Source organism: Streptomyces sp. NPDC037301 (assembly GCF_055602785.1).
Window position 1 is genome coordinate 37,439 of record NZ_JBVJWD010000020.1, and the last position, 105,237, is coordinate 142,675.

Below are 105,237 nucleotides of genomic sequence, written 5' to 3' on the forward strand. Positions count from 1 at the left end.
CGCAGCAGGGGGAGAAAAAAAACAAAAAAGAACAAGACGTTCGCTGGCTCGGGCGAGTGAAAGCAGGCGGTGGGGTGGCCGGTCGGTTTCCCTGCCCCCCCCCCGCTCCATTGCCGGGCGCGGGCCGGGGGATCCGGCCCGTCCGCGCCGTCACCCTCCCGGCCTGCCCCCCTGGGCCAGCAAGGCCACATGCGGGAGCGCCAACCGGCCGTCGTCCGCCGCGAATTCGGAGCACAGCGCGTCGTACTCCCGTTTGGCCGCGGCCACCCCCGCCGGCCCCCGGCTGTTGACCAGCTGCCCGATCGCGGCCACACCGGCGGCCGGCCCGGCCCACCAGTCCTCCGCCCCGACGTGGTGGTCCCAGGCCATTACCTCGCTCCGCACGTCCCCGAGGCCGACCGCCTCCAGCAGCGTGCCCAGCCCTTCCCGGGTGCGTGGGAAGTTGTGTTCGGGGTCGACGGCGGCCAGCCACTGCGGCCGGGTCAGCCCCGCCGCCTCGGCGGCCCGCCCGATCAGCGCCTGCCCGGGAGTGCCCGGCACCTGCCAGATCGTGACGGCTACCCGGCCGCCGGGACGGGTGATCCGGCGCATCTCGGCCAGGGCGTCCAGCGGCCGGCCGACGTGGTTGAGCACGAAGTTCGCCACGACGGCATCGAACTCGCCGTCTTCATAAGGGAGTTGCGGAAGCGACCCGCAACGGACATCGGCCTCGGGCACGGCGCGCCGGGTCATCCCGACCATTCCGGGTTCGGCGTCCACGGCCCGTACGAGCGCACCGCGCCCGACGGCCGCCGCCGTCACGCTGCCGCTGCCGCACCCAACGTCGAGCATCCGCGTGCCCGGCCCGACCGCGGCGGCGTCCAGCAGCGCGGGCACCGTATGGGCGCACAGCCGCGCGAAGGTCCGGGCGTAGCTCTCGGCCCGCCCTTCCCAGATCCGCCGCTCGCTCACGTCGAACGCGGTCATCGCACGCCTCCCGCGGGCCCCTGCGGCTCGACCTCGTCCAGGTCCTCGTACAGCGCGTCCAGAATCCGTCCCGTGGGCTCGCCCTGCGGTGTCAGCTCGGCCAGGCACCAGCCAGGGAGCTGCTGCTCGACCTCGGGCGGCAGGTCTTCGTCGGCCGGGTCGGCCAGTCCGTAGAGAAGGCCGAACGCGGTCTCCTTCGCCACCTCACGGGCTATCTCCCCCAGGTCGCCGGGGGTCAGACCGAGGGCCAGCGCCCGCTCGACGGCGCCGCCCGCGAGCCCGTCCTTCCGGTAGGCCTCGACCCAGTCGGGGGCCGCCGTACTCCAGTCGTCGATGTCCTGCCAGACCATGCGCAGGAACCGGTAGCGGGCGAGCTGCGGAATGTTCTCCTCGGCCTCGGAGTCGGCCCAGCCCTCGGCGTCGTCGGCACCGAGCGCGGTGAACAGGCCGGTGAGTGCGGTGATGTCGGTCATGGAAGGGGAAGGTACGCCATGGCGTCCCGCCGCATCGGTCAGGTGCGGGCCCCCGTCCCGCCGCTGCGCGCTGTGGGTGACGGTGCCTCATCCGTCCGTCGCGGGGCGGACCTTCGTAGGCTCGCGCCCCCGGTCCGGCATCAACCGGGCTCGGGGGCACAAGTGCGTGTGGGATCAGTGCCCGGCGGCGTACAAGACGAAGCCCGCCCAAGCACCTGACGCGAAGGCGAGCCGTGGCCTCTGCAAGTTCTTGGAGTCGCGCACGAGTACCGCGCCTGGGGTGCACGCGACCTCGATGCAGTCGTTGCCGTCGCCACTGCTGCTGTAACTGCTCTTGAACCACTCCAGCTCGGAAGCGTCCCCGGCAGAGGGCTCGCTGTTCATGTCTCTCCCAGCACTTGCTCAATGAAGCCCAGCGATGTCCCTAGGGTGGGGGTCAGCCCTCGGAGACGTACGCCACGAAGGCTGCCCACGCGGTCGACGCGACGCCGACGTGCGGCCCCGGCGTGTGCTTGGAGTCTCGGACGTGGATCCCGTCAGGAACGGGAGCCACCTCCACGCAGTCGGCCTCGCTGCTGTTGCTGCTGTAGCTGCTCTTGCGCCACTCCAGCTGATGGCCGCCACCGGCGGAGAGCTCCCGAATCATGTTTCTCCCAGTAGTTGCTCGATGAAGGCCAGCGACTCCCGAGGGGTGAGCGCCTGGGCCCGGATCATGCCATACCGCAGCTCAAGGATTCGGAGCTGCTTCGGATCGGAGACCGCCCGACCGTTGAACGCCCCTTCCGAGCGTCCCATGGCCGTGCCGTCCTTGAACTTCAGCACCTGCGTCTCTCCCTGCATTCCGGCATGTTCCTCGCAGGCAGTCGGCATGACCTGAATAGCGACGTTCCGCAACTGGCTTACTGACAGGAGGTGTTCAAGCTGTCGACGCAGAACCATTGTGCCCCCAAGTGGGCGCCTCAGCGTCGCTTCCTCCTGCACAAAGCTGAGCAGGGGAGCCGGGGTTCGCTCGAAAATCGCCTGCCTGGCCACACGAGCTGCAACCGCTTGCTCGACCTCATCCGGCTCGTACGGAGGCAGTCTCATCTCGAACAGCGCCCGTGCGTACTCTGCTGTCTGAAGCAGCCCGTGCAGGTTGTGATCTCCGTACGCCGCAAGCTCGACGGCCTTGGCCTCCAGCTTCGCCAGATCCCGAACCTTTTTCGGGTACCGGGCCTCCGCCACGTCCCGCTTCATCGCCGCGAGCTTCCCGCCCGCGCCCAGCACCTCGTCCGCCCGGTCCAGGAACTCCGGCCGAGGGATACGCCGGCCGCCCTCCACCTTGTAGACCAGGTCCTCCCCGTACCCGATCGCAGCCCCGAACTCGCCGGCCCGCAGCCCCGCCGAATCCCGCCACGCCTTGATCTGACGGCCCACCGCAGTGACCACCGCAACCCCCGACTCGTCGTCGGGATCGATGTCCCAGCCGGGCTCGTCCGCTCCGCCGTCCCCGCGCTCCGTACCAGCCTCTTCCACGCTCATCCGTGCCCCACTTCCGACGTGCATGCCGTTCTTGCTCAACCTCTGGTGTCCCCAGCACGTCACCTCGAACAGCCGGGACAGCACTGGACAATCACCGCACGCAAGGGGCTCGTCGCTATTCACGGTACGCAGACGCGGCCACGCTGAGTGATGTGAACCAACAAATCACCCGAACCGAACGTTCCGCTCCCACTCGGCAGTTCACCGTGCTGCTCTCCCCCCAGCCGCCGGGGCGCCGGGCTCGCCCGGCTGCTCGCCACCGCGCACCTATGCGATTGGGGCTCCCCACAGAGTCAGCCGCGCACATCGTGGCCGAGTTGGCCGCAAACCGTCTGGGCCGAACTCGGCCTCGTACCGTGACCGCTCCACCGGGTCGCGGAGGCCCACGACCCGGTGAACCACGTCGCCGCGTCCCACGACACATAAAGCTTTAAAGAACCTGGGGAAATCACCCTCCCCACCCAAACCCGACCCACTCTCATCCCTGTCACTCGCGCGGGTGACATAGGGCAACTGGGCTGGATTTTCGGTGGGTTGGCTGGCATATGCTCGCCGCGACAACTGCAGACATGCGACGGCCCCCGACGAGACGCCAATCTCGACCGAGGGCCTGACCACCGAGGAAGTTAGGCCCTTCCCGATGGATACCCAGCAGAGTACCGCGCCCCCGTGCGCCCCGCCCCCCACTCCTGGGGGCGCCACACCGTCATCCGGTGTCATCCACATCAACTTCCGGCATGCCGCAGGCTTCACCGTCATCGGCAACCACCTCGCCCAGCACCGCGGACTCTCCCTCGCCGCGATCGGGCTCGCCGCCCACATCCAGTCGCTCCCCGCCGGAGCCAGGATCGGCATCAAACACCTCGCCGAACGCTTCCCCGAGAGCGAAACCCGCATCGCCGCAGCCCTGCGCGAACTCGAAGCCACCGGCTACCTGCACCGCAGCCGCGTACGCCTTGCCGACGGCCGCATCATCACCCGCACCGTCTCGTACAACCAGCCAGGCGCAGCCCCTCAGCCCCGAACGGTTCCCCGCAAGCCGGCCCCGCTGCCCACACCACCGCCACCGCCACGCGTATCCGCTCCCGAGCCGCGCCCCGCACCACCCCCGGCACCCACGCCACCGCCGCAGCCCGTCCCCGTACCGGCCCCCACCGCGCGCACAACGCCGCCTCCGCCGCTCCCCCAGCCACAGGAGCTCACGCCGGAGCTTCAGCGCATGGCCACCGCACTCCTCGCCGACCTGCGCCGCCACACACCCCAACTCACCCTCGCCGAGAACGACATCCACGCCCTCACCCCCGGCGTCGCCACCTGGCTCGAACGCGACGCCCACCCCGACACCATCCGCCACGCCCTCACCACCGACCTCCCGAACCTCCTGAAGCACCCAGCCAAGCTTCTGCGCCACCGGATCACGGCGCTCCTGCCACCGCCGCTGCCGGGAGCCCAGGACCTCGCACCCGCACGCCCTGGCGTCATCGTCATCCCGCTCCAGAACTGCGACCGCTGCGACCGCGCCTTCCGCTCCCGCCGCCCCGGCCACTGCCGCGACTGCCGCACCGAACTGCACACAGCCGCCTGACCGAAACATCACCCACAACCCGAACGGACCTGCATGGTCAGCTCGCCCCACGAGGCAATGCACCGCATCTTCCAGGAGTACCCCGGCCTCTTCTCCCGCGTCTCCGAGGTGCTCGGAGTCGACATCCCACCACCCACCTCAGCCACCGCGCTGCCCACCGACCTCACCGAAGCCCGTCCCGTCGAACGCCGGGTGGACACCCTCCTGCGCATCGAAACAGCGCATGACGGGCCCTTCCTCCTCGCCATCGAAGCCCAGTGCAAGAAGGACCCACGCAAGACCGTCAGCTGGCCGTACTACGTCAGCTATCTCCACAACAGATATGGGCTGCCCATCCTGTTGCTGGTCGTCTGCCAGGACCACGCCACCGCCGAATGGGCTGCACGCCCCATCTCCATCGGCCTCCGCCAGTGGCAGACGTTCGCCCTGTATCCCCTCGTCGCGGGCCCACACAACATGCCTGTCATCACCGATGTGGCCGAAGCCCGCAAGGACCTCGCACTCACCACCCTGGCCGCCATCACACACGCCGACAATCCGGACGTCGGTGCCATACTGAAAACCCTGTCCGCCGCACTGCGGGACACACCGGAAACCATCGCCGACCCCATCATCGAACTCACCGCACAAGGCCTGGGCAACCGCCCGGCCGCACAACAGTGGAGGAACCTGGTGGCCGTGGACCTTTCTTTCTACAAGTCACCCCTCTCGGAAGAAATCCGGGACGAAGGCCGCGCAGAAGGCCGAGCCCAAGGCCGAGCCGAAGGACTCCTGCTCATCCTCGACGTGCGCGGTATCGCCATCACCGACGAGACCCGCCAGAAGATCACCGGCTGCGACGACCCTCAGCTCCTGCACCAGTGGCTCAACCGGGCCGCCACCGCCGCCTCCGCCGAGGAAGTCTTCGCCGAGGAGTAGCCCCGCCCCGGTGGCTCACGGTGACTGCGCCCCTCCTGCCCGCATGCCCGCATACCGTTCGCGGCTCCCCGCACGTCCGAGGGCCGGAGCAGGACGCGGGCCGCGGTGCGTCGGGGCCGTCACCGGACCTAGCTCGTCAAAGTGCCCTGGTGGAAGTACATGCGCCAGCCCGCTTCCGTCAGACGCCACACGGAGCTCCGCCATGCTCGGCGCCCGCTGTGGTCGGCGAAGTACGTCAGATGAACGATGCCGGGAGCGAGTACGACCCCCGACATATCGCTGACCTTGACCGGAGCTTCGGGGGCCACCGAACCGTCACTCGTCACTGTGAGAATCGACGTCGCGTCCCAGCGCCGCCCCGACGCTCCGATCTCGAGGAACTCCGGGTCCAGGAGCTCCAAGACCAGGGCTGCCGAAGCACGCACGTCAGGGTCGAGAAGCCGCATCTCCGCCTCAATGGCCGCTTGAACGGCCCGCTCACTCTCGTCTGCCATGCACGAACCCTACGAACGTTCCTCGTCACGTCACAGCGAATAGTTCACGCATCGCAAGCAGCGACACCGGCGATGACGTCGTCTCCCATCGACATTTATTGTCCCGTCTCAATGGATCTGGTTTACGACATGTGGCCCGACCAGCGGCGACCAGATCGGTTGAGACGGGGCGGGAGCCGGATTCTCGGCTGATCTGGTCAGATGCGCGTTGCTCGTGCTGCTCGTCTCAGTTGATGTGGTTCGGTTCAGGCGTTTCGACCAATCTGGTCGGTGCAGCTCAGTAGCGCCCTTGGGGCCGCCCCCTGCCCCTTGGCCCCCGTCCACGATCAGGCGCCGCTCCCACCAACCCCCCTCTGATGGCCGCAGCGCAGGCGCTGAGGCCGTGCGGGGGTCCTACTTCGACGGGCGCGCCCAGGCACGGACGGCCAGCTTGCCGGTGGTGCCGAGATCGAGGTGGGGCGTCACGGTCACCGGATCGGCGCCCTGCTCGGCCCGCACCCTGACGTACGGGACGTTGACGGCGGCGCCGGACTCGGTGGTGTTGCGCCACATGAGGCCCGAAAGGGCGCTCTCGCCCGACTTCAGGACCAGCGGGCGGGCCGGCTCGTCGAATCCGGTACCGGTGCTGATGCCGCCGCTTCCATGTACGATCCGGACGCCTTGGACGGGTGCCAGATCCTTGTCCAGCAGTTCCAGGAGCGGGTAGCCGTCAAGTGAGTAGTCGCGCTTCCCGCAGTTCTCCAGGTGCAAGCCCACCACGCGCAGCCCCATCGCGGCGTCGCCGTCATCGGTGGTGAGGCGGATGCCTGAGGGTGGACACTCGCCGGACGCGGGCGGCGCCTCGGCGGCGGGCACCTTGGTCACCCGGGAGACCTTGACGCGGGTCACCCGGGACGCTCCGGGGGCCAGCACCCCCAGCCGGACCGTGCCGCGCTCGGTCGCACCGGGGCCGACCGAGCGCACGGTCTCGTGGCTGTTGCCCATGACCTCGCCGGTGTCCGTGGTGAAGTCGAACAGGATCGTGTACGTCAGCGCCTCGGTGCCGTTGTTGGTGACTTCGTAGGCGGCCGAGATCCCGGAGTCACCGGTGGGGAGGGGGTCGGCGTGGACGGAGAACCCGTCGGAGTTGGGGGTGGGCGTGGCGGAGGGAATGGTCACCGAAGTGATCCGGACGCCGTCCACGGGTGGGGTGGTGGCGGCGGTCCCGGACGCGGGGGTGGCTGCGCCGGGGGTGCCCGCCTGTTCGGATCCGCACGCCGTGAGCAGCAGGAGTGCGGCGAGGGCCGGAAAAAGAGAAGTGACTTTGCGCATCAGGTCACCCCATCAGGGGCGTGAGCGCCGAGCTGTGATGTAGGCCACAGCTCCGGTCACAGGCGTGTCACGGGCGGCCTGCCGAGTGGGCTGCTGCGACCTGCGGATACGCGGCTCCAGGCAAGATCAGGGGCACGGTGTTTTTACTACGGTTGCCTGTTCCGGCCGCGTTTGGCCCCCTCTGAAGGCGCATCGCCGTTCCCGGCCCGGGACGGTAGAGGCTCGACTTCGGTGAGATCGGACCATCGCTCCCGGAGCGCGGCGAAATAGGCCGCGATTTGCTTGGTTGGAGGAACGTCAGCCCCGTCCGTGTCGATGTACTTGTCGTACAGATCCGTGAAGCACTGGGCCGCAGCAGCGTCACCTGCACGACGCTCGCCTTCCCAGACAGCAAGGTCATATCTCATGGGCAAAGCCCGCCATCCCGCACCGACAGCGGCATCGACGGACCAGACCGCCTGAGACGAAGAGCGAATTGGACCAGATCAACTGAGATCGGAGCCGGATCGCAGAAGACGGGACATTCAGGGCTGGGTTGATCACCAACTGCCTCCACTGTCCGTTGCCAATGAATCCAGCCCGCTTGTCACTGAACCCAGTCGTCGGCAGATCTCAGCAAGCACGGACGGACTTCGCTGCGCCCATCGTCTCGAAGTCTGACGGTCGGTCCGCCTTGCGGCGCGGTCACGTGGGCCAGGCGTCAGCCCAGCGGACCAACTGGAGCAGGCGCAGAGGCTGATGGAACGCGATGGGTGGGGCGGCAGGATGAGTCGCGTGAGCACTCTGGACGCCACCACGGCCGCAGACTCCGTTGCGCCGCCGCCCCGTTGGGCGGTCTGGGCCGCGCATCTGACCACGTTGGCTGTACCGCCGAGCGGGCTATGGCGGATCGCCCTGGTGCTCGGCTACCCGGCCGGCTACCTGGACGAGAGCTTCGCGCACTTCGAGACGCTCGGCGCGAAGGTCTGGATGCTGACGCTGAGCGTGGTCTGCGAGCTTCTCGCCTTCCTGACGATCGGTCTGGTGCGGCCCTGGGGCGAAGTCGTGCCGTGCTGGATACCGCTGATCGCAGGACGCGCCGTGCGCCCGATGGCCGCCGTCGTCCCAGCCGCCCTCGGCGCAGTGGCACTGACCGTGATGTGGGCCAATGTTCCCTGGTGGTGGACGTACCCGCACGATGACATGACGGACACCGGCGGCCTCGTGGTCGGCATCCTCTACCAACCGCTGGTCCTGTGGGGCCCCTGCTCGCCGCCGTCACCGTCTCCTACTACCGCCGTCACCGCTCCCCGCGCAGCCGGGTCACGGCGTCTTGAAACAGCGCCCTGTTTGCGAACCGGGCCACCGGCCGACGCTCAACTCCGCGCTGTGGACACTGGAGCAGTTCCGCGGCCTGCGACGCTGGCCAACGAACGAACGCCCCTGCCGAGAAAGGCAGGGGCGTTCTTTGGTTCGATCGAGCGGTTCGGAGCGGAGCCAGGAAGGGGTTGGCGGTGTCGAGCGGCTCCGTACGCTTCACCGGCTCAGGCTTCGGGGCCTGACCGGTCCTTCTCCCGCTACTTCGGGTCGCGGTCGAACTTCGAGGTCGACCAGAAGTAGCCGAGCACCGCGAGACCCAGGCACCAGGCGATGGCGAGCCATCCGTTGTTGCCGATCTCGCTGCCGAGCAGCAGGCCCCGCAGGGTCTCGATGGCGGGCGTGAAGGGCTGGTACTCGGCGATCGGCTGGAACCAGCCGGGCATGGAGTCGACCGGGGTGAAGGCGCTGGAGAGGAGCGGCAGCAGGATCAGCGGCATCGCGTTGTTGCTGGCGGCCTCGGCGTTCGGGCTGATCAGACCCATGCCGACCGCGATCCAGGTGAGCGCCGTGGCGAAGAGCACGAGCAGCCCGAACGCCGCCAGCCGCTCCAGGGCGGTTGCGTCCGTGGACCGGAAGCCGATGGCCACGGCGACGGCGCCGACGAGGACCACGCTGATGATCGACTGCAGCACGCTGCCGACGACGTGTCCGATGATCACGGAGCCGCGGTGGATCGCCATCGTGCGGAAGCGGGCGATGATGCCCTCGGTCATGTCGTTGGAGACGGACACCGCGGTTCCGACCACGGTGCTGCCGATGGTCATCAGCAGCAGGCCCGGGACGAGATACGCGATGTATGCGGAGCGGTCCGGACCGCCGCCGCCGATGCCCGCGCTCATCGCGTCGCCGAAGATGTAGACGAAGAGCAGCAGCAGCATGATCGGGGTGAGCAGCAGGTTCAGGGTGAGGGACGGGTAGCGCCGCGCGTGCAGGAGGTTGCGGCGCAGCATCGTGGACGAGTCGCGCACGGCGAGGGAGAGGGAGCTCATCGGACATCCTCCTTGGGCTGGTTGGGCTGGTTGGGCCGGCTCAGCACGGTGGAGCCGGTCAGGGCGAAGAAGACGTCGTCGAGGTCGGGGGTGTGCACGGTGAGCTCGTCGGCCTCGATGCCGGCGGAGTCCAGCCAGTCGAGGATGGAGCGCAGTTCGCGCTGGCTGCCGTCGCTTGGGATCTGCAGAGCGAGGGATTCGTCGTCCCGGGTGACGTCGCGCAGCGCGGTGGCGGCGCTCCGGTACGTGGACGGGTCGGTGAAGCGGAGCCGGACGTGTCCGCCGGGGATGAGCCGCTTCAGCTCGTCGGCGGTGCCCTCGGCGGCGATCTTGCCGTTGTTCAGTACGGCGATGCGGTCGGCGAGTTCGTCGGCCTCGTCCAGGTACTGGGTGGTGAGGAAGACGGTGACGCCGCCCGTGACGAGCTCGCGGATGATGTGCCACATGTTGTGGCGGGAGCGCGGGTCGAGGCCGGTGGTCGGCTCGTCGAGGAAGATGATCCGCGGGTTGCCGACGAGTGTCATGGCGATGTCGAGGCGGCGCTTCATGCCGCCGGAGTAGGTGGAGGCGGGCTTCTTCGCGGCCTCGGTGAGGTCGAAGCGCTCCAGCAGCTCGGCGGCGACGCGCCGCCCCTCGCGCTTGGAGAGGTGGTGCAGGTCCGCCATGAGGAGCATGTTCTCCTCGCCGGTGATCAGCCCGTCGACGGCGGAGAACTGTCCGGTGACCCCGATCGAGGAGCGGGCCGCCTGCGGGTCGGTGGCGAGGTCGTGGCCGCCGACGTGGATGTCGCCGGCGTCGGCACTGATCAGGGTGGAGAGGATCTTCACGGCGGTGGTCTTGCCGGCGCCGTTGGGCCCGAGCAGCGCGAACACGGACCCGGCCGGGATGCGCAGATCGATGCCGTCGAGGACGGTCTTGTCGCCGTACGACTTGCGCAGACCGACGGTGGAGACGGCGGGGGGCGACTGCGGGCCGTCGCCCCGCCTGGATGTGGGCATGACAAAAGAAGGCATGGGGCCCTCCCGTTCGAAGGATGAAGTGGCTGGGGGAGTAGGTGAGTCGAGGCCGGCTCTTCTGGGGGTCAGGCCTTGGCGCGGAGGACGTCGATGTTGCCGTGCCGGGTGCGGGCGCGGACCTTGACGGTGTCCTCGGTCTCCTCCGGGGTCTCGGACGCGGTGAGCGTGTTGCGTACCTGTCCGTGGCCGGAGCTGACGTCGAGCCAGGCGGCGGTGCCCTCGCGGATGCCGACCTCGATGGCACCGTAGGAGGTCTCCAACTGGACGGTGCCGCGGGCCACTTCGCCCACGCGCAGGGTGCCGTGGGCGGTGGTGGCGGTGACCGAGGCCTCGGCGCGCCGGATCTCGATGTCGCCGTTGGCGCCGTTCACCCGCAGCTCGCCGGTCGCGGCGCCGACGGTCGTGGTGCCGTGCGAGTTCTTCAGGACGGCGGGGCCGTCGAGGAGGCCGACGCGCAGGCTGCCGGAGCTGGTGGTGATCTCGGCCATGCCCTCGACCCGGTCCACGGTGATCGAGCCGTGCGACGCGGTCAGCTTCAGCGGGCCGGTCGTGTCGAGGCGGACGTCGCCGGACGAGGTCTTCACGCGGACCTCGCCGAGCCGGCCCTCGCCGAGCAGCTGGGCCCAGGCGCCGGTCATGTCGATGTGCGAGCCCGTGGGCAGTTCGACCGTCACATCGACGGTGCCGGTGCGGCCGACGAGATAGCGCTGCTTGGGCGTCCTGACGGTCAGTACGCCGCTCGCGTACGTGACCTCGGTCTGGTCGGCCGCCCGTACGTCCTGGTCCTTCTTCGGGTCGCGGGGCTGCACCTCGACGACGGTGTCGAGCCGGTCGCCCGCGGTGAACCGGATGGATCCGGCCTCCACGTGCGCGGTGGCCGAGATCGGTTCGGGAGTGTCGAAAGAAGGCATGGCTGTCCCGTCCTCTTGGGTCTTTGGGACGTCCCGGCTGATGGGACGCGGTGGGGGCGAAGTGGTGCGGGCGGGGGCGCGGCTAGCGCACCCAGCCCGTGATGCTCTGTCCGACGGTCTGGGTCTTCTCCGTCGTACGCGGCCGGGTGCCGCCGCCGGCCGCGGCCGACACGGCCCGCACCAGCCACGCGTTGACCGACAGGCCCTCGCGGCTCGCGGCCTCCTCGGCGCGCGCCTTGAGGTGGGACGGCAGACGCAGATTGACGCGGGCCGTTCCGCCCTCGTCGCCATCGGCCGGGGTCTTGAGTGGTTCGACGGGCGCGGCCGGCTCCGCGGGGGCGCCGCCATCGGCGGGCGGTGGCGTCACCACGAAGTCGGGGTCGAGCCCGCGCAGCCGTACGTCGACCGAGCCGGGGGCGAGTTCGCGGGTGATCTCGTCCATCGCGGCGGAGAGCACGTTGAGCATGGTCAGCCGGGCCGCCGACTCCAGAGGAGCGGTGAGCCTCTCGGCCAGCTCGCGGGCTTCGTCGCCGCCGGCTTCGGCGGCCACCGCGAGTTCGCGGCGGAGGGTGTCGACATACGGGGTGAGGTCCATGACGCCATCATGGCACCACTGTGGCACCTTGCACAACCCTGCGAGGCGACATCTCCGGGTCGACACCCGACACAACCGCTCTGACCTGCGAAAACATGCTGACGCCTATCTGGGCGATTGTGGCGCCAATGCGCGCTCACGCGCATTGGGGAGCGTGGAATGGCGCCGGATGGCACCGGATGGCGCCAAGCCGTGCCGCCCGACGTCACGTGATGCCATGCGGTGTCGCAAGAAGGCGGCCCGCCCCCGCCTCACGGTCTGCCGCCCGGCCGAGCCCACCCGAGGCGGCACGATCGGGCCCGCCCCTCCCAGCCAGGGCATGTGTGAGGTCGTGATCAAACGCGCCGGCCCGGATCGCCCTCCGGGCGGATCCGGCAGGAAGACGGTGCTGAGCAGCGCGGGCGCGCGGCCATCGCCACAATGCTGACGCCGGGCGCCGACGACCCCACCGAAGGACAGACGGAGGTGGCCTGACAGAGCCCACGCGAACGGCCCCCGGCGATGCCGGGGGCCGTGGTGTTGTGCAGGTCAGGGGTTGTCCAGGGCCCAGTGTCAGCCCAGGACTTCCCCAGCGCCCATGATCAGCCCGAAGCGGTCCCGAACGGACCGGAAGCCGATCACAGCCCGCGAGCCATCAGAAATGGCCGCTGACCTGCGAAAACCCTGCTACGGCAGGTTGCGCGCCATGACGATGCGCTGCACCTGATTCGTGCCTTCATAAATCTGCGTGATCTTCGCGTCGCGCATCATCCGCTCCACCGGGTAGTCCCGCGTGTAGCCGTAGCCGCCGAGCAGCTGGACCGCGTCCGTGGTGATCTCCATCGCGACGTCGGAGGCGAAGCACTTGGCCGCGGCACCGAAGAAGGTGAGGTCGCCGTCGAGGCGTTCGGACTTGGCGGCGGCCGAGTAGGTGAGCTGGCGGGCCGCCTCCAGCTTCATCGCCATGTCGGCGAGCATGAACTGGACGCCCTGGAAGTCGCCGATCGGCTTGCCGAACTGCTTGCGCTCCTGGACGTAGCCCTTGGCGTAGTCGAGGGCGCCCTGGGCGATACCGAGGGCCTGGGCCGCGATCGTGATGCGGGTGTGGTCCAGGGTCTTCATCGCGGTGGCGAAGCCGGTGCCCTCCTCGCCGATGATGCGGTCGGCGGGGATACGGACGTTGTCGAAGTAGACCTCGCGGGTCGGGGAGCCCTTGATGCCGAGCTTCTTCTCCGGGGCTCCGAAGGAGACGCCCTCGTCCGACTTCTCGACGACGAAGGCGGAGATGCCCTTGGAGCGCTTGGCCGGGTCGGTGACGGCCATGACCGTGTAGTACTCGGAGACACCCGCGTTGGTGATCCAGCGCTTCACACCGTTGAGCACCCAGAAGTCGCCGTCGCGCACGGCCCTGGTCTTCATGCCCGCCGCGTCGGAACCCGCGTCGGGCTCGGAAAGGCAGTACGAGAACATGCCGTCGCCCTTGGCGAGCGGGCCCAGGTACTTCTTCTTCAGGTCCTCGGAGCCGGAGAGGACCACGGGGAGCGAGCCGAGCTTGTTCACGGCCGGGATGAGGGAGGAGGAGGCGCAGACACGGGCCACCTCCTCGATCACGATGACCGTGGCGAGGGCGTCGGCGCCCGCACCGCCGTACTCCTCGGGTACGTGCACCGCGTGCAGGTCCGCGGCAGTCAGGGCGTCCAGCGCCTCCTGCGGGAAGCGCGCCTCCTCGTCGACCGCTGCCGCGTACGGGGCGATCTTCGCCTCGGCGAGCGCACGCACCGTCTCGCGGAGCATCTCGTGCTCCTCGGCCGGACGGTACAGGTCGAAATCGGTCGAACCCGCCAAGACGCTCACTCCCCAAAGATGCTAACTACCGTTAAGTAACCCGATTTTAGAGCTCCGCTCCCGCGATGGCCTATGCAATGCGTGCGTGAGCTTCGCGACAGGGGTGGGAGAAGCTGCGCAGGCAGCCGGAAACCGGGCCTGCAGAGGCACGACTATGCTCGTTCACCGCACGTCTGTCCGCATCTCCCAGGAGCACTACATGGCCCTCAGGATCACTGTGATCGGCACCGGCTACCTCGGCGCCACCCACGCCGCGGCCATGGCGGAACTGGGCTTCGAAGTGCTCGGCCTCGATGTCGTGCCCGAGAAGATCGAGATGCTGAGCACCGGCAAGGTCCCGATGTACGAGCCGGGCCTCGAAGAGCTGCTCCGCAAGCATGTGGAGGGCATCGAGGGAGCCACCGGACGGCTGCGGTTCACCACCTCGTGGGAAGAGGTGGCGGCCTTCGGCGATGTGCACTTCGTCTGCGTGAACACTCCGCAGAAGCACGGCGAGTACGCCTGCGACATGAGCTACGTCGACAGCGCCTTCGAGTCGCTGGCACCGCATCTGACCCGGCCCGCTCTGGTCGTCGGGAAGTCGACCGTGCCGGTGGGTTCGGCAGCCCGGCTCGCGGCACGGCTGGCGGAGCTGGCACCGGTGGGTGCGGAACCGGAGCTGGCCTGGAACCCGGAGTTTCTGCGCGAGGGCTTCGCCGTGAAGGACACCCTGCACCCGGACCGGATCGTCGTCGGCGTGGCGAGCGAGCGGGCCGAGAAGCTGCTGCGCGAGGTGTACGCGGTGCCGGTCGCCGAGGGGTCGCCGTTCGTGGTGACGGACTTCCCGACCGCCGAGCTGGTGAAGACCGCGGCCAATTCCTTCCTGGCCACGAAGATCTCGTTCATCAACGCCATGGCGGAGGTCTGCGAGGCCGCCGACGGCGATGTGAAGAAGCTGGCCGAGGCGATCGGGCACGACGAGCGGATCGGGTCCAAGTTCCTGCGGGCCGGGATCGGTTTCGGCGGCGGCTGTCTGCCGAAGGACATCCGGGCCTTCATGGCGCGCGCCGGTGAGCTGGGCGCGGACCAGGCACTGACCTTCCTCCGCGAGGTCGACTCGATCAATATGCGGCGCCGCGGCCACATGGTGGAGCTGGCCCGGGAGGCCGTGGGCGGCGATTCGTTCCTCGGCAAGCGGGTCGCGGTCCTGGGTGCGACGTTCAAGCCGGACTCGGACGACGTACGGGACTCGCCGGCGCTGAATGTGGCCGGTCAGATCCATCTGCAGGGCGGCCAGGTCACGGTCTTCGACCCGAAGGGCATGGACAACGCCCGGCGGCTCTTCCCGACCCTCGGTTACGCGGACTCGGCGCTGGAGGCGGTGCGCGGCGCGGATGTGGTGCTGCATCTGACGGAGTGGCGCGAGTTCCGCGAGCTGGACCCGGCGGCGCTCGGCGAGGTCGCGTCCCGCCGGATAATCCTGGACGGCCGCAACGCGCTCGACAGCGAGCAGTGGCGCGAGGCCGGCTGGACGTACCGGGCGATGGGGCGCCCGAAGGCCTGACGTATCCGGCCTTCGGACCGGTCTCAGCCGCGCTTCGCGCGGTAGGTGCGCATTTTGGCGCGGGCGCCGCACACCGACATGGAGCACCAGCGGCGGCGCCCCGCCGGGCTGCGGTCGTAATAGGCCCATTGGCAGTCCTCGGCCTCGCACGCCTTGAGCCGGGCCCAGGTGCCGTCGGCCGCCGCGGTGGCGATCGCCGCCGCGACACGGGCGGTCAGACCGGCCGGTTCGGCGGCGGGCCGCAGTGAGGCGGCGCCCGCCGCGTCCACGGTGACGCGCAGGGGCGCTTCGGCGAGGAGCCGGTCGAGCGGGGGCGCTGCGGAGCCGTCCGGCGGGCGGTGGCCGGCATGGGCGAGGCAGGCTGTGCGGAGCGCCTCGCGCAGAACGCGGGCGTCCGGGACGTCCGGCTCGGCGAGAGAGAAGGCGGCGCGCCCGTCCGCCGTATCGAGAGTGTCCGCACCGGTCTCGATGTCCAGTGTGTTGACCAGTGCCTCGATCAGCGCGAGTCCACCGGGCGCGGAGTCCTTCTCATTCATGGTTGCGACGTTACCTCCATTGCGGCAGCATGCAGTAACGGTTACCCGTTGATACGACACAGGGGTAACCACACTCGGCTCGAAGGAGGAAGTGTCATGGCTGTCGCCACACTGGGTGCCGTCGTTCTGGACTGCCCCGACCCCGTTGCGCTCGCCGGGTTCTACGCCGGGCTGCTCGGCGGAAAGATCGAGGACCACGAGGGCTGGGTGGAGCTGACCGGTGGCGCGGTCGTGCCCCTCGCGTTCCAGGCCGCGCCCGGTTTCGTACCGCCGCGGTGGCCGGGTCCGGACGGCTCGCAGCAGTTCCATCTGGATCTGACCGTGCCGGATCTGGACGCGGCGGAGCGGGAGGTGCTCGCGCTGGGTGCGACCGTGCTGGATGCGGAGGACCGGGCGCGGAGTTTCCGGGTGTACGCGGATCCTGCGGGGCACCCGTTCTGTCTGTGTGCGGGTTAGAAAACGTGCGGGGCGCCCCTGGAGGCGCCCCGCACGCGACAGCTCCGGCTCAGCCGGCCCGGGTGTCCAACTGCTCGATTGTGGCGTGGGACGGGGCCCGGTGCGTGCTCAGCTCGCGTGCGACGCCCTCGGCGTCGCGCAGCACCCTTACCGCGTTCTGCCAGGTGAGCTTGGCGAGATCGGCGGTGGACCAGCTCCGTCCGAGCAGCTCCGCGATCAGGTTCGGGTAACCCGCGACGTCACTGAGGCCCTCCGGGAGGAAGGCGGTGCCGTCGTAGTCGCCGCCGATGCCGATGTGGTCGATCCCGGCGACCTCGCGCATGTGGTCGAGATGGTCGGCGATCGTCGCCACGGTGGCCGTCGGGCGCGGGTTGGCCGCTTCGAAGGCTGCGTGGATCTTCATGGCCTGCGCGGTGGTGTCGAGGTGGTGCAGGCCGTGGGCGCGCATGTTCTCGTCCGCGGCGTGGGTCCAGGCGACGGCTGCCGGGAGGACGAACTTCGGTACGAAGGTCGCCATGGCGATGCCGCCGTTGGCCGGGAGCCGGCCGAGGACGTCGTCGGGGATGTTGCGCGGGTGGTCGCAGATCGCGCGCGACGAGGAGTGCGAGAAGATCACCGGCGCGGTGGAGGTGTCGAGCGCGTCGCGCATCGTGGTGGCCGCCACGTGGGAGAGGTCGACCAGCATGCCGGTGCGGTTCATCTCCCGTACGACCTCGTGGCCGAAGGGCGAGAGACCGCCGACGCCCGGCTCGTCGGTCGCCGAGTCCGCCCACGCGATGTTGTCGTTGTGAGTGAGCGTCATGTAGCGGACGCCCAGGGAGTACAGCGCGCGCAGGGTGCCCAGCGAGTTGTTGATGGAGTGGCCGCCCTCGGCGCCCATCAGGGAGGCGATACGGCCTTCGGTGCGGGCCGTCTCCATGTCGTCGGCGGTCAGGGCGCGCCGCAGGTCCGCGGGGTGGCGCTCCAGCAGCTCGCCGACCACGTCGATCTGTTCGAGGGTGGCGCTGACGGCTTCGTCGCCCGCCATGTCGGACCGTACGTAGACGGACCAGAACTGGGCACCGACACCGCCCGCGCGCAGCCGCGGGATGTCGGTGTGCAGATGGGCGGACTGGTCGGCGGCGATGTCGCGGGCGTCCAGGTCGTAGCCGACCTGTTCGCGCAGCGCCCACGGCAGATCGTTGTGGCCGTCGACGACGGGGTATTCGGCGAGGAGTTCCGCGGCCCGCTTCAGCTGGTCCACGGTGGCCTACTTCCCGAAGCCGAAGGAGTCGCTGCCCTCGACCTTGCTGCGCAGCCGCTTGCCCTTCTCCGTCGCCTGGTCGTTCAGCTCCTGCAGGAACTCGGCCATGCGGGCCTGCAGCTCGCTGTCGTGGGCGGCGAGGATGCGTGCGGCGAGCAGGCCGGCGTTGCGTGCGCCGCCGACCGAGACGGTGGCGACGGGGACACCGGCGGGCATCTGCACGATGGAGAGCAGGCTGTCCATGCCGTCCAGGTACTTCAGCGGGACCGGGACGCCGATGACGGGCAGCGGGGTGACGGAGGCGAGCATGCCGGGCAGGTGGGCGGCGCCGCCCGCGCCCGCGATGATCGCCTTGAGGCCGCGGTCCGCCGCGTGCTCGCCGTACGCGATCATTTCGCGCGGCATGCGGTGGGCGGAGACGACGTCGACCTCGTAGGGGATCTCGAACTCGTCGAGGGCCTTGGCCGCTGCTTCCATGACGGGCCAGTCGGAGTCCGAGCCCATGACGATGCCGACGACCGGCGCGGCGGGGGCGGGGGAAGTCATTCGGTGATCGTTCCTCTGAGGTAGTCAGCTGCATGACGGGCTCGGTCTCGCACGTCCGCCAGGTCGTCGCCGTAGGTGTTGACGTGTCCGACCTTGCGGCCGGGCTTCACGTCCTTGCCGTACATGTGGATCTTGAGCTGCGGGTCGCGGGCCATGCAGTGCAGATACGCCTGGTACATGTCCGGGTAGTCGCCGCCGAGCACATTGGACATGACCGTCCAGGTGGCGCGCGGGCGCGGGTCGCCGAGCGGGAGGTCGAGGACGGCCCGGACGTGGTTGGCGAACTGCGAGGTGATCGCGCCGTCCTGGGTCCAGTGCCCGGAGTTGTGCGGGCGCATCGCGAGCTCGTTGACCAGGATGCCGGGCTTCCCGTCGGGTCCACGGGTCTCGAAGAGTTCGACGGCGAGATGACCGACGACGCCGAGCTCGGAGGCTATACGGAGAGCGAGCTGCTGGGCCTCGCCCGCGAGCCGCTCGTCCAGCTCCGGGGCCGGGGCGATGACCGTGTCGCAGACCCCGTCGGCCTGGATCGACTCGACGACCGGGTACGCGACGGCCTGGCCGTGCGGCGAGCGGACGATATTGGCCGCCAGCTCCCGTACGAAGTCGACCTTCTCCTCGGCGAGGACGGCGACACCGGCCCGGAAGGGGTCGGCCGCGTCCGCCTCGGAGCGGGCCACCCAGACGCCCTTGCCGTCGTAGCCGCCGCGGACCGTCTTGAGGACGACGGGGAAGCCCCCGACCTCTTCCGCGAAGGCCGCGACGTCGGCCGGGTCCTTCACGATGCGGTGGCGGGGGCAGGGCGCGCCGATCTCGGTGAGCTTCGCGCGCATCACCCCCTTGTCCTGGGCGTGCACCAGTGCGTCGGGTCCTGGGCGCACGGGAATGCCGTCCGCCTCCAGGGCCCGCAGGTGTTCGGTCGGTACGTGCTCGTGATCGAAGGTGATCACGTCACAGCCGCGCGCGAAGGCACGCAGCGTGTCCAGGTCGCGATAGTCGCCGACGACGACTTCGTTCACCACCTGGGCCGCCGAATCCTGGGGGGTGTCACTGAGGAGCTTGAACTTGATGCCGAGGGGGATGCCTGCCTCGTGGGTCATACGGGCGAGCTGACCGCCGCCGACCATGCCGACTACCGGGAACGTCACTCCTCCAGGGTATCCGCCGCTCCGGGGGTCGCCCGACGACACCCTCCGCCCGCCCCGGCGGCGGCGGGCACGTCACAGCATCGCCACACCTCACAGGACGTCCACAGGCACCCCATGGACGGGCTGGATAGCATGACTGGGCTGACGTAACCGACAGACGGGCTGAGCGATCACCATGAGCGAACGGGGCGCACTGCGAACCCGGCTGGATCTGCTGGCCCGGGAGGTCGCCAAGTTCGGCGCGGTCGGCGCACTCGGCCTGGTCGTCAATATCGCGGTATCCAACCTGCTCTGGCGCACCACGGACCTTCAGGTGGTGCGGGCAGGTCTGCTGGGGACGTTCGTCGCCATCCTCTTCAACTACGTCGGCTTCCGCTACTGGACGTACCGGGACCGCGACAAGAGCGGGCGGACCCGGGAGCTGACGTTGTTCCTGCTGTTCAGCGCGGTGGGTGCGGTCGTCGAGAACGGTGTGCTGTACGTGGCGACGTACGGGTTCGGGTGGAACAGCCCGGTCCAGAGCAATGTCTTCAAGATCCTCGGGATCGGCATCGCGACGCTGTTCCGCTTCTGGTCCTACCGGACGTGGGTGTTCAAGGCGCTGCCTGCGAAGGAGACCGTGCTGAGCGCGGAGGGGTTCCTGAAGCAGGGACGTACGGAGCAGGTGCCGTGGGTCGAGGCGGATTCGGTGCGGCGGTAGCCGCCCACCGCACGCGCTCACCGCACCGGGCGTTCCGGTTCCTGTCTGTTCAGGGCCACCCGGCTGAGGAACAGGGCGAAGACCGGTGGCTGCTGCTGGAGCAGTTCGAGGCGGCCGCCGTCCGCCTCCGCGAGGTCCCTGGCGACCGCGAGGCCGATGCCGGTGGAGTTGCGGCCGCTGATCGTCCGCTCGAAGATCCTGGCGCCGAGATCGGCGGGCACGCCCGGGCCCTCGTCCGTGACCTCGACCACTGCCTGATTGCCGGTGACCCGCGTGCGCAGCGCGACCGTACCGCCGCCGTGCATCAGTGAGTTCTCGATCAGTGCGGCCAGCACCTGGGCGACCGCGCCCGGCGTGCCGACGGCCCGCAGCCCCTGCTTTCCGGAGCGGACGATGGCGCGGCCCTCGCCCCGGTAGGCCGGACGCCACTCCTCGATCTGCTGCTTGACGACCTCGTCGAGGTCGAAGACGACGGCGGAGCCGGTACGCGGATCGCGAGCGTTGGTCAGCAGCCGCTCCACCACATCGGTGAGCCGCTCGACCTGGGTGAGGGCGATGTTCGCCTCCTCCTTCACCGTGTCCGGGTCGTCGGTGACCGAGATCTCCTCGATCCGCATGGAGAGCGCGGTCAGCGGCGTACGGAGCTGGTGCGAGGCGTCGGCGGCCAGCCGGCGTTCCGCGGTCAGCATCCGGGCGATCCGCTCGGCGGAGGAGTCCAGGACGTCGGCGACCCGGTCCAGCTCCGGCACTCCGTACCGCTTGTGGCGCGGTCGTGGATCGCCGGAGCCCAGGCGTTCGGCGGTCTCGGCGAGGTCCGTCAGCGGCGAGGCCAGTTTGTTGGCCTGGCGTACGGCGAGGAGAACGGCCGAGACGATGGCCAGCAGCGCCACCGCGCCGATGATCATCAGGGTGCGGCCGACCTCGCGGGTGACGGCGGTGCTGGACTCCTCGACGGTGACGCGCTCGCCCTGCTCCCCCTCAACCGTGCTGCTGATCACCCTGCCGGTGGGGCGCGTACCGACTTCGAGGGGGGCGCGTCCGGGGATCTTGACCAGTGCGTAGCGCTTGCTGGAGATCTGTTGGGCCAGCAGCGCGGGGTTGATCCGCTCCGCCCCCAGGAGCCGGCTCTCGACGACGCTGATCAGCCGCAGCGCCTCGGAGTCGACACTCTCCTGGGCGCTGTTGCTGATGGTGCGGCTCTCGACGATGACGAGGGAGACGCCGAAGACGGCGATCACCACGAGCACCACGGCGAGCGTGGAGTTGATCAGTCTGCGGCGCATGAGTGCTTCTGTACGTCAGCTCTTCTCGAAGCGGAAGCCGACGCCCCGTACGGTCGCGATGTAGCGGGGGTTGGCCGCGTCGTCACCGAGCTTCTTGCGGAGCCAGGAGATGTGCATGTCGAGGGTCTTGGTCGACGACCACCAGGTGGTGTCCCAGACCTCGCGCATCAGCTGGTCACGGGTGACGACCCGGCCGGCGTCGCGGACCAGGACCCGCAGCAGGTCGAACTCCTTGGCGGTGAGCTGGAGTTCCTCGTCACCCATCCAGGCCCGGTGCGACTCGACGTCGATCCTGACGCCGTGGGTGGCGGGCTGCGGAGCTGGTTCGGTGGCGCCGCGACGCAACAGGGCCCGGACCCGGGCGAGCAGTTCGGCCAGGCGGAAGGGCTTGGTGACGTAGTCGTCGGCGCCCGCATCCAGGCCGACGACGGTGTCCACCTCGTCGGCGCGGGCGGTCAGCACCAGGATCGGCACGGCGTGGCCTTCGGCACGGAGCCTGCGGGCAACTTCGAGGCCGTCCATCCCGGGCAGACCCAGGTCGAGTACGACCAGGTCGATCCCGCCCTGGAGGCCGGCGTCGAGAGCGGTCGGACCGTCTTCGCGGACCTCGACCTCGTAACCCTCCCGGCGCAGGGCGCGGGCCAGCGGCTCCGAGATGGATGCGTCGTCCTCGGCGAGCAGTACACGGGTCATGGAGTGATGGTAGTCCGCGCAGGGCGGATGCTGTGAGGTGATCGAAAAGCCCTGCGGGTCCGTGAGGAAAACGGAGAAGGGCCTTCGAATATGGGAGCGCGGTTCCATCGCGACCTGTGATCCATCTCTCAAGTCCATTCATATCCGGCACTGTCGTGTCGTATGGTTGCTCGACGCCTGTTGCACTACTCAAGGACCCTTGGGCAGCTTTTAGCGCCGAGGGTCTCTTTTGTTCTGCCGGCTGGTGCCCGCCAGTCGTGAAGTTCAGTGAATGACCTGTGGCCGGGCCCGGAACGCGAGGATGCGCTCCGGGCGTGGATCCCGATGCGGTCGGTCCCCGTCTTCTTCGGTCGGCTCCTCGACGAGTCCGGCGGTCGGGACGAATCCCCTGTCAGGCGTTGGGGTGGGGCATGGCCTTGTGTCGGTGCCGGCCTCCCCCCACCGGGCGCGTCACGCTCACGAGGCGTCGCGTCCCGAGCAAGCAAGGATCGACCATGGCGTCCAGCCTGACGAAGGACCCGGCCAGTACTTCTGGATCCGAGAAGACCTTCTTCGGCCACCCCCGCGGCCTGGCCACTCTCTTCATGACCGAGATGTGGGAGCGCTTCAGCTACTACGGCATGAGGGCCCTGCTCCCCCTCTACTTGATCGCCCCCAACGGGCTTCACATGAACCCGGCCACGGCCACGGCGATCTACTCGGTCTACGTGTCGCTGGTCTACCTGCTCGCCATGCCCGGCGGCTGGTTCGGCGACCGTGTCTGGGGTCCCCGCAAGACCGTCGCCATCGCCGGTACGGTCATCATGACCGGCCACCTGGCGCTGGCGCTGCCCTCGCAGGGCACCTTCTTCGCCGGTCTCGGACTGGTCGCCATCGGCTCCGGTCTGCTGAAGTCCAACATCTCGACGATGGTCGGCCACCTCTACGACGGCCCGGACGACCCGCGCCGCGACGGTGGCTTCACGGTCTTCTACATGGGCATCAACGTGGGTGCCTTCGCGGCGCCGCTGATCATCGGCACCGTCGGTGAGAGCGTCAACTGGCACCTGGGCTTCGCGCTCGCCGCGCTCGGCATGGGGCTGGGCCTCGCCCAGTTCCTGATGGGCACCCGCCACCTGAACGAGCGCAGCCTCGTCGTCCCGAAGCCGCTGTCCGCCGCCGAGCGGGCGAGCACGCTGCGCAAGGGCCTGATCTGGCTGGCCGTCGCGGCCGTCTTCTACATCATCACGGTCGCCACCGGCGTCTACACGCTCAACTGGATCCTGGTCCCCATCACCGTCGCGGGCCTGGTCATTCCGGTCGTCGTCCTGACGCGCATCAAGCGCGACAAGGAGCTCAGCGCCACCGAGCAGTCGAAGATGTCCGGCTACATCTGGTTCTTCGTCGCCGCCGCCATCTTCTGGATGATCTACGACCAGGGCGGTTCGACGGTCGCGATCTTCGCCAAATCCTCGGCCGACAACAGTGTCTTCGGCTGGAACTTCCCGGTCTCCTGGTACCAGTCGGTCAACCCGGTCCTGATCATGGCGCTGGCCCCGCTCTTCGCCGCCTTCTGGCTGTCGCTGAACCGCCGCGGCAAGGAGCCGAGCACCATCGTGAAGTTCAGCTCCGGCCTGGTGCTGGTCGGTGCGTCGTTCTTCCTCTTCCTGATGCCGCTGACGATCGCGACCGACGGCCACAAGGCTGCCGCGATGTGGCTGGTCGCGATCTACTTCGTCCAGACGGTCGCCGAGCTGACACTCTCCCCGGTGGGTCTCTCCGTCACCACGAAGATGGCTCCGGCCAAGTACGCCAGCCAGATGATGGGTGTCTGGTTCCTGGCCGTCACCGCCGGTGACTGCATCACGGGTCTGCTCTCCATCGCAGGTGTGGAGCTCAACGGCACCGGCGTGGTCACGCTTGAGGCCATCCTCGCCGTTGCCGCGGGTGCCGCGGTCTTCATGTACCGCGGCAAGGTCAAGCAGCTCATGGGCGACGTGCGCTGACGCACCGAACCCGGCTGCGCGAGGGGCCGCTGCACCGACACATCGGTGCAGCGGCCCTTCACGTACATCCGTACGGAGCTCAGCTCACCTGGTGCCGCGCAGCCTGCGCCACGGGGTGAAGGTGAACACGGCGCCGCCCAGCAGGATCGCCGTCCCCGCGACCAGGCCGAGTGCGCGCAGGGTGCCGTTGTCCTCGGCCCCGGTGGCGGCCAGTCCACCGCCGGAGTCCGTGCCGCCTGCCGCGGAGCCCGTGGAGCCCGTGGAGCCCGTGGTGGTGCCTCCGGAGGCGCCACCCTGCTGGGCCGTGGTGTCGAGTTCCAGCGACGGCGTCACCGAACCCTTGACCTTGCAGGGAATGTTGATCTTCGAGGAGCCCAGGGTGACATCGATCGTCAGGGTGCCGGGGCTGAGCGTGGACTTCCCGGACGCGCCCGGCTTGTAGGTGCCGGTCATGTCGGACAGATCGACCGGCTTGCCCTGCTCCAGCGGTGCGGCGTTGGCGGGTCCGGTGACCTTCACCGAGCCCTTGTCGGCGCCGCCGATGACGACGTCCATGGACGGCTTGAGCGCACCGGCGGGCAGCGCGGCGGGACTGTCCATCACGCCCTTGGCCGTCTTGACCGTGAGCGCGTAGCTCCCGCCGCTCCTCTTCGCGTTGATCGTCACCTTGGAGGCGATGCCGGCCGGTCCCGGGGACGTACAGGCGAAGTTGACCGAGACCTCCTTGCCGGGGAAGTCGGTCTGGCCGCCGCCGGAGCCCGAGGTGGTGCCGCCCGCGGTCGTCGTACCGCCCGCGGTGGTGGAACCGGTGGTCGTACCGCCCGCGGTGGTGGAACCGGTCGTGGAGCCGGTGGTCGTGCCGCCCGCGGTGGTGGAACCGGTGGTCGTACCGCCCGCGGTCGTGGATCCGCCGCCGCCCGTGACCTTGATGGTCGCGCCCGGCTGCACGGTCTCCTTCGGGGTGCACTTGGTGTCCGTGGAGATCGGCTTGGAGACGTTGATGTTGTAGGCGTCCGGTGTCAGCGTGATCTCACCGGCCTTTTCCAGCTTCAGTGTGCCCTTCATGTCGGGCAGCACCATGGCGCTGTTCTTGGGGATCGGCGGGTTCTGCCGCGGCCCTTCCATCTGCAGGGTGCCCGTGGCCGCGCCGCCCACCTTGATGGTGCCGGTCGGCTTGACCGTGTCCTTCTCCAGGTCGAGGACGTCGGGGTTCCTGGAAGCGGCCTCGACCGTCTTCCACACCACCTCGACGGTGTCCCCGACCTTCGCCTCGGCCGGCACGGTCAACTGCACCTTGGTGGTGCCCTGCACGGGCGGCAGCCCGGAGATGGGCGGGGGTACACACTCCGTCTTGTACGAGATGTCGGCGGCCTGGGCCGGGCTCGCGGCCAGCAGCATGCCCGCGCCGCCGAGCATCATCGCGACTCCCGCCGCGACCGTCCTCCGTTGCGTACTCACGAATGTCCCTTCGTCGTCGGTCTGTTCTCTGACGGTGCGGAATCGGGTGTGAACCATGGCAGCGCGGCCGTGGTGACGGGCGCTGCCGCGGGGCTCTCGGCGGACCCCGGTGCGCGGCGCAGCTTCGGGAGCCTGGCGGTCACATCGGCAAGTTGCGGGTGGCGGTGGCGCCCGGCACGGACCGGGGTGCGCGAGGTACGGGGACGTACTTTGTCGACGATCGCCATGCCGATCCGGAACACGGCGGCCGGTACGACGACGCACAGCAGGATCCAGAAGAGCGTGACTCCCCAGGGGCGGCCGACCCCCCATGGCTGCTCGGCCAGCACCTTGCTGCCGTACTTCAGCGAGACCTGGTAGTCACCGTGGGCGCCCGCCGTCAGTTCGACCGGCAGCTTGATCTGCGCCTTGCGGCCGGACTCGATGGTGCCGCGCCACTGCTGCTCCTCCCACTGCGGGGCGAAGACGCCGTGCGCGGTGCCGATCCGGAAGACCGGGTCCTTGACGGGAGCGGAGCCGAGGTTGCCCACGGTGAAGACCAGTTGCCGGGAGGGCGGGGCGCCGAACCAGGTGAGGATTCCGCTGTCACCCTCGAGCCGGGTGGTGGCCAGCACCGCGAGCCTGCTCCCCTCGCTCTCCTTCGGCAGCGCGGCGACCGGGTGGCCGGCGACGACGAACACGGCGTCGGCGGTGGCCTGTTCCCCGGTGACGGTGGCGACATGCACCACGCAGGGGCAGGGCGTGGGCGGCTCGGCGACCGGCATCTTCTTGCTGAAGCCGCCCTCGGTGCCGGTGGTGACGGCACGGCCCTCGGCATTGGCACAGGAGTTGGTGCCGCCGACCACACCGCGGTCCGGCGTGGACTGTCCGCAGATCAGCATCATCAGCAGCGTGTTCGGGCGCCAGCCGCTGCCCTTGACGGTGATGTCACCGCCCTTGCCCGCCTGCTGCTTGGAGAGGGTGACCACGGGCTTCGCGTCGGCGGCCCTCGTACCCGCCGCGTCGGCGCCGGTCGCGGAGAGCATCAGCAGGGCGGGCAGCAGTGCGCCGAGCAGCGCGGCCGCCCACCGGTGGCTGCCGCTCCGGAGTGATGCCGGTCCGGCCTGTCCAGTCACGATTCCGCTCCCGCCTTCACCAAGTGCCTTCTCTCCGAGTGCCGTTGATCGCCCGAGGACTGTCCGGGCCTGTCGTCGTCCGGTGGCCGTCTGCGTGAGCGCCGGAGCCGGTACGCGTACGCGCCCGCGGCAACGGCGGCCAGGAGCAGCAGTGCACCGCCGGTCACCGGCGCCCACGGGACGAAGGCCGCACGGGCCGTCGCCTCGCTGTGCGCGCCGCCCGCCGCCGTGACGCGCAGCCGCACGGTCACCGAGTCGAGGGCCGGCGCGTCTGACCACGGTTCGCTGAGCCTGACGCGCTGTCCGGGCAGCAGCTCCACCGGCAGCGTGCGCGCCTCGCGCCGCAGCAGCGTCCCGAACACTCCGTCGGCGCCGACGGCGATCCGCGGCACCAGCACCGTGTTGCCGCGGTTGACCAGCGTGTAGTGGATGGACTGCCCGGACACGGTGACGTCCTCGACGGTGAGCGCGGCCAGCGTCGGCCCGCCGACCCGCAGTTGGACCCGTACGCCCACCGAGCGGTCGCCGCTCTGCACGACGATCGCACCGGGGTGGTCGCCGGGCGTCGCGCCCGTCGGCACCGTGACGGAGAACGGCACATCGGCGCGGGTGCGGGCCGGCACGGTCACCTCGGCGGCGGCGGTTCGCAGCCAGGCACCGGTCCCGGTGGAGCCCCTGCCACCGCGTACCGCGAAGTCGCCGTCCTCGGCGTTGTACGCGTCGGCGCCGCGCAGCCGCACGGTGACCGGGGCCGTACCGGAGTTGGTGACGGAGAGCCGGTCCTGGAGAACGGTGCCGGGCGGGCCCTCCAGATAGAAGTACGGTCGGCCGCCGTCCGTGCCGGAACCGCTCACCGCGGGCTGCGCCGTCCACGACGCGGCACTCGCGGGCGTCGGCCTCCGGGCCGCGGCACCGGCCACCGGAGTCATGGCGAAGGTGAACAGCAGTACGGCGAGGACGAGTCGGGCGGCGTGACCGGTCGGCGACGGCATGGGCAGCTCCCTGGTGCGTGACGGCGGCGGGATCGTGGGGCCGGGGCCTTTCTTCCGGATCCGGCCCGATCCGAGGAAAGGCCCTATCGGCGCACGACCCCCTGCCCTCGCCTGGTCAGCCAGAGCACCCCGGCCGCACCGGTCAGCAGCACCGTGCCGCCGAGCGTGCCGAGCGCCACGGCCGAGTCGAGCGGACCGGTCTTCGGCAACTGTCCGCCGTTGTCCGGGGTGCTCTGCGCGTTGCCCGCGGCCGTCACATCGAGTTGGAGCGACGGCCCCGGGTTGTTGGAGGGGGTGCAGGTCGTGGTCGTACCCAGCGCCTTGATGGTCAGCACACCGGCGGTGAAGTCGACCTTTCCGCTCTTCTTCGGGGTGTACGTACCCGACAGGTCACTGATCTTGATGGGGGTGTTGGCGGGGATGGCGGCGGAGTTCGGCGCACCGGAGACCTGGACCTGGCCCGAGTCCGCGCCCCCCACCTTGATGACCGCGCTGGGGCTCATCGCACCCTTGCCCAGTTCGACGGGGCTGGACGAGACGCCCTTCTGGAAGGACATCGTGAGCTTGTAGCCGCCGCCGCTCTTGACGCTCTTGATGTCGATGGGAGACACGGCACTCTTGTCTCCGATCGGTGTCTTGCACTGGTAATTGACGTCCACGACCGTGGCGTGGGCAGCGGGCGCGGCCATCAGCACCACCGTGCCCGCCAGCGCGGACGCCAGCGCGAGAGCTGTTCGCTTCTGGTAGGACACCTTGAGTTCCCCTCATGCCGGAAGTCGCCGCGCGCCGTCTCTCACCGACGCAAGTTACTGACGACACATCAGATCGGGCGCTCAAGGTACGCCTGGGGCCTTGTGGAGGGAAGACAAAGAGCGCGCCGATCCGGCGCGCTCTTCAAAGGTGCAAATGCGGGGCCACGCGCCCCCATGTCCAGAATCGGCGACTACGCGGGGGCGGCCAGCTCCGCCCAGACGGTTTTGCCTGCTCGGCCCGCCACCCGCAGGACGCCCCAGTCCAGGCAGAGCCGCTGCACGATGAACATGCCGTGCCCGCCGGGCCGGCCGGCCCGGTGCGGGGTGCGCGGCGCGGGCTGTCCCGCACCCCCGTCGACGACCTCCACCCGCAACACCTTCGCCGTGCAGGCGATACGCAGCTCCTCGGGACCGTCCGCGTGCAGACAGGCGTTGGTGACCAGCTCGGAGACGACCAGCAGGACGTCCTCGGCGGCGGCCCGTCCGTCGGCGCTCGTCGCAGGGAGCCAGCCCCAGTCGTGAAGCGCCTGGCGGGCGAAGTCGCGGGCCGTCGGCACGATGCCGCCGACTCCCCGCAGCGACAACGTGCGCCACTGCCGCTCGACCGTCTCGGGGGAGGCCGCGCCGGCGCCCGCGTCCGCGCGTGCGCCCACGCCGGCGCCCTCCGGCTCGCGGCCGCGGTCGCCCGGCGGATGCTGCCGGGTGGTGCTCATCAGCGCTTCACCTCACCGATTCACCATGTCGCCATTGATCAGTTACAAATACAGGTACAGAGTGCGCGGGCCGCCCACGACTCCGCCGGGTGTCTCCTGCCCGGCCGAATCGTGACAACACGCACTTCGTCTACGCGGATCGCGTGACACGGGCAACACATGCGGCGCCCGGGGCCGCGAAACGCGCCACGATCATGTGCTCAGGGCCGCTTCCAGGGAGTCATGGACGGTGAAGACCGCCTCGGCCCCGGTGATCTCGAAGACCCGCGCCACCACCGGCAGCATTCCGGCCAAATGGACCCCTCCCCCGGCCGCCTCCGCCTTGAGGCGGGCACCGAGCAGCACATTGAGCCCGGTGGAATCACAGAATTCGAGTCGCGAGCAGTCGACCACCAGGCGTACTCGCCCTTGCTCGACCGCGCTCTCCAGGGGTTCCCGCAGCAGATCCGCCGTGTGGTGATCCAGCTCACCCACTGGCGTCACGACCTCGCTGCGCCCCTCGGTACGGGCCTCGACCTGAAGCCGACCCCGGTTCGCACTGCCGACCGTCCCGCGGTCCATGCCCGTCCCTCTTCGCCGTCGTCACTGCCTGCGTCTCAGCGTGCGCAGATTCGTATGTGCCGTCGCTGACGTTCTTGAAACAGTACGCGTTCCGTACGCCACGCGGTACCCGAAGACCCCAACATACCGGACATATGGCATCAATTAGAGCTTGTAACTGCCCGTCCGAACCGGGTAAGGGTAGGGGGACACCCAAAACACGGCCGGCTTTGGAGGCGCCGCTTCACCGCAGGAAACACGTATGGGCATCGGCAGCCATATGCCGAGAACGATGGAGGCGATCATGTCACCCCGGCTCGACGGACCGCGTACCCACGATGCGACGTCAGCATGTCCTCAGGGACTGACCCACTCAGACTCCCCCGCCGCGAACGCCGGAGACGGCACGCGCAACAGCAGCACCAGCAGCACCGCCGTCGACAGCGTCGACAACTACGGCGTCACCGACGGTCTCGAAGGACTTCCCGAGATCCCGCCCTACGACGAAGTGGGGCCGCTGGACGCCAGGGCCCTGTCGAAGACGCTCTTCGCGCGGCTCGAATCTCTCGAAGAGGGCACCCACGAGTACTCGTACGTCCGCAATACGCTCGTCGAACTGAACCTGGCCCTGGTCAAGTTCGCCGCCTCCCGGTTCCGCTCCCGCAGCGAACCGATGGAGGACATCATCCAGGTCGGCACCATCGGCCTGATCAAGGCGATCGACCGCTTCGAGCTCAGCCGGGGCGTGGAGTTCCCGACGTTCGCGATGCCGACCATCGTCGGCGAGATCAAGCGCTTCTTCCGCGACACCAGTTGGTCCGTGCGCGTACCGCGCCGACTGCAGGAGCTGCGGCTCGACCTGGCCAAGGCGGGCGACGAGCTCGCCCAGAAGCTGGATCGTTCACCCACTGTGGGCGAGCTCGCCGACCGCCTCGGCATCAGCAAGGACGAGGTCGTCGAGGGCATGGCCGCGAGCAACGCGTACACCGCGAGTTCGCTGGACGCCAAGCCCGAGGAGGACGAGCACGAAAGCGCGCTGGCGGACCGTATCGGCTACGAGGACCACGGACTCGAAGGCATCGAGTACGTCGAGTCCCTGAAGCCGCTGATCGCCTCGCTGCCGGGCCGCGACCGCACCATCCTCTCGCTCCGGTTCGTCGCCAATATGACGCAGTCGGAGATCGGTGAGGAGCTGGGCATCTCCCAGATGCATGTGTCGCGGCTGCTCTCCCGCACGCTGGTCAAGCTCAGAAAGGGCCTGACGCTGGAGGAGTGACGGGCATGTCGCGCGCCCGCGGAACACTCGCACGGCGCACCGCGAGCCCCTTGCGGAAGGACCTGCCCGTCGAAGGGCGGGTCCTTCCGCATGTTTGACGAAGTGTCATGGACGCCTTGTCACAGACGCCGTGCCGTGTCGGCCGGCGCTCAGACGACGCGCTCGCCGTGCTGCCAGACCGCGTGGACCAGCGGGACGCCCGGCCGGTAGGCGAGGTGGACATGGCTGGGTGCGTCGAGGAGGACCAGGTCGGCGCGGGCGCCGGGGGCGATGCGGCCGATGTCCGTACGGCGCAGGGCCGCCGCGCCGCCCGCGGTGGCGGACCAGAGGGCCTCGTCCGGGGTCATGCCCATGTCGCGTACGGCGAGGGCGATGCAGAAGGGCATGGAGGACGTGAACGACGAGCCCGGGTTGCAGTCGGTGGAGAGCGCGACGGTGGCGCCCGCGTCGAGGATGCGGCGGGCGTCCGGCCAGGTGGCGCGGGTGGAGAACTCGGCACCGGGAAGCAGGGTGGCGACGGTGTTGCCATGGGCCAGGGCGTCGACGTCCGCGTCGGTGAGGTGGGTGCAGTGGTCGGCGGACGCGGCGTCGAGTTCGACGGCGAGCTGGACCCCGGGGCCGTGGCCGAGCTGGTTGGCGTGGACGCGGGGGTGCAGGCCCTTGGCGCGGCCGGCGGTGAGGATGGCGCGGGCCTGGTCGCCGTCGAAGGCGCCCTTCTCGCAGAAGACGTCGACCCAACGGGCGTACGGGGCACAGGCGTCGAGCATCGCTCCGGTGACCAGGTCGACGTAGCCGGCCGGGTCGTCGGCGTAGTCCGGGGAGACGATGTGGGCGCCTAGGTAGGTGACCTCTTCGGTGTGCTGAGCCGCGATGCGCAGGGCACGGGCCTCATCCTCGACGGTGAGGCCGTAGCCGGACTTGGTCTCGAAGGTGGTGGTGCCCTGGCGCAGCGCCTCGGCGAGGTAGCGGGCGATGTTGGCGGAGAGTTCGTCGTCGGTGGCGGCGCGGGTGGCGGCGACCGTGGTCCTGATACCGCCCGCGCTGTAGGGGCGGCCGGACATCCGGGCGTTGAACTCCTCGGTGCGGTCGCCCGCGAACAGGAGGTGGGAGTGGGAGTCGACGAAGCCGGGGATCGCCGCCCGGCCGCCCGCGTCGACGGCGTTGTCAGTGGCGGGTGCTTTGCTTGACTCACCGGTCCAGACGACCCGGTCGCCCTCGATGACGACCGCCGCGTCCCGGATCAGACCCAGGGGGGAATCCACGCAGAGGGAGGGGTCGTTGGTGACCAGACTGGCGATGTTGGTGATGGCGGTCGTCGTCATCGGGAGACTGCTCTCCTTGTGTATCGGCTTGCGGGGCGGCCCGTCGGTGGGCCTGCGGGGCGCCGGTCAGGGCGCCCCGCAGGGCGGTCTCCGGATCGACGGTATCCGGGGCGGTGCGCTCAGCGGTGCAGTGCGCCGATGGCCGAGGCGAGCGCTGCGGGGACGTCCTCGACCAGCGTGTGCCGCCCGTCACGGACGATATGCCGGCCTCCCACGACCGTGTGCCGCACATCAGCGGCGGAGGCGGCGAATACGGCTGCTTCGGCAGCAAGCCGGGGCACCGGCCCCGCAGTTCTGACGGAGTCCAGGGCGACGGTCACCAGATCGGCGGGTGCACCGGGTTCGATGATGCCCGCCCGGGGCCGGCCGAGCGCGGCATGTCCGTCGACGGTCGCGGCGCGCAGCAGGGCGGCCACCGTCCAGTGACCGCGCGCCCGGGTGCGCAGTCGTTCGTTGAGCTCCATCGCCCGTGCCTCTTCGAAGAGGTCGATCACGGCGTGGCTGTCGCTGCCGAGGGAGAGCGGCGATCCGGCGCGCTGGAGGGCGACGGCCGGACCGATTCCGTCGGCGAGGTCGCGTTCCGTGGTGGGGCACATGCAGGTGCCGGTCGCCGAGGAGCCGAGGAGCGTGATGTCCTCGCCGGTGAGGTGGGTGTTGTGGATGCCGGTGGTGCGCGGGCCGAGGACCCCGTGGTCGGCGAGGAGCCGGGTGGGCGTGCAGCCGTGGGCGGCGAGGCAGGCGTCGTTCTCCGCGGTCTGTTCGGAGAGGTGGACATGGAGCGGGGCCTGCCGCTCCTCGGCCCAGGCGGCCACGGTGGCGAGCTGCGCGGCGGGGACGGCGCGGACGGAGTGGATGGCCGCGCCGATCAGGGCGTGGTCACTGCCCTTGAGGAGGGAGGCGCGTTCGGCCCAGGCGTCCGCGGTGGTGTCGGAGAAGCGCAGCTGGTGCTGGTCAGGCTCCTGGTACTGGGTGGGGCGCGGGCCGAATCCGGCGGAGAGATAGGCGGTGTCCAGCAGCGTGATCCGGATACCGGCCTCGCCCGCCGCCGCGATCAGCGCCTCGCCCATCGCGTTCGGGTTGCTGTATGGGGTGCCGCCCGGAGCGTGGTGCAGATAGTGGAATTCGCCGACCGCGGTGATACCGGCCAGAGCCATTTCGGCATACACGGCACGGGCGAGGTCGTAGTACGAATCGGGGGTGAGCCGGGAGGCGATCTGGTACATGGTCTCGCGCCACGTCCAGAAGGTGCCGGAGCCGACCTGGACGGTGGAGCGCAGGGCGCGGTGGAAGGCGTGCGAGTGGGTGTTGGCGAGCCCGGGAAGGGTGAGCCCGCGGAGCACGGTGGCGCCCGGCGGCGGGGTGGCGACGCCGGTGCGAACGCCCGCGACGATCCCGCCGGACACGTCCAGGGCGACGCCCGGCTCGACATGGGTGCCGAGCCAGGCGTGGGACAACCAGTACGTCTCGGTGACGGTCGTGCCCGTCGGTTCCGTTGTCAGCTGCACGCGAGACCTTCCAGTACATCGGCGAGAGCGATCACCCCGGCCACGCAGTCGTCCTCGGCGGCGTGCTCGGCCGGCGAGTGCGAGATCCCGGTGGGGTTCCGCACGAACAGCATGGCGGTAGGGACCGAAGCGGACAAAATACCCGCGTCGTGTCCGGCGCCGGTGCCGAGAACGGGTACGGCGCGATCGGCGTCGCCCCGGCCCGTCAGGATCTTGCCGAGCTCGTCACGCAGGGCGTGCTCGAACTCCACTACGGGCGTGAAGGACTCCCGTACGACATCGAGGTCGATCCCGGCCCGCTCGGCGTGTTCCCGGGCGGCCCGCTCGATGCCGCCGACCACGGCGTCGAGGCGGTCCTGGTCGGCGGCGCGGGAGTCGAGCCAGCCGCGGACGAGGGAGGGGATGGCGTTGACACCGTTCGGCTCGACGCTGATCTTGCCGAAGGTGGCGACGGCTCCGGCGAGCTCCGCCTCGCGGCGGGCGGCCAGCACCGTCTCGGCGTACGTGAGCATCGGGTCGCGCCGGTCCATCAGCCGGGTGGTGCCCGCGTGGTTGGCCTCGCCCCGGAAGTCGAACCTCCAGCGCCCGTGCGGCCAGATCGCGGAAGCGATGCCGACCGGGTCACCGGTGAGGTCGAGGGCGCGCCCCTGCTCGACATGGAGCTCGACGAACGCACCGATTCGGGCGAGCCGTTCGGGGTCGGGGCCGATGGCGTCGGGGTCGTATCCGGCCGCCTCCATGGCCTGCGGCAGGGTGATGCCGTCACCGTCGCGGAGCCGGTGTGCCGCCTCGACGGTCAGCTGTCCGGCGGCGAGCCGGGAGCCCACACAGGCGAGCCCGAAGCGGGCCCCCTCCTCGTCACCGAAATTACTGATGGCCAGCGGCCGGGTGATCTCCGCTCCCCTGCGGCGAAGTTCGTCGAGCGCGGCGAAGGAGGAGACCACACCGAGCGGCCCGTCGAAGGCGCCGCCGTCCGGTACGGAGTCGAGATGCGATCCGGTGACTACGGCGTCCTGCGCGAGGGGGTCACCGAGCCAGGCCCACTGATTGCCGTTCCGGTCGACCTCGTAGGTGAGCCCGCGCGCCTCGGCCTGCGCCCGGAACCAGGCACGGCAGTCGGCATCGGCCCCGGTCCAGGCGTAGCGGCGGTAGCCCCCGCTGTCCTGATGCCGGCCGACCGGCAGGAGTTCGCGCCACATGGCCTGGAACGACGGTGCGCCGCTCCCGGCCCCGTCCCTTTCCCGGGTCACCGCCCCACCGCCGTCCTCCCGGGTCACTGCCCCTCCGTCATAGGTACGCGCACGCCCTTGTCCGCGGCGACGGACTCCGCGATGTCGTACCCGGCGTCGACGTGCCGGATGACGCCCATGCCCGGGTCGTTGGTGAGCACCCGGCGGATCTTCTCGCCCGCCAGCTTCGTACCGTCGGCGACGGTCACCTGCCCGGCGTGGATGGAGCGCCCCATCCCGACGCCGCCGCCGTGGTGGATGGAGACCCAGGAGGCCCCCGACGCCACATTGACCATGGCGTTCAGCAGCGGCCAGTCGGCGATCGCGTCGGACCCGTCGAGCATGGCCTCGGTCTCCCGGTACGGGGAGGCCACGGAGCCGCAGTCCAGGTGGTCACGCCCGATGGCCAGCGGAGCGGCCAGCTCGCCGGAGGCCACCATGTCGTTGAACCGCTCGCCGGCCCGGTCGCGCTCGCCGTAACCGAGCCAGCAGATCCGGGCGGGCAGCCCCTGGAAGTGGACGCGTTCACCGGCCATCTTGATCCAGCGGTGCAGGGACTCGTTCTCCGGGAAGAGTTCGAGCATCGCCTTGTCGGTCTTGTGGATGTCGGACGCCTCACCGGAGAGCGCCGCCCAGCGGAACGGGCCCTTGCCCTCGCAGAAGAGCGGCCGGATGTAGGCGGGAACGAAGCCCGGGAAGTCGAAGGCCCGGGCATACCCGGCGAGTTGAGCCTCGCCGCGGATCGAGTTGCCGTAGTCGAAGACCTCGGCCCCGGCGTCCATGAAGCCGACCATCGCCTCGACGTGCTTGGCCATCGACTCCCGCGCGCGCTGTGTGAAGTCGGCGGGCTTCTCGGCGGCGTACGAGGCCATGTCGTCGAAGTCGACACCGAGCGGGAGGTACGAGAGCGGGTCGTGCGCGCTGGTCTGGTCGGTGACGATGTCGATCGGTGCGCCCTCGGCGAGCATCCGCGGCAGCAGCTCCGCCGCGTTGCCCAGCAGACCGATGGAGAGCGGCTTGCGGGCGTCCCGGGCCTCGGTGGCCAGCTGGAGCGCGTGCTCCAGGGAGTCGGCGCGCACGTCCAGGTAGCGGTGCTCGATCCGGCGCTCGATGGCGCGCGGGTCGCAGTCGATACAGATCGCGACGCCGTCGTTCATGGTCACGGCGAGCGGCTGGGCACCGCCCATGCCGCCGAGCCCGGCGGTCAGGGTGATCGTCCCGGCCAGCGTCCCGTTGAACTTCTTGGCGGCGACGGCGGCGAACGTCTCGTACGTGCCCTGCAGGATGCCCTGCGTACCGATGTAGATCCACGACCCGGCCGTCATCTGGCCGTACATGGTGAGGCCGAGCGCCTCCAGGCGGCGGAACTCCTCCCAGTTCGCCCAGTCCCCCACCAGGTTGGAGTTGGCGATCAGGACGCGCGGCGCCCACTCGTGGGTCTGCATGACACCGACCGGGCGCCCGGACTGGACGAGCATCGTCTCGTCCTGCTTGAGCGTCTGCAGCGTGCGCACCATCGCGTCGAACGAGCGCCAGTCGCGGGCCGCCTTGCCGGTGCCGCCGTAGACGACGAGCTTGTCGGGGTGCTCGGCGACCTCGGGGTCGAGGTTGTTCTGCAGCATGCGCAGGGCGGCCTCCTGCTGCCATCCCAGGGCGCTCAGTTCCGTACCGCGCGGTGCCCGTACGGGGCGGGGTCCTGACATGGCGATGCCTCCTCGCAACTTGTAAATCTTCTATTCACATCCTGATGGTCTGAATACTCGTAGTCAACAGCCCCGCGCCAACAGCTGGACGAACTGCACCCGGCCGCCCCGCGCAGAGGGCGCCCCGGCGCACCTCCGGCACGCCCTTCGTAGATCCCTTTCGCATGTACCGATGGAAAATGCCAGAACCCCCACCTGGGGCGAGCACGTTGCGTAGCCTCTGGGTCACAGCCGTACGCCACGTCGGGAGGGGAGTGCGCGTGCCCGGAATCGACGAGTGCCTGCTCGAAGTCATGAGGCTGCCCGGCGCCCGCGGCGCCGCGGTGGTCGACTGGACGAGCGGCCTCGCCCTCGGCACCATCGGTGAATCGCCCAACGGCGATCACGAGGCCACCGCCGCGGAGACGGCCGAGCTCGCGAGGATGGCGGCCGAGCAGCCGGTCTTCGCGCTGGGGGCCACCGGACCGTCAACCGCGTTACCGGAAAAGGCCGTCGCGGGAGCGCCGCCGCCGGTGGAGGACGTCATCGTCACCACCCGCGCCGGGTACCACATCCTCCGTTTCGTCGAGACGGCCTTCGACAGCAGCGTCTTCGTCCATCTGTGGCTCGACCGCGCGGAGGGCAATCTGGCCCTCGCCCGGATACGGCTGGGCGAGACGGCCGAGCGGCTGGTCCTTGCATGAGAACCGCCCCCGCCCCGGTCACGGCCCTCTCCCCCATGCTGCAGCGCCTCGCCGATGAACGCGCCACCGGCGCCCTGATGCGCGACCGCGGCACCCTCTATCTCGCCGAGGGCCAGGTGGTGCACGCCGAGAGCCCGGCGACACCCGGTATAGACGTCCTGCTCACCACGGGCGGCGCCCTGCACCGCGACGGCTGGTGGGAGGCGGTCGCCAGGGCGGGCGCCGGGCAGCGGGTCGGCCGCTATCTGGTGGACAGCGGGCGGGTGCCGGGCGGGGCGCTGGAGCTGTGCCACCTCGGTGCGCTGTACGACGCGGCGTTCTTCGCGCTCGCCCCCACCCGGACCCCGGCGCGCTTCCGCTACGGGGTCTCCCATTGGATCGGCCCCGTCCGCCCCGTCCCCGTCGATGCCGTGCAGCGCGAGACGCTCCGGCGCCGGGAGCTGCTGGAGCGGATCTGGCCCGACGCGGTGACCGACAGCGCACCGCTCGTACGGCCGGCCCGTCCCGTCGACGCACCCGTTCCGCCGGCCCGGCGCCGCGTGCTCGATCTCGTGGACGGGGTGCGTACCGCATCGGACATCGCCCAGGAGCTGGGCAGACCGGCGTTCCACGTACTGGTCGGTCTGCGGCGCCTGGCCGCGGCCGGACTGGTCGAAGCGGTACGGGAGCTGCCGGCCGCCACCGCCCCCGGCCGGGTCGCACTTCCCCAGGTCACGGCCGACCCCGACGTCGCCCTGCTGCGCCGGCTCCGAGACGCATTGGAGGCCCTGTGATACGCGCGCTCAGACAGCGTGCCGGGAGGAGACAGCTGATGGTGCCCGAGGCCGAAGTACAGGATGTCCTGGCCGAGCTCCAGCGGTTACGGGCCCGGGTCCCGCTCCTCTCCGGCGCCCTGGCGGCCAGCACCGACGGTCTCGTCCTGGCCCAGGACACCCCGGGCGTGGAGGCGGAGGGCGTCGCCGCACTGACCGCGGCCGCGCTCGGCGTCGCGATCCGGATGACGGACGCGACCGGCCGGGGCGGCTTCCGTGAACTTCTCGTACGGGGCGAGACCGGCTACATCGCGACGTACGCCGCAGGCTCCTCGGCCGTCCTCACACTGCTGGCCGAGGACCGGATCAACGTCGGCAGGCTCCATCTGGAGGGCCGCCGGGCGGGCACCCGTATCGGCGAACTGGTCGACACCGCACTGGAACGCCCCGCACAGCCGGCGCCCCCGGCCCGCGCCGCCGAGCAGCGCCCCGCACAGCCCGGACCGCTGCCTCACCGCACGTAACACCACCTACCCCGGAAACAACCCACGGATCCGGTCGTCCCGGCCGGCCAGGAAAGGAAACGAGCACTCATGGCGAACACCGAAGCGTCACTGAAGGAAGCGATGACGTCCATCGAGGGCACCCTCGGTGTCGCCCTCGTCGACTACACCAGCGGAATGGCGCTGGGCACCCTCGGCGGCGGCAAGGACTTCAACCTGGAGGTCGCGGCCGCGGGCAACACCGATGTCGTACGCGCCAAGCTCCGCACGATGGAGCACCTCGGCCTCCAGGACGAGATCGAGGACATCCTGATCACGCTCGGCGGCCAGTACCACCTGATCCGGCTGCTCAAGGCCCGCGGCAGCAGCGGCCTCTTCCTGTACCTGGCGCTGGACAAGGGCCGCGCCAACCTGGCCATGGCCCGCCACCAGCTGAAGCGGATCGAGGCCGAGCTGGAGGTCTGACCAGGCGGCCTCAGCGCCGGCGCCGCGCCCCGCCGGGCGCGGCGTCACCCGCCATCGGCCCGGTCGTGCGATACCCCTTCACCTGCTTGCCCGCGGGCCGTCCGCGCTCCACCCAGTCGGTCCGCACCCAGTACAGGGTGTCGTCCCGGCGCTCGCGCTGCCCGATCCTGACGGCCTTGATCCAGAGCCCGGCCCCCGCGCCCGCGAGCGCCATCCCGCCGGCCCCGGGCAGCAGGAACGCGCTCGCCACTGCTACGAGGAACGCCCCGAGCAGCCACCACCGGTGCCCGCGTCGCCAGTTGCGTACGGTCACGGCCCGGTCCTGGAGAAAGTCGGACCGCCCGGCGCGGGTGGCGCCCCTGGCCAGTTCCGCGTACCGCCGGCCGCGTACGAGCGCCACCACGGCCGCGGTGACCAGGAACAGCGCCGCTCCGGCCAGCAGCCCGATCCGGCGTCCGGTAAGCCCCGGCACCAGTGCGCCGATCGCCGCAGCAAGCAGCCCCGGCCACCACAGCGGTGCGGCTCCGGCCCGTACGATCACGGCCACCCTCGCCAACGACTGCGCTCCGCGCCCCACGTCCGTACCCCTCTCCGCAGCTCCTTCTGATCCTTCTGGGCCCGGAGATTAATAGCCGTAGATGAGCGATGCCTGAGAATCGTCGAGGTCGGCGGGGCCGCCCTCAGTACGCGATCCCCATCAGGCCGTAGCCGCCGCCCGTCACTCGACGAACAGCCCCCGCGCCACCGCTCGCGCGTCGAACTCCTCCAACCGCGCCTGCGCATCGGGAAGGTCGTCGCACATCGCCTCCAGCAGCACACGGCCCAGCAGCATGGGCGCACACGCCGTGTCGAAGGCGAGCCCGGTGCCGACGGCGGCCGGGATCAGCAGGTCGCTGTGCCTGGCCACCGGAGCGAACGCCGAATCGGCGACCGACACCACGGTCAGCCCCTGTTCCTGCGCATACGCGAGGGCGTCCACGACCTCCTTCGGATGCCGGGGCAGCGCGAAACAGATCAGCGCTGTGGCGCCCGCCCGCCGCGCGGCGTCGATCCGGTCGTGCAGCATGCTGCCGCCCTCGTCGAGCACCCGGACATCGGGATGGACCTTGGCCGCGAAGTACCCGAACCCGCGCGCCTGGGAGGAGGCTGCCCGTAGTCCGAGCACGGGGAGCGGCCGGGAGGCGGCGAGCAGTCGCCCCGCCCGCTCGACGGGGCCGGGATCGGCGAGCAGCTCGGCGAGGTGCTGCAGATTCTCGATCTCACCGAGGACAGCCTGCTGGTATTCGTTGTACGCACGTGCACCCGCCCCCTCACCGGGCTCGGCGGGCCCCGGCGCGACATCCCGCAGATACCTCCGCAGCGCCGGATAGCCGTCGAATCCGAGGGCGACGGCGAACCGGGTGACGGACGGCTGACTGACCCCGGCCAGCTCGGCCAGCTCGACGCTCGACAGGAACGGCACCTCGGCGGCCCTGCGCACCATGGAGTGCGCGATGCGCCGTTGCGTCGGTGTCAGCCGGTGCCCCTCGAAGAGCTGCTGCAGTCGTGCGGCAGGGCTGCTCTCGCTCATACCGTCCCCCTCCAAAGTTCTGTGTACTGGTCGAGCAGCTCCCCGGCCGCGACCTTTACATCATCGGTGAGCGGCCGGTCCGCGAGGTCGTCGTTGAGCAGAGAATCGGCGAGCACGAAGGCACGACCCACCGAAAGATCCGGATCGGGGCGCAGATCCCGCTGGCGCAACGCCCTTACGGCGGCGACCAGTTCGCAGCCCACGACCTGCCGGTACGCGCCGCAGGCCCGCAACGTCTGACGGGCGGCGAGCGAGGCGAAGCTGGCCTGTTCCTCGACACCGCGGGACAGGACGGCGTGGCCGAGCGATGCGGGGGCGGAGTAGGTGCGCAGATCACCGAGGGCGGCCCCGGCCGCGTACTCCAGGATCATCACGCCGGACGAGGCCGGTTCGCCGTCCGCGAGGAAGGGCCGCAGGCGGGTGAGGGCCGGCTCGTTGAGTGCCGAGAGCCGGGAGGTGGAGAGCCGGGCGACCTGGGTCACGGCGAGCCTGAAGTGATCGAGTGCCAGGGCCAGCTGGGCCAGGTAGAAGCCGCCGTGGTGGTAGGCGGCCGGGCTGCCGTTGGCACCGGCGTCCGGGCAGATCAGCGGGTTTTCGGCGGCGGCGTTGATCTCGACGGCGAGAACCCGTTCGAGGGCGTCGGCGGCGTCCTGCGCGGGCCCGTGGATCTGCGGCAGGCAGCGGAATCCGTACGGGTCCTGGATCCGGCCGAGCGGTGGTCCGGGGCGCTCCGGGACGCCGAGCAGCTCCCGCATCCGGGCGGCGACATCGTAGGAACCGGGGTGGGGGCGGGCCGCGTGGACCGGTTCCGCGTAGGCCTCGTACGAGCCGTCGACCGCGAGCAGGGAGAGCGCGGCGACGACCTGGGTGGCGGTGACCAGGCGGCGCAGCTCGTCGAGGGCGAGCGTGGCCTGTCCGAGGGTGAGGGCGTTGCTGCTGATCAGGGCGAGGGCGTCGTTGTTGTCGAGCGGCTGGGACTCGGGGGCGGCGCCGGGGCCCTGCCAGGGGTGTTCCCCGGCGAGGGCGAGGCCGGCCTGGGCGAGGGCCGCGATGTCGCCGGTGCCGACCGAGCCGAATTCATTGACGACCGGGTGCGCCCCGGCCTCCAGCGCCTCGCAGAGCGCGGTGACGACGGTCGGCCGCAGCCCGGCGCCGCCCGCGAGCAGCTGGTTGGCGCGTACGGCGAGCATGGCCCGGACCTCGCGGGCGGGCAGCACTTCGCCGATCGCTCCGGCGTGGCTGCGCAGCAGCCGCAGTCCGTGATCGGCTGCCGCCTCGGTGGGTACGTCCTCGTTGCGGTTGGCGCCGACGCCGGTGGAGCGTCCGTAGACCCGTCCGGTGGCGGCAAGCTCCCGGGCGGCGCCCCAGGAGCGTTCGACGCGCTTCATCGCTTCGTCGGCGGGGACGGGACGGGCGGTGCCGTGTGCGAGCCGGACGACATCGGAGACCGGAAGGGTCTGGCCGTCGAGCACAACGACGCCGACGGAACCGGAAGCTCCGGAAGAGCCGACGGTCCCGGACACGGAGTCCTCGGAGTCCACCAGGTGGGACGACATCATGCGCAAACTCCTCCTATCCGGACATTTTGTCTCGCTCTTCGGGTCTCTGTAACAGTGTTTTACCCCGAGGCATTGACAACCTATTCAGTAACGAAGAACTCTGCATGACTATATGCAGCCCGGGCAAGGGACGACTTATGATCAAATTCGACGCAGTGAACAAGCGTTTCCCGAACGGCACAACGGCAGTTCACGACCTCAGCCTCACCATGCCGGAAGGCGGTATCACCGTCCTCGTCGGTTCTTCCGGCTGCGGTAAGACCACCACGCTGAGAATGATCAACCGGATGGTCGAGCCGACTTCCGGCACCATCCGGCTCGGCGGCAAGGACATTCTCGAAGCGGACGCCGCGGAGCTGCGGCGAGGCATCGGGTACGTCATCCAGCAGGCCGGCCTCTTCCCGCACCGCACGGTGCTCGACAACATCGCGACGGTGCCCCTGCTGCTCGGCCACGGCCGCAGGGCCTCCCGGGCCAGGGCCGCCGAACTCCTGGAGACGGTCGGACTGCCCGCCGAGGCCGCCAAGCGCTATCCGCACCAGCTCTCCGGCGGCCAGCAGCAGCGGGTCGGTGTAGCCCGCGCGCTCGCCGCGGACCCTCCGGTGCTGCTCATGGACGAGCCGTTCGGCGCCGTCGACCCCGTCGTACGGACCCAGCTCCAGGACGAGCTGCTGCGTCTCCAGAAGGAGCTCGGCAAGACCATCGTCTTCGTCACTCATGACATCGACGAGGCAGTACGGCTCGGCGACCGGATCGCCGTCTTCCGCACCGGCGGCCATCTGGTGCAGTGCGCACCGCCCGCCGAGCTGCTCGCCCGCCCGGCCGACGACTTCGTCGCCGACTTCCTGGGTGCCGAACGCGGACTGAAGCTGCTGTCGCTGAGCACGCTCGCGGATCTGCCTCAACGGCCCCCGGCGACGGTGCGGGCCGACGAGCCGGCCACCGCCGGGGGTAACGGCTCCGACTGGCTGCTGGTCGTCTCCGCCAAGGGTGAGCCGCTCGGATGGCTCGACAGCCGGACCGCACCGGCGGGCCCTGCGGGCGACGCCCCGCTGCTCCCCGTACGCCCTCTGCGCGACACGGACTCGCTGCTCTCGGCGCTCAATGAGTCGATCGCCTCGCCGACCGGTCTGATCGCCCGGGTCGACACCGACGGCGTGCTGACCGGGGTCACCGCGCGCGAGGCCATCCACGACCTCGCGGGGGCGGCCCACACCACTGCCGCCGCGCAGAAGGCCGGCACGGAGAAGTCGGCTGTTGCGCTACCGGCCGTGGACGGCAGCTCATGACCATCGAGTGGGCGTGGATATCCGACCACGCGAACGACCTGTTCACCCTCACCGTCTCCCATCTCCAGGCCGCGCTGAGTGCCGTCCTCCTCGGACTGCTGATCTCCCTGCCGCTGGCCGTGCTCGCCCATCGCGTGCGCCCGCTGCGCGGAGCCCTGCTCGGCCTCTCGAACGTCCTGTTCACCATCCCCTCCATCGCGGTCTTCGTCCTGCTGCTGCCGGTCTCGGGGCTGACCCGCACCACCACCGTCATCGGCCTGACCATCTACACGCTGGTCGTGCTGTTGCGGAACACCGTCGAGGGACTGGACTCCGTACCCGTGAAGACGCGTGAGGCCGCCAGGGCGATGGGGGCCCGCCCGCTGCGGATCCTGCTGACGGTCGAGCTGCCGCTCGCCCTCCCGGTGATCATGGCGGGCGTACGGATCGCCACCGTCATGTCGATCTCGCTGGTCAGTGTCGCCACGTACATCGGCGACGGCGGTCTGGGCCAGCTCTTCACCGACGGCTTCCAGCGGAACTTCCCCACCCCGGTGATCGTCGGTGTGGTCCTGACCCTGCTCCTCGCGCTGGTCGCGGACGCGGCGCTGGTCGCGGTGCAGTACGCGCTCACCCCGTGGACACGGAAGCAGAGGGCCTGACATGTACGAACTCTTCGCGGACCTCGGCCGCTGGCTGACCGGCAGCGAGCAGTGGACCGGCCAGGACGGCATCGCCCATCGCCTCGCCGAGCACCTCCAGTACTCACTGATCGCCACGCTGATCGCCACGGCGATCGCACTCCCGATCGGCCTGCTCATCGGGCACACCGGACGCGGCGCCTTCCTCGCCATCAATCTGTCGTCCTTCGGCCGGGCCCTGCCGACCGTCGGTCTGGTGGTACTGGTCTTCCTGGCCGGCGGCCTGTCCATGACCCCGGTGTACGTGGCGCTGGTCGCCCTCGCCGTCCCCTCGATCGTCACCAACACCTACGCCGGGATGACCGCCGTCGACCCCGATGTGAAGGACGCCGCACGCGGCCAGGGCATGCGCGGTCCCCAGGTGCTGTGGCACGTCGAACTCCCGCTCGCCCTCCCGCTGATCATGACCGGGCTGCGGCTGGCGCTGATCCAGGTCGTGGCCACCGCCACCATCGCCGCCTATGTCAGCTTCGGCGGTCTCGGCCGCTATGTCTTCGACGGTCTCGCACAGCGCGACCTCGTTCAGGTGCTGGGCGGCGCGGTCCTCGTCGCGGTCGTCGCCGTCGTACTCGATCTGGCGCTGTCCGGGCTCCAGCGCGTCCTCTTCCGCCACCGCTCCGCCTGAGGAGAACCACCGATGACTCGCATGTCCCGCACATCCCCCATGAACCGAAGGACCCTGCTCGGCGGCCTCCTCGCCGCGGCCTCCGTCCCCGCACTCGCCGCCTGCAGCAGCGGAATCACCTCGCTCGACGGACAGGGCGGCGGCAGCGGCGGTGGCGGTGGCGGTTCGAGCTCCGGCGGCATCACCATCGGCACCGCCAATTTCACCGAGAACCAGATCCTCGGCCATCTGTACGCCGCGGCCCTCGGCGCCGCCGGTGTGAAGACGACGGTCCGCGCCAACCTGGGGACCCGCGAGATCCTCATCCCCGCGCTGAAGGGCGGCGACATCGACCTCATGCCCGAGTACCAGGGCGCCCTGCTCCACTACCTCGACCCGAAGGCGACCGCCACCGAGGAGGGCGAGATGCAGAACGCACTCGCCGTCGCCCTGCCCGCCGGTCTGCAGATCCTCCCGTACGGCATGGCCGAGGACTCCGACGCCTTCGCCGTCACCCGCGAGACCGCCCGGAAGTACGGCCTGTCCTCCCTCGCCGATCTGGCGAAGCACAACGGAAAGCTGGTCATCGGCGCGGCCCCCGAGGTCAAGAAGCGGACCGTCGGGGCCGTGGGTCTGAAGGACGTGTACGGCGTCACCTTCAAGGAGTTCAAGTCGCTGGACTCCTCCGGGCCCTTGGTGAAGGGAGCCCTGCGGAAGGGCGATGTCGATGTCGCCAACCTCTTCACCACGGACACCGACATCGCGGCCGAGGGCTGGGTGGTCCTCTCCGACCCCAAGAACCTGGTCCCCGGCCAGCATGTCGTCCCGCTGATCGCCGACCGGGCCGCGGACTCCACGGTCCGCAAGGCCCTGGCCCGGCTGGGCGCCGCACTCACCACCGAGGACCTCACCGAGCTCAACCGCCTGGTCGACAAGGACAAGAAAGACCCCGAGGACGTCGCACACGACTGGGCGAAACAGCACGGCATCGTCAAGAAGGGAAGCTGACCGATGGCAGGCCTGCTCGAACAGCGTTCCATCGATGTCGTGCCGGACAACGAACGTCACGGCACCGCGTTCAGTCAGTTCACGCTCTGGCTCGGCGCGAACCTCCAGATCACCGCCGTCGTCACCGGCGCGCTCGCGGTCGTCTTCGGCGGCGGCCCGTTCTGGTCGGTCATCGGCCTGGCGCTGGGCAATCTGCTCGGCGGAGCCGTGATGGCCCTGCACTCCGCCCAGGGCCCGCGCCTGGGACTGCCGCAGATGATCCAGTCCCGCGCACAGTTCGGGGTCAAGGGCGCAGTGGTCCCGCTGGCCCTGGTGATCGTGATGTACGTCGGCTTCTTCGCCAGCGGCAGCGTGCTGGCCGGTCAGGCGGTCGGGGAGCTCACCCACCTCGGCGAAACGCCCGGCATCATCATCTTCGCCCTGGTCACCGCCCTGATGGCAGCGATCGGCTATCGCGTCATCCATATGCTCGGCCGGGTCGCCGGCGTGATCTGCGCAGTCGCCTTCGTCTATCTCGGCATCCGGCTGCTCGACCGCATCGATCTCGGAGCCGTCCTCGCCGACCGCGCCTTCGATCTGCCGATGTTCCTGCTCGCGGTCTCGCTCGCCGCGTCCTGGCAGCTGGCGTTCGGCCCGTACGTCGCCGACTACTCCCGCTATCTGCCACGTACGACCAGCGCCCGCGCCACCTTCTGGTGGACGCTCTCCGGCTCGGCGCTCGGCTCCCAGTGGTCCATGGTCTTCGGCGTGCTGGTCGCGGCCACCGCCGGGGACGCCTTCCTGGCGGGCCAGGTCGGCTATGTCGTCGCCCTGGGCGGGACCGGCCTGATCGCCTCGTTCCTGTACTTCGTGATCGCGCTCGGCAAGCTGACCATCAATGTCCTCAACACCTACGGCGGCTTCATGTCGTTGGTGACCAGCATCAGCGGCTTCCGCGGTCAGAAGACCCTCTCCCCGCGCGGCCGGGCTCTCTACATCACGGGCATCATGCTTGTCGGCACCGTCGTGGCCCTGCTCGGCAAGGACAGCTTCCTCGCCTCCTTCAAGGACTTCCTGCTCTTCCTGCTGACCTTCTTCACCCCGTGGTCGGCGATCAACCTGGTCGACTACTACCTGATCTCACGGGAGCGGTACGACATCCCTGCCCTTGCCGATCCGCGCGGCCGGTACGGCGCATGGCGCTGGGACGCGCTGGTGGTGTACGGGATCGGACTGGTCGCCCAGCTGCCGTTCCTGGTGACGCACTTCTACACCGGCCCGCTGGTCGGGCCGCTGGGCGGCGCCGACATCTCGTGGGTGGTCGGCCTGGTCGTACCGGCACTGCTGTACTGGCTCCTCGCCCGCCGCGACACCACGCACATCCCGGAACACACGATCCTCCCCGCCCAGGTACCAACGGGCGAGAACAGCGGGGCCGGCACCACCGGCACGGCGGCCGCCCGCACGTAGCCGCAACGAAAGAGGGGGGTTAGCCCCACTGCCCGGAGCGCTCCCGATTCGTACCGTAAAAGACATGGAAACCCGTGACCCTGAGCTCAAGAGCGAGCTCGATGCCACCCTGCATGCCCGTAGTGAGCTGGGTTCGGATTACGAGTCCGCGCTCGTCGAGTCGTTCCTGGAGAAGGTCGAGCAGCGTCTCGACACCACGCTCGACCGCCGTGTCCGGCGCCATCTCGCCGAGCAGCAGGTGAGCGTCGCCAGGGGTGCGCGCCCGCCGCAGCCCATGGGGAACTTCGGCGAGCGCTACGGCTTCGGGATCATCTCGCTGATCCTGGCCATCCCGCTGTCGGCGATCGGCGCCGCGGCCGCCCACACCGGGGGCCTGGTCGTCGCCTGGCTCGGGATCGTCGCCGTCAATGCCGTGCACGCCGCCCGGGGCTGGCCCTGGTTCCGGCACCGTTCCGGGCGCACTGAGTCCGACTGGGAGGACTGAGGGCCGCGGGCCGGGCCCCGAGGACACGGGGCGCTACGCCTGGCGGGTGGGCAGCACGACCAGCTGGCGCAGGTTGATGTGGCGTGCACGGCTGGTGGCGTAGGCCACGAGGTCGGCGATCTCCTCGCTCGACAGTGCCCCGAGCGCGTCGAACATGCCGTCGAGCTGCCCGCTCAGCTCGGCGTTGTCGATGTGGCCGCCCAGTTCCGTGTCGGTGAGACCCGGCTCGATGTTCGTGACGCGAACGTCGCGCGGTCCGAACTCCGTGCGCAGCGACGACGACAGGTAGGTGAGCGCGGCCTTCGTCGCCCCGTACACCGCGTAGTTGGGGAACGTGACGTGCGCGCCGATGGACGAGATGTTCACCAGGTCCGCGGTGCGGCCGTCGGCGGCCGCCGCCACCAGGTCGGATGTGAAGGCCCGGATGATCCGAAGGGCGCCCGTCACATTGGTGTCGATCATCCGCTGCCACTCGTCCGTCCGGCCCTCGTCCACCGGGTTCGGCAGCATCACACCGGCCGCGTTGACCACCAGGTCCACCTGCCCGAACGTGCTGTGCACCCGCTCGGCCGCGGCGTCCACGGACGCCTGGTCGGTGACATCGGCGGTGACGGCGAGCGCCTCACCGCCCTCCGCCTCGATCGTGGCGGCCAGCTCCTCCAGCCGCTCCGCGCGCCGGGCCAGCAGTGCGACCCTGACTCCCTGGGCGGCGAGCAGCCGGGCGGTCGCGGCGCCCATTCCGCTGGCGGCTCCGGTGATGACGGCGGTGCGGCCTGCGAGGGTCTCGTACGACATGTCCGTACTCCTTGCGCTCTCAGGACCGGGGCGTTTCCCCGGGCCCGGTCCCACTCTGCGCGGCTGTCGCCCGGCTACCCAGGGCTGCGTCGTTCCTGGGTCTGCCAGTACCAGGTTCGGCGGCCGCGCTTCTTCTACGATCGGTGTCATGGACGGCGACCTCGGTGATTTCCTCCGCTCACGGCGAGCCCGCATACAGCCCGAGGACGTGGGGCTGAACGCGTACGGCGGCCGACGGCGGGTTCCCGGACTCCGGCGCGAGGAGGTCGCGCAGCTCGCGGGGGTGAGCGTCGACTACTACATCCGGCTGGAACAGGGGCGCGGCCCGAGCGTCTCGGACGCCGTGCTCGACGCGATCGCCCGGGTGCTCCGGCTGGACGAGACGGAGCACACGTATCTGCGTACGGTGGCACGCCCGGGGCCGCGCGCCTCGGCCCCGGCCGCCACCCAGCGGGTCCGCCCCGGCCTGCGCCTGCTGCTGGACACGCTCGGCGGGGCCCCGGCGTTCATCCTGGGCCGCCGGATGGACGTACTGGCGTGGAACGCGCTGGGGGACGCGGTCGTCGGCTACTCGCGGATGCCCCCGGCAGAGCTGAACATCCCGCGCCAGGTCTTCCTCGACCCGGCAACGCGCGAGCTCTATCCGGAGTGGGCCGCGGTGGCGGCGGAGACGGTCGCACATCTGCGACTGGACGCGGGGCTGCACCCCGATGACAAGCAACTGGCCACGCTGGTGGGCGAGTTGTCCATGAAGAGCGAGGACTTCCGTCGGCTGTGGGCGGATCACCAGGTGAAGGCGAAGACCTACGGCGTCAAGCGCATCGACCACCCGGTCGCGGGCGAGCTGACCCTCCCGTACGAGACGCTCGGCGTGCCCGGCGACCCCGGCCAGTCCCTGGTGGTCTACACCCCGGAGCCCGGCAGCGAGACCGCGGAACGCATCGCGCTGCTGGCGAGCTGGGCGGCCGCACCGGCCGGATGAGGCGCCGCCGGGGGCACGAACGGCGCCCCGGCGGTCCAAGCACTTGCCCGTCGCACGGTTCTGCGCGCATGACCGTCGCACACGTCCGCGCAGATGACCGTCGCACATGGATGTATCGCGGGGACCGCCGCACCCCCGGTTTCCCAGGGGGCGGGACGACGGCGGCCCCCGCGAGGGACACGGTCCGGGTCAGGGCCGGTCACCGCGTCCTGGCGACGGTGGAGGTCCGGGAGCCGCTCCGTAGTCCGTGTCGCCGTATCGGGTGTCGGCGGGTTTCCCTGCCGACACCCATCAATCTGCCGGACTCGTGTTAAGCCGGTGCTGCGCGTACGTGTCGCGCTCGTACCGTTTTCGCGAAGCCCGGCCTCCGAGCCGGCTACGGCTTGCCGGTCGCCGCGTCCTTGGCGAGGAACGCCAGCAGGTCCTGCCTGCTGACCACGCCCGTTGGCTTGCCCTCCACCAGCACGATCGCCGCATCCGCCGCGTTCGTGCCGCCGAGCACCGCCATCAGGTCCTCGACCGGTTCACCGGAACCGACCTGCGGCAGCGGCGGCGACATGTGCTTCTCCAGCGGGTCGGAGAGCGAGGCGCGCTGCGCGAACAGGGCGTTCAGCAGCTCCCGCTCCACCACCGAACCGATGACCTCGGCAGCCATCACGTCCGGGTGGCCCGCGCCCGGCTTCACGATCGGCATCTGCGAGACGCCGTACTCGCGCAGGACGTCGATCGCCTCGCCGACGGTCTCCTCGGGGTGCATGTGGACGAGCCTCGGGATCGGGCCGTCCTTGTGGTCGAGTACGTCCCCGACGCGTGCGGACGGGCCGGTGTCCTCCAGGAAGCCGTAGTCGGCCATCCACTCGTCGTTGAAGATCTTGCTCAGGTAGCCGCGGCCGCTGTCGGGCAGCAGGACGACGACCACATCGTCCGGGCCCAGTCGCTTCGCGACCTCCAGGGCGGCGACGACCGCCATGCCGCAGGAGCCGCCGACCAGCAGGCCCTCCTCCTTGGCGAGGCGGCGGGTCATCTGGAAGGAGTCCTTGTCGGACACGGCGACGATCTCGTCCGTGACCGTACGGTCGTACGCGCTCGGCCAGAAGTCCTCGCCGACCCCCTCGACGAGGTACGGGCGTCCGGAGCCGCCGGAGTAGACCGAGCCCTCCGGGTCCGCGCCGACGATCTTGACCGAGCCGCCGCTGATCTCCTTCAGATAACGGCCGGTGCCGCTGATCGTGCCGCCGGTGCCGACACCCGCGACGAAATGGGTGATCTTCCCGTCCGTCTGCTCCCACAGCTCCGGACCGGTGGTCTCGTAGTGCGAGCGCGGGTTGTTCGGATTGGAGTACTGGTCGGGCTTCCAGGCTCCCGGCGTCTCGCGGACCAGCCGGTCCGAGACGTTGTAGTACGAGTCGGGGTGCTCGGGGTCAACGGCCGTCGGGCAGACGACGACCTCGGCACCGTAGGCGCGCAGCACATTGATCTTGTCCGTGGACACCTTGTCCGGGCAGACGAAGATGCACTTGTACCCCTTCTGCTGCGCGACGATCGCCAGGCCGACGCCCGTGTTGCCGCTGGTCGGCTCGACGATCGTGCCGCCGGGCTGCAGCTCGCCGCTCTGTTCGGCGGCCTCGATCATGCGCAGGGCGATGCGGTCCTTGACCGAACCGCCGGGATTGAAGTACTCGACCTTGGCCAGGACCGTCGCCTGGATGCCGGCCGTCACACTGCGCAGCCTCACCAGCGGGGTATTGCCTACGAGACTGATCATCGAATCGTGGAATTGCACCGTGTACTCCGGGGTCTCCGAGATGGTGCGGCAAGCGTATGCGTACGGGCACGGGATTGGGCGAAGCGATTGAGCGACGGTCGCCGCGGGGCAGTTAGCTGTATGTACGGCGGTACGGCAACAAGGAGGTGGACCGGACTGTGTCGAGGGCAAGGGTGGCACGGCGGATCGCAGCGGGCGCGGCCTACGGCGGCGGCAGCATCGGGCTGCTCGGCGCGGCGGCTGTAGGCGTACTGCTGGCGGAGGTCCAGCTGGCGAAACGGCACGTGGGCGGCGGTATCGCACCGGTTCCACCGAGCGCGGACGGACGGTACGGGGTGGCGTTCGCCGGCCCTGCGGAGCCATTGCGGCTGGGGTTGCTCGGTGACTCGACGGCGGCCGGGCAGGGGGTACGCCGGACCGGGCAGACACCGGGGGCGCTGCTCGCATCGGGGCTCGCGGCGGTGTCCGAGCGGCCGGTGGATCTGCGCAATGTGGCACAGCCTGGCGCCCGGTCGGACGATCTGGAGCGGCAGGTCTCGCTGCTGCTCGCCGACCCGTCCCGTACGCCCGACGTGTGCGTGATCATGATCGGGGCGAACGATGTGACGCATCGGATGCCCGCCACCCAGTCGGTGCGCTGTCTGACCACCGCCGTGCGCAGGCTGCGTACAGCGGGTGCGGAGGTGGTGGTCGGCACGTGCCCGGATCTCGGCACGATCGAGCCGGTCTACCAGCCGCTGCGCTGGCTGGCCCGGCGGGTGAGCCGGCAGCTGGCGGCGGCCCAGACGATCGGTTCGGTGGAGCAGGGCGGGCGGACGGTGTCGCTGGGCGACCTGCTGGGGCCGGAGTTCGAGGCGAATCCGCGGGAGCTGTTCGGTCCGGACAACTACCACCCGTCGGCGGAGGGGTACGCCACGGCGGCGATGGCGGTCCTGCCCACGCTCTGTGCGGTGCTGGGACTGTGGCCGGAGTCCGACCGTCTGGACGGCGCCCGGCGCGAGGACATGCTGCCGGTGGCCAAGGCGGCCTCCCAGGCGGCCAGGGAGGCCGGTACGGAGGTCACGGGGGCGCGGGCGCCCTGGGCACTCCTCAAGCACCGCAGGCGGCGGCGTCTGCCCGCGGCCACGGAGCCCCAGCCGCACCCGGAGGCGCATGGAGAGGCACCCCCCAGGACGCGCGGGGAACCACAGGGGAACTCGCACGAGGAGGCGCACCACGAGGAGGCACACGAGGCACACAAGGACACACACAAGGAGCCCTATGGAGAGTCGCACGGGGAGTCGCACAACCTGCCCGCCAATTGATCGACTGAGCGGTCGCTTAGAAAAGAGGTCGGCGTCACATGCGCTGCCCGGTGACCCAGCACCTACGTACAGGTAACTTCCAAGTCAGCACCTGCCAGAACCCGCCTTCCAGCCCTCATGGAGCCGCGTGATGCCCGAAGCCGTGATCGTCTCTGCTGCCCGTTCCCCCATCGGCCGGGCCTTCAAGGGTTCGCTGAAGGACCTGCGCGCGGACGACCTGACCGCCACGATCATCCAGACCGCGCTGGCCAAGGTGCCCGAGCTGGACCCGAAGGACATCGACGACCTGATGCTCGGCTGCGGCCTCCCCGGCGGCGAGCAGGGCAACAACCTGGGCCGCATCATCGCCGTACAGATGGGGATGGACCACCTTCCCGGCTGTACGGTCACCCGCTACTGCTCGTCCTCCCTCCAAACCAGCCGGATGGCGTTGCACGCCATCAAGGCCGGCGAGGGCGACGTCTTCATCTCGGCCGGTGTCGAGATGGTGTCCCGCTTCACGAAGGGCAACTCCGACAGCCTCCCGGACACGCACAACCCGCTGTTCGCCGACGCCGAGGCCCGCACCGCGGCCCGCGCCGAGCGGGGCGGCGACGACTGGCACGACCCGCGGGAGGACGGCCTGGTCCCGGACGCGTACATCGCGATGGGGCAGACCGCGGAGAACCTGGCCCGGCTCAAGGGCGTCACCCGCCAGGACATGGACGAGTTCGGCGTCCGCTCGCAGAACCTCGCCGAGGAAGCCATCAAGAACGGCTTCTGGGAGCGCGAGATCACCCCGGTCACCACCCCGGACGGCACGGTCGTCTCGAAGGACGACGGCCCGCGCGCGGGCGTCACCCTGGAGGGCGTGCAGGGCCTGAAGCCGGTCTTCCGCCCCGATGGCCTGGTCACCGCGGGCAACTGCTGCCCGCTCAACGACGGTGCCGCCGCGCTCGTGATCATGTCCGACACCAAGGCGCGCGAGCTGGGCCTGACCCCGCTGGCCCGGATCGTCTCGACCGGGGTCTCCGGCCTCTCCCCCGAGATCATGGGATACGGACCGGTGGAGGCCAGCAAGCAGGCGCTGAAGCGCGCCGGGCTGACCATCGACGACATCGACCTGGCCGAGATCAACGAGGCGTTCGCCGCCCAGGTGATCCCCTCCTACCGCGACCTCGGCCTGCCGCTGGAGAAGGTCAACGTCAACGGCGGCGCCATCGCCGTCGGCCACCCCTTCGGCATGACCGGCGCCCGGATCACCGGCACGCTGATCAACAGCCTGCAGTTCCACGACAAGCAGTTCGGTCTGGAGACCATGTGCGTGGGCGGCGGCCAGGGCATGGCGATGGTCATCGAGCGGCTGAGCTGAGCTGCAGCGGAGGGCAGGGGTCGCCTGAGGTACGAAGGCGGCACCTGCCCGCAGCGGAAGCGAAGCGAACGCGACCACAAGCCCGAGCGGCTGAGCTGAGCTGAGCTGACCCCGGCATAGCCGCCGGCCGGTTCCAGACCGGACATGTCCGGTTCCGAGCCCCGACCGTGACCGAATCTCCCCCAGGATGTGACCTATCTCCTGGGGGAGAGTCATTCCCGCAGGTCACACCCGCAACAGGGTTAAACCCCAGGCTCAAATACCTGTCCAATTCGTGACGTAATGCACTGACACCGGGCGCAGGTAGAGGACAAGCTGAGGTAGGAAGTCGGGGGATCGATTGAAACCGGGAGTATGTCAGTGAGCGTCATGTCTCTTGCCCTGTTGCTGACCACCGCCGCTGCCACGGCCGTCGGCGCTGCCGCTCTGCACGCTGCTCACGGGCTGCGCAAGCAGATCACGGCCCTTCGTACGGAGCTGACCGCGGCCCGCGTCCATGGTGCCGCCGTGCCCGCGCAGAGCCGCAGCGACGTGACCCCAGCCGCCGAGATACGCGCGGCCGTGGCCGAAGCACTCGCCGAGGAGCGGGAGCGCGAGCTCGCCGAGGCCCGCGCCTTCTGGGCCACCCAGGAAGCGCGCGATGCCGCCGACGCCCCCTCCCTGCTGGGCGGACTGACCGGGATCGGCGAGGACGCGCCGTTCTTCATGCCGCGCCAGGCCGACTTCGCGGGCCTTGAGGCGATGGACCTCGACGCCACCGAGGCGCTCGAAGAGCTGACCGAGCTGGCGGACATGACCGAGCTGCCCGAGACGGCGGAGTTCGCCGAGGACTCCCCCGAGCTGGCCGCGGCCCGTCGCCGTCACCCCTCACACCCCGACTTCGTTCCGGTGCAGACCCCGGTCGTCACCGACCACGAGCGCACCGTGAACCGCCTCGAAGAGCTCGCCGACAGCCGTACGGAACTCGCCGATGTGCGCCCCGGCCCGCTCGGCACCCTCGACGTCTATGTCTTCGCCGACGGCACCACGCTCTGTATGACCCCCGGCCACCGCGAGACGGCCGAGCGCCTCGCCGAGTCGCTGCTCGCGGGTGAGCACCCGGTACTGCTGGGCGGCTCCGGCGTCTCCGGCGCGTACGCCCTGACCTTCTCCTGCGGCGAGGAGAACGTCTACATCCTCGCCGACCGCGTCATCGCCTCGTTCTAGCCCTCGGCGCATCCGGGCAGAGCGGCTCTCGTCGGCCCCTGCCCCCGGGCCACCGCCCGCCCGCCGCTACGCGAACGCCCGCGCAGCGGCCTCCGTCACGAATTGCACGGCCTCGTCCAGCTCAGCCGACGGGGCCGTTTCCAGTGTCACCGCCAAGTCGCGCCCTGCTACGGCAAGTTGGTCGCCGACCGCGAAGATCCCGGCGTCCGGCATGATCCGCGGTTCCCGGTCCGGCGCCTCGATGCGCTGGGCCCGCAGAGCCAATTCCCTGGCCGTGGCCAGCCCTTCGGCAGCCGCGCCGCGCTGCAGCCGGCTCTGCGGCGCGGCGCGCAGCCGGTCGGCGAATCGGTCCACGGCGGTGATCAGCGGGGTCGTATCGAGCACTCCGCGACCCTACGCGCCCGCCCGGGATGGTTGCCAACGGGCCGATGCTCGGGCACGGTGTCGGGAAGGACCAGCAACGCGCAATGCGTCGGAGGCGCCGATGTCCCAAGTCTTCTCCGAAGAGACCCATCGCAATCTGCTCTCCCGAATCCCCCGCTGCACCGGTCGTGAAGTCTCCGACTGGCTCCGCACCGTAGAGGAAGGCCCCGCTCTCCGCTTCGAGGAGAAGGTCAGCTGGCTGCGGAGCGAACACGACCTCGCCTACGGACACGCGAAGGCCCTCATCCACGAGTACGACCTGAGAAGGGCCGCGCGCAAGCTGCTCTAGGCACACGTGAGAAAGGGGAACGGCCCGCAGGCACAGCTTGAGTGCCTGCGGGCCGTTCCGTTCCCGTTGCGGGGCGGTTCGTCAGTCGTCGCCGCTGAGGATGGAGAGCAGACGCAGCATCTCCAGGTAGATCCACACCAGGGTCATGGTGAGGCCGAAGGCCGCCAGCCAGGACTCCTCGCGCGGGGCGCCGAACGCGATGCCGTCCTCGACCTGCTTGAAGTCCAGGGCCAGGAAGCACGCACCGAGGACGATCCCGATGACTCCGAAGAGGATGCCGAGGCCCCCGCTGCGGAAGCCCAGGCCGTCACCGCCGCCGAAGACGGCGAACAGCAGGTTGACCACCATCAGCAGCATGAAGCCCATGGCGGCGGCCATCACGAAGCCGTAGAAGCGGCGGGTGACGCGGATCCAGCGCATCTTGTACGCGAGAAGCACACCGGCGAAGACACACATGGTGCCCATCACCGCCTGCATCACGACGCCCGGCCCGATGTACGTGCTGACCGCGCTGGAGATCACCCCGAGGAAGACACCCTCGAAGGCCGCGTACGCGACGATCAGCGCCGGGACCGGCTTGCGCTTGAAGGACTGGACGAGCGACAGGACGAACGCCACCAGGGCGGCGCCGATCGCGATGCCGTAGGACTTGCCGAGGTTGGCTTCGTCGACCGGCAGCAGGGCCCAGGCGAGCGCGGCGCCGAGCACCACGGTGCCGAGCGTGAGCGCCGTGCGCGTGACGACATCGTCGATCGTCATCGCACCGGAACGCGCCGGCGCCTGCGGGACGCCGTACTGGGTGTCCTGCTGGGCGTAGGGGTTGGTGGCGTACGGGTTGGCGGCGGTGCCCTGCGCGTACGGGTTGGCACCCGCTGCGGGGGCCCCGGCCTGCGGCGCCGCGTTGAAGCCCGCGTATCCGTTGTCGCGGCTGAAGCCCCGTCGCGAGAAGACCGGGTTGCTGCTCCTCATCTCACTCCTCCATGGCCACCCTGCGCGGCCTTCCCACAAGAGTAATGGGTAGGCAAAAGAATCAGGCTCGTGCTTGGGGAGGATCTTTACGGAAGCCGGCGGCCGTCACGCTCTCCCGCCCGCTCGGTCTCATGCGCGAAGTGGTGCCCGGAACCGGACTCGAACCGGTACGCCCCCGAGGGGCAGCGAGGTTTAAGCTCGCCGTGTCTGCATTCCACCATCCGGGCCTGGCGCGCGGCTCCGCGTTGGCACATGACCCTATCCGGGGGCTTCCTCCGATCAGTGGATCAGTGGCGCGATGTTGTCTTATTTTATTGACCGTTTGAGGGGTCGTCAGCACTCGCAAGAGGGCATCGGCACATGCCTGGGCGGGGTAGCGGGCGCGGCGACCGGTAATCCGGATTGACGTAAAGTCGCCGCACCCGGACGGCGCATTCGCCAGGCGCGCGCCAGTGATCGCCATGGGCACGCCACCCCCGGCCGGGCAACGGGAGCCGTGCCGATGCCCTCAGGGTCGGTGTCATACCGCAGGAGGACACAGGGGTCCCCCGGTGCGACTCAAGACGGCCTCTGGAACGGGCACGGGGTCTGACGACCTGCGGCGAAACGGCGGTGACGATGGAGGGGTTCCAAAGGCAACCGATCGCAACCCCGGACGAAGCCCTCGGCCGGAGCCCCGAATCAGGAGATTCCCGTGACCACCACTTCCACCGAACACCGCGTCACCACGGTGGCTGCCCGCGCCACGGATCTGTCGAAGGTCTACGGAGAGGGCGAGACCAGGGTCACGGCCCTGGACCGGGTCTCCGTGGACTTCCCGCGGGGCGAGTTCACCGCGATCATGGGCCCGTCCGGCTCCGGCAAGTCCACGCTGATGCACTGCGTGGCCGGCCTCGACAGCTTCAGCAGCGGTTCGGTACGGATCGGTGAGACGGAGCTGGGCTCCCTCAAGGACAAGCAGCTCACCCAGCTCCGCCGGGACAAGATCGGCTTCATCTTCCAGGCGTTCAACCTGCTGCCGACGCTGACGGCCCAGGAGAACATCACGCTCCCCATGGACATCGCGGGCCGCAAGCCCGACGCCGAGTGGGTGCGCAAGGTCATCGACATGGTGGGCCTCTCCGACCGGCTGACCCACCGGCCGACCGAACTCTCCGGCGGCCAGCAGCAGCGTGTCGCGGTGGCCCGAGCCCTGGCCTCGCAGCCGGAGATCATCTTCGGTGACGAGCCGACCGGAAACCTGGACTCCCGCTCGGGCGCCGAGGTCCTCGGCTTCCTGCGCAACTCGGTGCGCGAGCTGGGGCAGACCGTGGTGATGGTGACCCACGACCCGGCGGCGGCCTCCTACGCGGACCGGGTCATCTTCCTCGCGGACGGCCGGATCGTCGACCAGATGATGCACCCCACCGCGGACGGGGTCCTCGACCGGATGAAGGCGTTCGACGCCAAGGGCCGCACCAGCTGAATCCCGCCCTTCCCCGCGCCCTCTTCCGGAACCCCTCCCCATCCCAGGACTGACAGACATGTTCCGTACTGCCCTGCGCAATGTGCTCGCGCACAAGGCCAGGCTGCTGATGACCGTCCTCGCCGTGATGCTCGGCGTGGCCTTCGTCTCCGGCACCCTGGTCTTCACCGACACCCTCGGCAACGCCCTCCGCAACCAGTCGGCGAAGAGCTACGACGACGTCGCCGTCGCCGTCACCACCTACGCCGACCAGCGCGACGACAAGACGTCCGGCATCACCGCCGCCACCCTGAAGAAGATCCAGGGCCTGGACGGCGTCGACACCGCCACCGGCCGGGTCTCCGGCTTCGCCGGGGTCGCCGACCCCGACGGCAAGCTGATCGGCAACGGCTGGTCGAACACCGGCGGGAACTACTCCCCTGGCAAGGACGGCAAGGACTCCGCGTACACCTTCGTCGACGGTGCGGGACCGGCCTCGGCCGACCGGATCGCGCTCGACAAGGAGACCGCGAAGCGGGGCGAGTACCACGTCGGTGACCAGGTCCGGGTCGCCACGAACGGGCCGGTGAAGGAGTACACCCTCTCCGGTGTCTTCACCACCGAGGACGGCGCGGTCAACGCGGGCGGCAGCCTGGTCCTCTTCGACACCGAGGTCGCCCAGAAGCTCTACCTCAGGCCCGGCGTGTTCAGGGACGCCAACGTGTCCGCCGCGCCCGGCGTCTCCGCCGAGAAGCTGCTGGCCGGAGTGAAGCCGCTGCTGCCCAAGAACGCCGAGGCCCAGACCGGCCAGGCGCTCGCGGACGATCAGGCCAAGCAGATCGAGAAGGGTCTGAGCGGTCTCAACGGGATGCTGCTCGCCTTCGCCGGCATCGCCCTGTTCGTCGGTGTCTTCCTGATCGCCAACACCTTCACCATGCTGGTGGCCCAGCGCACCAAGGAACTGGCACTGATGCGCGCCGTCGGTGCCTCCCGCCGCCAGGTCAAGCGCTCGGTGCTCCTCGAAGCGGCCGTCGTCGGTGTGATCGCCTCGGTCGTCGGCTTCGGCATCGGTCTCGGCCTCGCCATCGGGCTGCGCTCCGCGATGGGCCTGTTCGGCGGGAAGATCCCGGCCGGACCGCTGATCGTCTCGCCCACCGCGGTCCTCGCCGCGTTCGCCGTCGGTGTCCTGATCACCGTGCTGGCCGCCTGGCTGCCCGCCCGCCGGGCCGCCAAGATCCCGCCGGTCGCGGCGATGAGCAGCGTGCACGCGACGGCCACCGTCAAGTCCCTGGTGCTGCGCAACTCGATCGGCGCGGTACTCACCCTGCTGGGTGGGGCGGCGATCGTGGCGGGCGCGTCCAAGTCCGGATCGACCGGCCGGACCGTCATCGCCGTGGGTGCCTTCCTCACGCTGATCGGTGTCATCGTGCTGATCCCGCTGCTGTCGCGGCCGGTGATCGCACTGGTCCGCCCGCTGCTGAAGCGGCTGTTCGGGGTCTCCGGCAAGCTGGCCGCGCAGAACGCGGTGCGCAACCCGCGTCGTACCGGTGCCACCGCCTCCGCGCTGGCGATCGGCCTCACCCTGGTCACCGGCATCTCGGTCCTCGGCGTCACGCTCGGCCAGGCGGTCGACCGGATGACCACGGACAACATCAAGGCCGACTACATGGTGACGATGGCGAGCGGCGGTTCGCTCGACGAGTCGGCGCTCACCGCCCTGCAGAAGGCCGACGGCGTCTCGGCGGTCTCGCCGCAGCAGGCCACCTCGCTGGAGGTCAAGGGCGAGTACCACTCCGCGTCCGGCGTAGCCCCCGGCGATGTGCAGCAGCTCTTCGCGCTGCCGATCGTCTCCGGCTCGATCGACGCGCTGGGCAAGGGCGAGATCGCCGTCGACGAGAAGACGGCGAAGTCGAGCGGCTGGAAGACCGGCGACACCCTGCGGGTGAAGTTCGACGACGAGAAGAACGGCGAACTGAAGGTCGGGGCGGTCTTCAAGGGGAACGAGATGCTCTCCCCGGTCCTGATGCCGAAGGACGTCGCCGATGCGCACGGGAGCCGGGCGGACATCCGGGAGATCTGGCTGAAGATGGACGGCGGCGCGTCCGAGGCCAACGAGCAGGCCCTGGTGAAGGCTCTGGGCGACAACCCGGCGATGAGCATCATGGACCGTCAGGACATCCGTGACATGTTCGGCGGCTCGGTCAACCTCGCGATGAACATCATGTACGGGCTGCTGGCGATGGCCCTGATCATCGCGGTGCTCGGGGTCATCAACACCCTGGCGATGTCGGTCTTCGAGCGCCAGCAGGAGATCGGCATGCTGCGGGCGATCGGCCTGGACCGGCGCAGGGTGAAGCGCATGATCCGGCTGGAGGCCGTGGTCATCTCGCTCTTCGGTGCGGTGGTCGGTGTCGTGCTCGGCATGTTCCTCGGCTGGGCGATCGGACAGACCCTGTCGTCGGACATCCCGGACTACGCACTGGTCATCCCGTGGGACCGGATCGCGGTCTTCCTGGTGCTGGCAGGGGTCGTAGGTGTGCTGGCCGCGCTCTGGCCGGCCCGCAGCGCCGCGAAGCTGAACATGCTGACGGCGATCAAGACCGAGTAGCGAACCGGGCGGCATTTCGCCGGACGCGCCCGAGGGCCGGTACCCGCAGCACGGAGCTGCGGGTACCGGCCCTCGGTCCGTGCCGGTGTCAGCCGGTCGCCGACGCCGTCCAGTCGCGGGCCCGCAGCGGCATGCGGGCGGCCCCGCCCTCCGCCGGGCGTACCACGAGGACCTGGTTGACGCCGATCTTGTTGTGTTCGAAGGAGAGGGCGGAGGCGGCCATGTAGAGACGCCAGACCCTGGCCCGTCCCGGCGAGGTCATCCGGACCGCGCGGTCCCAGTTCTTCTCCAGGTTGGCGACCCAGCTGCGCAGGGTCAGTGCGTAGTGCTCGCGGATCGACTCGACGTCACGTGCCTCGAAGCCGGCTTCCTCGAGGGTGGCCACGGTCCGTCCCACCGGGGCCAGTTCGCCGTCCGGGAAGACATAGGCGTCGATGAACTCGTCCACGTGGTACGCGGACTCGTCCCTCTCGGGGCGGCGGGCGATCTGGTGGTTGAGCAGCCGGCCGCCGGGCTTGAGGAGTGCGTAGAGGTCGTCGGCGTATTCGCGGAAGCGGACCGATCCGACGTGTTCCGCCATGCCGATGGACGAGATGGCGTCGTACGGGCCGTCCCTGACGTCCCGGTAGTCCTGGACCCGGATCTCGATCCGGTCGGTCAGGCCCTCTTCCGCGATGCGCTTCCTGGCGTAGGCGGCCTGTTCGACGGAGATGGTCACTCCGGTGACCCGGGCACCGTACTCGCGGGCCGCGTGGATGGCCATGGAGCCCCAGCCGCAGCCGACGTCGAGGAGGCGGTCGCCCTCCTTCAGCGCGAGCTTGCGGCAGACCAGGTCGAGCTTGTCGCGCTGGGCGCCCTCAAGATTCCCGTCGTCCTCCCAGTAGGCGCAGGAGTAGACCATGGACGGGCCGAGGACCAGTTCGTAGAAGTCATTGCCCACGTCGTAGTGGTGGCTGATGGCCTCCTTGTCGCGGCGCTTGGTGTGGAGGGTGCCGGTGCGGCGGCGTACCTCCTCGGGCGGCGGGGGCGGCGGGAGCCAGGGCCCGGCGAGCTGCAGCAGCCCTTTGGCGAAGGCCCGCACCTTCGGGTCGCGGACCGGGTGGACGCTGTCCTTGGCCTCCACGCCCCGGTCCCAGATCAGCGAGGCCATCAGATCCAGGGCCTCGTACAGATCACCTTCGATGTCGAGTTCGCCCGCCACCCAGGCGCGGGCCAGGCCCAGTTCACCCGGCTTCCACAGCAGCCGGCGCAGCGCGCGGCGGCTGTGGATGACGAGGACGGGGGCACCGGGCGGTCCTGATTCGCTGCCGTCCCAGGCCCGGATACGGACCGGCAGCCTTTCTCCCAGCAACTCCTCGGCGAGAGCGGTCAGCCGCAATGCGGCGTCTGCCATGGCGCACACCTCCGTGATGGTGTTCCCAATGTGCCCAAACATGTCCAAACATGCCTGCAACCACGCCGAGCACCCGCGGCGCCACGACGAGGTACTACACCGTCAACAGTCTGCGGAGCGCGCACCATCCCGCTACAGCGCAACGGAACGGCAAAATACCTGCATGACACACGTATTCATTGGTGCTCCGCCATCAGGCCCCGTACCGTGCCCCGCCACGCGGCGGCCGGACGCGCCGAAGGGGCCGTCCGCACCACGGATGGCGGACGGCCCCTTCGGGGGTTGTGCACGTACTGCGCGGGCGAGTGGACCCGCGGGCGGACTAGGAGGCCTTGGCCTTCTCGCCCTCGGCCTTGACGACGGCCGGTGCCGGGGCCGGCTTGGCGGCCTCGTAGAACTCCTCGCGCGGCGTCTCCATGGCGCCGAGCGAGACGACCTCGCGCTTGAGGAACATCGCAAGGGTCCAGTCGGCGAAGATCCGGATCTTGCGGTTCCAGGTCGGCATCGCCAGGCCGTGGTAGCCACGGTGCATGTACCAGGCGAGACGGCCCTTGAGCTTGATCTTCATCTTGCCCATGACGATCATCGCAACGCCCTTGTGCAGCCCCAGACCGGCGACCGCACCCTTGTTGGCGTGGCTGTATTCCTTCTGCGGGAAGCCGCGCATCCCGGAGATGACGTTGTCACCGAGGACCTTGGCCTGACGCAGCGCGTGCTGGGCGTTCGGCGGGCACCAGGCGTTCGGGTTGCCGGCCTTGCGGCCGACCATGTCCGGAACCTGGGCGTTGTCGCCTGCGGCCCAGATGTAGTCGGTGCCCTGCACCTGGAGCTTCTCGGAGGTGTCCACGTGACCGCGCGGACCGAGCGGCAGACCGAAGCGGGCCAGCGCCGGGTTCGGCTTCACGCCGGCCGTCCACACGATCGTGTTGGAGTCGACCTCGAGGCCGTTCTTCAGCACGACATGACCGTCGACGCAGGAGTCCATGGAGGTCGAGAGGAAGACCTCGACGCCACGGGACTCCAGGTGCTCCCGGCCCCAGGTACCCAGCTTCGGGCCGACCTCGGGAAGGATCTTGTCCGCGGCGTCGACAAGGATGAAGCGCATGTCCTCGCGCTTCACGTTCGTGTAGTACTTCGCCGCGTCGCGGGCCATGTCCTCGACCTCGCCGATGGTCTCCGCACCGGCGAACCCGCCGCCCACGAAGACGAACGTCAACGCCCGGCGGCGGACGTCCTCATCGGTCGTCGAGTCGGCCTTGTCCAACTGCTCGAGGACGTGGTTGCGCAGGCCGATGGCCTCCTCAATGCCCTTCATACCGATGCCCTGTTCGGCGAGGCCGGGGATCGGGAAGGTGCGGGAGACCGCGCCCATCGCGATGACCAGGTAGTCGAAGGGCAGCTCGTAGGCCTCGCCGACGAGCGGCGCGACCGTGGCGACCTTGCGGTCCTGATCGATGGTCGTGACGCGGCCGGTGAGAACCTCGGCCTTCGGCAGTACGCGTCGCAGCGGGACGACGACATGCCGAGGCGAGATGCTGCCGGCGGCGGCTTCGGGGAGGAAGGGCTGGTAGGTCATGTACGACCGGGGGTCGACGACCGTGACGGTCGCCTCGCCGTAGCGCATCTTCTTCAGAATGCGCCGAGCTGCGTACAGGCCTACGTACCCACCGCCTACTACGAGGATCCTGGGACGCTCCGTGGTGCTCATGCCATCGAGTATCCACCCCCCTCGGAGGGCATGCTCGTGAGCCCCTTCACAAGGTATGGCCCACCCTCTGCTACACTTCGCCGCCCGCGTGACCGAGGTCATGGCGCCGGAGGGGAACCACGGCGTAGTGGCGAACGTTGTTCACCGCCTGTGAGCTGGCCCTTGAGCCTCCGAACCGGGTGAACCACCGCCCCGATTCACATGCCGGCAACGCGTCCGGAACAGTCCCGTATCGATACGGAACGACCCCGCGAGCGGCCCTGGATGCCCATACGGACCAGAACTGCCCCCCACGGGGTCGAATTCCTTGTGAAGAAGTTCACGAACTTCGTTGCGACGTGTCTCGCGAGGCACCCCCCGGGTGGTCCACGAAGGCTCAAAAGTGCAGGCCGGAGTGCGCATGAGCATCGCTCTCCCGCCCTGCGGAAGGCCCGCCGCACGCCTCCCCCGCACGAGCAGACCTACGCGATCGACCAGCCGATTCCGTCGAGGATGTCGTGCTCGCTGACGACGATCTCCTGGGCCCCGGTCCGCTTCATCACGGCGAGCAGGATCAGCGCTCCCGAAGTGATCACATCGACCCGTCCCGGATGCATCGCGCCGATCGCGGCACGCTCGGCGTGGGTGGAGGTGACGAGCCGTCCGGTGATCTCCTGGACCTGGTCGAGGGAGATCCGGGAGTGATGGATCGCCTCGGAGTCGTACGCGTCGAGCCCCAGGGCGATCGCGGCGACCGTGGTGACCGTCCCGGCGAGGCCGACGAGGGTGGCGGCCCCGGTGAGCGGGACACTCTCCTCGGCGAGATCGAGGGCGGCGTCGATGTCGGCGCGGATCGCGGTGATCTGACCGAGGGTCGGCGGATCGCTCACGACACCGTCGTGCACGAGGTGCCGCTCGGTCATCCGTACGCAGCCGATGTCCACGGAGCGCGCGGCCCGCACATGGTCGTCGCCGACGACGAACTCGGTGGAGCCGCCGCCGATGTCCACGACGAGATACGGCTTCGCGAGGTGATCTCGGCCCGCGAGCTCCTTGGTGGCGCCGGTGAAGGAGAACTCCGCCTCCTGGTCGCCGCTGATCACCTCGGGCTCGACGCCCAGGATGTCCAGCACGCCACGGACGAACTCGTCCCTGTTCTCCGCGTCGCGGGAGGCGGAGGTGGCGACGAAGCGTATCTTCTGCGCCCCGTACTCCTTGATCACCTCCGCGTACTGGCGGCATGCGGAGAACGTCCGCTCCAGGGCCTCGGGCGCGAGCCGGCCGGTGCGGTCGACGCCCTGGCCGAGGCGGACGATCTCCATCCGGCGGTCGAGCTCGACGAGCTCACCGGTGGACGGGTCCGCGTCGGCGACGAGCAGACGGATGGAGTTGGTACCGCAGTCGATGGCGGCCACGCGAGTCATGAATGCTCCTGTGGGATCAAGCCCCTCCGGCGATCGAGGAGCGGGGGCCGGGGGCGGAGCCCCCCGGAACGGTCAGGCCTCGTCGCCCGCGTCCGCGGACTGGCAGGGCGTCACGCACGGCCCCTTGCGCCACCACTGCGGCAGCATCGCGATCGCCTCGTCGCCGAGCGGGTTCACCCCGGGCCCCGCGGCCAGCGAGTGCCCGACCAGCACGTGCAGACACTTCACCCGGTCCGGCATGCCCCCCGCACTCGGAAAGCCCTCAAGGACCTCGATGGCATCGCGCCGGACGATGTAGTCCTCGTGCGCGGCCCGGTACGCGGCGGCCAGCTCGGGGTCCGTACCGAGGCGCTCGGTCATCTCCTTCATGACGCCGTTCGCCTCCAGCGTGCCGATCGCGGACGCGGCACGCGGGCACGTCAGGTAGTACGTCGTCGGGAACGGCGTACCGTCCTCCAGCCGGGGCTGCGTCTCGACCACGTCCGGGTTGCCGCACGGGCAGCGGTGCGCGATCGCGCGCAGCCCGCGCGGCGGGCGGCCCAGCTGCTGCTGGAACGCGGCGATGTCCGCCTCGGTGGGCGCGGTGGACTCGGTCTGCGGAGGGGGGGTTTCCATGCCTGCCTAGGTTCTGATCGGGCTGCGGTTCTGCAGATGGATGAAGAGAGTCAGTCGCGGTCGGCGCTGTCGACGCCGTCCCAGAGATTGGAGTGCCACGGCCGTCCGGACTTGTCCGTCTCGCCGTTGCGCTCCTTGACGGCGTCGGGGTCGATCACCGTGTAGCCGGTCTCCCCGGGGAGAAGGTAGTGCAGGTGCTTGCGGGCCAGCTGCCTGATGTACGCATCGTCCTGGAGGCGCGCCTTCTCGTCGCGCAGCTCCTCGGTGCGGGCCGCGGCCTCCTGCGCCATACGCTCCTGGTCGGCGATCTCGTCCCGCTGCGACACGTACTGCCGCATCGGGTACGCGAGCGCGACCACCAGGGAGCAGACGACGAGGGCGAGGAAGGCCGCCCGGCCGGTGAGCCGGGAGCGGCGGGCCTGACGGCGGCTCTGCGACCGGTAGACGCGGGCGGCGGTCTGCTCGCCGAGCAGCCGCAGCCGGGTCGCGGTGGAGAACCGGTCCCGGTCCTTCGCGGCCATGTGTCCGCCTCCCCATTACGCACGTCCGTCCCCGCACACGGTACGGGACCGAGTGCGGGGACGGACGGAGGCCGAGGCCTTCGGCCCTCGAAGGGCCAGTGCTCAGCCCTTGAAACGCGGGAACGCCGAGCGGCCCGCGTACACCGCGGCGTCGTCGAGGATCTCCTCGATGCGCAGCAGCTGGTTGTACTTGGCGACGCGGTCCGAGCGGGCCGGGGCACCGGTCTTGATCTGACCGCAGTTCACCGCGACGGCGAGGTCTGCGATGGTGACGTCCTCGGTCTCGCCGGAGCGGTGGGACATCATGCACTTGAAGCCGTTGCGCTGGGCCAGTTCGACGGCGTCCAGGGTCTCGGTCAGCGAGCCGATCTGGTTGACCTTGACGAGCAGGGCGTTGGCGGAGCCCTCCTCGATGCCGCGGGCCAGACGCTCCGGGTTGGTGACGAACAGGTCGTCGCCGACGATCTGCACCTTGGCGCCGAGCTTCTGGGTGATGACGTTCCAGCCGGCCCAGTCGTCCTCGTACAGCGGGTCCTCGATGGAGACCAGCGGGTACGCGGAGATGAGCTCCTCGTAGTACTCGGTCATCTCGGCGGCCGAGCGGGACTTGCCCTCGAACTCGTACTTGCCGTCCTTGTAGAACTCGGACGCGGCGACGTCGAGCGCGAGCGCGATGTCCTTGCCCGGGGCGTAGCCGGCTTCCTTGATGGCCTCGAGGATGAGGTCGAGGGCGGCGCGGTTCGACTCCAGGTTCGGCGCGAAGCCGCCCTCGTCGCCGAGACCGGTCGAAAGACCCTTGGTCTTCAGGACCTTCTTCAGCGTGTGGTAGACCTCGGCGCCCCAGCGCAGGGCCTCGGAGAAGGACTCCGCGCCGATCGGGGCGATCATGAACTCCTGGATGTCCACGTTGGAGTCGGCGTGCGACCCACCGTTGAGGATGTTCATCATCGGAACGGGCAGCAGGTGCGCGTTCGGACCACCGAGGTAGCGGAACAGCGGCAGGTCCGAGGCCTCGGAGGCGGCGTGGGCGACGGCCAGCGAGACGCCGAGGATGGCGTTGGCGCCGAGCGAACCCTTGTTCTCGGTGGCGTCCAGGTCGAACATCGCCTGGTCGATCAGCCGCTGCTCGGTCGCGTCGTAGCCGACGAGCTCCGGGCCGATCTGCTCGATCACGGCGAGGACGGCCTTCTCGACGCCCTTGCCCTGGTAACGGTTGGGGTCACCGTCGCGAAGCTCAATGGCCTCGAACGCACCGGTGGAGGCGCCGGACGGCACGGCAGCACGACCCGTGCTGCCGTCGTCGAGGCCAACCTCGACCTCGACCGTGGGGTTCCCCCGGGAGTCGAGGATTTCCCGGGCTACGACGACGTCGATGGACGGCACGAGGCATCTCCTTCTGGGATATGACACTGGTTGTGCAGGGTCACTTTGGCCTTGCGACAAGAGCCTAACCGGCCCGGCCCGCTCAGTCGGACGACCGCCCGTCCCCTGGGACGAAAAAGGACCCAAGAGCGAGCATTGCCGGGCAAACGGTCAGAATTTTACTGATCAGCAACTACAACAGTTGAACGATCACCCATAGCCAACACCCCCTGTGCGGCACACGGGGCTCCCTCTGTACAGGGGTGACGCACCACACGTGGAGGCGGCGTATCGGACAGAGGTGCCGCGTCACGCAGAAACCCCGGCCCGGCGCGTACGGGGGATTGCGCGCCGGGCCGGGGTGCTCGGGGGGAGTGAGCCTGAACTACTTCGTCAGGTGGAGCTGCTGACCCGGGTAGATCAGGTCGGCGTCCTTGACGATGTCCTTGTTCAGCTCGAACAGCTGCTGCCAGCCGCCCTTGACCTTGTGGTCGGCGGCGATCTTGCTCAGGGAGTCGCCGGAGGCGACCTTGTACTCGCCGTCGCCCTTCTTGACCTTCTCGCCGGTCGGGGTGGTGACGGTCTTCTCGGCCTGCGGGGCGGCGGAGCGGTCCGAACGGGAGGCGGCCGGGGCCTCGGTGCGCTCGGTCTTCTCCGGCTGGGCCTGCCGCTTCGGCGCGGCCGGGGTGCTCTTCTGCTCGGTGGCGTTGGAGCTGGAGGTGGAGTTCGAGGAGGAGCCGGTGTCGACGCCCGGGTCGACACCGTCGTTGGTCAGGTTGCCGGCACCGGCGCAGCCCCAGGCACCCGGCCCCTGCATGTCGAGGAGCTTCTCGGCGGTGGCGATCTGCTGAGCCTTGGTGGCCAGGTCGGCACGGGAGGCGTACTGCGTACCACCGGCGGCGGCCCAGCTGGACTGCGAGAACTGCAGACCGCCGTAGTAGCCGTTACCGGTATTGATGGACCAGTTGCCACCGGACTCGCACTGGGCGACGGCGTCCCAGGTGGCGACAGAGGCGGCGGAGGCGCCGGTCGCGCCCATCAGCGGTACGGCGACAGCGGTACCGGCGACACCGGCGAGCGTGGCGATACGGACGGCCTTGGACGGGCGGCGGTGCTTGCCCTTGCTGGAAAGCAGCATGGAACTTCTCCTCACCGACGCCTACGAGGTGAGCTGTCGGGTTCGGGCCAAGTGAGTTGCCCGGTCGCACGTCCTAGCACGCGACTTCACCCCAAGCCGGTCCTGATGCGTCTTTCGACGATCGGGCCCGGCGCTTACCTGGGTCCCCCGCTCCTGCCTACGGCGCTTTACGCGTCTGTTCCCTTCGACCGACGGCAGGATTCGGCGTGACGGTCGACGGGGCCCGCGGTGCGAGCGGTTCCGACCGTAAACATACGCAACCCTCACATTCAAAGACGGACACATCGGACAATCTTCCCCTACTTGCATCTGAGGAACCGTCGTTTTCGCAGGTGGGGGCGGTGCAGAAGGGTTACCCGGACGCGACACGCCAGTTGACGCAAAGAGACCCATGTCTCACTTACACATAAGCGGACATAGGTCTCTGAACTACCCCAGTTTTTGAGGCCTTTTTAACCGATTTTCAGACCGACCTCACTCGGCCTTCACATCGAGATCGAGGCTCTGGCCAGGGAGGATGAGGTCCGGGTCGGAGCCGACGGCATCCTTGTTGGCCTCGTAGAGTGCGGGCCAGCCACCGGAAACCTTCTGTGCGTCAGCAATCGCCCAGAGGTTGTCGCCGGGGTGCACGGTGTACGTACCGTCGGCGACCGAAGCGCCCGCGTCGCGCGCGTCGGCGTCACCGCGGGAGGCGTGGCGGCCCGACTCGCGGTCAACGCCGTACGCATCCCGGCTCCCTTCGGGGGCCGGCGCGCCGCGGTGCTTGCCACCGACACCGTCGGACGAATCGGATGAACCGGATGAGCCGGACGAATCGGGCACCCCGGAGGACGGAGTGGCCGGCGCGGTGGCCGGAGGCTTCGCGGACGTCCTGGCCTTGTCGGCCGACTTGTCGGCGGCGCTCGAGCCCTTCGAGCCGCCCGTACCGTCCGAGGCCCTGCCCGACGGCGCGGCGTCATCGGACGGGGCCGCCGACGCACCGTCAGCCGGCTCCGCGCTCTGTGTCGGCTCGGAGGAGGGTGCGGACCCCGGGTCGACACCCGGCAGCGTCCCGTCCACCGCGAGGCCGGAGATGACCGCACAGCTGGGCCACGCCTGCGGGCCCTTGTCGTCCAGGACCTTCTGGGCCACGGCTATCTGCTGCGCGCGGCTGGCGAGGTCGGCACGCGGGGCGTACGTCTCGCCGCCGTACGCCTTCCAGGTCTCCTGCGAGAACTGCAGACCGCCATAGAAGCCGTTGCCGAGGTCGGCGCTCCACATGCCGCCGCTCTCGCACTCGGCCACCCGGTCCCAGGTCGTGGCGTCGGCCGCGTGCGCACCGGACGCGCCGAGCAGCGGGATGGCGATGGCCGATCCGGTCACGCCCGCGGCGACGACGATGGCGGGTGCCTGACGAGGGCGACGGTGTCTGCCGTTCGCGGAGCCCATGGGGTTGCCTTCCGTGTGACTGACGAGTGACTGGTGAGTCGAACGGTGAACCTAGCGGGACTCGAACGTGTGTCACAAGTCGATGCAGCACAGATCACGTGAAAGTCACAGAGTTGACGGATCGTCACTTCATGCCGGGGGCGGACCCCGGCGCGAACTCCACGGGCAGAGTGCGCAGTCCACGCATGATGAGCCCGCCACGCCACCGCAAATCGGTAGGTTCCACCGCAAGCCGCAGATCCGGAAGGCGCCTCAGAAGCGTCGCGAGCGCGGCCTGTCCCTCCAGTCGGGCGAGCGGTGCTCCCAGGCAGTAGTGGATGCCGTGCCCGTATCCGAGGTGCTGATTGTCACGCCGTGCGAGGTCGAGCGTGTCGGGGTCCTCGAAGCGCTCCGGGTCGCGGTCGGCTGCGGCGAGTACGACGAGTACGGGGTCGCCGGCCGCGATGTCCTGTCCGCCGAGCGTCAGCGGCTCGGTGGCGAACCGCCAGGTCGCCAGCTCCACCGGGCCGTCGTATCGCAGCAGTTCCTCGATCCCGGTCTCCAGCAGATTGCTCTCCCCCGTGTCGAGGGAGTGCTGCAGCCGCTCGCGCTGTGCGGGGTTGCGCAGCAGTGCGTACACCCCGTTGCCGATGAGGTTGACCGTCGTCTCGAACCCGGCGAAGAGCAGGATGAAGGCCATGGCCGCGGCCTCGTTCTCGGTGAGGTGCTCGCCGTGGTCGCTGGCCCGGATCAGCCCCGAGATCAGGTCGTCCCCCGGGTTCTCCCGCTTGCGGTGGATCAGTTCGGCGAGATAGCCGCGCATCTTCTTCACCGACCTGGCCACCCCGCCGCGCGGGCCGCCGCCGTGGCGGATCATCATGCCCGCCCAGTCCCGGAAGTCGTCCTGGTCCTCGCGCGGGACGCCGAGCAGATCGCAGATCGCGTAGATGGGCAGCGGGAACGCGAAGTCGTGGATGAGGTCCGCCTTCCCCTCCGCGATGAAGCGGTCGATGAGGCGGTCCGTCAGTTCCTGCACCCGCGGCGCGAACTCGGCGACCCGGCGCGGAGTGAACGCCTTGGAGACGAGGCGGCGCAGCCGGGTGTGGTCGGGCGGGTCGATGTTCAGCAGATGCGTCATCAGCTCCGCCTTGCGCTCGCCCGGGATGCCCGTCTTCCCCTTGGCGTGCGCCGGCTCGGCGTGGTGCGCCGGGTTCTTGGAGAGCCGGGTGTCGGCGAGCGCCTGCCGGGCGTCGGTGTACCGGGTCACGAGCCAGGCCTCGACACCGCTGGGCAGCGCGGTCCGGTGTACGGGACTGTGCTCGCGCAGCCAGGCGTAGGCCGGGTACGGGTCGGTGGCGAACTCCCAGGTGAAGAGTTCGGGGGCGCCGGCGGGGCAGGCGGGGTGATCGGCTGGGCGGTCGGCGGGGCTGTGGTTCACCCCCCGACGTTATCCGTTGCCCTCCGCCGCCCGGATGGCGTCCCGGTAGGCGCGGCCCGCGGCCCGCAGTGCGGCTTCGGGGTCGACGCCGTCCTGTTCGGCGTGTACGGCGAGGGCGAGGAGCTCGTAACCGATGCCGTCGCCCGTGGGGAGCGCCACATCGAGCCCTGCGGTACGGACCCGGCCGGCCAGTTTCGCCGCGAGCGCCAGTCCGGGCTGGCCGAGCGGGACTCCGTCGGTGACCGAGTCGCGCTGCTTCTCGATGGCCTTGGTCCGCAGCCAGTGGGCGTGCACGTCCTGAGGGGTCTCGGCGGTCTCGTCGCCGAAGACGTGCGGGTGGCGGTGGATCAGCTTCTCGACGAGGGTCGCGGCCACGTCGTCGACGGAGAACGGCTCGTCCTCGGCCTCCTCGGCGATCCGGGCGTGGAAGACGACCTGCAGGAGTACGTCCCCGAGCTCCTCGCGCAGCTCGTCGCGGTCGCCGTCCTCGATCGCCTCGACGAGTTCGTACGCCTCCTCGATGGCGTACTTGGCGAGGCCCTTGTGGGTCTTCTGCGAGGTCCAGGGGCATTCGATCCGGATCCGGTCCATGACCTGGACCAGATCGAGGAGCCGGGCGCCCGGCAGATCGTACGAACCGGGCAGCAACTCCAGGTCCGGCATCTGCACCCGGCCCGAACCGGCGAGCCGGGCCAGCCCATCGGTCAGCGGCTGGCTGCCCTCGCCGCCCGTGAGAACGACGACGCTCCGGCCGCCCGCACAGGCGTCGACGAGCTCCTGCGCGGTGGGCGCGGAATGCTCGACGCCGACGCCCGCCTCGCGCAGATACGGCAGCTGCGGGTGGTCCGGCTCGGCGCAGAGCACCCGGTCGGCGGCGTGCAGCGTCTGCCAGGCGGGCCAGGACAGCAGTCCCGGCGCGACACGGTGGCTGGCGGTGAGCAGGACGATGCGGCCGGGGTCTTCAGCGTTCACCGTTCGAATCTACCTCGGTCGGTCCGGCCGCCGTTTTCCACGGTCTAGGCGCCGGACCCGTCGCCCGTCTCCGCGGGCTTGGTGACCTGGGTGATCCAGGGAGCCTTGTAGTTGGCGAGCTGGGTCTGCTTGTTGTCCCAGGCGCCGTAGCGCGGATTGACGTCGACCTTCAGTGCCTTCGACGCCTTGCTGAGCGCATCGCCGACGGCCTTCTGCCCCTCGGGCTGCTGCAGGTCGGCGCCGAGCGCCTGGGCCAGCTTCGTCAGCTGGACCTGCTCGCGCAGGACGGCATCGATCTGGCCGGGGGCGACCCAGCTCTGCTGGAGCATCGCCATCCGCAGCTGCGCCTCTCCGCCGGACTGGGCGGCCGCCGCCTTCCGCATCTGCTGGATCTCGTTGCGGCTGACGGTCACGCCCGCGTCCTGCGCGGCCCGGTCCAGGACCCGGTCGAAGATCATGCCGTGCAGCTTGGCCCGGCTGAGCTGCCCGGACTTGTCGATGAGCTGGGACGCGTCCTTCGAATCGCGCTGGGCCTCGCGTACGGCCGCCACCTGGCCCTGCAGCGTGGACACCTCGATCCGGTCCCCGCCCACGAGGGCCGCGGCGCCCGGGTGGGCCTGGCCGCCGCAGGCGGTCAGGAGTGGGGCTCCGGCGAGCAGGGCGGCGGAGACGGTGAGCGCGGTGCGACGGCGGCGGTGCAAAGGAACCTCCCGGGGAGAGTTTGTGCATCAGTGCACAAGACCTTGCGGTGATCGATGTTAGGCAGTGGATGTGGTTGGGGCCACTGGTTCGACCAACGATTCGGAAGGAGTTGGGGATGTGGGCCCGCTCAGGGGTGCCCGGCGGCGCTCAGGACACGCGTTCGGCCGCAGGGACCTTGCTGTCCGGGCGCAGCATGATCGTGCGCGAGACGGCGAATGTGATCGGGATGGCCGCCGCGGCCGCGATCAGCGGCGCGTACCGGCTGCTGAACCCGGCGAGGTCGACCAGCAGATAGACACCGCCGGTCGTGATGACGAAGTTGGCGGCGTTGGTGAGCGGGAAGAGCAGGAACTTCCGCCAGGTCGGGCGGGTCCGATAGGTGAAGTAGGAGTTCAGGAAGAAGGAGCCGGTCATGCTCAGCGCAAAAGCGACCACATGGGCGGCGATGTACGGCAGCCAGGTCAGCAGGACGAGGTAGCAGCCGTAGTACGTGCCGGTGTTCACGACTCCCACGAGGGCGAACCGGGCCATCTGTGCCTTGACCGTCATCGGCGTGCGAACTCCTGGGGCTCCCGTATCGACTGCGGCGCCGCTTGGGTGTTCGTGGCCTTCACCAGGAAGTGCGGGCGTCGCTTCACCTCGTAGTAAATACGGCCGACGTACTCACCGACCACCCCGACCATCACCATCTGGACCCCGGCAAGGGCGGTGACCACGACGAGCAGGGTGACATAGCCGGGGGTGTCGACCCCTCTCACCAGCGCGACGCCGACGATCCACGCTGCGTAGGCGAAGGCGACGGACAGCAGCAGCATGCCCAGATAAAGCGCTGCGCGCAGTGGCTTGTTGTTGAAGGAGAGAAGCCCGTCGAGACCGTAATTGAGAAGCTTTCCGAAGGTCCAGGCGGAACGGCCCTGCTCGCGGACGGCATTCTCGTAACTGAAGGTCGTGGTACGGAATCCCACCCAGGCGAAAAGGCCTTTGGAGAACCGGTTGTATTCGGTGAGTTCCAGTACGGCGTCGACGGTGCGGCGGGACAGCAGCCTGAAGTCGCCGACGCCGTCGACCAGTTCCACGTCCACCAGGCGGTTGATCAGCCAGTAGTAGGCGCGTGCGCTGACGGTGCGGGTGACGCGGTCGCCCTTGCGGGTGCGGCGGGCGATCACCTGGTCGTAGCCGTCCTCGTACTCCTGGAGCATCCGGCCCACGAGCTCCGGCGGGTGCTGGAGGTCGGCGTCCATGATGACGACCGCGTCGCCCTCGGCGTGCTGGAGGCCGGCCAGCATGGCGGCCTCCTTGCCGAAGTTTCGGCTGAAGGAGACATAGCGGGCCCGCGGGTCGGCGGCGGCCAGCTCCTGAAGGATCGCCAGGGTCCGGTCCGCGCTGCCGTCGTCGACGTAGACCAGCTGGAATTCATGACCCAGCCTGGTCATTTCGTCCGTGACGCGTTCATGGAAGCGTTCGAGGATCTCTTCCTCGTTGAAACAAGGCACCACCAGCGAGATCAGCACGCATGCACATCAACCCGTCCACATGTCGGAATCCGATGCTTCATATGACCGATGGGCGTCCATCGCGTGAACTGACCTATTTCGACAGGGGTTTGTGCGATCGAGGCTGGCATATTCCTGCGTATGCCGACTTTCCGTCCCCGCCTGCGTGCGGGCTCGCTCGCCGCGCTGCTCACCGTCGCCGCCGTCTGTGCGGGTGATGCCTGGGCGCGCAGCTTTCCGTTCGGGCCGCGCACCCGGAGCGTCAACGACCTGGGCAATCAGTTCGTGCCGTTCCACGCCCGGCTGTGGGACCTGCTGCACGGGAGCGCCGACGGCGGGGTGCTGCTCAACTGGTCGTCCGGGTACGGGACGAGCTTTCTGCCGGATCTCGGCACCTATCTGACCAGCCCGTTCGCCCTGCTCGTCGGGGTCTTCCCGCGCGACCGGTTGGATCTCGCGGTCTATGTGGTGACGGTGCTGAAAATGGCGTCGGCCGCGGCGCTCATGGCCCTGTTGCTGCTGACGCTGCGCGGCGGTCGCTGGTGGGCGGCGGGCGTGCTCGGTGGTTCGTACGCACTGTGCGGCTGGTCGGTCGTCGAGGCGTCGTACAACCCGATGTGGCTGGACGGTCTGGTCGCCCTGCCGCTGCTCTGCCTGGCCGCTGAGTGGGCCCGGACGGGACGGCACCGCATCGCCGCGCCGTTGCTCGTCGCGGTGGTGTGGGTGGCCAACTTCTACACGGCGTACATGGCGACACTCGGGGCCGCTCTGGTCCTTGCGGTCCGGCTCTTCACGGAGCGGGAGGACCGACGGGCGGTGGGCCGGGGGCTGGTGCGGGCGGTCTGCACGGTCGGGGTGGGTATCGGTCTCGCGGCGCCCGTCCTGATTCCCGTCTATCTGGGGACGAAGCACGCCTACCCGGGCTGGGACCGGACGTTCGCACCCGCCGCCTGGCCCGATGTACTCGCCCGGCTGCTGCCCAACACGTACAGCTTCTTCACCCCGGCTCTCTTCCTCGGCACGGGCACCCTGCTCCTGGCCTGTGCGCTGGCCTTCCAGCAGTCCGTGCCGCGGCGCGAGCGGTGGGCGTGGGCGGGGCTGGTGGCAGGGGTCGCGCTGTCGTTGCAGTGGGGGCCGACGCATCTGCTCTGGCATGCCTTCGCCACACCCAACGGAAGTCCGTACCGGCAGACGTTCGTACTGGCCGGGCTGGTGGTGATCGCCGCCTGGATCTCGGTCTCGTACGACTGGCCGGGGTGGCGGGCACTGCTCGGCGGGGGCGCGGTGCTGGTACTGATCGCGGCCGGAGCCGGCTTCAGCGACCTGGTCACGCGGTGGACGTATCCGCTGTTCGCGGCCGGCCTGGTGGCGGCGGTGGGCGCTCTGCTGCTGGTCGGGCGTGGCCGGAGGTTCGCGGTGCTCGCCGCCGTGCTGCTGATCGGCGCACAGGCCGGGCAGGCCGCCGCGACCACCGCGTTCGCCGACCGGCAGAAGCTGAAACGGCTCGACCACTACGCGCCCTGGGGCGAGCGGCAGCGGATACAGGCGGCGGCAGTCGCGGGCGCCGACGGCTGGCCGCGCTATCGCACCGACCCCGGCCGGGAGCAGACCACGGCGAACGATCCGCTGCTGGTGGGCGGGCAGGGCGCCGCGTACTACAGCAGCCATACGCCGGCTGTGCTGACCCGCACGCTGCGGGCGCTGGGCGGCGGGTGGAAATCGAACGGCCGGGCCTTGCAGAGCCTCGACAACCCCGTCACGGACGCGATCTTCTCGGTCGGTGCGCGGGTGCGCGGGCCGCGCGATCCGCATCAGGTGTGGAACGCCCCCGACGACCGGCCGGTGACGGTGAGCCGCCAGGAGGCGCCGCCGCTGGTGACGGTACGGCGGCCGGGCGGGCCCGTGGCCTTCGGCCGGTCGCCGTTCCGGAACCAGGAGGAGTTGCTCGGCTCGGCGGTCTACACGGTGCCGACGACGGTGCTGCGCGCGCGGGACGGTGGCGCGGTGGCGGACCGGGGTGCGTACGACTACCGGGTGGGGCGCGGTACGTACACGCTGACCGCCCACTGTCCGGCCGCCTCGGAGGCGTATCTGTGGACGCCCGACCTGTTCGGCTCTGCGCGGCTCGGCAAGGGCCCGGAGGTCGAATTCAAGGGGCAGCTCCCGGCCCGCCGCGCCCCGATGGAGCGCCTGGGGGCGGCGGGCGGGAGCGCGCCGGTGGTGGTCACGCTGACCGCTGTACACGAGGGGACCGTGCCGCACGAGGCGATCGGCTGCCTGGACCGGTCCCGGCTGGCCTCGGTGGTCGCCGGTCTGAAGCGCACAGGTGCGACCGCCGTCCATGTCACCACCGACGGCATACGGGCCGAACTGCCGCCCGGCAGCACCGGAACGGTCGTGATCGCCGCGCCCCGGATCGCGGGCTGGAGCTGCCAGGGGCGGCCCGCGGACAGCTATCTGGGCCTGGTCTCCGCACCGGTCCCCGCCCACGGCACCTCCGTCGACTGCACGTTCCGCCCCCCGGGCCTGCGCGCGGGTGCGACGGCGGGCGCGGGCGCGGTGCTCGCCCTGCTGGTGACGGGGGTTTGGGGGGCGCGGCGGCGACGGCGGGGTCCGGCCTCCGGGAACTAGCCCACGATCGCGACCGGGGCGTCCCAGGCGTTCCGGTCGATCGTGAGCGTGCCGCCGGTGTGCGTCACCTTCTTGTTGACGGCGTACTGGTGGCCGCGCCGGTGCCCGGTGTACAGCGTCGAGGCGTACGGGAAGCCCGTGGTGGTGGAGTACACATCGTCGTAACGGGCGTACCAGAGGATCTCCGGCAGGTCCGTACGGTCCACGCTTCGCCGCCGACCCGCACCCGATCACCCGACCCTGCCCGGCCCTCCTCCGTCCCCGCCCGCGCAGGGGTTCCCGCGTCATGCGGGGGCGGCAGCGGCTTTTACGGGCGCTGGTTGGTCACACGTCAAGCCGCTGTGGAGCGGTTGCCCGGGGGCGCTTCGTCAGGCTCGCGGCCGTCGTGCGGGGTGAACACGAAAGTTGAGGTATCGCCGTCAAGGTCGATGGTCAGCGACGCGTCCAGGGCCTTGGCGAGGCGAGTGAGCAGTTGCAGGGTCGGCACGGAGTCGCCGCCCTCGATGTGAGAGATCTGCGGCTGGGTCATGCCCGCGCGCCGCGCCAGTTCGGTCTGCGACAGACCGAGTGCGACACGGCGGTCGTAGACGGCCTGGCCGAGTGCGAACGCATACCCGGCTTCCCGGTAGGCCGGGGACTCCTCGACCGACTCTCCCAGGAGCCTCCTCGTCCGGCGGGTCTTCCACTGGGAGTGGTTCACGGATTCTCCTCCTTGATCCGGTCGTAGCTGTGCTCCGCAGGACCGTGGTCCGCCTCGCACGACTTCTGTGCCTGCTGCGCACGCTCGACCTCGGTCGTCTCGCGCTGCCTGGTCTTACGGAACACCGTCAGCAGCACGATGTGCCGGTCAGGAGCCAGCCAGTACGTAATGCGCACGGCGTTGCCGTCCATGGTGAAACGCAGCTCGCGTACTTTGCCGCCGAGGTGGCGCGAGTACGGCTCCCCCAGAGTGGTTGGCTGGGCGGCGAGCATGTCGGCCGCCCGTTCGGCCTTGTCGTACTGGGCGTCCGAAAGGAGCTCCAGCCAACGCCGGACTTCCGGCTCGACCTCGATCTGCCAGGGACCACTCACGGAAGCGACTATACAGAAATCTATATGAACCCGCAGCGCTGTCCAGACTGCACGCCGCAGCGGGACGGCGGCGCCTTCGATCCCATGGAGGCGAATCCGCCTGCCTTCCGGCCAGGCAAGGGCCCGGAGGTCGAATTCAAGGGGCAGCTCCCGGCCCGCCGCGCCCCGATGGAGCGCCTGGGAACGGCGGGCGGGAGCGCGCCGGTGGTGGTCACGCTGACCGCTGTACACGAGGGGACCGTGCCGCACGAGGCGATCGGCTGCCTGGACCGGTCCCGGCTGGCCTCGGTGGTCGCCGGTCTGAAGCGCACAGGTGCGACCGCCGTCCATGTCACCACCGACGGCATACGGGCCGAACTGCCGCCCGGCAGCACCGGAACGGTCGTGATCGCCGCGCCCCGGATCGCGGGCTGGAGCTGCCAGGGGCGGCCCGCGGACAGCTATCTGGGCCTGGTCTCCGCACCGGTCCCCGCCCACGGCACCTCCGTCGACTGCACGTTCCGCCCCCCGGGCCTGCGCGCGGGTGCGACGGCGGGCGCGGGCGCGGTGCTCGCCCTGCTGGTGACGGGGGTTTGGGGGGCGCGGCGGCGACGGCGGGGTCCGGCCTCCGGGAACTAGCCCACGATCGCGACCGGGGCGTCCCAGGCGTTCCGGTCGATCGTGAGCGTGCCGCCGGTGTGCGTCACCTTCTTGTTGACGGCGTACTGGTGGCCGCGCCGGTGCCCGGTGTACAGCGTCGAGGCGTACGGGAAGCCCGTGGTGGTGGAGTACACATCGTCGTAACGGGCGTACCAGAGGATCTCCGGCAGGTCCGTACGGTTCGTGGCGTTGGCCACGACGGCGGCGCTGGAGTTGCTGAAGCCGTAGAAGCCGGACCAGTACCCCTTGGCCTTGACGGTCTTGTCGAACGACCGGATGTAGGCGAGCACCGTGTTCACACAGGAGGTGTTCTTCGGGTCGAAGTACTCCATGTCGAGGTAGACGGGGCTGCCCGGCTTCATGCCGAGGGCGGCCTCCTTCGCCACGGCGTCGTTGGCGTCGGTGACGGCCAGTGAGGTGGCGTTGGCGGCGGTCATCTTCTCGGGGTTGGCGCTCGTCTGGCACGGCGGCTGCGCGCCGACGTACAGCGGGACCAGTTTCCATCCGGTGGCGCTGACGGACTTCACCCAGGAGGCGGTGAGGTTGGGCTGGGCGCAGCCGCGGTTCTTCCCGCCGACGTACACGGCGGCACCGTGGTAGACGGAGGAGCTGTACCAGCCCTTCATTGTGGTCAGCGACGGCGCGGTGCAGGTATCGAAGACATGCCCGGTGTAGATCTTCGGCGCGGGCCTGGAGACGGTGGTGGCGGTGGCGGCCTCGGCGGCGAACGCGCCACCGGCGAGAACGGCCACGCCTGCCACGGCCATGGAGATGCGGCGACGCTTCTTGGATATGCGGTGAGAAGGCACAGAGACCTCAACAGTGCTCGAAAGAAGTGAGGGGCCGACGGGGCAGGCGAGTCGTCAGCCGCCCCGGCGGCAGATCACGGTCTCACGCCGGAGGCGGCCTTCGCCCCCTGCTGCGGTCTCCGCGACAATCCATTGCAGAAGCTTGGCGTGTCCATTACTCGCCCTCGTCGCGACCGTCGCCGGCTCCGCCGCCCCGTCAGCCGCCGTGCACCTCCACCTGGCGGTCGAGGCGGCGGCGCAGCTCCACCGGCAGCGGATGGTGCGGTCCGTACGCCCGCTCCGTGTCGTACAGCAGCCCCTGCAGCTGTACGCGCGCCGCCACATGGTCGCCGACCGCGAGCAGCAGGTGCCCGATGCGGTTGCGGATCTCGAAGGAGCGGGCCGGGTCGTTGCCCATGGCGTGGTGGTTCTCGTAGTACGGGAGAACCGCGCGGTACTCCGCAAGCGCGGCGGCCGGTTCGCCGAGCTGCTCCAGGCACTGGGCCGCGTCGTAACGGAACTGGAGGGTCTGGGCGTCGGCCGGGCCGGCCTCCGCCGCGCGGTCGTCGGCGAGGCGGCGCAGTTCGGGCAGGGCGCGGCGGTACTGGCCGTCGTCCATCAGTGTCGCCGCGTACTGCTTGCGCAGGATGCGGACGACGGCGGAGTCCTCACCGTGCTGTTCGGCCGCGACCGGGAGGATGGAGCCGAGGATGTCCACGGCCTGGGTGATGCGGCCCTCGCCGAGCAGCTTCTTGACGTCGTCGACGGCGGCGGCGACATCGGGCCGGGCTGCGGCCGGGGCGGGCGGGGCCGGAGGCGGGGGCGGGGTGGTCGCGCGGTCGGGCCACGGGGCGTGCGGGCGCAGGAAGGGGCGGGTCGGGTCGAGCGGCCCTGTCGGGAGCCCTGCGCCCCGGGCGGGGAGCAGCGGGGCGAGGTGTTCGTACACCTCCTGGGCGCCGGACGGGCGGTGCTGCGGGTCCTTGGCCAGCAGCCGCAGCACCAGCGCTTCGAGCGGTTCGGGGATGTCCGGCCGGATCCGGCGGACCGGGAGCGGTGGCTCGTAGAGGTGGCGGTGCAGCACGCCGAGGGCGGTCGACCCCGCGAACGGCACGTCGCCGCTGAGCAGTTCATGAAGGAGCACACCGAGTGCGTACAGATCGGTGTACGGGCCGACAGCACCGCCCATCGCCTGCTCGGGAGCCATGTATGCCGGGGAGCCGATCGGTGAACCGGTGTGGGTGAGACGGGTGGTGTCGGTGTCCAGGACGGAGGCGACGCCCAGGTCGAGGACGGTGACGGTGCCGTCCGGACGCACCATCACATTGCGGGGCTTGAGGTCGCGGTGGACGATCGGCACCGCGTGCACGGCACAGAGGACGGCGCAGAGCTGGGCGGCGACCGCGACGGACCACTGCCAGGGGTACGGGTCGTGCTCGGCGAGATGGTCGGCGAGGTCGGCGCCCTCCACGTACTGCATGACGAGGTACAGGTCGTCGCCGTCGCTGCCCGCGTCGTGGACGGTGACCAGGCCCGGATGGTCGACCTGGGCGGTGACCCGGCACTCGCGGACGAAGCGGCGGCGCAGCTCGCCCGCGGCCTCGCTGCCGATGGGGCCGGTGACCCGGTCGGGGCGGAGCAGCTTCACCGCGACCCGGCGGTCCAGTCGCTGGTCGTAGGCCGTCCAGACCTGGCCCATGCCGCCCTGGCCGAGGATGGTCGCCAGCTGGTACCGCCCGCCGATGAGGCGCCCGCTCACCGTCCCTCCTCCTTGCGGAGGTAGTCGCTCAACTCGTCGAGCTCGGCGCGGACCTGGTCGATGCGCTGGGGCTGGGCGTGCGGTTGAGGGTTCGGCTGGGGATGCGGTTGAGGGTTCGGCTGGGGGTGCGGTTGAGGGTTCGGCTGGGGGTGCGGTTGAGGGTGAGCCGAAGGGCGCGGCTGTGGCTGCTGGTACTGCTGCGGCGGTGCGGCGGGCGGCTGCATCCGCTGCCTTGCCTGCATCGGCTGACGCAGCGGCGGCTGTTGCACGGGAATGGGCGCGGGGGCGGGCACACGCATCGGCACCGTGGGCGCGTATCCATACCCCGGCGCCGAGGGTGCGTAACCGCCCATGAGGTTCCGCTTCGTGAGCTGTTCGTAGTGACGGATGTCCCCGACCAGGTAGTAGGCGGAAGCGGCCGCCATCGCCAGCAACAGCAGCGGTATGAGGACGTTGTCGATGCCTGTGGGCTCGTCATTGCCGTCCCTGCCGAGGATCGGCAGGAGCACACAGACGAGCACGAACCCGGCCCCGGTCAGCCACCAGTCGGACGTCCGGCGGCGCACGATCGCGAGGCGGAGCAGCGGGCTCCACAGCAGCAGTCCGAGCGAGCACACCGAGAGCACGACGAACAGCACACGCATCGAGACGATCCAGGCCCGGCTGGGAACCCGGCGCGGCGGCGTCGGCGGATGACCCGGGGCGTACATGGCTGCTCCTGGAGACCTGGTCGTGAACGTCCGCGCACACGCTCCGTGTACGCAGATCAGAGCGTAAAGGGCGACACCGACAACCGGCCCCGGTTGGTACGGAACCGTTGTGGTTCAGCTCACTTCGGCGCGACCGTGCCGTCCGTCAGTCCGTCGTACATCCCCTGGACCAGTTGTCCGCCGAGCCGGCCGGCCAGCCGGAGCGCGTCCTCGAACTCGGCCAGGGCGCGGAACCGTCCCCCGTACCTCTGCTGCTCCGCGAGCGGCAGCCTGGGCAGTTGGAGGCGACGGGCGTCCAGCCGGGTGGCGGTGGAGGCGTAGCTGCTGGCCTGGCGGTTGTTGGCGGTGCCGCGCAGGAAACCGGCGAGGAACCAGGGGTCGAGGGCGGCCGGATCGGGGCGCAGCAACTGGAGGTTGCGACCCAGTGCGGCGCCCGCGGTGGCGTCGTCGATGACACGGGCGACGGAGCCGCCGCCAAGAACGGGGACGACGACATCGCCCGGTTCGACGAGGACCGGCTCCTCGGGGGGCCCGTCGACGGGAAGACTTCCCGAAGGGGCGGTGGAGCCGAGGACGTCGTGTTCCGTGAGGACGGGGACCGGGCCGGTGCCGGAGCCGCCGGTGCGGAGCTGGAGGGCGCCGGCGCGGGCGAGTTCACCGACGGTGGTGAGCGGCCAGTGGGCCGGGTCGGAGAGGGTCACGGCCGGCGGGGTGAGGGTGCCGGTGAGACCGAGCGTCTCGGTGAGCCGTTCCCGTACGCGGATCAGTTCGGCCGGTCCGCCCGCGGCTGCCGGGGGCGGCAGATGCCGGGCGGGGGCCAGGTCCACGTCGTCGTCGAGGAGTTCGATGACGGGGACGGCGCGGCTGACGCCCGGGCGACCGCCGAGCGGGTGGCCGGGGTCGGTCCGGTCCGCCCGGCCGGGCCTGCGCGTGCCTGCACCCTCGCCCTCGCCCTCGCCCTCGCCCTCGCCCTCGAACGACTGCCAGGCGTCGAGTACGGCGCTGCGCACCGCCTGCCAGTCGAGCCGGTCGCGTCCGCCTGACGGGGCGGCGGCCGTCGGACCCGCCGAGGGGGATTCGGCGGGTTCGGCGGTGTCGACGAGCAGCAGTTCGGGCGAGGGATGCAGGCCGCTGCCCGGCTTGCGCAGCACCCAGAGGTGGAGCGGGATGCCATACGGAGGTGCGGCGCCGGCGGGGAGCGCGATGACGGCGCGCAGGGCGCCGCGGCGCAGCAGATCGGCGCGGATCCGGCGGCCGGAACGGCGTGACGCGGCGGCCGGGGGCATCAGGAGTACGGCGGTACCGCCCTCGCGCAGATGCGCCAGGGCGTGCTGGACCCAGGCGAGTTCGGACTCGGTACGGGCCGGGAAGCCGTACTCCCAGCGCGGGTCGTAGGCGAGCTCGTCGTGACCCCAGTTGCGCTCGTTGAACGGCGGGTGGCAGAGCACGGCGTCGGCGGCGAGCTGCGGGAAGGCGTCGGCGCGCAGGGTGTCGCCGGTCCGTACCGCGAGGGCGCAGCTGTTGTCGGGGTCGGCGTGCAGGGCGAGCCTCAGTGCGGTGAGCGCGGCGAGGTCGGGGTCGGTCTCCTGCGCGTACAGGGCGGTCGGGCGGCCGACGGCGCGCAGCAGGGCGCCGGTGCCCGCGGCGGGGTCGAGGACCGTGCGGGCGGGCTGTTTCCCGGTCTCCACCAGGGCGGCCATCAGTTCGGCGAGTCCGGGCGGGGTGAGCGTGTACTGGCGCGGGTTGGCGTCCAGTTGGCGGCCGAGCAGGAACTCGAAGGTCTGCCGGGCCCCTCTCTCGGCAGCGAGTTCCGCAGCGCCGCGGAGCAGCGGAATGGACGGAAGCAGTTCCGCGCGGCCGGGGGTGTGAACAGTCCGTCCGGCTTCCGCGGCCGGTCCGAAGCGGGCGGCGAGCACGTCGTTCAGGGCGAGGGACAGCACACCGGCCATCCGCTCGTCCGACACGGCGGTGATCTCGGGCCAGACGGTGGGGCTGTTCCGCAGGAGCAGCAGGGCGCAGCCCGCGTGGACCAGGGCCGGGACCGCGCCGGCCGGGTGTCCCGCGAGTTGCTGCCAGACCCGTTCACGGAGTGGGACCTCGGCGAGTTTCCCCTGGTCGCGCAGCCACTGCTCGACCTCGGGCAGGGCGAAGGACGGGCTCGTCTCAGTGCCGCCGACGGGCTTGGGGAAGTCGGCATGGCGGCGGCGCCAGTTGCTGACGGCAGCGCGCCCCACGCCCGCGAGCCGGGCGATTCCGGCCGCGGTCACCTCTGTCGAGTTCTCCGGCACTGGCTGTCTCCCTGGTCCGTCCGCGCTGTGGCGGCGAGCATACCGACCTCCGGCCGACCACATCAGTTCACACCACAATCGAACCCATCAAGCGTGAACAGTGTTGACTCGGTTCACAAGCTCTGTTGTTATTGACCTGTCGCCGCATCCCATGGATGCATGCAAATGCTCACACCTGTCCTCGACTTCACCGAAGGGCCCAGCCATGTCCGGGTACTCCGAACCGTCGCCGCAGCGGGCGTACACCCCCGCTCGCCCGCCGGGGGAGCGTCCGGCGCACAACGGACTGGGCACCATGGCACTCGTCCTCGGGATCACCGGCAGCGTCGTGGGTCTGATCTGGGCGCTCTTCTGGCTCGCGGGGGCGCTGGGTCTGCTTTCTCTCGCCCTGGGTCTGGTCGGCCGGGGCCGGGCCGTTCGTGGCGAGGCCACCAACCGTGGTGCGACCACCTTCGGAGCCGTGCTGGGCCTGGTCTCGCCGACTCTGTCGGGGGTCGGCGCGGTGCTCGTGACCAAGGCTGCCGCCGCCGACGCCACGCCGACGCCGGCCAGCGCTCCGTACCTCCCCGCCGACACGCGCCCACCCCTCCGCTGACGCACCCGCGGAGCCCGCCGACCACGTTCCCGACCCCCGTCCCCGTCACGTCCCCCGCCTCACCCTCCTCACCTCACCTCACGGAGACCCCTGCCATGCGCCTTCTCGCCCGTACCGCCGTCAACACCCTCTGCGCGCTCTCCGTGCTCGGCCTGGCCGCCTGCGGCACCTACACCTCGCCCGCCAAGGCGACCGGCCCCTTCGCGGGCATGTCGGGCCCCGAAGTCGCCAACAAGGCGCTCAAGACCACGAAGAAGGCGAAGTCCATGAAGATCGCCGTCGACATGAAGACGGCCGACGGACCGATCTCCGCCCACTTCGCCATGAGCACCTCCGGCGCCTGCACCGGGACCATGTCCATCGGCCCGGCAGGCACGATGGAGATCCTCAAGACCGGTGACACGGTCTACACGAAGTTCGACGAGGCGATGCTGCGCGAGCAGTCCAAGGGCGAGCCCGCCGCGGACGTCGACGCCGCGGTCGACCTGCTCGTCGGCCACTGGATGAAGTCGAAGGCCTCGGACGCCGACAACAAGGACATGCTCGAATTCTGCGACCTCGGCGCACTGCTGAAGGACTTCGAGACGAACGACAATGCCGCCCGCAAGGACGGCGGGACCACCGTCGACGGTCAGCACGCGCTGCGCCTCACCGAGAAGGACAGCGAGGGCACCTACACGATGCTGGTGGCCACCGAGGGCGCCCCGTACGTACTCAAGGTCGAGTCCAAGGGCGGCAAGGAGCCGATGACGATGACGCTCTCCGACTTCGACAAGCCTGTCGTGGTGAAGGAGCCGGCCGCCAAGGACATCGTCGACCCGGACAAGCCCACCGGCTGACCCCCACCCGCACGCCCGGACGCCCGGAGGGCTGCGCCGTCATGGGCGACTGCCTTCCCGGCGTCCGCAACCGGCGTCTACCGGCGGGTGTACTCCCCCCGTCGGGGCCGAGGCGTCCAGGTGTTTGACACTCGGCCGCACCGGGGCGACAAGATCCGCGAACCCCGGTCTTCCGGCGCTCTCCCGCATCGCCGCGACCATCCGTGCCGAAATCCCCTCGCCGGCGCCCATTGGCGACCGCGATCCCGATCGCGCCGACGGTGTCCGGCGTCAGCTTCATCCGCCCCACGCCAGGCGGCGGCGCTCCCGGTGCCAAACCGTTTTTCAGCAGGTCACAGCCTTGGACAAGGACAGCGCCGGAGCGGGCCGCCCGCTTGTCATCCGCCGCACTGCGCCAGCATCGCCTGCTTGTCCGCGGTGGTGACCGGAAGCGCGTACTTCAGCGAGACCTGCGCGAACCGCACCGCGTACGAGCAGCGGACCGGCTTGTACGGCGGCAGCCAGGAGGCGGGCCCCGAGTCCCGCTTGGCGTTGTTGGCCGGGCCGTCGACCGGGATGAGGTTGAGCGGGTCGTTGGCGATCTGCTGCCGCTTGGCCTCGTTCCAGCGTGCGGCGCCCATCTGCCAGTCGTACGAGAGCGGCATGACGTGATCGATCTGGACCTTGGTGGCCTGCTGCTTGCGCCAGTCGATCGTTGAGCCGGTGTACGGGTCCTTGAGGGTCATCGAGACGACGACACAGTCCGAACCGGAGCGGAACTTCACGTCCTTGCCGTCCCTGGCGAGGAGGTCGTTACGGGTGTCGCAGCCGTTCCTCGCGAGCGGTATCCCGTCGACCGAGTCCTTCCACGCATAGCCGAACTTGTCGCGCGCGTACCCGGTCTTCGGCCCCCGCCCCTTCGTCGCCACCTTCTCGATGATCTTCCGGCCGGCCGCCTTGTCCGCCTCGGAGGTGAGCGGCGCGAGCCCCGGCTTCGTACCGTCGGCGTTGTCGAGCGGACTGGCCCCGAACCCGGTGACGGCCTGTCCACCGCCGTGCTGCCCGGCCCCGGAGGACGTCTGCTCGGGGTCACAGCCGGCCAGGGCCAGCACCGCCGCCGCGCTGAGGGCGGGCAGCATCACTCGGTACGTGCGGGGAGATATCACTCGGGGCCGTCCTGACGGGGAGAAAGCCGAACTCAAGAATCGTACGGATGTCTTCCCCGCTGACGGGCCTTCATGAGTGCGCTTCCGTCAGGATGCGGCCGGAATCACACCGCCCGGCCCGCCCGTCCGCTCACACCTTCCCGATGCCCAGCGTCGTTTCGGACGGCAGCAGTCCGGAGCCGATCGCCGCCACCCACAGCGGCCCCAGCAACTCGACCAGCCGCTCCCGCTCCTCCTCACGGAGCGCCCGCCACGGGGCGGCAGCCGCCTCATCCGTACGCCGCTCGACCTCGGTACGCAACGCCCGCCCCGCCTCGGTCGCCGTGCCGTCCTGCGTCAACAACCCGCGCTTCACGAGCCGTTGACAAGCCGCCTGCCACTCCTCGTCACCCCACCCCCGGCTTGCGAACACCTCCGGGCGCGCCGCACCGATGGCGGCGAAGGAGACCAGCGACTCGACCGGATCGAGCCCGGCCCCGGCAAGCGCGGCAACATGCCCGTCCCCGCGATGCTCCCGCAGGATCGTCGCCACCTGCCAGAGCACCAGATGCGGCTCTTCCGGCCAGGACAGGGCGGCGTTGGCCGCGGCGAGCGGGCGGCCGCCCGTATTCGCAGCCTCCGCGACGCGTCGTACGAGCGCGGCGGCCTCGGCAAGCTCCGCACCGGCGACCTGCTCCCCCAGCAAAGCCCGGTACGCACGGTCGACCGCCCGCGTCCGGGCGGCGAGCACCGCGCCGGAAGAGGCGACGGACCAGGCGGCGGGGACGTACTCGCGCACCATCGCCGGGCTGAAGCTGTAGAAGGTGTCGACCACCCGGCCGGTACCTACTTCCCCGAGCGGCGCGGCGCGCCAGGCGAAGTAGCTCGGCCAGCGCTCATCGGTGCAGTATCCGAGCACGGCAGCCTCCTCGAAGGACTCCGGCGCGTAGTACAGAACAGCGTGCAGGGGCTCCAGCAGGTGCCACATCTGCCGCACCCGGCCCAGCTCCTCCTCGGACATGTCTCCGCCCTCCACAACGTCACATATCTTGTCACTGACTAGATCCCCTAGGGTGCTCCCTCCTACCTAAACTTGTCAATGGCTAGATCCCGCGTAATCTGTTGCACATGACCAGCGAGCGCACCTATCACCACGGCGACCTGCGACGCGCCGTCCTCACGGCCGCACTAGACGTCATCCGCACCGAGGGCCCAGGTGCGCTGAGCCTGCGCGACCTGGCACGCCGGGCCGGCGTCTCCCACGCGGCGCCCGCCCACCACTTCAAGGACCGCACGGGCCTGCTCACCGCCATCGCCGCCGAGGGCTACACCCTCTTCGCCGACACACTGGCCGACGCCCCGGACCTACGGGAGCGTGGCGTGCGGTACGTACGGTTCGCCACCGACCACCCGGCACACTTCCAGGTGATGTTCCAGCCGGACCTCTACCGCACCGACGACCCCGAACTGCTCGCCGCGAAGGCCCGCGCCACGACGGAACTGCGTGTGGGCGTCACCGACCTCCCCGCCGCCGGACGCGGCGACGACACCCGGCTCGCGGGCGTCGCCGCCTGGTCCCTGGCCCACGGTTTCGCCACCCTGCTGCTCAGCGGCAACCTGAGCGGCCCGGTGGGCGACCGGGACCCGGAGGAGGTCTTCCGGTCGGTCACCGGGCTGTTGTTCAGGCCGGACATCGCACACCAGAAGCAGCCCGCACCATCGTCACCGCCCCGCAAGCGCAGTTGAGTCGCCTCAGGTGCGCTCGGCCGTGAACTCGTACTGCAACTCGTACAGATGGCCCGCCTTGACCATGACCGTCGCCTCGATCGGCCGCTCGTCGTCGCTGTAGACCACGCGCAGCGTACGGAGCACCGGCAGGTCACCGGGCAGCCGAAGCACCTGGTACTGGTCCTGCGTGGGCACCCGCGCGGAGACCCGGTCCACGCTCAGCCGCGGCGGGTAGCCCAGCTCTGCCAGCAGGGTCGGCGTCCCGCCGGGGATCTTTCGGCGCTCTGTCATCGCCGTGCCCCGGGCGACGTCCAGCGGGTAGTAGGACGCGACCAGTTCCACCGGCTCGTCGTCCATCACGAGAAGCTGGCGCCGCAGGAGTGCGGTGCCGGACTTCGGGAGCCGGAGCGCTTCGGCAACGTCCGCGGGCGGCTCGGCCTCGGCGACCTCAAGGAGTGTGCTGTGCGCACGGGAGCCGTTCTTTGCAGCCTCTGTCAGCCAGCGGTACGGCTCGCCCGAACCTGCCGGAGCCATGTACGAAGCCGGGCGGACGGTTCGTTGACGATGCTCGCGGACCGTCACCGCGGCGCCCGGCCTGCCGACCACCAGTTGTTCGTCCTTGAGCAGTTGCAACGCCTTCTGCACGGTCGCGTTCGAGGCGTTGAACCGTTCCTTGAGCTGCACGGTGGACGGAAGGCTGGCACCAGGGGCGAGGTCCCCGCCCATGATCTGATCCCTGAGGTCGGCCGCGATGCGCTCGTGCAGTGAACGGCGGTCGACAGCATCCGCTTCGGGTCTGGGCACAGTCATCCGATCCTGATCTCGTACCGCAATTTCTGGCGCCGTGGAGGCATGGCCATCACGTCGACCTGAATGGGCCGGTCCGCGTCGTCCAGCGTGACCCGGGTCAGTTGTAGTACGGGTTCACCGGCCATCAAACGCAGTTGCTCCCGCTCGCGCTCGGTCGCCTGCCGTGCGGTCACGTCCTCGCGTACGCGGACACCGACATGACCCAGGTCCGCCAGAAGCCTGATCGCCCCGCCCGGGATCTTGGCGGTCCCGGCCAGGCCGGTACCGCCCGCGATGCCCACGGGGTAGTACGTGTCCGTCAGCTCGCACGGCTCGCCGTCGAGATACATGATCCTGCGCCGGGCAATAACGCTCTGCCCGGCGGGCGTGCCCAGCAACTCCGCGACCGGCCCCGGAGCCTCCACTTCGCCTGCCTGGACGATGCGCTGACTGCCCCGGCGGCCCTCTGCGGCAGCCTCCGCAGCCCAGGCGTCACCTCGGGCTCCGGGGGACGCGGCGAGGTACGGCACCGAAGTGCTGATCCATTCACTGCCGCCCATGTCCTTCTCCTCCGCAGCCAACGCCCGTACCAGCCTGCCGCATCACACGGTAGGCGACTCAAGCGCACCCCCACAGAGTAGACCTTGCCGCTTTTCGTGAATAGCAGTACAGTCCTCCTCACGTTACAACCCGCGAGCAAGGCGGTGAACCACCGTGTCCCTGTCGCAGCAACGACGCTTTCCCCGCAGGCGCACCTCCGTTGGTGCCTCACGCGACTTCGTCGTCGATGTCCTTATCGAGTGGGATCTTTATCCTCTGATCGAGAACATAAAGCTGTGCGTCTCGGAGCTCGCCACCAACGCGTTGTTGCATGGCGCGCCACCCGGGCGCGAGTTCTGCGTCGGCCTCCACCGGGGCGAGGAGCTGGTGCGCCTGGAGGTCCGTGACAGCGGACCCGGTCAGCCGACGGTTCAGCGCCCCGACGACGACGCCTGCTCGGGGCGCGGGTTACGCCTCGTGAGCGAGCTTGCCGACGACTTCGGGGTCGATGATCACGCCGTCGGCAAGACCGTGTGGCTGGTGTTCAAAACCGCGCCCGCACCCCTCAAGACCCCAGAATCGTCGTGAGGAACTCCCCCGTCCACGCCAGCAGTTCGCGGCCGACGACCGGCTTGCCGCCGATCCTGCCGGTGGTGGGGCGCGGGACCAGGATCTGGTGGACGGCCGGCTTGATGATCGTCTTCGGGTAGAGGCGCTTCAGGCGGAGCTCCTGCGATTCGCGGAGCTCGACCGGGGCGAACCGGATGTTCGAGCCCTGGAGCACGATCTCGCCGACGCCGCAGGCGCGGGCCAGCATGCGCAGGCCCGCGACCAGGAGCAGGTTCTCGACCGGCTCGGGGAGCTTGCCGTAGCGGTCGGTGAGTTCCTCTCGGACCGCCCTGATGTCGTCCTCCGTGTTGGCGGAGGCGATGGCGCGGTACGCCTGGAGGCGCAGCCGCTCGCCGGGGGCGTAGTCGTGGGGGACGTGTGCGTCGACCGGGAGCTCGATCTTGACCTCCAGGGGCGGCTCCTCCTCCACGCCGCCTTCGAGGGACGCCCGGTAGTCGGCCACCGCCTCGCCGACCATGCGTACGTACAGGTCGAAGCCGACGCCCGCGATATGGCCGGACTGTTCGCCGCCCAGGAGGTTTCCGGCGCCCCGGATTTCGAGGTCCTTCATCGCGACGTACATGCCCGCGCCCATCTCGGTGTGCTGGGCGATCGTGGCCAGGCGCTCGTGAGCCGTTTCGGTGAGCGGCTTCTCCGGGGGGTAGAGGAAGTACGCGTAGCCGCGTTCCCTGCCACGGCCCACACGGCCGCGCAGCTGGTGGAGCTGGGAGAGGCCGAAGTTGTCGCCGCGCTCCACGATCAGGGTGTTGGCGTTGGAGATGTCGATGCCGGACTCGACGATCGTCGTGGAGACCAGGACGTCGAACTTCTTCTCCCAGAAGTCCACCACCACCTGCTCCAGAGACTGTTCGGACATCTGGCCGTGGGCGGTCGCGATCCTCGCCTCAGGGATAATCTCGCGCAGGCGCGCGGCTGCGCGGTCGATCGATTCGACGCGGTTGTGGATGTAGAACGCCTGGCCCTCGCGGAGCAGTTCACGGCGGATCGCCGCACCGATCTGCTTCTCCTCGTACGGGCCGACGAAGGTGAGGACCGGGTGGCGCTCCTCGGGGGGCGTGGTGATCGTCGACATCTCGCGGATGCCCGTCACGGCCATTTCGAGCGTACGGGGGATGGGCGTCGCGGACATGGTGAGGACGTCCACGTTGGCGCGGAGCTTCTTCAGCTGCTCCTTGTGCTCGACGCCGAAGCGCTGCTCCTCGTCGACGATGACCAGGCCCAGGTCCTTGAACTTCGTCTCGGAGGAGAAGAGGCGGTGGGTGCCGATGACCAGGTCGACGGAGCCCTCGCGGAGCCCTTCCAGGGTCGACTTGGACTCGGATTCGGACTGGAAGCGGCTCAGCGCCCTTACGCTGACCGGGAATTGGGAGTAGCGCTCGGTGAACGTGCCGTAGTGCTGCTGGACCAGGAGGGTCGTGGGTACGAGGACGGCGACCTGCTTGCCGTCCTGGACCGCCTTGAAGGCCGCCCGTACCGCGATCTCCGTCTTGCCGTAGCCGACGTCGCCGCAGATCAGCCGGTCCATCGGGACGGACTTCTCCATGTCCTCCTTGACCTCGGCGATGGTGGTGAGCTGGTCGGGCGTCTCCGCGTACGGGAAGGCGTCCTCCAGTTCGCGCTGCCACGGGGTGTCGGGGCCGAAGACATGGCCGGGGGCCGCCATCCGCGCCGAGTAGAGCTTGATCAGGTCGGCGGCGATCTCCTTGACGGCCTTCTTGGCGCGCGCCTTGGTCTTGGTCCAGTCGGCGCCGCCGAGCCGGTGCAGGGTGGGCGCCTCGCCGCCGACGTACTTGGTGACCTGCTCCAGCTGGTCGGTCGGGATGTAGAGGCGGTCGCCGGGCTGGCCGCGCTTGGCGGGGGCGTACTCGACGAGGAGGTACTCGCGGGTGGCGCCCTGCACGGTGCGCTGCACCATTTCGATGTAGCGGCCCACACCGTGCTGTTCGTGGACGATGTAGTCGCCGGTCTCCAGCGTCAGCGGATCGATCGTCTTGCGGCGGCGGGCCGGCATCCGGCCCAGGTCCTTGGTGGCGGTGCGCTGGCCGGTCAGATCCGTCTCGGTGAGGACGGCGAGTTTGAGCGCCGGGTCGACGAAGCCCTGGTCGATCGCGCCGCAGGAGACGTGGACCAGCGACGGGGAGATCTCCGCCAGGTCGGGGTCCAGGCGGGCGGCGATGCCCTCGCCGCTCAGCACCTCGACGGTACGGGAGGCGAGCCCCTGGCCCTCGGTGACGTACACCGTGCGCCAGCCGTCGGCGATCCAGCCCTTGGTGTCGGCGAGCGCGCGGGCGGTGTCGCCGCGGTACGACTCCGGGGCGTGCATCGTGAGCTTGAGGGTGTCCTCGTCGAGCTCGTCGTCCGCGGCGAACGGGGAGACCGACCACCACATCATCTCCAGCTCGCGGGCCCGGTCACGGACATCCGCGATGCCCCACAGGGAGGCCGCGCCGACATCGATCGGGGCCTCGCCTCCGCCCGCGGTGGCCGCCCAGGATGCCTGGAGGAACTCCTGGCTGGTGGCGACGAGGTCTGCCGCCCTGGTCCGGACCCGCTCCGGGTCGCAGACCAGCGCCATCGAGCCCTTGGGCAGCACGTCGAGCAGCAGCTCCATGTCGTCGACGAGAACCGGGGCGAGGGACTCCATGCCCTCCACCGCGATCCCCTCGGCGATCTTGCCGAGCAGTTCGCCCAGCTCCGGGTGGAGTTCGGCGAGGGCGGCGGCCCGCTCGCGCACCTCGTCGGTCAGCAGCAGCTCGCGGCAGGGCGGCGCCCACAGCCCGTGCTGGGCGATCTCCAGCGACCGCTGGTCGGCGATCTTGAAGTAGCGGATCTCCTCGACGTCGTCACCCCAGAACTCCACTCGAAGGGGGTGCTCCTCGGTCGGCGGGAAGACGTCCAGGATGCCGCCGCGCACGGCGAACTCGCCGCGTTTCTCGACCAGTTCGACCCTGGAGTACGCGGCCGCCGCGAGCGCGTCGACCGTCTTGCCGAGGTCGGCGCTCTGTCCGATGCGCAGCGCTACGGGTTCCAGGTCGCCGAGCCCCTTGACCTGCGGCTGGAGCACGGAGCGGACCGGCGCGACGACGACCTTGACCGGGCCGGTCTCCGGGTCGTCCTTCCTCGGATGCGCCAGGCGCCGCAGCACGGCGAGGCGGCGGCCCACGGTGTCGGAACGGGGCGAGAGCCGCTCGTGCGGCAGGGTCTCCCAGGACGGGAACTCGGCGATCGTGTCCGGCGGCAGCAAGGTGCGCAGCGCGGCCGCCAGGTCCTCGGCCTCCCGGCCGGTCGCGGTGACGGCGAGCACGGTCCGTCCGGCCTCACGGGCCAGCGCGGCCACGGCGAAGGGGCGGGCGGCGGGCGGACCGACGAGGTCGACGTGCATCCGGTGGCCGTCGGTGGCGGCCTTCACCGCTTCGGAGAGTGCCGGATCACGTACGACGACATCCAGCAGGCCGTGCAGGCTCATGAAGGGCTTCCGTCCGGGTAACGAGGGCGAGGTCTGACAGCCGGCTGCTGCCAGGGGGCAACGCGAAGGGCAACACGAAGGACCCGACACGTCTCACGGGCCGGGGGTTCCCAGCGTACGACTCCGCTGTGACAGCCGCGCCCGCAATCCGGCTCCGCGGGTCGGATCCGGCCCGGTCCGTGCGCCGGGCACGCGCCGGGACCGCCGCCCTGCCCCGCGCGCCCACGGTCCGCGCCCCGCGCCGTACGGACACGAGTCCGGCCCCGGAGTGTTTGGAGGAACACCCCGGAGCCGGATCGGTCATCTTACGTCGGTCGTCACCCTCGCTATTCCGTGGCGATCGCGTTCAGGACGTTCATCCTGCCCGCCCGGAACGCAGGGACCAGGGCCGCGAACAGGCCGACGAATGCCGAGGCGACGAAGACCGTGAGGATCGTCGGCCACGGGATCTCCAGGACGCCGAGACCCTCCAGGGCCAGCAGCTTCTGGGCCGCCGTGCCCCAGCCCATGCCGAGGCCGAGGCCGAGCAGGGCACCGAAGACCGCGATGACCACCGACTCCAGGCGGATCATCCGGCGCAGCTGGCGGCGTGAGAGGCCGATGGCGCGCATCAGGCCGATCTCGCGGGTCCGCTCGACCACCGACAGGGCCAGGGTGTTCACCACACCGAGCACCGCGACGATGATCGCGAGCGCCAGCAGGCCGTAGACGATGTTCAGCAACTGGCCGATCTGATCCTTCAGCTGCTGCTTGAAGTCGGCCTGGTTCTTCACCTCGTACTGCGGGTACTTGACGAGGGCGTCCTTGAGGGCGGCGTACGCCTCCTTCTCCTTGCCGTCCTCGGCCTTCGCGAACATCATCATGTTCTTCGGCAGACTGTCGGCGGGGACATACCGCGCGGCGGTCGCGATGTTCGTGTACATCGCGCCCTTGTCGATGTTCACGTCGTCCGAGGTGATCGCGGCAAGCCTCAGCTTCGCGGTCTCGCCGCCCTTGAACGCGACGGTGAGCCGGTCGCCGACCTTGAGGTGGTGCTTGGTGGCGTACGTGTCGCCGACGGACATGGCGTCCTTGCCGTACGCGTCGGCCAGCTTCCCGGCGACCGTCTCGCGTCGGACGTCCTCCTGGTATGTGGGATCGACGGCGGCCAGGGCCTTGTTCTCGGTGGTGCCGTCGGGGGCCGTGAGCCCGGCGCCGACGACCTTGTAGCCGGTGAGGTGCTCGATGTCCGGCACGGATTCCAGGGACTTCACCGCCTGGTCCACGAGGGGCGTCGGGTTGCCGCCGGACGGCTGGACGATGAAGTCGGCGCCGACCGACCTGTCGAGCTCCTCGGTGGCCGAGGCGACCATGGAGGAGCCGACGACGGACAGGCAGGCGACCAGGGCGAGGCCGATCATCAGGGCGGCGCCGGTCGCTCCGGTACGGCGCGGGTTGCGCAGGGCGTTGCGCTCCGCGAGCCGTCCGACGGGGCCGAACATCCGCAGCATGACCGCGCTCAGCACCCGGACCACGAAGCCGGCCAGCAGCGGGCCGATCACGATGAAGCCGATCAGGGTGAGGACCACGCCCACACCGAGGAAGAGCGAACCTTCGCTCGACTTGTCGGCCCGGGTCGCGGCGAGGAGCGCGGCACCACCGGCGAGGGTGAGGACCAGCCCGATCGCGGCCCGGACCCGGCCCGCGCGGCCGTCCGCCGGGGTTCCGGCGTCGCGCAGGGCGGCCATCGGGGAGATCTTCCCGGCCCGGCGGGCCGGGATGTACGCGGCGACGACCGTGACGACGATGCCGAGCGCGAGGCCGACCACCGGGGTCGTCCAGGCGACCGTGAGGTCCTTGGTGGACAGGTCCATGCCCATGGCGCCCATGAGCTTCATCAGGCCCACGGCGAGGCCGACACCGGCGCCGACGCCGAGGACGGAGCCGAGGATGCCGAGGAACAGTGCCTCGATGAGCACGGAACGGTTGACCTGCTTGCGGCTGGAGCCGATGGCCCGCATCAGGCCGATCTCGCGGGTGCGCTGGGCGACCAGCATCGAGAAGGTGTTGACGATCAGGAAGATGCCGACGAGCAAGGCGATCCCGGCGAAGCCGAGCATCGCGTACTTCATGACGTCGAGGAAGGAGCCCATCGAGTCCTTGTTGGCGTCCGCGGCCTCCTTCTGCGTCTGGAGCTTGTACGCGGAGGTGTCGCCGAGCGCCGTGGCGACGTGTCGCTTCAACTGTGTGTCGGTGACGCCGGATTCGGCTGTGACGGAGATGAGGCTGAAGACGTCGGGCCTGCCGAGCAGCTTCGTCTGCGCGGTGACGGTGTCGAAGTAGACGACCGCCGCCCCGGGGTTGGTGACCTTGAAGGTGGCAATGCCGCTGATCTTCGCGTTGATGTCGCCGGTGGCGGCGATGGTACGCAGCTCGTCACCGATCTTCAGGTCGTGCTTGTCGGCGGTGTCGGCGTCGACCATCACCTCGGTCGGGCCGCGCGGTGCGTGGCCGGAGGTGATCTCCATCGAACGCAGGTCGTTCTTCGTCCAGTTGCCCGCGATCGTCGGGGCGCCCGTCGTCGAGCCCATGTTCTTGTTGTGGCTGTCGACGACGGTGACGGACATGCTGCTGACCGCGCCCTCGGCGTCCTTCACACCGGTGGCCTTGCCGACCTGCTCGACGGCGGAGGCGGGGAGCGTGACGGGCTTGCCGTTCCCCGGGAGCCGGTCGTTGTCCTCGGGACTCTTAGGGCTGACGGTGACATCGGCCGACGTCGCGGCGAAGAGCTTGTCGAACGTGGTGTTCATGGTGTCGGTGAACACGAGCGTGCCGCACACGAACGCCACCGACAGCAGGACCGCGACGGCGGAGAGCGCCATTCGTCCCTTGTGCGCGAAGAAGTTGCGCCTCGATGTCTTCCAGACGGTCATGACGTCCGCCCGCGCGAGTCGAAGTCCTTCATACGGTCGAGTACCTGGTCGGCCGTCGGGCCCAGCATCTCGTCGACGATGCGTCCGTCGGCGAGGTACAGCACCCGGTCCGCGTAGGAGGCGGCGACGGGGTCGTGGGTGACCATGACGATGGTCTGGCCCAGCTCGTCGACGGACCTGCGCAGGAAGCTCAGCACCTCGGCGCCGGCCCGCGAGTCCAGGTTTCCGGTGGGCTCGTCACCGAAGATGATCTCCGGCCGGGCGGCGAGCGCCCTGGCCACCGCGACGCGCTGCTGCTGGCCGCCGGAGAGCTCGGTGGGCCGGTGCTTCAGCCGCTCGGCGAGACCGACCGTCTCCACAACCTGCCGCAGCCAGGCCGCGTCGGGCTTGCGGCCCGCGATGTCCATCGGCAGCGTGATGTTCTCCAGCGCGTTGAGCGTGGGAAGCAGGTTGAACGCCTGGAAGATGAAGCCGATCCGGTCCCGGCGGAGCTGGGTGAGCTTCTTGTCCTTGAGTCCGGTGATCTCGGTCTCGTCGAGGAAGATCTGACCGGAGGTCACGGTGTCCAGGCCGGCCAGACAGTGCATCAAAGTCGACTTGCCGGAGCCGGACGGGCCCATGATCGCTGTGAACTGCCCGCGGGCGATGTCCACATCGACATGGTCGAGCGCGACGACCCGGGTCTCCCCCGCCCCGTACGCCTTGACGACCTGCCGCGCTCGCGCAGCGACGGCCGTACGCCCTCCAGTACCCCCGTGCCTGGGAATGGTTACAGCCGTTGTCACGGTTTTTCTCCTAAGTCGGTTGTCAGCCGGCTATGTCGGCCGGCGTTCGGGATGTCGCGGGTGTACCTGTGGAGTCTGGTGTTCCGAGGGGGACCGGCGCCCTGGTGCACAGCGCAGTCTTCGGGTGGGGTTTTCCCCACCCCGCCCCCCTGCGGTCAGCCGCATTCGCGGTGGGTATCAGCCGCTTTCTGCGGTGTAGGAACACGCTAAGGAACGGGCCCCCGCCGTCACGTCCTCCGCCGGGAGGAACCACCCCTGGGCAAAACTGAGGAGCGTCCCCTAAGGGTCTCGGCCCGCGGGTGGAGACCCGCCTCAGGGACTGCACCCATGGGTGCAAGCGACGGGGTCCGCAGAGGCCTTCGGACACACCCCCCGACAGCGGCGCCCTCCCCGCCGGGATCCACGGGTGAGACAGTGTCCCGAGAAAATACGTGCAGGGGGAAGGAATCTTGGTGGGCGGCGCGGGCGGCAATACCGAAGCGATGTCCGGGCCCGGGGTCGGCCCGGCCCCCTCTCCCGAGACGCCGCGCGGACGCGGCCCGGTGGTCGCCGCCCTGATGCTCGGGATGGCCCTGGCGGCCATCGACGGCACCATCGTCTCGACCGCCGTTCCGCAGATCGTCGGCGACCTCGGCGGCTTCTCCGTCTTCTCGTGGCTGTTCTCCGGCTACCTGCTGGCCGTGACGGTCTCCCTGCCGGTGTACGGGAAGCTCTCCGACACCTTCGGCCGCAAGCCGGTCCTGATCGCCGGCATCGCCCTCTTCCTGCTCGGCTCGGTGCTCTGCGCCGCCGCCTGGAACATGGCCGCGCTGGTCGCCTTCCGGGTCGTCCAGGGCCTGGGCGGCGGCGCCCTGCAAGGCACCGTGCAGACCATCGCCGCGGACCTGTATCCGCTCAAGGAACGCCCGAAGATCCAGGCCAAGCTGTCGACCGTATGGGCCACGTCGGCGGTCGCGGGGCCGGTGATCGGCGGGCTGTTCGCGGTGTACGCCGACTGGCGCTGGATCTTCCTGATCAATCTGCCGATCGGGGCCCTCGCGCTCTGGCTCGTCGTACGCCACCTCCACGAGCCGGCCCGCACCCACCGGGCGGCCGGCACGCCCCGCCCCCGCATCGACTGGGCGGGCGCCCTCGCCGTCTTCGCCACCGGCACCCTGCTGCTGACCGCGCTCGTCCAGGGCGGGGTCGCCTGGCCCTGGTTCTCCGCCCCGTCCCTCGGGCTGCTGGCCGGCACCGTCGTGCTCGGCGCGCTGACCGTCGTCATCGAGCGGCGGGCCGCCGAGCCGATCATTCCCGGCTGGGTCTGGCGGCGGCGGACCATCGCCTCGGTCAATCTGGCGCTGGGCGCGATGGGGCTGCTGATGGTCGCCCCCACGGTCTTCCTGCCGACGTACGCCCAGTCGGTGCTGGGTCTCGGCCCGATCGCCGCCGGTTTCGTGCTGTCCGTGATGACGCTGAGCTGGCCGGTGTCGGCGGCCTTCTCCAACCGCGTCTACAACCGCATCGGCTTCCGCCGCACCGCGATCATCGGCATGAGCTGCGCCCTGCTGATACTGCTCGCCTTCCCGTTGCTGCCGTATCCGGGCGAGCCCTGGCAGCCCGCCCTGATCATGCTGCTGCTCGGTGCGGCGCTCGGGCTGTTCCAGCTGCCGCTGATCGTCGGGGTCCAGTCGACGGTCGGCTGGGCCGAGCGCGGCACGACGACCGCCTCCGTGCTCTTCTGCCGCCAGGTCGGCCAGAGCGTCGGCGCCGCGCTCTTCGGGGCCGTCGCCAACGGGGTCCTCGCCTCCCGGCTGGCCGCCGCCCCGGTCCCCGGGCTGCCGGGCGACCTGGACGCGATCTCGCACGCCCTGGACGACCCGGGCAGGCTCTCGGCCGCGGCGACGGACTATCTGCGGCGGGCCGTCGACGCCGCCGTCGACCATGTCTACCTGGGTGCCGCCGTGGCCGCGGCGCTCGCCCTGCTGGTGCTGGTCTTCGTGGCCCCGCGCCGTTTCCCGGTCCTCACCGAGGAGTCCGGGAACGACGCCCCGGCGCCGTAGACGGCCGCATCGCACTGCGGGGCAAGGAGACTCCATTCGGCAAGACCTCATGCAACTGAGCCATTGCCGTGGGTAGTTCAGGCCAACCTCTCCCCAACCGCCATACCCGCGAGTAATGTTCGCGCTTCCGACAGCACAACCGCACTCCTGCCTTGCCGTCCAGCCCAGGACCCGAGCCATGCAAGGAGCAGCACCCAGATGTCGTACGGAAGCCCGCCTCCGTCCCCGTACTCCTCCTGGCCCGGACGGCTGCCGAAGCCGTCCCGGCGGCATCAGCCCCCGCCTCCGTACGACCCCGAACACCTGCTGCCCTGGCAGAGTTCGGAGCCCTCACCGCCCCCGGAACGGCCGAGCGCTCCCACCGCTCCCGTGTCCGTCCCGGGCCGTCACGGCGATCTGCGCCGGCTGCGCACCGCGTACCGGCTGCTGCGGCGCATCACGACCCTGACCGCACTCGGCTACTTCGTCGTATTCCTGCTGCTCTCCGGATTCGCCAAGGACCTGATGGACCGCCCCCTGTTCGGCGGTCTCAACATCGGCCTGGCGCTGGGGCTCTGTCAGCTCCCCGTGACACTGCTCGCCGTCGTCCTGTACGAGCGGACCGCCCGGAGCACGGTCGATCCGCTCGCCGCACGGCTCCGAAGAACAGGAGCGGCCCAGTGAACGGATTCGACGATTCCGCGCAGTCGATGTCCCTGGTGGCCTTCCTCGCCGTGGCCACCGTGGCCCTGCTGCTCTGCGTGATGACCGGCCCGGACCGCGACGACCTCGACGAGTTCTACACCGGCCCCCGCTCGCTCTCGCCCCTGCAGAACGGCCTCGCACTCGCGGGTGACTATCTCTCCGCGGCCACGGTTCTCGGCACCACCGGCATCATCGCCCTCACCGGCTACGACGGGATGATCCTCGCCCTGAGCATCACCCTCTCGCTCGTCCTGCTGATGTTCCTGCTGGCCGAACCACTGCGCAACGCGGGCGGGTTCACCATGGGCGACCTGCTCGTGCGCCGCGCCCCCGGCCGCGCGGTCCGTATCACCGCCTGCGCGGCCACCATCGCCGCGCTCGTTCCGATGATGGTCGTCCAGCTCGCGAGCAGCGGCGATCTGCTCTCCTTCATCCTGGGGTTCGACAGTTCCGGGTTCCGCACCGGCGCCATCATCGGGCTCGGCATCCTGATGATCGGTTACGCGGCGATCGGCGGCATGAAGGGCACCGCGCTGATCCAGATCGTGAAGACCGTGGTCCTCTTCGTCGCCGCGTTCACCATCTCCGTACTGATCATGAACCGCTTCGACTGGGACACCGGCGCCCTGCTTTCGGCCGCCCGGGCAGGCAGCGGCGCGGGGGCCGCGTATCTGCGCTCGGGGCTCCAGTTCGACGGCAGCGGACTCGACATGGTCAGCTCCGAACTGACCGTGGTGCTCGGCGCCGCCTGTCTGCCACATGTCACCATGCACATGACGAGCGCCCGCTCCACGCAGGCCGTCCGCCGCTCGCTGTCCTGGGCGGTCGCCGTGGTCGCCGGGCTCTGTCTACTGCTCGTCGTCATCGGTTTCGGCGCGGGTGCGCTCGTCGGCCACGACCGCATCACCGCCGCCGGAGCGTCCGGAAACAGCTCGATCCTCCAGATCAGCGGTGTGGTGGCAGGCGGTGGCCGGCTGGGCGCACTGGTCGTCACGACGATGACGACGGCGATCTTCCTGACTCTGCTCGCCTCGGTCGCCGGAATGATCCTGGCCTGCGCGAACTCCCTCGCGCACGACCTCTTCGCCCACGGCCTGCACGGAGTGCGCGACCCGGACAGGAAGCCGCTGCCGGGCCTGTCCGAAATGCGTACGGCACAGGCCGCAGCGGTCGTCGTCGGGCTGCTCGCCACCACACTCGCCGTCGTGGCCAGGCACTGGAACGTACAGGCGCTGGCGACGCTCTCGTTCTGTGTCGGCGCGTCGGCGCTGGCCCCGGCGCTCGTCTACAGCATGTTCTGGCGGCGCTTCACCCGTACCGGACTGCTCAGCACCCTGATCGTCGGCACCGTCACCGTCATGGTGCTGATCACCGGCACCAATCTCGTCTCGGGCTCACCGTCTTCGGTCTTCCCCGAGTACGACTTCAACTGGTTCCCCTTCACCACGACCGGGCTCGTCTCCATCCCGGCCGGTTTCCTGGCGGGATGGCTGGGAACGGTACTCGAGCGGCGCACAGCGGCCGAAGAACGCCGACGGTACGAGGCCGAGGAACCGCGAATCCTGGCGGGCGCACCGCAGAATACGGCGGCCCGCCCCTGAGGAACCCCCGCGTCCGGAGGCGAAGCTCCCGGCGGTCGGACTCAGTCCTCCGCCGGGGCCACCCGCCCGGTGAGCGCCGCGAGTGAGTTCCGCACGTGCGCCATGTGCGCCTGGACCTCCTCGCGGCCCTCCTCGTGCTCCCGCAGGATCCGCTCCGTCTCCCGGACCACCCGCTCCTCACGGACCCTGGCCGCCGCGATCAGCTCCGCACCCTGCGCCTCCGCATCCTCCTGGCCGTGCCGTGCGGCCTCCTCGGTCCGAGCCAGCGCCCGCCGCGCCTCGGCCAGGCGGGCCTCCGCCTGCTCGGTCAGCTCGTCGTGATGCGCGGCCTGCGCGGCCTCGGCCTCCGCCAGCTCGCGTTCGGCCGTCTTCCACCGCTCGGAATGCTCCTGCTCCTGGTGCGCGAGGACGCTCGCGGTACGGCGACGCGTCCCGGCCATCGCGGACTCCGCCTGCTCCCGCACCTCCGCGGCCTCCTTGCCGGCCTCGGCGACGGTCTCCTCGGCGGTGCCCCCGGCCGTGATCAGCGTCCCGTCGGCGTACTCCTCGGCCGCTGCCCGCATCGCCTCGGAGTCCGCGCGCGCCGACTCGCGGAGCCTGCGGCCCGCCTCGTCCGCCGCGTCCCGCAGCGCCTGCGCCTCCTCCTGGGCGGCGCCCCGTACGTCCCGGGCCTCGCTCTCGGCGAGCGCCAGGATCTGCCGGGCGCGCTCACCGAGCGATTCATAGTTCTGCGGGGCGAGCCTGGCGACGGCCTCGCTCAGCCGGACCGACTCGGCGGAAAGCTCCTCCACCAGCGCGGTCAGCCGGGACACCTGCTCCCACGCCTCGTCCCGCTCGGCCGACAGCCCGGCCACGGTGCGGTCCACCTGCTCCGGACGGTAACCACGTCCTCGTACGCCGACGAAGCCATGCGCGGACACCGGTGCAGAACTCATCCCTGAAGCCTCTTTCCGACTCTCCGACCACCTGCAGTACGTCTAAGGATGCGGCAATTGACACAGAAGTCGGAATCGTTTCGCTGCTTTCCGGACGGAAGCGACCGGCATCACAGACCGCACACAGCACGGCGCCCGGCCCCCCTCTCGGGGAGCCGGGCGCCGTCCGCAGAGCCTGCCGGGTCAGATCAGCCCGTCCCACATCTGCTCAAGGAGTACCGACCACCAGCTCTCCGGCGACGCCAGCGCCGCCGCGTCCAGCGCCACCAGCTGGGCCTGGAAGTCGACCGTCCAGCGGCCCGCCTGCTCCGGGTTGAGCCCGAACCGCAGCCGCCACATCCGGCCGAGCAGCGCCATCGAGCGCTGGAACTCCGGCAGCCCGGTGTTCACGAACTGCGGCGCCGCCGACTGGCTGTGCCCGCCCGCGGGGGAACCCGCCTCGACCGGCACCGCCACGATGTTCGCGGTGCCGTACTGGACACAGATCGCCCGCCCGAAGTCGGACCCCATGACGAGGTACGACCCCGCGTCGGGGGCCGCCTGCACCTGCCGCTGTGCGGCCAACTCGGCCAGCGTCGGCACCACCGGCTGGCCCGGCTGCGCCCAGAAGAACGGCCCGAAGTCGGCGGGCAGCCCCGCCCACACCAGCGTCCGCGCCACGGCCTCGGGCACACCCTGACGGGACACCGCGCGCTGATCGAAGCGAAGGATGCCCTGCGGACCGAAGGTCTGCACCATCTCCTGGGCGATGGCCTCCGGCGGCACCGGCGGCGCGGGCGGCATCTGCGGCAGCGGAGCCCGGACCGGCGCGGGACGAGCCGGCCCGTCCGCGACCTGGTGCAGCTCCCCCTGATGGGTGAGCAGATGCTGCATGCCCTGCTGGCGGCTGGCGTGATCGGTGCCGTACGGGGCGACGCTGGTGATCCGCACCTGCGGCCAGGTCTCACGGATCATCCGCGCGCAGTAGCCACCGGGCAGCTCGCACGACTCCAGCTCGGTGTGCAGCTCGATGACCTGCTGCGGCGGCACGTTCATGGCCCGCAGCTCGTGCAGCATCTGCCACTCGGGGTGCGGGGTGCCCGGCGCCGAGCGGCGGATCAGCTGCTGCTCGCTGCCGTCGGGCGCGCGGTAACGCAGCACGGCCTGGTAGCCGGGGCCGACGGTCGGCTGACCGGTCGGCGCCTGCGGATATCCGTACGCCGGGGGCGGCGGGGTGTGCGGATTCGGCGGTACGGGGCCGGGGGCGCCGCCCTGCGGCATTCCCGGCGGACCGGGCGGACCGGGAGGCTGCGGCGCGGACGGCCCGACCTGGCCGGGGCCCGCGAGCATCGTCGCGGCGTGGTGCACCCCGCCACCGGGCGGCGGAGGCGTCGAACCAGGAGGAGCGGGGGGCGCCGGGGGCCCCGGAGGGCCGGGCGGCTGCGGGGCCCCAAGGAGTCCCGGCGGACCCGGAGGCTGCGGCGCACCCGGGCCACCCATGCTCGGGTCCGCGAACATCGTCGCCGCGTGGTGCACCCCGCCACCGGGCGGCGGAGACGTCGAACCAGGAGGAGCAGGGGGCGCCGGAGGCCCCGGAGGGCCGGGCGGCTGCGGGGCCCCAAGGAGTCCCGGCGGACCCGGAGGCTGCGGCGCACCCGGGCCACCCATGCT

Annotated in this window: 98 protein-coding genes, 1 tRNA gene, 1 pseudogene and 1 riboswitch; of the genes and pseudogenes, 35 read left to right on the plus strand and 65 right to left on the minus strand. The window is 70.1% G+C overall.

What is annotated here, in order from left to right; all coding sequences use genetic code 11:
- Positions 1-150: 150 nt before the first annotated feature.
- The 5 genes from ACZ7IB_RS28190 to ACZ7IB_RS28210 all read right to left on the minus strand — a co-directional run bounded on the left by ACZ7IB_RS28190 (position 151) and on the right by ACZ7IB_RS28210 (position 2,960).
- The gene (locus ACZ7IB_RS28190; RefSeq protein WP_470916608.1) at positions 151-966 is read right to left on the minus strand and encodes a class I SAM-dependent methyltransferase; all 816 of its coding nucleotides are present in this window, start codon (positions 964-966) and stop codon (positions 151-153) included.
- A complete protein-coding gene (locus tag ACZ7IB_RS28195; protein WP_470916609.1) occupies positions 963-1,439 on the minus strand; it encodes a hypothetical protein in 477 nt (158 codons plus the stop codon). The genes ACZ7IB_RS28190 and ACZ7IB_RS28195 overlap by 4 nt, the downstream gene beginning before the upstream one ends.
- 174 nt (positions 1,440-1,613) lie before the next feature.
- Complete coding sequence (locus tag ACZ7IB_RS28200; protein WP_470916610.1) at positions 1,614-1,823, minus strand: DUF397 domain-containing protein; 210 nt, start codon at positions 1,821-1,823, stop codon at positions 1,614-1,616.
- A gap of 52 nt (positions 1,824-1,875) precedes the next feature.
- Positions 1,876-2,085, minus strand: a complete 210-nt coding sequence (locus ACZ7IB_RS28205; RefSeq protein ID WP_470916611.1) for a DUF397 domain-containing protein — start codon at positions 2,083-2,085, stop codon at positions 1,876-1,878.
- On the minus strand, positions 2,082-2,960 hold the full coding sequence (locus ACZ7IB_RS28210) for a helix-turn-helix domain-containing protein (RefSeq protein ID WP_470916695.1): 879 nt from the start codon (positions 2,958-2,960) through the stop codon (positions 2,082-2,084). The genes ACZ7IB_RS28205 and ACZ7IB_RS28210 overlap by 4 nt, the downstream gene beginning before the upstream one ends.
- A 152-nt stretch (positions 2,961-3,112) precedes the next feature.
- Between ACZ7IB_RS28210 and ACZ7IB_RS28215 the strand changes: the two are divergent.
- The 3 genes and pseudogenes from ACZ7IB_RS28215 to ACZ7IB_RS28225 form a co-directional block, all read left to right on the plus strand.
- Positions 3,113-3,289: pseudogene (locus ACZ7IB_RS28215) on the plus strand (ATP-binding protein); the annotation flags it as partial.
- A 311-nt stretch (positions 3,290-3,600) separates the two neighbouring features.
- Entirely contained in the window at positions 3,601-4,545 is a 945-nt protein-coding gene (locus tag ACZ7IB_RS28220; RefSeq protein WP_470916612.1) for a helix-turn-helix domain-containing protein, read from the plus strand.
- A 33-nt stretch (positions 4,546-4,578) separates the two neighbouring features.
- Complete coding sequence (locus tag ACZ7IB_RS28225) at positions 4,579-5,463, plus strand: RpnC/YadD family protein (protein WP_470916613.1); 885 nt, start codon at positions 4,579-4,581, stop codon at positions 5,461-5,463.
- A gap of 128 nt (positions 5,464-5,591) precedes the next feature.
- On the opposite strand, the gene ACZ7IB_RS28230 is transcribed toward ACZ7IB_RS28225, so the two are convergent.
- Entirely contained in the window at positions 5,592-5,957 is a 366-nt protein-coding gene (locus ACZ7IB_RS28230; RefSeq protein WP_470916614.1) for a nuclear transport factor 2 family protein, read from the minus strand.
- Positions 5,958-6,350: 393 nt separating this feature from the next.
- Positions 6,351-7,268, minus strand: a complete 918-nt coding sequence (locus tag ACZ7IB_RS28235; RefSeq protein ID WP_470916615.1) for a DUF4232 domain-containing protein — start codon at positions 7,266-7,268, stop codon at positions 6,351-6,353.
- 774 nt (positions 7,269-8,042) lie between these two features.
- On the opposite strand from ACZ7IB_RS28235, the gene ACZ7IB_RS28240 reads away from it, so the two are divergent.
- On the plus strand, positions 8,043-8,867 hold the full coding sequence (locus ACZ7IB_RS28240) for a hypothetical protein (RefSeq protein ID WP_470916616.1): 825 nt from the start codon (positions 8,043-8,045) through the stop codon (positions 8,865-8,867).
- Here ACZ7IB_RS28240 and ACZ7IB_RS28245 read toward each other — a convergent pair.
- From ACZ7IB_RS28245 to ACZ7IB_RS28265, 5 genes are all read right to left on the minus strand, one after another.
- A complete protein-coding gene (locus tag ACZ7IB_RS28245; protein WP_470916617.1) occupies positions 8,825-9,616 on the minus strand; it encodes an ABC transporter permease in 792 nt (263 codons plus the stop codon). The two genes, ACZ7IB_RS28240 and ACZ7IB_RS28245, sit on opposite strands and share 43 nt — an antisense overlap.
- Positions 9,613-10,629, minus strand: coding sequence for an ATP-binding cassette domain-containing protein (locus ACZ7IB_RS28250; protein ID WP_470916618.1), 1,017 nt, complete (start codon positions 10,627-10,629; stop codon positions 9,613-9,615). Before ACZ7IB_RS28250 ends, ACZ7IB_RS28245 begins: the two co-directional genes overlap by 4 nt.
- Before the next feature lie 68 nt (positions 10,630-10,697).
- Positions 10,698-11,543 carry a DUF4097 family beta strand repeat-containing protein gene (locus ACZ7IB_RS28255; protein ID WP_470916619.1) on the minus strand — a complete coding sequence of 282 codons (846 nt, stop codon included), beginning with the start codon at positions 11,541-11,543 and terminating at the stop codon, positions 10,698-10,700.
- Positions 11,544-11,625: 82 nt separating this feature from the next.
- Positions 11,626-12,138 (minus strand): toxin-antitoxin system HicB family antitoxin, encoded by a 513-nt coding sequence (locus ACZ7IB_RS28260; protein WP_470916620.1) that lies wholly within the window; start codon positions 12,136-12,138, stop codon positions 11,626-11,628.
- A gap of 666 nt (positions 12,139-12,804) precedes the next feature.
- On the minus strand, positions 12,805-13,962 hold the full coding sequence (locus ACZ7IB_RS28265) for an acyl-CoA dehydrogenase (RefSeq protein ID WP_470916696.1): 1,158 nt from the start codon (positions 13,960-13,962) through the stop codon (positions 12,805-12,807).
- Between the two features lie 199 nt (positions 13,963-14,161).
- On the opposite strand from ACZ7IB_RS28265, the gene ACZ7IB_RS28270 reads away from it, so the two are divergent.
- Positions 14,162-15,505: a UDP-glucose dehydrogenase family protein gene (locus ACZ7IB_RS28270; RefSeq protein ID WP_470916621.1), complete on the plus strand. Its 1,344-nt coding sequence runs from the start codon at positions 14,162-14,164 to the stop codon at positions 15,503-15,505.
- A gap of 23 nt (positions 15,506-15,528) precedes the next feature.
- On the opposite strand, the gene ACZ7IB_RS28275 is transcribed toward ACZ7IB_RS28270, so the two are convergent.
- Positions 15,529-16,041, minus strand: a complete 513-nt coding sequence (locus ACZ7IB_RS28275; protein WP_402000695.1) for a CGNR zinc finger domain-containing protein — start codon at positions 16,039-16,041, stop codon at positions 15,529-15,531.
- Positions 16,042-16,137: 96 nt separating this feature from the next.
- Between ACZ7IB_RS28275 and ACZ7IB_RS28280 the strand changes: the two genes are divergently transcribed.
- Positions 16,138-16,497, plus strand: coding sequence for a VOC family protein (locus ACZ7IB_RS28280; RefSeq protein ID WP_470916622.1), 360 nt, complete (start codon positions 16,138-16,140; stop codon positions 16,495-16,497).
- A 49-nt stretch (positions 16,498-16,546) separates the two neighbouring features.
- On the opposite strand, the gene ACZ7IB_RS28285 is transcribed toward ACZ7IB_RS28280, so the two are convergent.
- From ACZ7IB_RS28285 to ACZ7IB_RS28295, 3 genes are read right to left on the minus strand one after another with little or no spacing between them, the layout of a single operon-like run.
- Positions 16,547-17,740, minus strand: coding sequence for a dipeptidase (locus ACZ7IB_RS28285; protein WP_470916623.1), 1,194 nt, complete (start codon positions 17,738-17,740; stop codon positions 16,547-16,549).
- 6 nt (positions 17,741-17,746) lie between these two features.
- Positions 17,747-18,286, minus strand: a complete 540-nt coding sequence (gene purE, locus ACZ7IB_RS28290) for a 5-(carboxyamino)imidazole ribonucleotide mutase (RefSeq protein ID WP_470916624.1) — start codon at positions 18,284-18,286, stop codon at positions 17,747-17,749.
- On the minus strand, positions 18,283-19,434 hold the full coding sequence (locus tag ACZ7IB_RS28295) for a 5-(carboxyamino)imidazole ribonucleotide synthase (protein ID WP_470916625.1): 1,152 nt from the start codon (positions 19,432-19,434) through the stop codon (positions 18,283-18,285). The genes purE and ACZ7IB_RS28295 overlap by 4 nt, the downstream gene beginning before the upstream one ends.
- Before the next feature lie 175 nt (positions 19,435-19,609).
- Between ACZ7IB_RS28295 and ACZ7IB_RS28300 the strand changes: the two genes are divergently transcribed.
- A complete protein-coding gene (locus tag ACZ7IB_RS28300) occupies positions 19,610-20,134 on the plus strand; it encodes a GtrA family protein (RefSeq protein WP_470916626.1) in 525 nt (174 codons plus the stop codon).
- 17 nt (positions 20,135-20,151) lie between these two features.
- Here ACZ7IB_RS28300 and ACZ7IB_RS28305 read toward each other — a convergent pair whose 3' ends face one another.
- Both ACZ7IB_RS28305 and ACZ7IB_RS28310 read right to left on the minus strand, forming a co-directional pair.
- Positions 20,152-21,417 carry an ATP-binding protein gene (locus ACZ7IB_RS28305; protein WP_470916627.1) on the minus strand — a complete coding sequence of 422 codons (1,266 nt, stop codon included), beginning with the start codon at positions 21,415-21,417 and terminating at the stop codon, positions 20,152-20,154.
- A gap of 15 nt (positions 21,418-21,432) precedes the next feature.
- Positions 21,433-22,110, minus strand: a complete 678-nt coding sequence (locus ACZ7IB_RS28310; protein WP_470916628.1) for a response regulator transcription factor — start codon at positions 22,108-22,110, stop codon at positions 21,433-21,435.
- A 494-nt stretch (positions 22,111-22,604) separates the two neighbouring features.
- Between ACZ7IB_RS28310 and ACZ7IB_RS28315 the strand changes: the two genes are divergently transcribed.
- Positions 22,605-24,095 carry an oligopeptide:H+ symporter gene (locus tag ACZ7IB_RS28315; protein WP_470916629.1) on the plus strand — a complete coding sequence of 497 codons (1,491 nt, stop codon included), beginning with the start codon at positions 22,605-22,607 and terminating at the stop codon, positions 24,093-24,095.
- An 84-nt stretch (positions 24,096-24,179) separates the two neighbouring features.
- Here the strand turns inward: ACZ7IB_RS28315 and ACZ7IB_RS28320 are convergent, their stop codons facing one another.
- The 6 genes from ACZ7IB_RS28320 to ACZ7IB_RS28345 form a co-directional block, all read right to left on the minus strand.
- Positions 24,180-25,514 (minus strand): hypothetical protein, encoded by a 1,335-nt coding sequence (locus tag ACZ7IB_RS28320; RefSeq protein ID WP_470916697.1) that lies wholly within the window; start codon positions 25,512-25,514, stop codon positions 24,180-24,182.
- Between the two features lie 35 nt (positions 25,515-25,549).
- Entirely contained in the window at positions 25,550-26,668 is a 1,119-nt protein-coding gene (locus ACZ7IB_RS28325; protein WP_470916630.1) for a hypothetical protein, read from the minus strand.
- A complete protein-coding gene (locus ACZ7IB_RS28330) occupies positions 26,665-27,660 on the minus strand; it encodes a COG1470 family protein (RefSeq protein ID WP_470916631.1) in 996 nt (331 codons plus the stop codon). Before ACZ7IB_RS28330 ends, ACZ7IB_RS28325 begins: the two co-directional genes overlap by 4 nt.
- Before the next feature lie 83 nt (positions 27,661-27,743).
- Entirely contained in the window at positions 27,744-28,412 is a 669-nt protein-coding gene (locus tag ACZ7IB_RS28335) for a peptidase (protein WP_470916632.1), read from the minus strand.
- A gap of 191 nt (positions 28,413-28,603) precedes the next feature.
- Entirely contained in the window at positions 28,604-29,125 is a 522-nt protein-coding gene (locus ACZ7IB_RS28340) for an ATP-binding protein (RefSeq protein ID WP_470916633.1), read from the minus strand.
- A 192-nt stretch (positions 29,126-29,317) separates the two neighbouring features.
- The gene (locus ACZ7IB_RS28345; protein WP_470916634.1) at positions 29,318-29,686 is read right to left on the minus strand and encodes an STAS domain-containing protein; all 369 of its coding nucleotides are present in this window, start codon (positions 29,684-29,686) and stop codon (positions 29,318-29,320) included.
- A 283-nt stretch (positions 29,687-29,969) separates the two neighbouring features.
- Between ACZ7IB_RS28345 and ACZ7IB_RS28350 the strand changes: the two genes are divergently transcribed.
- A complete protein-coding gene (locus ACZ7IB_RS28350) occupies positions 29,970-30,941 on the plus strand; it encodes an RNA polymerase sigma factor SigF (protein ID WP_470916698.1) in 972 nt (323 codons plus the stop codon).
- Between the two features lie 149 nt (positions 30,942-31,090).
- Here ACZ7IB_RS28350 and hutI read toward each other — a convergent pair whose 3' ends face one another.
- The 4 genes from hutI to hutU form a co-directional block, all read right to left on the minus strand.
- Positions 31,091-32,263 (minus strand): imidazolonepropionase, encoded by a 1,173-nt coding sequence (hutI, locus tag ACZ7IB_RS28355; protein ID WP_470916635.1) that lies wholly within the window; start codon positions 32,261-32,263, stop codon positions 31,091-31,093.
- Between the two features lie 119 nt (positions 32,264-32,382).
- The gene (locus ACZ7IB_RS28360) at positions 32,383-33,768 is read right to left on the minus strand and encodes a formimidoylglutamate deiminase (protein WP_470916636.1); all 1,386 of its coding nucleotides are present in this window, start codon (positions 33,766-33,768) and stop codon (positions 32,383-32,385) included.
- Complete coding sequence (locus ACZ7IB_RS28365; RefSeq protein WP_470916699.1) at positions 33,759-34,967, minus strand: allantoate amidohydrolase; 1,209 nt, start codon at positions 34,965-34,967, stop codon at positions 33,759-33,761. Before ACZ7IB_RS28365 ends, ACZ7IB_RS28360 begins: the two co-directional genes overlap by 10 nt.
- 74 nt (positions 34,968-35,041) lie before the next feature.
- Complete coding sequence (gene hutU, locus ACZ7IB_RS28370) at positions 35,042-36,700, minus strand: urocanate hydratase (RefSeq protein WP_398630944.1); 1,659 nt, start codon at positions 36,698-36,700, stop codon at positions 35,042-35,044.
- 260 nt (positions 36,701-36,960) lie between these two features.
- On the opposite strand from hutU, the gene ACZ7IB_RS28375 reads away from it, so the two are divergent.
- The 4 genes from ACZ7IB_RS28375 (at position 36,961) to ACZ7IB_RS28390 (ending at position 39,103) form a co-directional block, all read left to right on the plus strand.
- Positions 36,961-37,383, plus strand: a complete 423-nt coding sequence (locus tag ACZ7IB_RS28375) for a hypothetical protein (RefSeq protein ID WP_470916637.1) — start codon at positions 36,961-36,963, stop codon at positions 37,381-37,383.
- Entirely contained in the window at positions 37,380-38,156 is a 777-nt protein-coding gene (locus ACZ7IB_RS28380; RefSeq protein ID WP_470916638.1) for a transcriptional regulator, read from the plus strand. Before ACZ7IB_RS28375 ends, ACZ7IB_RS28380 begins: the two co-directional genes overlap by 4 nt.
- Before the next feature lie 38 nt (positions 38,157-38,194).
- Positions 38,195-38,659 (plus strand): roadblock/LC7 domain-containing protein, encoded by a 465-nt coding sequence (locus tag ACZ7IB_RS28385; RefSeq protein ID WP_470916639.1) that lies wholly within the window; start codon positions 38,195-38,197, stop codon positions 38,657-38,659.
- A 69-nt stretch (positions 38,660-38,728) separates the two neighbouring features.
- On the plus strand, positions 38,729-39,103 hold the full coding sequence (locus ACZ7IB_RS28390; protein ID WP_470916640.1) for a hypothetical protein: 375 nt from the start codon (positions 38,729-38,731) through the stop codon (positions 39,101-39,103).
- Positions 39,104-39,113: 10 nt separating this feature from the next.
- Here ACZ7IB_RS28390 and ACZ7IB_RS28395 read toward each other — a convergent pair whose 3' ends face one another.
- The 3 genes from ACZ7IB_RS28395 to ACZ7IB_RS28405 all read right to left on the minus strand — a co-directional run bounded on the left by ACZ7IB_RS28395 (position 39,114) and on the right by ACZ7IB_RS28405 (position 42,229).
- Positions 39,114-39,650, minus strand: a complete 537-nt coding sequence (locus ACZ7IB_RS28395; protein ID WP_470916700.1) for a hypothetical protein — start codon at positions 39,648-39,650, stop codon at positions 39,114-39,116.
- Positions 39,651-39,821: 171 nt separating this feature from the next.
- Positions 39,822-40,673 carry a MurR/RpiR family transcriptional regulator gene (locus ACZ7IB_RS28400; RefSeq protein WP_470916641.1) on the minus strand — a complete coding sequence of 284 codons (852 nt, stop codon included), beginning with the start codon at positions 40,671-40,673 and terminating at the stop codon, positions 39,822-39,824.
- On the minus strand, positions 40,670-42,229 hold the full coding sequence (locus ACZ7IB_RS28405) for an aromatic amino acid ammonia-lyase (protein WP_470916701.1): 1,560 nt from the start codon (positions 42,227-42,229) through the stop codon (positions 40,670-40,672). The genes ACZ7IB_RS28400 and ACZ7IB_RS28405 overlap by 4 nt, the downstream gene beginning before the upstream one ends.
- Before the next feature lie 140 nt (positions 42,230-42,369).
- On the opposite strand from ACZ7IB_RS28405, the gene ACZ7IB_RS28410 reads away from it, so the two are divergent.
- The 6 genes from ACZ7IB_RS28410 to ACZ7IB_RS28435 all read left to right on the plus strand — a co-directional run bounded on the left by ACZ7IB_RS28410 (position 42,370) and on the right by ACZ7IB_RS28435 (position 47,746).
- Entirely contained in the window at positions 42,370-43,521 is a 1,152-nt protein-coding gene (locus tag ACZ7IB_RS28410) for an ABC transporter ATP-binding protein (RefSeq protein WP_470916642.1), read from the plus strand.
- Positions 43,518-44,162, plus strand: coding sequence for an ABC transporter permease (locus tag ACZ7IB_RS28415; protein WP_266361062.1), 645 nt, complete (start codon positions 43,518-43,520; stop codon positions 44,160-44,162). The genes ACZ7IB_RS28410 and ACZ7IB_RS28415 overlap by 4 nt, the downstream gene beginning before the upstream one ends.
- 1 nt (position 44,163) lies before the next feature.
- Positions 44,164-44,826 (plus strand): ABC transporter permease, encoded by a 663-nt coding sequence (locus ACZ7IB_RS28420; protein ID WP_266361061.1) that lies wholly within the window; start codon positions 44,164-44,166, stop codon positions 44,824-44,826.
- Positions 44,827-44,865: 39 nt separating this feature from the next.
- On the plus strand, positions 44,866-45,813 hold the full coding sequence (locus tag ACZ7IB_RS28425) for an ABC transporter substrate-binding protein (protein ID WP_470916702.1): 948 nt from the start codon (positions 44,866-44,868) through the stop codon (positions 45,811-45,813).
- 3 nt (positions 45,814-45,816) lie between these two features.
- A complete protein-coding gene (locus ACZ7IB_RS28430; RefSeq protein WP_470916643.1) occupies positions 45,817-47,262 on the plus strand; it encodes a purine-cytosine permease family protein in 1,446 nt (481 codons plus the stop codon).
- A gap of 64 nt (positions 47,263-47,326) precedes the next feature.
- Positions 47,327-47,746 (plus strand): hypothetical protein, encoded by a 420-nt coding sequence (locus tag ACZ7IB_RS28435; protein ID WP_470916644.1) that lies wholly within the window; start codon positions 47,327-47,329, stop codon positions 47,744-47,746.
- Positions 47,747-47,779: 33 nt separating this feature from the next.
- Here ACZ7IB_RS28435 and ACZ7IB_RS28440 read toward each other — a convergent pair whose 3' ends face one another.
- Positions 47,780-48,541: an SDR family oxidoreductase gene (locus ACZ7IB_RS28440; protein ID WP_266361059.1), complete on the minus strand. Its 762-nt coding sequence runs from the start codon at positions 48,539-48,541 to the stop codon at positions 47,780-47,782.
- 148 nt (positions 48,542-48,689) lie between these two features.
- On the opposite strand from ACZ7IB_RS28440, the gene ACZ7IB_RS28445 reads away from it, so the two are divergent.
- Positions 48,690-49,523, plus strand: coding sequence for a helix-turn-helix transcriptional regulator (locus tag ACZ7IB_RS28445; RefSeq protein ID WP_470916645.1), 834 nt, complete (start codon positions 48,690-48,692; stop codon positions 49,521-49,523).
- Positions 49,524-49,899: 376 nt separating this feature from the next.
- On the opposite strand, the gene ACZ7IB_RS28450 is transcribed toward ACZ7IB_RS28445, so the two are convergent.
- Positions 49,900-51,306 carry a cystathionine beta-synthase gene (locus ACZ7IB_RS28450; RefSeq protein ID WP_470916646.1) on the minus strand — a complete coding sequence of 469 codons (1,407 nt, stop codon included), beginning with the start codon at positions 51,304-51,306 and terminating at the stop codon, positions 49,900-49,902.
- 155 nt (positions 51,307-51,461) lie between these two features.
- Here ACZ7IB_RS28450 and ACZ7IB_RS28455 point away from each other — a divergent pair, with 155 nt between their 5' ends.
- The 3 genes from ACZ7IB_RS28455 to ACZ7IB_RS28465 all read left to right on the plus strand — a co-directional run bounded on the left by ACZ7IB_RS28455 (position 51,462) and on the right by ACZ7IB_RS28465 (position 55,149).
- On the plus strand, positions 51,462-52,592 hold the full coding sequence (locus tag ACZ7IB_RS28455) for an SGNH/GDSL hydrolase family protein (protein WP_470916703.1): 1,131 nt from the start codon (positions 51,462-51,464) through the stop codon (positions 52,590-52,592).
- Between the two features lie 130 nt (positions 52,593-52,722).
- Positions 52,723-53,943, plus strand: a complete 1,221-nt coding sequence (locus tag ACZ7IB_RS28460) for an acetyl-CoA C-acetyltransferase (protein WP_470916647.1) — start codon at positions 52,723-52,725, stop codon at positions 53,941-53,943.
- A gap of 384 nt (positions 53,944-54,327) precedes the next feature.
- Complete coding sequence (locus ACZ7IB_RS28465; protein ID WP_470916704.1) at positions 54,328-55,149, plus strand: hypothetical protein; 822 nt, start codon at positions 54,328-54,330, stop codon at positions 55,147-55,149.
- A gap of 66 nt (positions 55,150-55,215) precedes the next feature.
- Here the strand turns inward: ACZ7IB_RS28465 and ACZ7IB_RS28470 are convergent, their stop codons facing one another.
- Positions 55,216-55,533 carry a hypothetical protein gene (locus ACZ7IB_RS28470; protein WP_470916648.1) on the minus strand — a complete coding sequence of 106 codons (318 nt, stop codon included), beginning with the start codon at positions 55,531-55,533 and terminating at the stop codon, positions 55,216-55,218.
- A gap of 100 nt (positions 55,534-55,633) precedes the next feature.
- Here ACZ7IB_RS28470 and ACZ7IB_RS28475 point away from each other — a divergent pair, with 100 nt between their 5' ends.
- On the plus strand, positions 55,634-55,861 hold the full coding sequence (locus ACZ7IB_RS28475) for a DUF4287 domain-containing protein (protein WP_266361054.1): 228 nt from the start codon (positions 55,634-55,636) through the stop codon (positions 55,859-55,861).
- Positions 55,862-55,942: 81 nt separating this feature from the next.
- Here the strand turns inward: ACZ7IB_RS28475 and ACZ7IB_RS28480 are convergent, their stop codons facing one another.
- Entirely contained in the window at positions 55,943-56,830 is an 888-nt protein-coding gene (locus ACZ7IB_RS28480; RefSeq protein WP_470916649.1) for a Bax inhibitor-1/YccA family protein, read from the minus strand.
- Positions 56,831-56,971: 141 nt separating this feature from the next.
- Positions 56,972-57,057: transfer RNA gene (locus tag ACZ7IB_RS28485), tRNA-Leu, on the minus strand.
- Positions 57,058-57,524: 467 nt separating this feature from the next.
- On the opposite strand from ACZ7IB_RS28485, the gene ACZ7IB_RS28490 reads away from it, so the two are divergent.
- Both ACZ7IB_RS28490 and ACZ7IB_RS28495 read left to right on the plus strand, forming a co-directional pair.
- Positions 57,525-58,295 carry an ABC transporter ATP-binding protein gene (locus ACZ7IB_RS28490; protein ID WP_351205329.1) on the plus strand — a complete coding sequence of 257 codons (771 nt, stop codon included), beginning with the start codon at positions 57,525-57,527 and terminating at the stop codon, positions 58,293-58,295.
- A 58-nt stretch (positions 58,296-58,353) separates the two neighbouring features.
- Complete coding sequence (locus ACZ7IB_RS28495) at positions 58,354-60,882, plus strand: ABC transporter permease (protein ID WP_470916650.1); 2,529 nt, start codon at positions 58,354-58,356, stop codon at positions 60,880-60,882.
- 88 nt (positions 60,883-60,970) lie between these two features.
- Here the strand turns inward: ACZ7IB_RS28495 and ACZ7IB_RS28500 are convergent, their stop codons facing one another.
- The 13 genes from ACZ7IB_RS28500 to ACZ7IB_RS28560 form a co-directional block, all read right to left on the minus strand.
- Positions 60,971-62,275, minus strand: coding sequence for a class I SAM-dependent methyltransferase (locus ACZ7IB_RS28500; protein ID WP_470916651.1), 1,305 nt, complete (start codon positions 62,273-62,275; stop codon positions 60,971-60,973).
- A 322-nt stretch (positions 62,276-62,597) separates the two neighbouring features.
- Positions 62,598-63,983, minus strand: coding sequence for an NAD(P)/FAD-dependent oxidoreductase (locus tag ACZ7IB_RS28505; RefSeq protein WP_470916652.1), 1,386 nt, complete (start codon positions 63,981-63,983; stop codon positions 62,598-62,600).
- A gap of 461 nt (positions 63,984-64,444) precedes the next feature.
- Positions 64,445-65,386 (minus strand): Ppx/GppA phosphatase family protein, encoded by a 942-nt coding sequence (locus ACZ7IB_RS28510; RefSeq protein ID WP_470916653.1) that lies wholly within the window; start codon positions 65,384-65,386, stop codon positions 64,445-64,447.
- A 72-nt stretch (positions 65,387-65,458) separates the two neighbouring features.
- On the minus strand, positions 65,459-66,001 hold the full coding sequence (locus ACZ7IB_RS28515; RefSeq protein ID WP_470916654.1) for a DUF501 domain-containing protein: 543 nt from the start codon (positions 65,999-66,001) through the stop codon (positions 65,459-65,461).
- Between the two features lie 50 nt (positions 66,002-66,051).
- Positions 66,052-66,522: an FtsB family cell division protein gene (locus ACZ7IB_RS28520; RefSeq protein ID WP_470916655.1), complete on the minus strand. Its 471-nt coding sequence runs from the start codon at positions 66,520-66,522 to the stop codon at positions 66,052-66,054.
- A 102-nt stretch (positions 66,523-66,624) separates the two neighbouring features.
- Positions 66,625-67,905: a phosphopyruvate hydratase gene (eno, locus tag ACZ7IB_RS28525; protein WP_470916656.1), complete on the minus strand. Its 1,281-nt coding sequence runs from the start codon at positions 67,903-67,905 to the stop codon at positions 66,625-66,627.
- Between the two features lie 364 nt (positions 67,906-68,269).
- Positions 68,270-69,022 (minus strand): transglycosylase family protein, encoded by a 753-nt coding sequence (locus ACZ7IB_RS28530; protein WP_470916657.1) that lies wholly within the window; start codon positions 69,020-69,022, stop codon positions 68,270-68,272.
- A 3-nt stretch (positions 69,023-69,025) separates the two neighbouring features.
- A riboswitch (cyclic di-AMP (ydaO/yuaA leader) is annotated at positions 69,026-69,197 on the minus strand.
- Positions 69,198-69,496: 299 nt separating this feature from the next.
- A complete protein-coding gene (locus ACZ7IB_RS28535) occupies positions 69,497-70,450 on the minus strand; it encodes a transglycosylase family protein (protein WP_470916658.1) in 954 nt (317 codons plus the stop codon).
- A gap of 124 nt (positions 70,451-70,574) precedes the next feature.
- Entirely contained in the window at positions 70,575-71,867 is a 1,293-nt protein-coding gene (locus tag ACZ7IB_RS28540; RefSeq protein ID WP_470916659.1) for a cytochrome P450 family protein, read from the minus strand.
- Positions 71,868-71,876: 9 nt separating this feature from the next.
- Complete coding sequence (locus tag ACZ7IB_RS28545) at positions 71,877-72,839, minus strand: nucleoside triphosphate pyrophosphohydrolase (RefSeq protein WP_470916660.1); 963 nt, start codon at positions 72,837-72,839, stop codon at positions 71,877-71,879.
- 44 nt (positions 72,840-72,883) lie between these two features.
- Positions 72,884-73,540 carry a SurA N-terminal domain-containing protein gene (locus ACZ7IB_RS28550; RefSeq protein ID WP_470916661.1) on the minus strand — a complete coding sequence of 219 codons (657 nt, stop codon included), beginning with the start codon at positions 73,538-73,540 and terminating at the stop codon, positions 72,884-72,886.
- Between the two features lie 148 nt (positions 73,541-73,688).
- On the minus strand, positions 73,689-74,090 hold the full coding sequence (locus ACZ7IB_RS28555) for a GtrA family protein (protein WP_470916662.1): 402 nt from the start codon (positions 74,088-74,090) through the stop codon (positions 73,689-73,691).
- The gene (locus tag ACZ7IB_RS28560) at positions 74,087-75,052 is read right to left on the minus strand and encodes a glycosyltransferase family 2 protein (protein WP_470916663.1); all 966 of its coding nucleotides are present in this window, start codon (positions 75,050-75,052) and stop codon (positions 74,087-74,089) included. The genes ACZ7IB_RS28555 and ACZ7IB_RS28560 overlap by 4 nt, the downstream gene beginning before the upstream one ends.
- A gap of 123 nt (positions 75,053-75,175) precedes the next feature.
- Here ACZ7IB_RS28560 and ACZ7IB_RS28565 point away from each other — a divergent pair, with 123 nt between their 5' ends.
- The gene (locus ACZ7IB_RS28565) at positions 75,176-77,665 is read left to right on the plus strand and encodes a YfhO family protein (protein ID WP_470916664.1); all 2,490 of its coding nucleotides are present in this window, start codon (positions 75,176-75,178) and stop codon (positions 77,663-77,665) included.
- Here the strand turns inward: ACZ7IB_RS28565 and ACZ7IB_RS28570 are convergent.
- The 3 genes from ACZ7IB_RS28570 to ACZ7IB_RS28580 all read right to left on the minus strand — a co-directional run bounded on the left by ACZ7IB_RS28570 (position 77,662) and on the right by ACZ7IB_RS28580 (position 78,736).
- Complete coding sequence (locus ACZ7IB_RS28570) at positions 77,662-77,871, minus strand: hypothetical protein (protein WP_470916665.1); 210 nt, start codon at positions 77,869-77,871, stop codon at positions 77,662-77,664. The two genes, ACZ7IB_RS28565 and ACZ7IB_RS28570, sit on opposite strands and share 4 nt — an antisense overlap.
- Positions 77,872-77,996: 125 nt before the next feature.
- The gene (locus ACZ7IB_RS28575) at positions 77,997-78,365 is read right to left on the minus strand and encodes a helix-turn-helix domain-containing protein (RefSeq protein ID WP_470916666.1); all 369 of its coding nucleotides are present in this window, start codon (positions 78,363-78,365) and stop codon (positions 77,997-77,999) included.
- Positions 78,362-78,736 carry a type II toxin-antitoxin system RelE/ParE family toxin gene (locus ACZ7IB_RS28580; protein WP_470916667.1) on the minus strand — a complete coding sequence of 125 codons (375 nt, stop codon included), beginning with the start codon at positions 78,734-78,736 and terminating at the stop codon, positions 78,362-78,364. Before ACZ7IB_RS28580 ends, ACZ7IB_RS28575 begins: the two co-directional genes overlap by 4 nt.
- A 24-nt stretch (positions 78,737-78,760) precedes the next feature.
- On the opposite strand from ACZ7IB_RS28580, the gene ACZ7IB_RS28585 reads away from it, so the two are divergent.
- Positions 78,761-79,354 carry a hypothetical protein gene (locus tag ACZ7IB_RS28585; protein WP_470916668.1) on the plus strand — a complete coding sequence of 198 codons (594 nt, stop codon included), beginning with the start codon at positions 78,761-78,763 and terminating at the stop codon, positions 79,352-79,354.
- On the opposite strand, the gene ACZ7IB_RS28590 is transcribed toward ACZ7IB_RS28585, so the two are convergent.
- From ACZ7IB_RS28590 to ACZ7IB_RS28605, 4 genes are all read right to left on the minus strand, one after another.
- On the minus strand, positions 79,351-80,184 hold the full coding sequence (locus tag ACZ7IB_RS28590; RefSeq protein WP_266361015.1) for a glycoside hydrolase domain-containing protein: 834 nt from the start codon (positions 80,182-80,184) through the stop codon (positions 79,351-79,353). The genes ACZ7IB_RS28585 and ACZ7IB_RS28590 overlap by 4 nt on opposite strands.
- Before the next feature lie 196 nt (positions 80,185-80,380).
- The gene (locus tag ACZ7IB_RS28595; RefSeq protein ID WP_470916669.1) at positions 80,381-81,919 is read right to left on the minus strand and encodes a serine/threonine-protein kinase; all 1,539 of its coding nucleotides are present in this window, start codon (positions 81,917-81,919) and stop codon (positions 80,381-80,383) included.
- Entirely contained in the window at positions 81,916-82,629 is a 714-nt protein-coding gene (locus ACZ7IB_RS28600; protein ID WP_470916670.1) for a hypothetical protein, read from the minus strand. The genes ACZ7IB_RS28595 and ACZ7IB_RS28600 overlap by 4 nt, the downstream gene beginning before the upstream one ends.
- 119 nt (positions 82,630-82,748) lie before the next feature.
- Complete coding sequence (locus ACZ7IB_RS28605; RefSeq protein WP_470916671.1) at positions 82,749-84,917, minus strand: N-6 DNA methylase; 2,169 nt, start codon at positions 84,915-84,917, stop codon at positions 82,749-82,751.
- A gap of 205 nt (positions 84,918-85,122) precedes the next feature.
- Here ACZ7IB_RS28605 and ACZ7IB_RS28610 point away from each other — a divergent pair, with 205 nt between their 5' ends.
- Positions 85,123-85,512, plus strand: a complete 390-nt coding sequence (locus tag ACZ7IB_RS28610; RefSeq protein ID WP_470916672.1) for a hypothetical protein — start codon at positions 85,123-85,125, stop codon at positions 85,510-85,512.
- A gap of 95 nt (positions 85,513-85,607) precedes the next feature.
- A complete protein-coding gene (locus tag ACZ7IB_RS28615; protein ID WP_470916673.1) occupies positions 85,608-86,351 on the plus strand; it encodes a hypothetical protein in 744 nt (247 codons plus the stop codon).
- 377 nt (positions 86,352-86,728) lie between these two features.
- Here the strand turns inward: ACZ7IB_RS28615 and ACZ7IB_RS28620 are convergent, their stop codons facing one another.
- Both ACZ7IB_RS28620 and ACZ7IB_RS28625 read right to left on the minus strand, forming a co-directional pair.
- A complete protein-coding gene (locus ACZ7IB_RS28620; RefSeq protein WP_470916674.1) occupies positions 86,729-87,496 on the minus strand; it encodes an HNH endonuclease family protein in 768 nt (255 codons plus the stop codon).
- A 130-nt stretch (positions 87,497-87,626) separates the two neighbouring features.
- A complete protein-coding gene (locus ACZ7IB_RS28625; RefSeq protein WP_470916675.1) occupies positions 87,627-88,496 on the minus strand; it encodes an SCO6745 family protein in 870 nt (289 codons plus the stop codon).
- A gap of 107 nt (positions 88,497-88,603) precedes the next feature.
- Between ACZ7IB_RS28625 and ACZ7IB_RS28630 the strand changes: the two genes are divergently transcribed.
- Positions 88,604-89,221 (plus strand): TetR/AcrR family transcriptional regulator, encoded by a 618-nt coding sequence (locus ACZ7IB_RS28630; protein ID WP_470916676.1) that lies wholly within the window; start codon positions 88,604-88,606, stop codon positions 89,219-89,221.
- Between the two features lie 6 nt (positions 89,222-89,227).
- On the opposite strand, the gene ACZ7IB_RS28635 is transcribed toward ACZ7IB_RS28630, so the two are convergent.
- Complete coding sequence (locus tag ACZ7IB_RS28635; protein ID WP_470916677.1) at positions 89,228-90,013, minus strand: GntR family transcriptional regulator; 786 nt, start codon at positions 90,011-90,013, stop codon at positions 89,228-89,230.
- Complete coding sequence (locus ACZ7IB_RS28640; RefSeq protein ID WP_470916678.1) at positions 90,010-90,552, minus strand: GntR family transcriptional regulator; 543 nt, start codon at positions 90,550-90,552, stop codon at positions 90,010-90,012. The genes ACZ7IB_RS28635 and ACZ7IB_RS28640 overlap by 4 nt, the downstream gene beginning before the upstream one ends.
- A gap of 154 nt (positions 90,553-90,706) precedes the next feature.
- Here ACZ7IB_RS28640 and ACZ7IB_RS28645 point away from each other — a divergent pair, with 154 nt between their 5' ends.
- Positions 90,707-91,120 carry an ATP-binding protein gene (locus tag ACZ7IB_RS28645; protein ID WP_470916679.1) on the plus strand — a complete coding sequence of 138 codons (414 nt, stop codon included), beginning with the start codon at positions 90,707-90,709 and terminating at the stop codon, positions 91,118-91,120.
- Here the strand turns inward: ACZ7IB_RS28645 and mfd are convergent.
- The 3 genes from mfd to ACZ7IB_RS28660 all read right to left on the minus strand — a co-directional run bounded on the left by mfd (position 91,098) and on the right by ACZ7IB_RS28660 (position 98,325).
- Positions 91,098-94,628 carry a transcription-repair coupling factor gene (gene mfd, locus ACZ7IB_RS28650; RefSeq protein ID WP_470916680.1) on the minus strand — a complete coding sequence of 1,177 codons (3,531 nt, stop codon included), beginning with the start codon at positions 94,626-94,628 and terminating at the stop codon, positions 91,098-91,100. The two genes, ACZ7IB_RS28645 and mfd, sit on opposite strands and share 23 nt — an antisense overlap.
- 326 nt (positions 94,629-94,954) lie before the next feature.
- Positions 94,955-97,540, minus strand: a complete 2,586-nt coding sequence (locus ACZ7IB_RS28655; protein ID WP_470916681.1) for an ABC transporter permease — start codon at positions 97,538-97,540, stop codon at positions 94,955-94,957.
- Positions 97,537-98,325, minus strand: a complete 789-nt coding sequence (locus ACZ7IB_RS28660) for an ABC transporter ATP-binding protein (protein WP_470916682.1) — start codon at positions 98,323-98,325, stop codon at positions 97,537-97,539. The genes ACZ7IB_RS28655 and ACZ7IB_RS28660 overlap by 4 nt, the downstream gene beginning before the upstream one ends.
- Positions 98,326-98,807: 482 nt before the next feature.
- On the opposite strand from ACZ7IB_RS28660, the gene ACZ7IB_RS28665 reads away from it, so the two are divergent.
- The 3 genes from ACZ7IB_RS28665 to ACZ7IB_RS28675 all read left to right on the plus strand — a co-directional run bounded on the left by ACZ7IB_RS28665 (position 98,808) and on the right by ACZ7IB_RS28675 (position 102,652).
- Positions 98,808-100,367 (plus strand): MFS transporter, encoded by a 1,560-nt coding sequence (locus tag ACZ7IB_RS28665; protein WP_470916705.1) that lies wholly within the window; start codon positions 98,808-98,810, stop codon positions 100,365-100,367.
- A 198-nt stretch (positions 100,368-100,565) separates the two neighbouring features.
- Complete coding sequence (locus ACZ7IB_RS28670) at positions 100,566-101,030, plus strand: DUF485 domain-containing protein (protein WP_470916683.1); 465 nt, start codon at positions 100,566-100,568, stop codon at positions 101,028-101,030.
- Positions 101,031-101,056: 26 nt separating this feature from the next.
- Positions 101,057-102,652 (plus strand): sodium/solute symporter, encoded by a 1,596-nt coding sequence (locus ACZ7IB_RS28675; protein WP_470916706.1) that lies wholly within the window; start codon positions 101,057-101,059, stop codon positions 102,650-102,652.
- 41 nt (positions 102,653-102,693) lie between these two features.
- Here ACZ7IB_RS28675 and ACZ7IB_RS28680 read toward each other — a convergent pair whose 3' ends face one another.
- Both ACZ7IB_RS28680 and ACZ7IB_RS28685 read right to left on the minus strand, forming a co-directional pair.
- Positions 102,694-103,587, minus strand: coding sequence for a cellulose-binding protein (locus tag ACZ7IB_RS28680; protein WP_470916684.1), 894 nt, complete (start codon positions 103,585-103,587; stop codon positions 102,694-102,696).
- 183 nt (positions 103,588-103,770) lie between these two features.
- The coding region (locus ACZ7IB_RS28685) for an SUKH-4 family immunity protein (RefSeq protein ID WP_470916685.1) at positions 103,771-105,237 on the minus strand (1,467 nt) is incomplete at its 5' end.

Bases quoted from the DNA above. Each gene is read 5' to 3' on its own strand.
- ACZ7IB_RS28675 (WP_470916706.1), top strand. From the start codon at position 101,057: ATGTCCCTGGTGGCCTTCCTCGCCGTGGCCACCGTGGCCCTGCTGCTC.
- ACZ7IB_RS28445 (WP_470916645.1), top strand. From the start codon at position 48,690: ATGGACGGCGACCTCGGTGATTTCCTCCGCTCACGGCGAGCCCGCATA.
- ACZ7IB_RS28405 (WP_470916701.1), bottom strand. From the start codon at position 42,229: ATGTCGTCCCACCTGGTGGACTCCGAGGACTCCGTGTCCGGGACCGTC.
- ACZ7IB_RS28480 (WP_470916649.1), bottom strand. From the start codon at position 56,830: ATGAGGAGCAGCAACCCGGTCTTCTCGCGACGGGGCTTCAGCCGCGAC.
- ACZ7IB_RS28475 (WP_266361054.1), top strand. From the start codon at position 55,634: ATGTCCCAAGTCTTCTCCGAAGAGACCCATCGCAATCTGCTCTCCCGA.
- ACZ7IB_RS28205 (WP_470916611.1), bottom strand. From the start codon at position 2,085: ATGATTCGGGAGCTCTCCGCCGGTGGCGGCCATCAGCTGGAGTGGCGC.
- ACZ7IB_RS28600 (WP_470916670.1), bottom strand. From the start codon at position 82,629: ATGTACGCCCCGGGTCATCCGCCGACGCCGCCGCGCCGGGTTCCCAGC.
- ACZ7IB_RS28365 (WP_470916699.1), bottom strand. From the start codon at position 34,967: ATGTGGCGCGAACTCCTGCCGGTCGGCCGGCATCAGGACAGCGGGGGC.
- ACZ7IB_RS28440 (WP_266361059.1), bottom strand. From the start codon at position 48,541: ATGTCGTACGAGACCCTCGCAGGCCGCACCGCCGTCATCACCGGAGCC.
- ACZ7IB_RS28415 (WP_266361062.1), top strand. From the start codon at position 43,518: ATGACCATCGAGTGGGCGTGGATATCCGACCACGCGAACGACCTGTTC.
- ACZ7IB_RS28315 (WP_470916629.1), top strand. From the start codon at position 22,605: ATGGCGTCCAGCCTGACGAAGGACCCGGCCAGTACTTCTGGATCCGAG.
- ACZ7IB_RS28275 (WP_402000695.1), bottom strand. From the start codon at position 16,041: ATGAATGAGAAGGACTCCGCGCCCGGTGGACTCGCGCTGATCGAGGCA.
- ACZ7IB_RS28210 (WP_470916695.1), bottom strand. From the start codon at position 2,960: ATGAGCGTGGAAGAGGCTGGTACGGAGCGCGGGGACGGCGGAGCGGAC.
- ACZ7IB_RS28345 (WP_470916634.1), bottom strand. From the start codon at position 29,686: ATGGACCGCGGGACGGTCGGCAGTGCGAACCGGGGTCGGCTTCAGGTC.
- ACZ7IB_RS28670 (WP_470916683.1), top strand. From the start codon at position 100,566: ATGTCGTACGGAAGCCCGCCTCCGTCCCCGTACTCCTCCTGGCCCGGA.
- ACZ7IB_RS28245 (WP_470916617.1), bottom strand. From the start codon at position 9,616: ATGAGCTCCCTCTCCCTCGCCGTGCGCGACTCGTCCACGATGCTGCGC.
- ACZ7IB_RS28310 (WP_470916628.1), bottom strand. From the start codon at position 22,110: ATGACCCGTGTACTGCTCGCCGAGGACGACGCATCCATCTCGGAGCCG.
- ACZ7IB_RS28350 (WP_470916698.1), top strand. From the start codon at position 29,970: ATGTCACCCCGGCTCGACGGACCGCGTACCCACGATGCGACGTCAGCA.
- ACZ7IB_RS28535 (WP_470916658.1), bottom strand. From the start codon at position 70,450: ATGGGCTCCGCGAACGGCAGACACCGTCGCCCTCGTCAGGCACCCGCC.
- ACZ7IB_RS28195 (WP_470916609.1), bottom strand. From the start codon at position 1,439: ATGACCGACATCACCGCACTCACCGGCCTGTTCACCGCGCTCGGTGCC.
- ACZ7IB_RS28300 (WP_470916626.1), top strand. From the start codon at position 19,610: ATGAGCGAACGGGGCGCACTGCGAACCCGGCTGGATCTGCTGGCCCGG.
- ACZ7IB_RS28230 (WP_470916614.1), bottom strand. From the start codon at position 5,957: ATGGCAGACGAGAGTGAGCGGGCCGTTCAAGCGGCCATTGAGGCGGAG.
- ACZ7IB_RS28555 (WP_470916662.1), bottom strand. From the start codon at position 74,090: ATGACGGTCAAGGCACAGATGGCCCGGTTCGCCCTCGTGGGAGTCGTG.
- ACZ7IB_RS28270 (WP_470916621.1), top strand. From the start codon at position 14,162: ATGGCCCTCAGGATCACTGTGATCGGCACCGGCTACCTCGGCGCCACC.
- ACZ7IB_RS28680 (WP_470916684.1), bottom strand. From the start codon at position 103,587: ATGAGTTCTGCACCGGTGTCCGCGCATGGCTTCGTCGGCGTACGAGGA.
- ACZ7IB_RS28320 (WP_470916697.1), bottom strand. From the start codon at position 25,514: ATGATGCTCGGCGGCGCGGGCATGCTGCTGGCCGCGAGCCCGGCCCAG.
- ACZ7IB_RS28190 (WP_470916608.1), bottom strand. From the start codon at position 966: ATGACCGCGTTCGACGTGAGCGAGCGGCGGATCTGGGAAGGGCGGGCC.
- ACZ7IB_RS28460 (WP_470916647.1), top strand. From the start codon at position 52,723: ATGCCCGAAGCCGTGATCGTCTCTGCTGCCCGTTCCCCCATCGGCCGG.
- ACZ7IB_RS28610 (WP_470916672.1), top strand. From the start codon at position 85,123: ATGTCCGGGTACTCCGAACCGTCGCCGCAGCGGGCGTACACCCCCGCT.
- ACZ7IB_RS28635 (WP_470916677.1), bottom strand. From the start codon at position 90,013: ATGACTGTGCCCAGACCCGAAGCGGATGCTGTCGACCGCCGTTCACTG.
- ACZ7IB_RS28225 (WP_470916613.1), top strand. From the start codon at position 4,579: ATGGTCAGCTCGCCCCACGAGGCAATGCACCGCATCTTCCAGGAGTAC.
- ACZ7IB_RS28505 (WP_470916652.1), bottom strand. From the start codon at position 63,983: ATGAGCACCACGGAGCGTCCCAGGATCCTCGTAGTAGGCGGTGGGTAC.
- ACZ7IB_RS28385 (WP_470916639.1), top strand. From the start codon at position 38,195: ATGGTGCCCGAGGCCGAAGTACAGGATGTCCTGGCCGAGCTCCAGCGG.
- ACZ7IB_RS28615 (WP_470916673.1), top strand. From the start codon at position 85,608: ATGCGCCTTCTCGCCCGTACCGCCGTCAACACCCTCTGCGCGCTCTCC.
- ACZ7IB_RS28390 (WP_470916640.1), top strand. From the start codon at position 38,729: ATGGCGAACACCGAAGCGTCACTGAAGGAAGCGATGACGTCCATCGAG.
- ACZ7IB_RS28280 (WP_470916622.1), top strand. From the start codon at position 16,138: ATGGCTGTCGCCACACTGGGTGCCGTCGTTCTGGACTGCCCCGACCCC.
- ACZ7IB_RS28340 (WP_470916633.1), bottom strand. From the start codon at position 29,125: ATGAGCACCACCCGGCAGCATCCGCCGGGCGACCGCGGCCGCGAGCCG.
- ACZ7IB_RS28200 (WP_470916610.1), bottom strand. From the start codon at position 1,823: ATGAACAGCGAGCCCTCTGCCGGGGACGCTTCCGAGCTGGAGTGGTTC.
- ACZ7IB_RS28530 (WP_470916657.1), bottom strand. From the start codon at position 69,022: ATGCTGCTTTCCAGCAAGGGCAAGCACCGCCGCCCGTCCAAGGCCGTC.
- ACZ7IB_RS28250 (WP_470916618.1), bottom strand. From the start codon at position 10,629: ATGCCTTCTTTTGTCATGCCCACATCCAGGCGGGGCGACGGCCCGCAG.
- ACZ7IB_RS28435 (WP_470916644.1), top strand. From the start codon at position 47,327: ATGGAAACCCGTGACCCTGAGCTCAAGAGCGAGCTCGATGCCACCCTG.
- ACZ7IB_RS28220 (WP_470916612.1), top strand. From the start codon at position 3,601: ATGGATACCCAGCAGAGTACCGCGCCCCCGTGCGCCCCGCCCCCCACT.
- mfd (WP_470916680.1), bottom strand. From the start codon at position 94,628: ATGAGCCTGCACGGCCTGCTGGATGTCGTCGTACGTGATCCGGCACTC.
- ACZ7IB_RS28425 (WP_470916702.1), top strand. From the start codon at position 44,866: ATGAACCGAAGGACCCTGCTCGGCGGCCTCCTCGCCGCGGCCTCCGTC.
- ACZ7IB_RS28400 (WP_470916641.1), bottom strand. From the start codon at position 40,673: ATGAGCGAGAGCAGCCCTGCCGCACGACTGCAGCAGCTCTTCGAGGGG.
- ACZ7IB_RS28515 (WP_470916654.1), bottom strand. From the start codon at position 66,001: ATGGAAACCCCCCCTCCGCAGACCGAGTCCACCGCGCCCACCGAGGCG.
- ACZ7IB_RS28305 (WP_470916627.1), bottom strand. From the start codon at position 21,417: ATGCGCCGCAGACTGATCAACTCCACGCTCGCCGTGGTGCTCGTGGTG.
- ACZ7IB_RS28520 (WP_470916655.1), bottom strand. From the start codon at position 66,522: ATGGCCGCGAAGGACCGGGACCGGTTCTCCACCGCGACCCGGCTGCGG.
- ACZ7IB_RS28500 (WP_470916651.1), bottom strand. From the start codon at position 62,275: ATGGCAGACGCCGCATTGCGGCTGACCGCTCTCGCCGAGGAGTTGCTG.
- ACZ7IB_RS28495 (WP_470916650.1), top strand. From the start codon at position 58,354: ATGTTCCGTACTGCCCTGCGCAATGTGCTCGCGCACAAGGCCAGGCTG.
- ACZ7IB_RS28260 (WP_470916620.1), bottom strand. From the start codon at position 12,138: ATGGACCTCACCCCGTATGTCGACACCCTCCGCCGCGAACTCGCGGTG.
- ACZ7IB_RS28625 (WP_470916675.1), bottom strand. From the start codon at position 88,496: ATGTCCGAGGAGGAGCTGGGCCGGGTGCGGCAGATGTGGCACCTGCTG.
- hutU (WP_398630944.1), bottom strand. From the start codon at position 36,700: ATGTCAGGACCCCGCCCCGTACGGGCACCGCGCGGTACGGAACTGAGC.
- ACZ7IB_RS28410 (WP_470916642.1), top strand. From the start codon at position 42,370: ATGATCAAATTCGACGCAGTGAACAAGCGTTTCCCGAACGGCACAACG.
- ACZ7IB_RS28565 (WP_470916664.1), top strand. From the start codon at position 75,176: ATGCCGACTTTCCGTCCCCGCCTGCGTGCGGGCTCGCTCGCCGCGCTG.
- purE (WP_470916624.1), bottom strand. From the start codon at position 18,286: ATGACTTCCCCCGCCCCCGCCGCGCCGGTCGTCGGCATCGTCATGGGC.
- ACZ7IB_RS28235 (WP_470916615.1), bottom strand. From the start codon at position 7,268: ATGCGCAAAGTCACTTCTCTTTTTCCGGCCCTCGCCGCACTCCTGCTG.
- ACZ7IB_RS28640 (WP_470916678.1), bottom strand. From the start codon at position 90,552: ATGGGCGGCAGTGAATGGATCAGCACTTCGGTGCCGTACCTCGCCGCG.
- ACZ7IB_RS28510 (WP_470916653.1), bottom strand. From the start codon at position 65,386: ATGACTCGCGTGGCCGCCATCGACTGCGGTACCAACTCCATCCGTCTG.
- ACZ7IB_RS28655 (WP_470916681.1), bottom strand. From the start codon at position 97,540: ATGACCGTCTGGAAGACATCGAGGCGCAACTTCTTCGCGCACAAGGGA.
- ACZ7IB_RS28430 (WP_470916643.1), top strand. From the start codon at position 45,817: ATGGCAGGCCTGCTCGAACAGCGTTCCATCGATGTCGTGCCGGACAAC.
- ACZ7IB_RS28420 (WP_266361061.1), top strand. From the start codon at position 44,164: ATGTACGAACTCTTCGCGGACCTCGGCCGCTGGCTGACCGGCAGCGAG.
- ACZ7IB_RS28255 (WP_470916619.1), bottom strand. From the start codon at position 11,543: ATGCCTTCTTTCGACACTCCCGAACCGATCTCGGCCACCGCGCACGTG.
- ACZ7IB_RS28585 (WP_470916668.1), top strand. From the start codon at position 78,761: ATGAACCCGCAGCGCTGTCCAGACTGCACGCCGCAGCGGGACGGCGGC.
- ACZ7IB_RS28630 (WP_470916676.1), top strand. From the start codon at position 88,604: ATGACCAGCGAGCGCACCTATCACCACGGCGACCTGCGACGCGCCGTC.
- ACZ7IB_RS28665 (WP_470916705.1), top strand. From the start codon at position 98,808: ATGTCCGGGCCCGGGGTCGGCCCGGCCCCCTCTCCCGAGACGCCGCGC.
- ACZ7IB_RS28380 (WP_470916638.1), top strand. From the start codon at position 37,380: ATGAGAACCGCCCCCGCCCCGGTCACGGCCCTCTCCCCCATGCTGCAG.
- ACZ7IB_RS28330 (WP_470916631.1), bottom strand. From the start codon at position 27,660: ATGCCGTCGCCGACCGGTCACGCCGCCCGACTCGTCCTCGCCGTACTG.
- hutI (WP_470916635.1), bottom strand. From the start codon at position 32,263: ATGACGACGACCGCCATCACCAACATCGCCAGTCTGGTCACCAACGAC.